Below are 115,343 nucleotides of genomic sequence, written 5' to 3'. Positions count from 1 at the left end.
GAAGCATAGGCCATCCGAGGTCGCTGCCACATACAAACTCCATCCCTCATGGCTCAGCAATGTCCAGTACACTTCCGGCTTCTTCTCCATTTTCATGAATAAATCCCTCCACGGACGATTGTTTATGATGAAATTGGCGATACTCTGTAGGTGTACGCCCTGTCAGTTTTTTAAAGAGTGTCATGAAATAAGACGTATTTGGCATGCCTACTGCAGCGGCGATCTTCGCTATCGGATGATCGGTATGAGCGAGCATTTCCTTGGCCGTCCCGATCCTCGTCTGCTGGACGTATTCGACCACCGTGACACCTTTGATCCGTTTGAAGGTGCGATGCAAATGGTACGGACTGCCGTGGCACTCCTCTGCCAAACTTTCGAGTGTCAGCCTCTCGCAAAAATGCGTGTCGATATATTGCGTGATCTGCTCGACCCACTCCCTGTCAGGCAAACGCTGACCCGTCGGCTTGCATCTTTTGCAGGGACGGAACTTTGCGGACAGGGCTTGCTGCGCATTTTCAAAGATACGCACATTCTCCTTGTTCGGCGGTTTCGACTTGCAGGATGGCCGGCAAAAAATGCGCGTCGTCTTTACGGCGTAAAAGAAGCTCCCATCGAAGGCAGCGTCGTTTCCAACGATGGCCTGCCATTTTTCATCTGTCAGCTGTTCGGGATTGGTTCCTGCTGTTTCCATTTGCCTTCACCTCCAACGTCAGTATACCCGCTAGGAAGGGGTTCTGTACGCATTCTCGAATAGATAAGCAAGATAGTGAAGCTGGATGTGCATGTCTGCCTGTGTCTTCCTGATGGACGAATCGCTCATCTTCGGCTATTTTAGGAAAGAGACAATTGCAGCTTTTCGCACTACCTGAAAAGAGAGGAATGATTGCTGGATGGTTAAGATCGGATCGCACGTATCGTTCTCGGGCAAAGGACTGCTGAATGCAGCGGAAGAGGCTGTCGCATACGGCTCGAGCACTTTTATGATTTATACAGGGGCTCCGCAAAACACGCGGCGCAAACCGATTGAAGATCAATTCATTGCGGAAGGCAAGGCCGTCATGGACAAGCATGGCATGGAAGAAATCGTCGTCCACGCGCCGTACATTATCAACCTGGGCTCGTACAAGGATGACACGTATGAGCTGGCCGTCAATTTCTTGCAGGAGGAAATCCGCCGCACGCACTATCTCGGGGTAAAAAATATCGTGCTTCACCCGGGAGCTTATACGGACAAGGATGCGGAATACGGGATTGCGCGCATCGCGGAGGGCTTAAATGAGGTTCTTCGCGGCGTCAAGGATACCGACGTCAACATCGCGCTGGAAACGATGGCAGGGAAAGGAACGGAAATGGGCCGCACTTTCGAGGAGCTTGCCTCGATCATCGAAAAGGTAGAAGACAACCGCCGTCTTACCGTATGTATGGACACCTGCCATATTCACGATGCCGGCTACGATGTCGTGCACGATTTTGATGGAGTTCTCGACCAGTTTGACCGCGTGATTGGCCTAGATCGACTCGCCGTTGTCCACTTGAACGACAGCAAAAACTTCCGCGGCGCAGGTAAAGACCGCCACGCTCCTGTAGGGGCTGGTCTCATCGGCTTTGACGCCATGAAGTACATCGCCGGGCACGAAAAGCTCCGTCACCTGCCGCTGATTCTGGAAACCCCTTGGATCTCCAAGGAAAAAGGCAATGAACGCCCGATGTACGAAGCGGAGATCGCCCTCTTGCAAGAAAAGGCGGAAAAACGTTTTGGCAGTGATTTCCTCGACCACGTCGAGCGCCTGGAATTCTTCTTCCACAAGCAGGAGGTCGACCGTCGCGACTTCGTCGTGAATACGTGGGAGCTCCTGAAAAACGACGCGAAAGCCAAAAAAGCAGACGGTCGCGAGCCTATGGAGCGCCTGTACGACATGGTTGTGGAGGCCAGACTGTTTGAGGATCTCTCCGAGGAAGACATCAACAAGCGCATGATCGCTTGGTTCGCTGGCAAAGCTGCTTTTTAATTAGAAAACTTGGCTCCGCCAAGCTTTGCGGTGGAGCCTTAGTTACACTTATACTGGCTAAGAATCTTATAAATTCTTACTGTAGCACCAAAAACGAGACTGCCTAAAGTGCAGCCTCGTTTTTTTATGGCTCATGACATTTTGGCTACCCGCTGCAGATCCGCTTCGACCATCATGTGGACGAGCTGCTCGAGCTTTGTTTTGGGCGCCCACCCCAGCTCCTGCTTCGCTTTTTCCGGATTGCCGAGCAAAATATCTACCTCTGCCGGTCTGTACAGCGCTGGATCAATGACGACGTAATCCTGATAATTCAAGCCCACGTAATCAAACGCGATCCTGCACATTTCCTCGACTGTGGAGGTCTTGCCCGTAGCGATGACAAAATCATCGGGCGTATCTTGCTGAAGCATGAGCCACATCGCTTCCACATAGTCTCCCGCAAAGCCCCAGTCCCGCTTCGCCGCAATGTTGCCGAGCCGCAATTCCTTTTGCTTGTGATGCACGATCCTGGCGACTGCATCCGTTACCTTCCGTGTCACAAACTCCAACCCCCGCAGCGGTGATTCGTGATTGAAAAGAATTCCGTTACAGGCATACATCTGAAAGCTCTCTCGATAGTTTTTGGTCATCCAGTAGCCAAACAGCTTGGATACGGCATAGGGACTGCGTGGGTAGAATGGGGTATTCTCCGACTGCTGCGGCTCTTGGATGAGTCCGTACAGCTCACTGGAGGATGCCTGATACATCTTTATGGATGGATCTACTTCCCGGATCGCCTCCAGCACATGCAGGACTCCCAGACCGGTCACTTGAGCTGTCAGTATCGGCTGCTCCCAGGAAGAGCCGACGAAGCTTTGCGCCGCCAAATGATAGACCTCCTGCGGCTTGCATGCCTTCAACCCACGAATGAGAGAGGACACATCCATGATGTCCCCGTCGATGTATTCCACTTGGTCCACAATGCCCAGGTAGTCCAGCCGCCATCTGTCCACCGTGCTGCGACGAGGAACCAATCCCGCTACATGGTAGCCTTTTTCCAGTAATAACTTGGCCAGATAAGCTCCATCCTGACCCGTGATCCCTGTAAGGAAAGCAGTTTTCATAGACTATCTCTCTCCTCAGTCACTTAAGTTCCCTGGTTCGTGTCAACATTCTTATAAGTATGTCAAGGTCACGAAGTTCGTTCGACTCAGCACTAGATTGGGTTCACTCGATACGCAAAGGTGTATCGCTGACACTCTACTGCACAGGATCCTCTCCGCTCTTTGTTGAGAAAACAAGGCGATCTCGCACAATTTCACATTCATATGATACAGGACAGCGAATGGAAGGGGGCCTTGAGGTGGACATACCTATTCTTTTTTTGCAGAGAAATCATCAAGAGCATGTGAAGTACAGCTTGCAGCAAGCAACCGTCAGCAATCCTTCTTCACGCGTCATCCTTCTGGGAACCGCGGATTGCGATACCTTATGCGAGGGAGGTGTAGAGCACTTCCTCATCAGCAATTACACAGAGAGCGCTTCTCCCTTTGAAGCTATTTACCAGCACAAATCCACGAATCCCTATATCTACACCCTTTTTAACTTTCAGCGTTGGTTCATTTTGAAGGATTTCATGAAACAGCACAAACTGTCACAGTGCTGTGTTTTAGACTCTGATGTGCTTTTATATACCTCCATCGACTCTCCCCGCTTTCATTCTTTTTCGATGGAATTTTCATGGACGTCCTTTTGTTCCCTCGACAGGCTGGATTCCTTTTGCAGCTATGTGATGAAGCAGTTCCAAGATCCCACGCTTTATTCCCGGACGGTGTACTACGCTGAAAGACTCGGGCATGGTCTCGTATCCGACATGGTGCTTTGCGATCTCTTTCATCTCGACCATCCGAATCTCCCCAAGTGCTTCGGCCTGTTTTCCGACTGCTTTTTTGATCACAATGTGAACTGCCCCCTGCCGAGCTACCTTTTTCAGGTAGAGCAATTGGACGGCAAAAAGAAAGTGTACCTTCAAAGCAACCAGCTCTATTGCAAAAAGGTCGGATCAGGTGATTTCATCCGCATCTGCTCTCTGCACTTCCAAGGACTTGCAAAGCCCTATATGAAGCACTTTGTGTCTCCCGGCTTCTCCGCTGTCTCTTCTCCTTCTTATTTTGATTACCAAACCTCTCGCTGGATCCCTTGCAGTCTATAAGTACCTCTGGAATCATATTTCCAAATGGGGGCCAATACGGCGAGGGTGACCTCCCTCTACGGGTCCATATGACGGGGGATGATAGGCTTGTTCTGGCGTTTGTTCCTCGAAACCGCTCGCAGCAAGTAAATCACGGCGGATAAAAAAGGCATTGACGCCGCGTGTATCCGTTCCGATCAGCGCATAGCCGAGCTGCATGCCAAGCCCAGCCAGGGAAGTCAGACTTGCTCCAAAATGTGTCGTCCCATCCCACGAAAAGTTGGGATCGTAGACAACCACCATTTTTTGCGGAGGAGGAAAGGCGGCATTATATTCAATCACGACGACACGTGGTTTCCACTCAGCCAAGGCTTGCCAGACCCAATAGTCGTTTCCGTCGATGTCGATGGAGAGGAAATCAAACGATGTTGGAATGTGATGCGCACGGAAAATGGAAGCAATATTCTCCCTCGATACCCGCTCGTGGTGAAGGGTGGCACGTAAGATGTGACCAACGTTCACTGTCAGCTGCTGGAAGTGCTGCGGATCTGCCTCGATCATCAAGCCGGACCATCCGTGCTGTACGAGGAGATTGCGGGTCAGGCACTCCAGCCCCACTGAGACTCCAAACTCGACAAAAATTTGGTTAGTCGTCCCGATTCGGGAAAACAGCTCTTCAATCATTCCGTCTTCCCCGTTCTGTGAATAGATTTGTTTTTCGTAGAAAGAAAGGGCATCCATCCCAGTTCACTCCCTGTGGTTGATTTTTTTCTCTACTCTTTCACGGATATTTTATGTCTCCATCCGAAAAAAGCTTGGTCTTTCCGGCCTCAGGGAGAAAAATAGGCCCCTCTATGATCCTGTTTAACGGAAATGTCCACTTAAAGGCTGCCGCCGTTGCTTTCTTCCCTTTTGGAACATATGCTAACAAGAAATTTTTGTCAGCATGTATTTCAGCATCGACAGAGGAGCGGATACGGTTGAGCATCCCTGTGATTTTTATTCATCGCGCAGTTGAAGGACACCTCGGGTTGTGCATGCAGCAAGCCAAGGCAAGCAATCCAAAGTCACGTGTCATTCTCATCGGAACCCGCGAAAATCGAAAACATACCCCAGACGGGACCGAGCATCACCTGATTGACGATTACTCCCAAAGCGCCAGGGGCTTCGCCAGCTACTACCGCCACCTTTCTCCCAATGACTTCGCCTACAATCTGTTTTGTTTTCAAAGATGGTTCCTATTGCGAGACTTCATGAAGGCAAATCAGCTCCAGAAGATTCTTTATCTCGATTCAGATGTGCTTTTGTACTGCGACATCAACAAGCCTGATTACGAGAGACTCGCCTTGGAATTTTCTTGGACAACTGTTTGCAATCGTTCTACACTGGATCACTATTGCGCGTATCTCACCGCTCATTTCAGGGAGCCCCAGATGCTGCACAAGCTGCTGGACTATTGCCGCGTGATTGGGAATGTTCCTCTTTCCGACATGGTCACTTGCATTCATTTTCGCAATTATTATTTGCGGATGGACAGTACCTATGGCGTAATCGGCGACTCGTTCTTCGACCATAATCTGAGTTGCCCGCTCGCTCCCCCTTGCGAACAAATTGAACTCTTGGATGGGAAGAAAAAGATTTATTGGAAGGACGGAGCCCTGCTTGGCAAGTTTTCCGAAAAAAATGGATTCCTTAAAGTAAACACACTGCATTTTCAAGGGGCCGCCAAGCATTACATCCCCGCTTTTCTCACAGGCAATTTGCCCAGTCGCGATGAGCTCCACTACTTTGATTACGCCACATGCCAATGGCTCCTGGCTAACTTGAAAGACTAGTCATGCAAAATCTATGGGAGGCAACTGCCGTGACGTCCTCTCGTACTGGCTCATATCCATACTATGTTAAGCTTTTTGTCATCCGCAGACGATCTTTGCTCCTGTAGGAGGTTTTCTCCCATGAAGGCTCTGATTACCGGAATAAGCGGATTTGCTGGAAGTCACCTGGCAGAGTATCTCCTATCGCGTGGAGATGTCGAAGTGATCGGAACCTTTCGTTCGCCTAGTCGTTTGGAGTCGCTCGGAGCACTACAGCAGAACGTGCAGCTCATCAAATGCGAGCTGACAGATGCTGAATCCGTGAATCGCCTCATTCGACAGACGCAGCCGGATCTGATTTTCCACCTCGCAGCCCAGAGCTTTGTCCCTACTTCTTTGCACGCACCTGCAGAGACTCTCGTGAACAACCTGGTAGGTCAATTGAATATACTCGAGGCTGTCCGTCACTTGGAGGTGGACTGCAAGATTCAGATTGCATGCTCCAGTGAGGAGTACGGAAAGGTTCATCCAAACGAGTCCCCGATCAAGGAAAACAATCCTTTTCGCCCTCTCAATCCGTACGCAGTCAGCAAAATAGCTCAAGACTACCTCGGCTATCAATACCACCAAAGCTACGGGCTGAACATCGTACGGACGCGTGCCTTCCATCACACAGGTCCGCGCCGGGAAGAATGCTATGTGACCTCCAATTTCGCCAAGCAAATCGCTTTGATTGAAGAAGGCTTGCGACCGCCCCACGTCTATGTCGGAAATCTTTCGGCCGTCCGCGATTTTACGGATGTACGCGATATTGTCCGGGCGTACTGGCTTTCCCTCGAATCGGGAGTGCCCGGCGAAGTCTACAACATCTCTTCTGGCACGAGCATCACGATCGAAGAAATGCTGCAAACCTTGCTGTCCAAAGCCAATGTCCATGTTGATATTCACATCGATGCCAAACGGCTACGTCCTTCTGATGTAGATGTCGTTCTCGGGGATTCTTCCCTGTTCCGCTCCGTTACGGGATGGGTTCCAGAAATCTCGTTCGAGCAGTCGATGGAGGATCTGCTGAATTACTGGCGTGGGATGATTCGTCAGCAAAAATCTGCGGGAGGTGATTGTTGAAGATGAATCAGTCTTTGCCGCTCGTCAGTATCATCACGCCCTCGTTCAACCAAGCCAGCTTTATCAAGCAGACCATCGACAGCATTTTGATGCAGGATTATCCCCACATCGAGCTTATCGTGGTCGATGGTGGCTCGAAGGACGGAACGGTCGCTATTTTGCAGCAATACAGTCATTTGGGTGAACGTTTTCGATATGTCTCCGAGCCTGATCGCGGTCAATCTCACGCCATCAACAAGGGTTTGAAAATGGCACGGGGCGAAATTATCGGCTGGCTCAATTCGGATGATACTTACTTTCCCGGGGCCGTCACAAAAGCCGTAGCAGCGCTCCTCGCTCATCCCGATTGGGGGGCCGTATACGGGAGGGGGATGCATATTGACGAGCACAATAAAATGAAATATCCCTATGTATGGGTGGAATTCGATCGAAAAAAGCTGTTTCATTTCAACCTCATCTGCCAGCCCACAGTCTTTCTCAGGAAGCAAGCCTTTGAAAGTGTAGGCGGTGTAGATGAGGAACACGATTGGTGCATGGATTACGATTTATGGAACCGGATCTCGCTGCATTATCCGATCGGGTGGGTGCCTGAATTTTTGGCCAACTCCCGTTTGTATGCTGCCTGCAAATCCATTGTCAATGAGCTGGAACCGGGCTTTTCTGAAATTTTGAAAACAAGTGTCAAGCATTTTGGAACGGTCTCAAACGAATGGCTCTACCACTACACTACTCATCACTACCATAAAGGTGCTCACTGGTTCTTAAGCAAGCTGAAGCACTACCATGCCTTTGGCAAAGGCCCGCAGCTGGTCACTTCCAATCGCTATGCAGACCGATGGGCTCCACAGCACTTGCGTCTGTCGATACAGATTCCTCCCACCCTGCCTATGCAGGTGCTGCTCATGAAGGGACGCAGCACCATGGTGGAGCTTCCCTTGCATTTTCACGTCATGGCAAATGGCGCCCTCGTGCACAGCTTCAAAGTGACACAGCCCCATTTCGATATCGCGATTCCCCTTCATTCCCGCGGTCCCACCTGTGATGTGAGCATTATTTGCAACCGCCAGGCAATGCTCTCCCAACCGGACGGAAGCTCTCGATCGGTCAGCTATCACGCCCTGGAGATCCTTCCTCTCTCCACAGAGGAATACGCCTTTTACCAGGAGTTCAAAAAAGGACCTGCCCACATTCAGAACTGGGTCAATAACCGCAAACCAACCCCCTTACACTACTGACATTCGGAAAGGAAGGTGGATACCATGCTGAATCTGGCGGAAAAGCGAGTCGTCGTCACGGGTGGAGCTGGTTTTTTAGGAAAGCATGTTGTGGAAAAGCTGCATCGTGCATCCTGTGAGCACATTTTTATTCCCAGGAGCCGTGACTACGATTTGCGGAAGGAACACGACATACAAAGCATGCTGCAAGACTTTCGCCCGGACATCCTTATCCATTTAGCCGCAGTGGTTGGTGGAATCGGAGCGAACCAAAAAAATCCCGGGAAGTACTTTTACGATAATCTGATCATGGGAACGCAGCTTATCGAGCAGTCGCGGCTGTTTGGCGTCGAAAAATTCGTGGCCATCGGTACGATCTGCTCCTATCCCAAATTCACACCTGTCCCCTTTCGCGAAACGCATCTGTGGGACGGTTATCCGGAAGAAACGAATGCTCCCTATGGATTGGCCAAAAAGATGATGCTCGTTCAGTCACAGGCCTACCGCGAGCAGTACGGCTTCAATTCCATTTATTTGCTTCCGGTCAATTTGTACGGACCCTGGGACAATTTTGACCTAGAGAACTCTCATGTCATCCCGGCGATCATCCGAAAATGCGTAGAAGCTTCGCAAAATCAGGAAAAATCGATCGTTCTTTGGGGAACAGGAGAAGTAACCCGTGAGTTTATCTACGTCGAAGATGCTGCAGAAGCGATCGTGGCTGCCACTCGCTCCTACAATCTGTCCGAACCGGTCAATATCGGATCTGGCAAGGAGATATCTATCCGGGAGCTGGCGGAGGTCATCAAATCTTTATCCGGCTATCAGGGCGACATCCTCTGGGATTCAAGCAAACCGGACGGTCAGCCTCGTAGGCTGCTGGACGTCAGCAAAGCAAAGGAACACTTTGGTTTTGAAGCCAAAACCTCCTTGCTTGCGGGCATTACGCGAACCATCGATTGGTATCGCAACCACATTCAGCAGGAAAAGGGGGGTTCAGATTGAGAATTGGCATCAACCTGCTGTCTGTCATCCCCGGCAAGATCGGCGGCATGGAGCAATACGTGCGAAATTTGCTCTCCTACTCCATGAATGCTGGAGATGGCAAGACTTGGTTTCTCTTTCTCACCAACCATAATTTCCATACCTTCGAATCGCAGAGCAACGTCCATAAAATCATGATTCCGGAGAACGCGAACGCACATCAGCTCTTCCACCACTGGATACGCACCCTGAAGCTTGATCTGTGGTTTTGTCCGTTGCTGGTGCTCAACCCGGCAGATGTCACGATCCCGAGCGTGATCAACATCCCGGATATCCAACACGAATACTACCCGCAATTTTTTGAGAATCATGCCTTGCGATGGAGACTGGAAAACTACAAATCCTCTGCCATGCGCAGCAGCGCTGTCCTGACCCTCTCCCAATTTTCCAGGCAAACCATCCTCCAAAAATACGGGCTTCCTGCACATAAAGTACATGCTATTCACTTGGATGCATCCAAAGAGTTTTCCTTGCCTTTTGATGAAGGCCTCAACCAGCACGTGATCCAAAAATATCAGCTGACCCCAGGCTACGGCTTTTTCCCCGCCAACACCTGGCACCACAAAAACCATTTGAATTTGCTGAAGGCGCTCGTCATTCTGCGGCAAAAGTACGATCTGCGTATCCCGATGGTTTTCACCGGCTTCGCTCAGGAGGCCAATCAGTCCGTCGTCAACTTCATTTCCCAAAACCAGCTGTGGGATCAGATCAAATGGCTGAATTACGTTCCACAGGGCGAGATGCCTTACTTGTACAAAAACGCGGGCTTCCTGTGCTTCCCTTCTCTTTTCGAAGGCTTCGGCATTCCGCTGGTTGAAGCCATGCGTTCGCAGATTCCCATCACAAGCTCCAATTGTGGCAGTATCCCTGAAGTAGCAGGTGACGCCTCACTCTTGTTCGATCCGGCCATGCCCGAAGACATTGCCATGAAGCTGGCGGCTATCTTGCTTCCTGAAATCAGAGACGATCTCATCGCCAAGGGAATCAAACAGGCAAAGAGATTTTCTTGGGAGAAATGCGCCCGGGAGACTCTCGCCGTCTTTCGTTCCGTCGTTCGAAAATAAACGTTGAAAGGAGGGGATTATGTCATGTCACGGATGAAAGAAATTGTGCAAGCATGGAGATCAGAAATGAAAATACCTTTCACACTGACTGATCAGGAAACTTGGGACTTTTGGATGCACGAGATGCCCACTGTTCATTTGAAGGTATCCACCATTCAGCTTTACGCCAAAGGCTACAACATTCACAGCTTTATTGAAACGGGGACATTCAAGGGAGACATGGTCCAGTCGATGAAGCACACTTTTGACAAGATTACATCGGTTGAGCTGGACCCGCAGCTGTATCAGGCTGCGAAAAGTCGCTTTGCGGTCGATACCCACATCACCATTCTCCATGGGGACAGCGCCCATGTATTGCCGAATATTTTGGAATCCGTAACGGAGCCATGCCTGTTTTGGCTAGATGGGCACTACATTCCGCTGTCTCTGGAGTCAGCACGCGGAGACGTCGATACCCCTATCCTGCAAGAGCTGCAGGTCATCCTGCAGCATCCTGTCGACAATCATGTCATCCTCATCGATGATGCGCGTTGCTTTATCGGTCCGAATCCCTTGCTGAATGATTATCCGACCATTGCGCAGCTGCAAGAATTTGTTCACCAGCTGCGGCCTGACCTGTCGTTTTTCGTTCAAAACGATATCATCCGCATTTGCAAACCTGTAGAAGGAGCGACAAGCTCGTTGAAAAAAGTAGAATTCCACCTGCCATTTGACGAAAAGTCTTTTTCCGTTTATGGAAGTGAATCAGATGAAAGCGTCCTTCACTTCATCGGGACGGAAAAGGGCTACTATGAGCACTATGTGATTTCTCCCCTGAAAAAAGTCATCCAGCCTGAATTCATTTGCCTGGACATCGGCGCCAACATCGGAACCATTTCACTCGCTCTCAGTTATTTGGCGAACCAAGGCAAAGTGTACGCCTTTGAGCCATCTCACATCAATTATCCCTATTTGGTGAAGAACATCGCGGAGAATCAGGTCAAAAACATCGAGCCCTTGCATCTTGGGGTGTTCGACCGGAATGGAACCATCCACTTTCACGAGGATTCCCGCGGAGGAGGCTGGTCCTTTATTCCCCCAGATGAAAAAGTGGCTGCGCAATCCAACCAGAAAGTCAATTGCGTGCGCCTGGATGACTGGATGGAGCAAAACCTGATTCCGCGTGTAGACCTGATCAAGCTTGATGTGGAGGGGTCGGAATATACCGTCCTGGAAAGCGGATTGAACACGATTCGAAAATGGAACCCCGATCTGATTATCGAGTTTAACCTGGATAGCATTCGGGAAAATTTCAACCGGCATCCACTCGTACTGTACGTCCTCTTGGAAAAACTGTTTTCTCACATCTACATTCTGAAGAGAGACGACACGGTCGTGAAAATCAACAACTACAATCAGCTGCTCGATGAAATGAAGCCGTTCCACGCCGACTTGTTTTGTACAAACAAAACCTTCCTCGTTTGATGTCGCTTGCACCTTTGACCCAGCATGGCTCCCTTACAGCCATGCTTTTTGGTGTTCGCCCATGCTCGCCGAAATTAGAAAACTTGGCTCCGCCAAGCTTTGTGGCGGAGCCTTAGTTGCACTTATACTGGCTAAGAATCTTATAAATTCTTACTGTACGAAAAAACCGGCAAAGAGTGTCCTCTTCTACCGGCTCGTATCCCGTTTGATCATGTTACGGATCCCGTCTGTGAGTGTTGTCTGCGGGGACCAGCCCAGCTGCTCCAGCGGAAGCGTATTTGCTTGTGACTGCATGATTTCGTGCGCGGCATAAGGGAGCGCACCGAAGCGCAGGATCGTTTTGGATGCAGTCAGACCGTGAACCAGCAAAACGAAATCGCGAACGGAAGTCGCCACACCGGTTCCGACCTCATACTCCAGAAACGGCTCCTCAGAATCTCCCGCACGTCTCAGGACCGTCAGAAATGCCGACACCACATCATCAATATAAATGAAATCACGCTTTTGCTCGCCAAGCGTCAACGCAAGCTCGCCTTCCTGCCGAAGACAACTGCGAATGACAAACGGAACAAATTTGTTTGCGCTGTCCATAGGCCCATACACATGCTCCAAACGCAGGCTGCGAAATCGGAGGGTTGGCGAGGAGCTCGCCAGCAAGCTTCCCCACTCGAGAAACTGCCTCTTGGTGAGATTGTAGCCAGACAGATGGGAGGAGAGCACAGCTGGCACCCTTGAGAAGGTATCCGTATTGAGAAAAAAGGGAACAGCACGCCGGATTGCCAGCTCGAGCAGCTGCAAGGGAAAGGTCACGTTTGATTGCACCAGCTCCGCCAAGCTCTCACCCTGACGGCCGTAGCTTGTTGCTGCATGGATGATAGCCTCTATCCTCCCGCACGCTTCGAGCTGCTCCTCCCAATCCGGGCGATCCACGTCAAAAGCATACAGCTGCGACAAAATACCGGAAATCCGCGAGCAATCTGAGCCGCTCCTCTTCAGGATTGCTACTTTGTGACCATCCCTGAGGAGCCCTCTGGCAAGATGACTCCCCAAGAAACCGGTCGCTCCTGTCATGAGCACGAACATCTCTTTATACCCAGTTCAGATCAATATTATGAATCTGCTGCTCTGCCATGAGCTTTCGAAATTTGGCTGCGAGCGGCTTGAGATGCTCAATCAGCCATTCGTGATTTTCCACGACGATTTTCTCGATCCGCTTGTGCTGACCTTTGGCTACCATCTTCTCCAGCAATTCAAATTCGGCACCTTCAATATCGATTTTGACCAGCTTGATATCGCGATTCAAGCTGTCGATAAATTGTGTCAGGTCAATGATTTCTGCAACAACGAACTGGCTTGTGTCGGTGACGGGATGCTGTGCCAGGATGGAAGATGCATAGGCAGACCCCACTGGATCCAGCTGATAATGCTGGTGCAAATACAGGCGCAGCTGGTAATTCTCATGCCACACGCCCTTGTTGATGCATATGACATTGGGATAGCCCTTGAATCGATTCCATAATGCCTGGTACACAAATGGATTGGGTTCAAAGGCAAAGACGAACGCGCCTTTATCCGCCAGCCTTTGCGTCACTTCCCCTACGTTTGCCCCACAGTCAATGGCGATATCTCCCGGACGGATGGAAGCAAACAATTCCTCGCTGTTTTCATTCAACACCGCTGCGCTACCCCCTCGTTGATCCCGTCTGCTTTACGGTTTGTAACTCCATTCAGCCTTGCCTGATCTCCACAGCTCTTCCAAGTAATTTTTGTCCCGCAGCGTGTCCATCGGATGCCAGAAGCCGGTATGCTTGTAGGCCATCAGCTGTGACGAGCGGGCAAGGGCTTCCAGCGGCTCTTTCTCCAAAACGGTGTCGTTGCCTGAAATGTAATCAAACACGCCGGGCTCCATCACAAAGAAGCCGGCATTGATCCAGCCTCCATCCCCTTTTGGCTTTTCGCGAAAGCCCGACACCGCACCCTCCTCAGTCAAATCAAGCGCCCCGAACCGTCCTGGAGGCTGCGTCGAGGTGATCGTCGCCAGCTTTTTATGCGCTCGATGGAACTCCACCAGCTTCGCGATATCTACGTTGGAGACTCCATCCCCGTAAGTGAGCATGAACGGCTCGTTCCCGATATACTTTTGGATTTGTTTGACCCTGCCTCCTGTTGCCGTATCCTTCCCCGTATCGATCAAGGTCACTTTCCACGGATCCGTCTTGTGCTGGTGATAGTGAACCTGGTTGTCCTTGCGAAAATCGAATGTCACATCGGAGTGATGCAGAAAGTAATGGGCAAAGTACTCTTTAATCATGTACCCTTTGTACCCGAGGCAAATAATGAAGTCATTGTAGCCGTACCGCGAGTAGTGGGACATGATGTGACAAATGATCGGCATCTCTCCGATCTCGATCAGGGGTTTGGGCCTGATGTGCGTTTCCTCTCCGATTCTCGTGCCATACCCTCCGGCAAGTATGACTACCTTCATTCAGCTTTCCCCCCCTTCCTTGAACTTTTTGGCTGCTCGGTTTCCCCTTGCATGAACGGTTCAATCTGGGAGAGACAAACCGCCCGCATCTCTTCTCCACGCAGGTATGCCTGATTCCATTCCACGATTTTGTCCAGCGCCTGTTCGAGTGACCACAGCGGCTTCCACCCCAGCAGGCTTTTCGCCAGCGAGCAATCGAGCTTCAAATAATGGGCTTCATGCCAAGTAGTGTCCGTGGCCCGCTCGTAGCCGGGATTTTCTCCCCAGCTTGCCAGCAGCTTTTCAACCATCCACTCGACCGGCTTGGCATCGCCATCCTCAGGGCCGAAGTTCCAGCTCTGCGCGAAGGAAACGCCTTCCTCCCACATGCTTTGGGCAAGCATCAGGTACCCTCTCAGCGGCTCCAGCACATGCTGCCAGGGACGGACTGCACCGGGATTGCGGATCTTGATTTTCCGCCCTTCTCCGATCGCCCGAATACAATCAGGGATTAGCCGATCCTGCGCCCAATCCCCTCCTCCGATGACATTTCCCGCCCTGGCTGTTGCGAGGGCCACCCCGTGACTTGCGTAGGTGGCGGCAGAAAAAAAAGAATGACGGTAGCTCATCGTCACCAATTCGCTGCACGCTTTGCTATTCGAATAGGGGTCATAGCCTCCGAGGCGGTCATTCTCCCGGTACCCCCAGCTCCACTCTTTGTTCTCATAGCATTTATCCGTCGTTACGTTAATCACGGCCCGAATGGGAATGCCGCTGTCGACTGCTTGTCGCACTGCCTCCAGAACATGTACGGTTCCCAGTACATTGACGGCATACGTCTCCACCGGAGAAAGGTAGGAAAATCGCACAAGTGGCTGAGCCGCCATGTGGATGACAATATCCGGCCTCGTCAGGAAGAGAGCTTCCTGCACCTGTTCCTTAGAGCGGACATCGCCGATGATGGAATGCACGAGCTTGTCGATACCGGCAGACTCAAACAGATTGGGCGTCGTTGGAGGGGCCAATGAAAATCCGGTTACATTCGCTCCCAGCTCGTGAAGCCACAAGCAGAGCCAGGAGCCTTTAAACCCCGTGTGCCCTGTGATCAACACCTTTTTGTTTCTCCAAAAGCCCTTGTCAATCATGAGCATCACGTTTCGCCTGGCAAGGTTTTACAATCTGATCCGTGATTTCCGCCCAGGACATCCCCAGCCGGACGATATCTTCCTCAACGAGCTGGCTTCCCATCTGCACTTCGATGAACTCCAAATCTTTCAGCGCCCGGATGGAGTGCTTGGCCCCCACGGGTATTTCCAAAACATCGCCAGGACCGACACGCCGAAGCTGATCATCGAGAATAAACTCGCCCTCTCCGGTGACGACCATCCATACCTCGCTGCGCTTGTTGTGGTATTGGTAGCTCAGATTTTTGCCTGCGTGGATGTGCAGCCGTTTCGTGAGCACCTCTCCCTTTTCTTCCGTTTTTTGGAAATGAAGAACATGATACCAGCCCCAACGCTTTTCTTCGTACATTGGCCTGTGATTCCAGTCCGTGGCGATATCTTTGACCAAATGACTTTTCTCTTTTGCTGCTACAAGAATCCCGTCCGGACTGGCTGCGACGACTGTGTTGTTAAGCCCGATCGCTACGACGGGTATGTCCAGCTCGCTCAATACATGGGTGTTGGAGCTGCTTTCAATCAGATGCACGCGCCCGACCGATTCCACCTTCATCTCTTCGGTCAGCGTGTTCCAGGTGCCCAGGTCCTTCCAATCTCCGTAATAGGGGACGACTACTACCTTTTCTGCTCTCTCTACGATCTCGTAATCAAAACTGATTTTCGGCAGCTGCCCGTATTGCTGCACGAGCGTGTGATAATCCGTTGGCCACTTTTTGCTGGCAAGCTCCCGGATCAGATAGCCTAGCCGGAAAGCAAATATCCCGCAATTCCACAATGCCCCCCTTGCGAGTAACGCTTTTGCCTGTTCTGTCGCCGGTTTTTCTTTGAAGGACTGTACCTCGTAATAGAGCGGACTGTCTTTGCTCTCTTCCTTGATGTTGCGAGGGACAATATAGCCGTATTTGGTAGAAGGGTAGGTCGGCGTCACTCCGATCAGAGCCAGGTCTGCTTCTGATAGACGTAGGACCGACTCCAGCTCCTTCATTTTTTCCATGAAGGGCAGCTCTACGTACGCATCCACCGGCATGATGGTAACGACCTCTTCCAGTCCGACACCTTCACACGTATGCAAATAGGATGCAGCCAAGGCAATGGCAGGGAACGTATCGCGCTTCTCCGGTTCGATGATGAGCGGGACGTCTTCCCCTAGCTGGCTGTGAATCAAATCGATATGTGAGCTTCCAGAGGAAATGTACACTGGCTGCTGCCAGTTCGTTTCTGCCAGCTGCCTCCAGACGCGCTGGACCATGGCTTCTTGTTCCCCCAAGGGATTGTGGAGCACTTTTAGAAACTGTTTGGATCTTACATCATTGGAGAGCGGCCACAGTCTTTTTCCTGAACCACCCGATAGCAATATCAGTTTCACTCAGGCCACCTCAGTCCATTAATCTCGTTGCTTGACTCATCATATGCGTATCGTGAAATGGATGCTCTACTGTCCCATGAAAATGGTCGATTCACTAGGGTAGAGAAGATAGCTGCCCACAGCAAAAAGCCCGGCGCAAACAGCACCAGGCTCCTTTCCTATGCGTGTACGGGCTGCCATTTCGCCCTCTGATAATCAAAATAAAAGGAACCTTCCTGCGCAAGGGCGGGAGAGTAGAAGAATTTCATATAATGCTTCATGATCGCGCCTTGAAAATGCAAGGAATAGAGCTTGTGATCACGCTCTGACTGACTGTCTTTGCAGTAGAGGGCGCCATTTTTCAAATAGACTTTCTTTTTCCCGTCCAGACTCTCCGTCAAATGCGACTGCTGTATGTTTCCATCAAAGAAGGCATCGGGAAACAATCCGTGCTTGAATCGATAGCCCGCAAATTGCCTCAGATACATCACACTCAGCACCATGTCTGTGATCAGGGGCATGCCGTCCCTGACGTGATCCTTGCTTTTATGGGCAAACGAGACCACTTGCCCAAACAGCCCCAAATCTTCAAAATGACTTGTGACAAAAGCGCAAAACCGATCGAGCCGCTGCGCATCAACGAAATTGGTCCAGACGAATTCCATGGAAAACGATTCGAATTGGGGCTGATTTACGTCCGTATACAGCATCACATCGGAATCAAGATAGCAGCATTTCTGGATATTGTGACTCTTCATGAAATCGCGCAGAATAAACCATCTTTGAAAACAAAACAAATTGTATTCATAGGGCATGTAATGAATATGCTTGTATACTTTCGCAAAATGCGCAGCGGTCCCCCTGTAGTCGTCCATCATCACATGAATGACCCCGTATTGTGCGAACTGCTGATTCAACGGCTTTCCTAGCAAAAAAATCGGTGAGTTGGGATTGCTCCATTTTGCCTGCGCCAGAGCATAGGCAAGATACTCGTCATCCCCCCGATGGATGAAAACGATGGGTAAAGACATTTGATTACTCCTCCTGCCTCTCTCCTATTTCCCTGCATTACTCTATGTCTTTTGCAAGCAAGAAGAACCGGACAGTTGCCAGCATGCAGAAGAGGATTTCTCGCACGGAGAATCTCCTATGCGGGAAAACATGCTTTTGCCCCGTCAGCTATGGCGGCATGTGGTCCTTTGCATCAAAGATCTTAGGGTCTTGTTTGCCTCACGGAGAGCTGGAAAATCGGGCGGCCACCCCGATGCAGAAAGGAGCCCTTGTACATAATCTGTAGGTAGCACGTTTTTGTTCGTGTTGACTTCACGCAAGGGAGTGTTCCAGTTGTCTCTACCTCAGCTGCCTTTAGTGAGCGTAATTACGCCCTCCTATAATCAAGGAAAGTTCATCCGCGAAACGATAGATAGCATATTGAAACAGGACTATCCAAACATCGAACACATCGTCGTAGACGGGGGCTCGACGGATCAGACCCTTTCCATCCTGCAGGAATATGCGCAAAAAGACCCACGCTTTCGGTTCATCTCGGAGCCGGACAACGGACAGTCTCATGCCATCAACAAAGGCCTGGCATTGGCAAAGGGACAAATCATCGGCTGGCTCAACTCCGATGATACGTATTTGCCAGGTGCGATCCGAAACGCAGTCCATGCACTCCAGCAGCAGCCCGCTTGGGGCATGCTTCATGGGAGAGGCCAGGTTGTCGATGAGTCCGGTACAGCTTACAGTGCCTATCCCTCTGAAAAAGCAGATGCCAAGTCCTTGTACCAGTCCTGCGTCATCTGTCAGCCAACTGCTTTCATTCGCACCCATGTTTTTCGTCAAATGGGCGGTGTCGACGAAAGACTTCAATTTTGCATGGACTATGACCTGTGGATGCGAATTGCCAAGGCTTATCCAATCGGTTTCATCCCCGAGTTTTTGGCAAGCGCGCGCATACACGGTGCCTGCAAATCAGCTACGCAATGGCATTCGGTCGGGGTTCCAGAAGTATTGAAATCTCTGGCCAAAAATTACTCATCGATCCCACCTGGCTGGGTGTCCTACGTCCCCCAATATCGGGGCATGGGCGTCGTCGATTTGTTGAGACAGCTCAAAACGCTCCGTTCCAACTCATCTCGGATTACGAGCATGAATCGGTACAGAGATCTTTGGGCCCCTCCGATCCTGCGCATCACGATGGAGTCTGACCCTGCGGCTCCAGCCCAGTTTTTGCTGCTAAAGGGCAAGATTCCGGGCGTTCCCATGCAGCTGCCAAAGCCTTTTACGCTGACTGCGTTGGTAAACGGAATGCTGGTAAAGAGCTTCACGGTCACGAAAGCCCTCTTTGCCCTGGAAATCCCGCTCGATCCGCGAAGTCTGACTCATCGGATCGATATTTCTTCCACCAGCACGAGCGTCCCTGCCATGCCTCAGATCGATAACATGCGCGTAGGCGGTTATTTGGCCGAAGACGTGCTCCCGCTCAGTCACGAAGAAGCCATCGTGTATCGCGCGTTTCGCAACTGATCGTTAGCTCATATACATCTTGGTTTCAATCACGGCTGCCGCTCCTGCGATCGCCAGCAGGAGAAGAAGCGGATAGGCAGCCGGTACATACAAGTACAGCCCCACCACGACCAGCGCCACCCAAATGCCTACGCACCAATAGCAGCTGAGCAGCCGTCCGATCCAGCTGCGAATTTTGCCTCCTTTAAAGTCGATCTGTCGCAGGAGCTGACCGGATGCATCTGTCTCATAGGTGACCGTAAAAAAGGGATTCCGAAGAAACGCCGTGATTTCGTCGAAGACTATCAAATGGGTGAGACGAAAACTAGCCAGCACCAGTATGGTCAGGTCAATCCATGAAAGGTCGAACACAGGCTTCTTTCCTCCCTTTCCAATATTTTTCACTTTTCATCTATCACAGCACTTTGTTAACATTGGTCAGGACAAACCAGAGAAAGGCGTGATGACATGAATCGCCACGTAACGAAGATTGCAGCAATCCTTTCCCTGTCCGTCTCCTTCACCATGATCGGACAAACTGCTGATGCAAAAACCACGTTTACTCCTCTCAAAAAGGGCATGAACAATTCGAGAGTCCTTGAAGTGGAAAAAATGCTGGATGCTTTGAAGTTTGACTATAAACTCAAAGTGGACAAGATTTACAACGTGGATACGGTTAACAATGTCAAGAAATTTCAGAAGAAGTACAAGCTGAAACAGACAGGCGTAGTAAACCTTGCAACGTACAACAAGTTGAAGCAAGTGTACAATGCTTCCAAAAAACCGGCGACAAAGCCGGAAACCAAACCGAACAATCCCACGAAGCCAAGTGATCAAGCAACAACGGCTACACTGAAGCTCGGCTCCACTGGTGAACGAGTCAAGGATTTGCAAAAAATGCTGGCTGCACTTGGCTACAAAGTCACGGCTACCGGTACTTACGACGACTCTACCCGCTTCGCTGTCATGCTGTTCCAATCTCGAAACAAGCAAACCTTGACTGGCGAAGCCGATTCGAAAACGTATAGCGAGATCTCCAAGCAGTTTAAAAATATCAAGCCAGGTACGACAACACCTACGACGCCGCCGTCTCAGAACAATGGCTCCTCGCAAAATCCAGGAACGGGTCAAAATCCAAGTGCCCAAGTGCCATTGCCATCTGAATTGACTGCAGACGAAAAAGAAATGGTGCAGCTCGTCAATCAAGAACGCGTGAGTAAAGGGCTGACTCCTTATCAGGTCGATATGCAGCTCACGAAAGTCGCACGCGTAAAAGCGCAGGAAATGGTAGACAAAGGTTATTTCAGCCACACGTCTCCTACGTACGGCTCGCCATTTCAAATGATGGAATCTTTCGGCATTAACTATATGGCCGCAGCTGAAAACATTGCGCAGAACCAAACGGTAAGCGGCGCTCATCAAATGTTCATGAATTCTTCGGGACATAAAGCCAACATCATGAGCAGCTCCTACGACTATGTCGGGATCGCCGTAGTCAATGGCGGACCGTACGGGAAAACGTTTGTTCAAATGTTCCTGAAAAAATAAGATACGAGGATGAACCCATCATTTCACGAGGAAATGGTGGGTTTTTCTTTTAGAACGAAATGGCGATTCGATTATTGGCAGAAAAATTTACTTCCTGATTGTTGCAAAGGACGACTCCTTCGACTGTGACACCCTTTCCGGAAGGCTGCTTCAAAAAGGAGATTTGGAAATTTTGAAAGGCTTCTGTCGCTTTCGGCTCGATCAGGACCGGCTGAATCGGTGCGATCCAGTATTCCCCGCGTTCCTGCGCTTGCGCAAACCAGTCATCGTTCAAATACCTCCATCCGCTTAAGCCCGAAGCTCCTTGAACGGCCATCGTTTCCACGAACTTCGGAGGCAGTATCTGACCACCCATCTTGATCGAGTCAGCGGGAGTCACACGCAGGCACACGATTGGATTGTAGAGATCTGCTGTCCCTGTATTTTTGACTTGCAGGGTCCCGATCAGCAAAAAGGGTCTGTCCTCGGAATCGGAGTGGATCAACGTGTAGTCAAAGTAGACTTCTGCCTCCAGCGTCTGCGCTGTCTGCATCGATGCGGGGATAGGATGATGAACGGCCGGCTCCGCTACAACCAGAGATGCCTCGCCCCTATTGGTTTCCTCTATCGGTGCTTGATTCACCGGGAAGTCTTGTTCTTCTACAGCGGATGATTCCTCCGCTTTAGCTTGGTTTTTTGCTTCGACTTGATCTTCCTCTTCGGTCAGGTTTGCTTCCCCATCTGAGCTCTGCGACTCTTCGGTGACCTCTTCCAGCACCGGCTCATCCTCGGGTTCGTGTATCGTCAGAACAAGCTCATCTTCTCCCAGTTCCTGGAGCTCCTGAAGCTCATCGAGTTCCTGCATCTCATCTCCATCGAGCTTGTCGTCGTCATCTAACTCCACGTGACATGCTCCTGATGCATCCCGCTCATCGCTGTCCTGCAGATCTTCCGCGTCTTCACCTGCATTCACCTGCTCGGATTCGTCTTTTCCTGGCAACGATTGACCGAACATCACGCTGTCAAAGAACACTTTTAACAGATTTGGCGGCAAATACGCAAAAGGTTGAATCTGCAAGTCTTCCTGAAAGTAATTCAAAATGCCGGATGCCAAGTAAAAGGCGAGCTTTTCCGCATAGGTCTTCCGCTTGTAGATTTCCGTAAACTGCGGAATCTGCAGCTGCAAATGGACGGCGGCATTCCCCGATTTAGCCGCTTTGTTCGCTCGAATCAGGCAAGGCATCCCTGTCTGCTTTAATTCCGACTGCAAGGATTTGACCAGCTCTCTGCGATCCTCTTGCTGAAAGAGGAGAATTCTCGGCTTTTCCAGCAAACGCATCTCTTTTACACTTACGCGAATGGCAACGTCAGCATTCGCAGCAGCTGCACTGTTTTTTGGTCCAAATACAACCTCCATCCGATATTCGGAAACGAACCGCTGGACCTTTTCCACAATTTCCTTTTCATAGGCGTTCTCCGTGGAAGCAGGTCCTGTATACAAGACGCATACCTTTCCCTTTAACCCTGAATCCAGATCGACTCTTTTGTTCTTAGGGTCCCACTTGAGCTGAAAACCATTCTGTTTACAAAACAATCGAAAGGCAGGCAGTGCCGTATATGGCATCGTTCCCCCACGCTGCCCGCCGTAATATACCTCGACGTCCATCCCTGTCACTCCTTCACAGCACTAACGGTATCCGCGATATTGTATGAATGCCCATCGCCATGAGTGAACATCTCCCTCTATGATTTTGGGCCACCGGGCGTTCCCCCTACAGCAAAGCGGCATACCATGGCTTATGAGAAAGGAGTGGTCATATGTCCATACACCAAAAGCCGCTGGTTTCCATTATCATTCCCGTGAAAAACGAGGGGGACAACGTGCGCTCCACCATCATGTCCCTTTTCAATAGCAGAACCAGCTTTCCTTATGAGGTCATCGTGGTCGATGATGCTTCCACCGATCACTGCTGTCATTTTCTTTCCCAGCAGCCGAAGTCACCGCAAATCACGCTGATTACCACCGAAGGAATCGGTGCAGCCGCAGCTCGTAATCTGGGAGCCGAGCGTGCGAAAGGAAACTACTTCATTTTTTGCGACGCCCATCTGACGTTTGAAAACTTTTGGATTGACCGATTGATGGAGATGGTACTTGCCAAAAAGGCAGATGGGGTGGCTCCAGGTATTGCTTCCATGACAGAGCCGCACAAAATCGGATATGGGCAAAATCTGGATCAGCGTCTGGGAATTACGTGGAATCCCAACCCTCAGAAACCGATTCCTGTTGCCATCTTGCCTGGGGGATGTTTTCTCGTATCGAAAGAAGTCTTTCAAAAAGTAGGCGGCTTTGATCGAGGTTTTCGTGTTTGGGGATTTGAGGATATCGAATTTTCCATCAAGATGTGGCTTTTCGGCTACACCTGCATGGTCCAGCCCTCTGTCAAAATTCTCCACCTGTTCCGACAGACCCATCCTTATTCTGTTGTGCATGAGCATGTCTACTACAACATGCTTCGGATGGCGTACAGCCACTTCAGTGAGCCGCGCGTCGAAGCGACGAAAAAGCTCATCATCTACGCAAAGGCGTCTGAAATCGACGACGATGTCCTGACTCATGGAGCTGCCGCACAGCGCATGCGTTACTTCGCCCAACGGAAATACGACGACAGCTGGTTCTTTAAACGATTCAACATTCCATTTTAATCAGTTGATTTACCTAAAAATAGGCATTCGTTGACAAGCAAATTTCCCATTGCCCACATAGTATGTAACTGCAAAGCAAATCCCCTAGGAAAGGAAGGATTCATACGGTGAATCATGTGAAGCCCATTAAGGGTCGCCAGCTCCCTACACCGACGCCTACAGCCACTCCACCGATCTCCAACAACTTGCAGCCAGAGTGCATTCGCGTCAACAAAGTGTATGACTGGGTCGTTCTTGCCAACAGCTACCGTAACAAGATTGCCCTTCCCGACGATTGTCGAGCTCTGGTAGACGCAGCTATTCGTGCCGGTCAAGATATCACCATCTCCTGCATCGAGCCTGTCGTACCAGGTCCTACTTGCAATGTCGTAAGCATTCGTCGCGAAAACATTGTAGTTGGTGGTACTTCTGTTCGCGTTGGGGTCGTTCGCTTCGTATTTGGTGCGACTGTTGTCGTGCGCGTTTTTGCCGACAGCACGCCTCTGTGCGAATTTACGACAACCGTTCAGTTCGATCAGGAAGTCGTCTTGTGCCTGCCTGAACCACTCGATGAAAGCAACATCGTTTGCCGCATCAGCGCAATCGAGTGCAACCCAATCGGAAATGTCCTCCTGGGTGGCATGGTGCAACTCGACGTCATTGTGTGCGTAGAAATCCAGGTGGAAGCGGAAGTGAAACTCGAAGTGCTGGCGAAATTCTGCTCTCCTCGTCCAAACAATATTCCTGTTCCATCGCCAACACCTTCCTTCCGTTGCCCACCAATCGTCTTCCCGCCACAATGCCCGCCAATCTTCCCTGTGGCGAACTGCGATTGCCAAGCGTCCGTCAACGCACTCGTACCCAACGTCACCGTATCCATCGGTCTTCCGCTTACAGCCGCAGTCGGTACGATCCAGCTCATCGCCGATATCTGCCCAGTCTGCGATCCTTCCAGCAGCTCGTTTACCTTTAACTTCTTTGACAATGTCTTGCCTGATGTACTGCCTGGCGACCAAAGCTTCAGCTTCTCGCCTACGTCCATCAGCTCGCCAACCTGCATTACCGTCCTGCCTGGTCTCGCGATTGTGTCAGGACTCTCCGTAACCGGTACAGGTGTACGCACCTTCACATCCAGCGGTGTACAAGAGACGCTGACCTACTCGCTGACCGTTGCCGAAACTGGGCTCGGTCTGCCAGACGCCATCATCCTGACACTGACCGATGTGAATGGTATCCTCGTGTTCTCTGCAACCGTCACGGTCGTTCCAGACGAACAATTGCTGGTTGCCGATTGCGTAACCTTCGGCGATATCGTCATCACTACCCCGTAAGTGATTCCTCTTCAGACAACTTTCCTTCCATAACCTCGACGGGAGAAGGCCATGGCTTCTCCCGTCTTTTCTTTGCTCGACTGCTCCCCGGGATACAGGCACCAATCCCTGCCCGTTACATATGTCTATAGTGGATACCTATATGAAAAAAGGAGGACAACACTATGCTCAAAAAAAGGACCTCCACCTCAGGCCAAAGTGTGTCGAGCACCACTACCAGCAAGGGAAAGAGCGGAAAAGAAAAGCTGCTGTTATTAAAAAAGCAAGCGTACTACTATGAAGCAAAAGCAACGCAATACAGTCTGGAAATATCCCAGCTCCAGGAGCAGCTGCAAGCCTTAGTAGAGAAGGAGCAAGCCTATCAGGATGTTGTGAATCAATACGAGCAGGCGCTGCAAGAGCTCCAAGAACAGGAGCAAGGCACCAGGCGCTCTCTGAGTCAAACACAAGCCAAGCTCGAGCAGCTTGAAGAGAAGTTCAAGCAGCATCAACACGCGCTTGAGCAGCGAGACAAGACCATCTCTGTCTATAAAGAACGCGAGAGCAAATGGAAACAAGTGGCAGAAGATCTCAAGGAAGAACTGTTAGAGGCAAAAAACGCCACCACCATCGATGAAGAGCTTCTCCTCGCACAGCAAGAGGCAACCGAGGTGCATTTGAAGCAGCTCACTTCGCAATGGGAGCAGCAGCTTGCGCAGATTGCAAATCGCGCCGCTGAAGCCGAACAGCAAAGCCAACAAAAAAATGAGATCATTGCGCGTTATCAGGAACAGGAGGCAGCCTTCCATCAGGCAATCGAAACCTTGCGTCAGCAGCTTCAAGAACATGAGCAGGATTCCTCAGACCAGCTGAATCAGAAGCTGGAAGCGGCTCAAAAACAGCTGGGAGCCGCTGCGAAAAGAGAGTCGGAGCTCATCCAGCTCGTCGCGGATCAGGAGCATGTCATCCTCTTGCTGCAAGAGCACGAGCGTGTATGGAATGGAAAGCTGGAGGCAGCGCAGAATCAAATATCCGCTGCTGGTCAACGCGAAGCCCAGCTGCTTCAAGAACGCGAGCAGCTTGAGGAAGCCATCGCCACGCAGGAAACGCAGGCAAATGAATGGAAGCTCGCTCTTGAGCAGAAAAACGAAGAGCTGCTGGCAGCCTTAAGTACCCACGCTGTAGACACCGATGAATTAGCTGAGAAGCTGCGAGACGCTTTGGTGCAAATCACGAAGCTCCAGCAGCGCGAAGCTGAGCTGCTCGAGGCACAAACACAGGCTGATGAGACGCTTGCTCACTGGGAAGTACAGATCGCTGACTGGCAGCTGATGCTTGATCAGCACAAGGAAGAACTGCAGGCCGCATCACAGCAGATCGAGCAGCTTCGACAGCGAGAAGCAAGCCTGCTCCAAGCTCAGGCCCAGACAAGCGAGACGATCGCTCACTGGGAAGCCAAAGAAGCAGGATGGCAAGAGGAACGCCAGGCACTTGATCAGCGCCTGGAGGAGCAAACTGCCCGCTTGACCGCTCAAGCCGAAGAAATCGAGCAAACGTCCCAAAAGCTGCATGCCTCCTTGCAACAAATCGAAGACCTCCAGCAGCGCGAAGCTCAGTTGCTCCAAGCACAGTCGCAGACAGACGCTCACTGGGAGGCCAGAGAAGCTGAGTGGCAGCTCGCGCTCGATCAGCAAAATGAAGACCAGCGGATACTGAGCCAGCGTTATGAAGAACTGCAGACTCAGCTGACCAGGCAAACCGAGCAAAACGAACTACAGGCAGAGCAGCTGCAGGCCTCCTTGGAACAAATCGAGGAGCTCCAGCAACGCGAAGCTCAGCTGCTCCAAGCACAGTCGCAGACAAACGCTCACTGGGAGGCCAAAGAAGCTGAGTGGCAGCTCTCGCTCGATGAGCAAAAAGAAGCGTACCAGACGCTGGGCCAGCGTTATGAGGAGCTGCAGACTCAGCTGACCAGGCAAACCGAGCAAAACGAACTACAGGCAGAGCAGCTGCAAGCAGCCTTGCAGCAGATCGGGGAGCAAAAGAAACGAGAAGCGCAGCTGCTCGAGGCCCAAGCGCAGGCAGCTGAGACCATTGCCCAGTGGGAAGTCAAGGCAGACGAATGGAAGCTCGCTCTCCACCAGCACGATCAGGAGCTGCAGGCTACCCTGACCAGCCATGCGGAATGGAAAGAGCAGCAAGCGCAGGAGCTGCGGGCCGCTATGCAACAAATCGAAAACCTCCAGCTGCGAGAAGCAAGGCTGCTTCAGGAAAAAGCAGATGCAGAAGAAGCTATCTCCCATTGGAAGGCGCAAGCGAAGGAAAGTCAGCTTAGCCTTGAGCAGCGCGAGCATGAGCTCAAGCTGGCAGCATCCGCTGAAGCAAACTGGAGGGAAAAGCTGACGGAAGCAAACAAATCGCTGGAAGCTGAGAAACAAAAAACGGCGGACTATAAGCAGAAGGTGAAAGACGCCAGTGACGCAGAAGAAAACTACCAACAGCTGCTCTCGAAAATGACGATCATCGAACTACAGTACAAACAAATGCAGAGTGAAAAGGATAAGCAATATGAGCAGCTCGCCACACAAGAGAAAGTGCTTAAGAAAACAGTCGATGGGCTAAAACAGATGGTAAAGGAACTCCAAGACAAGGAAGAAAGATACAAGCAAGCCATCAAAGACTTTACACAGAAGGAAGCCCGCGCAAACAAAATGCTCAGTCAGCTGCCTAGCACCTATACTTCACCCGGCAATTCCGTATCTGGGCAGTCCTCTCCACAATCCCAGCAGATCCAGCAGCAAAACCAGCAAATCTCCAACTCGATTCCTGCCAACTTTCCACTCCCTCCACACTTGAACCGGGGCAACACCTTTAATCCGTTCAAGTGAACTCTCTGCCAATGTGCAATAGCCGTTCCCACGGTGCCAGACACTGAATAGAACATAGTACAGTAAAGAAAGGGAGGGAAATACCATGACACCTGAACAACTACGCGCATACCATCAACAACGCCAGCAAATGGCTGCCCGTCAAGCTCAACTCCAGCAGCAGCAAGCGGCTAGAGGGCAAGTTCCAGCGCCTAGACCTATGACTCCATTGCCCAAAACAGGCCCTGTTCACAACGTCAAGCCGCACGTTCAATCGAAAACAACCGGGGGCTGCTGCGGCAGGCGTTGGCAAGCCTGAGTCCTCCACGCCACCTTTCCTGGTGTCCCATTCGGTCTGGAACGAAATGATCCGACACTGTATGGAGGAGCGTCCTTTCGAAGCCTGCGGTTTGCTTTCAGGACGAAACGGTTGTGCAGAAACCATCTGGAGAATGGAAAACATCGAAAAGAGTCCGGTTGCCTTTTCCATGGACTCTCGTCATATACAAAAAGCACTGCAGAAAATGGCGCTGAAGGGAGAAGCTCTGGTAGGGATTTATCATTCCCATCCTACGGCTCCTCCCTTGCCATCCCCTGAGGATATCGCGTATGCCTACTATCCGGAAGCAGCCTATCTGATCGTCTCACTCGCCTCCAAACAGCCAAATATCGGCTGTTACCGGATCGTCGGGTCACGAGCACTGCCTCTGCGCGTTGAACTTAGGTAGCTAGGTTTTGAAAAAGAAACAGCGGGTGCCATCGGCTCCGCTGTTCTTTGTTTTGGCTATCGGAAAATTTTCATGAATCGTTCGGCAAAAGACGCAAAAGCTCGATCTTTTCCCAGCTGACAAACTCATCCTCCCACAAGACGTGGCAACGATCTGCTTCGACACGGATGACTATCCCGCGAACCCCATCCTTCAGAAATACTACTTTGTCGCCCTCTTGTATCATCGTGCTTCCCCGCCTATTAACCGAGTCTGAAAATGATTCCGTGACCACCTTTTGGGTATTCCCACTTGATGTTTTCATAGGGACAACCGATCCGGCAGCTTCCGCATTCGTGGCACCCTTCGTATCCCACATGCATCCGCACCTCTTCCCATTTGTAGACTTCCGCTGGGCAAAAGATTGTACAAAGCTTATCCGGGCATTGGGTAGCACAGACATCTGCACTGAGCACGTGGAGATGGGACTGTGTATCGGCCTTAAATCGAACCAAGTACTGCTTCTCTTCGATCGACTGGCCTTTGGGTATGTTCGCCATCACTTCATCACCCTCCATGCATTCATCAGATCGCGAGCCATTTTCCATTTATCCTTGGCTGTCCCGAGTTCGCTCCAGATCTTCTTCTGCTTGGTCCATTTGGAAGTGCCGTCTATGGTAAACATTTGGCTCGCTGCCTTGTTCATCATCGGAATGTACTGTTCAAAATACTGCGGGAACTTTTCAAAGTGATGAGTCGCATCCTTGTACTTCTTCAGATCCTGCCCGACAAAGCTGTTCAAAAGATTCGTCCGATAGGAATCGAGCATGCGTTCTGAAAAATCGCCAGCTTCGCGCGCTTGCATGATGGTCTCTGCCGCCATCACTCCGGAAGCCATAGCCATATTGGAGCCTTCCCGGTGGATCGCATTGACCAGCTGAGCCGCGTCTCCCACGACGATGACCCCGTTTCCAACGACCTTTGGCATCGAGCGGTAGCCGCCCTCTGGGATCAAGTGTGCCAAGTATTCCTGCTGTTCACTTCCTTGTATATATGGTCGAATCATCGGGTGGTTTTTGACATAATCCAGCAGCTCATACGGCTTGATCTTGTTCTTGATCAGCCCGGAGAGCATCGTGCCTACCCCGATGTTCAAGCTGTCTTTGTTCGTATACAGCCAGGCCGTCCCGAGTATTCCCTTCGTCGAGTCCCCAAAAATCTCAATGGTACAGCCATGATCCCCTTCCAGATTGAAGCGGTCCTCGATAATTTTCCGATCCAGCTTGAGTACCTCCATGACGGCCAGCGCAACCTCATCCGGACGGAACTCTTTGTGGAAGCCCAGCGATTTGGCAAGCAGCGAATTGACACCATCTGCCAGGACGATGACATCCGCGTACACATCCCCATCGGGGCGGTCGGTTCGGATTCCGACGACCTTTCCGTTTTCTACGATGCATTCGAGTGCCACCGTCTCGTTAAGCAGCAGCGCTCCCTCCTGCACGGCCTTGTCGGCAAACCACTGATCAAATTTCGCCCGCAGCACAGTGAAGTTGTTGTACGGCTCCTGTGCCCATTCCATTCCTTTGTAGCTGAAATTAAGAGCGGATTCTTTGTCCAGCATCATGAAGCGCTGCTCCACGATCGGCCGCTCCACAGGCGCTTCCTTGTAGAACCCAGGGATGATGTCCTCCATGGTTTTCCGATACAGGACGCCGCCCATCACGTTTTTGGAGCCGGGATACTCCCCCCGCTCCATCAACAGGACATTCACGCCTTTTTTCGCCAGTGTATATGCACAAGCCGTTCCCGCCGGACCTGCTCCCACCACAATGACATCAAACTTTTCCGCCATATTGAACCTCCTTGTCCGGCTCCTTTTGAAACGCTTCCATTAATATCGGTACGATTTCAAAGGCATCACCCACGATACCGTAGTGGCACGATTGAAAAATAAGCGCATTGGGGTCTTTGTTGATGGCGATAATCAGACCGGAATTGCGCATCCCGACCAGATGTTGAATCGCCCCTGAAATGCCGATCGCGAAATATACTTTGGGGGTGACCGTCACACCCGTTTGCCCGACCTGGTGCTCGTGATCAATCCAGCCAGCCTCAACGGCATCCCGGCTCGCCCCGACCGTTGCCCCGATCTTTTCGGCAAAGCGGTGAATCAGTGCAAAGCCCTCCTTGCTTCCCAGGCCTTTCCCACCTGCGACAATCACGTCGGCTTCGTCCAGGCGGACCTTTTCTTTCGTTTCGCGCACGATCTTGAGTACTTTTGTGCGAATGTCTTCCTCACGCAGGGTAATCGTTTCTTCGATGACTTCTCCCGTTCGATCCGCGCTTGGCTCCAGCGCTTTCATGACCTTGGGCCGAACGGTTGCCATTTGCGGTCGGTGCTTTTTGCACAAGATCGTCGCCATGATATTGCCGCCAAATGCCGGGCGACTCGCTTCCAGCAGGCCCGTTTCTGCGTTCACATCGAGCATGGTCGTATCCGCTGTCAGTCCCGTCTCCAGATCTGTGGCTACCGCGCTCGCCAGATCTTTTCCCGTAGAGGTCGCCCCGTACAGAATGATTTCCGGCTTGTGTTTGTTCACGCACTCGATGACGGCACGCATGTAAGACTCCGTACGATAATCGTGAAAGATCGGGTCGTCGTATACATAAACCTGGTCTGCTCCATACGGAAAGACCGTTTTTGCCAGCTCCTTCACCTTCTCTCCGATCAAAAGACCTGCGAGCGGCACTCCCCTTTTGTCTGCCATTTGGCGTCCAGCACCCAAAAGCTCCAAGGAAACCGGCGCGATCCTGCCGTCACTTACCTCCAAGTACACCCAGATGCCGCAGTATTCCTCGATATTCATGCCTGCCCCTCCTTAACCCGGAACAACCGTTGTTTCTCCTGTAAAATCTCCATGAGCCGCGAAACCTGTTCCTGGGCTGTCCCTTCCAGCATCTCGCCGCCTTTTGGCTTTTCGGGCGGCCATACCTTGGCTACGATAGTTGGCGAGCCTTTCAGTCCCAGTAGGGTGCGATCGATATCCCCCAAGTCGTTCACAGCCCAAATGACAGGATCGTAACGCGCTGCCCGCAGCATGTTGGGCAAAGGTGAATACGGCACCTCATTGATCTCCTTTTCTACCGAGAACAGACAGGGCAGCGAGGATTGGATCACTTCGTAGCCATCCTCTAATTTGCGGTGAACAATACAGTAGCCTTCTGCTTTGTTTACTTCCACTACCTTTTTGACACTCGTCAACGGGGGAATGTCGAGCCTTCTCGCAATGCCTGGACCTACCTGCCCGGTATCGCCATCGATGGTCATTTTTCCACAAATCACCAAATCTACGGGCTGCGTTTCCGAAATCTTCTCAATCGCCTTGGTAATGGCGTAGCTCGTCGCCAGCGTATCTGCTCCGGCAAAAGCCCTGTCTGTCACCAGATACCCGGCATCCGCGCCGATCTCGATGCATTTTCGAATAGCCTTGACTGCTGGTGGCGGCCCCATCGTAACGACCGAAACGACACCGCCATAACGCTGCTTCAGCCTGACCGCCTCTTCAACCGCATGAGCGTCATAGGGGTTGAGGATCGCAGGTGCGCTCGCCCGATCCATCGTGTTCGTCTTGGGATTCATCTTGATGATTTTCGTATCCGGCACTTGCTTAATACAAGCGACGATGTGCAGCATGTTCTATCCCTCCTTGCTGCCCAGCCGCGTATACTTGTACCACTGGTTGTCTCCTTCGCGCGCGAAGCTACGGGCAGCTTGTCGTTCATTGTTATAACCTATTGCAGAATCGGGAGGCTTAGACCAGTTACACGGGCAATCGAAGGCACGAACAAAAGAATGAAAAAAGAGGACACGATACCCTCTTTCTGGGTATGCATCCTCTTTTGCATTTGGGATTATTTGTTGATCGAGAACTCCACTCGTGCACTCGTAAACTTCTGAGCCACGCTCAACAGCTTGATTTGCAATCCAATTTCAGGAAGGATCTTCCCAACCTCGGGAACTTCCGGCATCGAATAATCATTGCTGTCTTTAAATACGGTAACACCTTTTTCCGATTTGTACTTCATCGTACCGAGTTTGTAGTCCAGATCCACAGGTGACGTTTTCTCCGGACTGAATGCAGCATCGTTCAACTGGTAGCGGGAATCAGCAATCGCCTTTTCATTCCCTTCGTCATTGTTCCAGTAGTGAACCTTTTGATGGGAATCGACTACACCGAGCATACCGTACCCTGGATGGCTGCTGGTGTTATTGTCCTGCGTTTTGCCATAACGGCCATCGTAGTACCAGATAACCATACCTGGATCATACGTCAGGAATGTATCGCTGCGGCGGAAATATTTCAGACCAATATCTACCCCTTCATGGGAACGAAGCTCAATCAAGTAATAAGCGTCGTACATTTTCCCTTTGCCATCGAAAAGAACGAATCCATCGAGGTCAAATTTCTTGTCGCCTTCTGCATCGTCTTCAAAGATCACTTCGCCGTCTGCTTCCACTTCGAAGTTGTCCATATAGAAGCCCTGCAGGGAGTAGGCCATATCCGTTACATAATTAAATTCCACCTGAATCTTTTTGCCCACGAAGTCGTCGAGGCTGATTTCTTCTCCCTCCCAATCCTTCGTGACGTCATCATACTTCTCTACGTTTACACTCTCTCCCGTGTCGACGTCGATTACGTTCACATAAAGATAATCGTAGCCTTCCTCGATCGATCTCCACGAGTCAAAACGCATGGAAGCCGTACTCGCATCAGACAAATCAATGACTTCGGAAGTCATCTTGTGATCCATCTGATCGCCTTCTTCAGAGAAGTACGCATAGTCGCCATCTTTTGGCGTGGTTGGAGGCAATTTTTCAACCTGCGGCATGTTCACCTTGATGACTTTGCCTTGCTTGGACAGGCTGCTTCCATCAATGAGGGACACTGTTTTCTTTCGTTTTTTCAAATCCTGATAGTTGATTACTTGTGCCTCGATCCATCTGCCACCATACATTTGCTGGAGCATCAGCTTGGACCATGGATCAAATCCGGTTGGCTGCGTTTGAAAGACCTTACCGGTGTGGCTTCCAGAAGACATCAGCGACCATACGCCGACCGGCGAGTCATGCCCCAGCCGAGTCGTATCGTAGAGATCAGGCAGTCCCAGATTGTGTCCATATTCATGGGCAAATACCCCCGGAGCTCCATCCTCAGGCTGAATCATATAGTCATATGCTTTAAGGCTTGTACCAGGAATTCGAATCGGCTCTTCCAGTGTTGAGCGATGGGACCAGATGGCGTCCTCGTCTTCCCCTGTTTCTTCTCCGATTCCAGAGTGAACGACCATCAAATTGTCAAGCAAGCCATCTGGCTCCATGAGATCGCCATCTTCATCCAAATCGTAAGGGTCGCGTTGATCATATTCATCTTCATGTCCTGCGATAGCATCTCCCACAGATTTCAGGGTTTCCCGCACCAGTTCAGTCGGATGGCTGTCTGCTCCATACTTATCATTCGCGCCGTAATATTCTTTATCTTTTTCAGCCTGCTGCCATGGTGTGACAACGCCGTCTACTTTCCACGTCTTACCTGACTGCTCCTCGTAGAACTTCGCCATCGTTGTCATATCGATACCTTCTGGCGTGATATAACCATTGCGGTCAAACAGCATCTTCTCGTAATGCTCAGGGCTGAAATCTTTTGTCCAGAGGGAATCGCTCTTCTTTTTCACCTGATTGTGTTCCAGATCGGAATACTCTATCAGGGCAATTACGAGGTTATCCTTAAACTGCGCCCTGTATGAGCGAACCTGGCTGTCATCCTTCATCTTTGATACTTTGTTTGCAGCTTTCGAGACAGCTGCCATCTGAGATTTGCTCGCTTTTTTCCCGAAGGAGGTAGATTCATCGATGCCATGAGGAACCTTTTTTCCTCTCAAATACTTCTCGACCGCTTTGTCGATCTCGGCCTGATCAGCATCCTCATCGATCTCTCCCTGCTCTATCAATTCATGGACCAACCGTTCCATGTTGACCGTTGCCAAGTCCATTTCAAGCGGGGGCTTGTCCTTTGACTTGGCCATACCTACTGCCGGAAACGCTACAAAGCTGCTGAAAACCAAAGAAGAAGAAAATAAGATGGATAAAAACTTCTTGCCATTCTTCACTGCGTTCACCCTCTTCTATCTCTCGTGATTGGCCGGAAAACCGATTACCCCCCAGTTCCGACACAAGTCAATTATGACACGCAGACCGTTTTTTACCAATTTTAATTATTCGACAAATTTATGATGTTTGATCAAAAGAGTTTATTCCACAAAAAGGAAATCCACCGAAAGTCCTAGCATGTTCCCCTCGAAAAAAGTCGTAAAAGCTCGAAATATCCATCCGATCGAACTAGCATATTCATGATGATAGCATCATAAACGAAGCGGCACATGCACGGTGAATTTTGTCACACCCTCGTTTGATACAGCCTCAATCCTGCCGCCGTGCTTCCTCACCACTGCCTGAACAATACAAAGTCCCGCCCCACGTGCCCTTCCTCCGGCGGAGTGCTTCGTCGAATACCCAAAGTCAAACAGCTTGTCCATTTGCTCTCGGAGTATTTCGGGGCCTGAATTCTCGATCTCAAACCGATACTCCCGCTCTACATGCTTGCAGGCGACTCGAATCCACTTTTCTCCTTGGCCTGCTGCTGCTGCATCCAGCGCATTATCGATCAGGTTGGACATCAATTTGATCAGGTCAATTGAGGGGATCTCGTCAAATGGATCTGGGCATTCTGCAAATTGCATCACGATATTCCGCGATTTCGCCTGCTCCCATTTGGTGTGAAACAGAATCATGAGCGCCGGGTTGCTGATGCGAACCGAAATATCCAGCAGCTTGGTCTCCTGTAACAAGGACTTGACGTATTCACGCGCTTTGTCAAAGTAACCAAACTCAATCAGTCCGTACAACACCTGAATATGGTTGATGAAATCGTGACGGACAGAACGGATCGAGGAGATCACGGAGCGCAGCTCGTCTTGATACGTCCTCTCGGCATCCCCAACAGCTGCTTTCAGTTCCCGCTGATACCAACGCTGCAGCCCCAGAATGACGAAAACGAGCACAGCGACAAACAGTGCTTGGAAAAGGAAGAGGGGGACGCTTCTTCGGACAACATCGCTGCCAATTCCGTCAACAGACTGCACATCCATATCCACCCCTACAATTCCTAGGAGCTGGCCGTTTTCCCCCAAGAGAGGCGCCCCTGCCGATAAGTATTTGCCGTGTATCGGATCGGAAATAACATCGGAGTAGTAAGTTTGACCGCTCACGATCATCTGGATTTGCTCTGCATTAATATAACAGGGCTCTCCGATTTGCATGTTGTAATCCAAATCTGGAGGAAGGGAAGCAATCATGACACGCCCCCCCTGCTGATCCGCATCAATCTTTGAGATGTATAAAAATAGCGCTCCAAACTGCTCTCTTGCTTTTGCCAGCTCTTTCTCCAGCTGCTTATATGCCGGATTTTCTTTTACCGGGTTCTCGAGAAAGGCTTGGTAGGCCCGTGTATCCAGCTGGCTCGCGACAAAAGAAGCCGCCTTCATGCTCTGATTGGCAATCGAAAGGCGGACGGATTGAATCGTATTAAAGTAAGAAGCGGCGATACTCACGCATGTCATAACGAAGACAAGTACAACCGAGATGAGCATGATGAGGAGAATTCGATAGTTTTTTAAATAGGAAGTAACCATGTCTTTGAAACCATTGCCTTTCTTTTTGTAGTCGGCACGGTTTCCATTCTAGTCTATCGGAAATGGATATGTCCAGTTAGGCCTCGGAAATCAACACCTGCTCCAGTGCATCCAAAGCCAGCTTTGCATCTGCGCCTTCTGCGGTCAAGGTGACCGTATGCCCCTTTGCGACCGCCAGTGACATGACTCCGATGATGCTTTTCCCATTTACGTGCTTGTCTTCTTTTTTTACTCCGATTTCACTGGAAAAGGAAGCCGCCAGCTTCACAAACAATGTAGCAGGGCGAGCATGCAATCCTTGCGACAGCTGAACGGTCACCTGTCTTTCACTCACTCGAATCCACTCCTTACTTGATCCTTATTTGTCTACGGCTGCCAGCAGCTCTTCTACCTGCTCAAGCCGGGTCAGGCCAGTTGTTTTATCCACGATCGAGGTGTAAATATGAGGGATGACCTGCTGGACGCCTGCTTCCAAGCAGACCTCGACAATCGGACGGATCGAGGTGGCATCGATTCCCCCTGTTGGTTCAAAAACGGGTATGCCGAAACGGACAGCAGCTCTCGCCATCGCTTTGATTTCATCCAGCTTCTCCATTCCGTTTACCGGATAAAATTTGACCGAATGTACCCCGATTTCCGCCAGCATGGCCGCAGCTGCCTCGCAGGAGAGCACTTCCGCCACTTTTTCACTTTCGGGACCCGTAGTCACTTGCACTTTTCCTGCCTGGTTGCTTGGGGTGATCAATGCATTCACAAGCGTGTGACTGTTTCCGATTGCCTGCAAGGCGCCCAGCGTATAGCCTGCCGCGGGAAAGACCTGGTTGACATGATCTGGCTCCTTTTGGATTGCCACCTGCGCTACTTTTTTCCATTGGGCTGGATCGCCCGCTCCCAAGCCTACTGAAACGGGTATCCCCGCTTGCTGGTACTGCTGGACGGCTCGCACGGCCGCTTCGACCGTGGCAAACCCTTTGACCATCACTCCGATCAGCACGCGGCCTTGCGCCAAAGTATTGATCTGCTTTGCGTTTTCTACATCCTTTGCCAGTACATTCAGGCGTATGTTTGTTGTGCGCACGCGGACTACTCTCCTTCTTTTCGTTTTTCCAGCAGCTCTTTCATCCGGGCAGCAATGATTTTCTCCTGCCCTGCATGAAACGGCCGAGGATCAAAGGCGAACACGCCTGTATTGATAGCGTGGTTGCGCGTGAATATGGCGGGGTCTCCCTGCTCCAGCAAGCGAACCAGCTCCTGGGCTGTCATCCCCGTCACTTGTTCGTCAATGCGTACCTGCACGCGGTAGATGGCTCTGCCTGCTTCGTCCTGGGCGATGCTTGCGCTCACGCCAGCCAAGCCGTCCAGCTCCCCTGCCAGCCACTCTACCCGCGTGCGCTGCCATGATGCGTCCTGGTTCTCCGGGTCGTACTGCTGCAAAGCTGTCAAAAGGCCCACGATCGCCTCTTTCCCGACCTTCATCGCCCGGCCAATCCCTTTATACTGAGCGCGGCAGGCTGCGATCAAAGGAGCTCGACCTGCAATAAATCCAGAGGTCGGCCCGCCGATCGCCTTTCCTCCACTGTAAATGACCAGATCCGCTCCCTTGGCTAGATAACGCCGCAGATCCTCCTCCGCTGCAGCGTCGACAATGACAGGTATCCCCTGCTCGCGGCCTAGTTGGATCATCGTCTCGAGCGATTGCATCCCCTTTTGGATGGCATGATGGGACTTGACGTAGAGCAGTGCTGCCGTCTGTTCATCGATGGCCTCGCGCAGATGGGCTTCCTCAACATGATTGGCACTTCCAACTTCTACTGCTCTGCCACCGCCCAGTGCCATCATTTGCTGAACGGACGCACCGAAATGGACAGCGTGTCCTTTTTGGATCACGATCTTGTTTTTCAAGCCTTCCGAGCAAGGCAGCCGTTCGATCAAGCTCAAATGCGTGCCCGTGATCGCCGCTGCTACACTGATGGCGATACCTGCTGCTGCCCCCGAGGTTGGACAACCATCCTCCGCCCCGGTAACCGCTGCGATGTGCCGGCCTGCCACGAGCATCAGCTCACTCATTTCTACATAATCCATGGCGGCCTCGCCCATCGCTTGTGCGACGGAAGGTGTGACGGCACTTGCACCCAGCGCCGTCATCTTCCCGCTCGCATTGATCACCTGCTTTAACCCCAGCTTTTGATAAATGCTCATCCGGTGTCCATCCTTCCCGTTGATTGTACTCATTGTGTCGGTATGGGGAAAATCGCGCCGAGGATCATCGCACCGATAATCGCTCCACCCGCAATCGGTTTATTGTAATAGTAGAAAATCGCCGCTCCCGCCGTCGCACCCAGTCCCACGGGGATGGAAGCCATGATCGCCGAAATGACGATCAGGGGGCCCAGATAACGTCCCGCTGCATTTCCCGCTCCCATCATGACATCCGCACCAAATGTGGAATTCGCCGCATTGATCGTATATTTGCGAATCAAAATGATGATGGAACCGATGACGAAGCCAAGCAATGCCCCTGTCACCAGCGCCAAGGGGAACGAGGTCAGGGGAGCCGTAAAGCCTGCACCCAGCATAAGGGCAGGAACGCCAATTCCGATCCCCGTCTGCAGAGAGCCCCCGATATCAAGAATCCCGACCAACGGCCCCTCCAAAATTCGCGCGAACAAAAAGCTCGCTCCGAATGCAGCAGCTGCGCCGTATCCTCCTCCCTTGATCCCTGCTTCCAGCATCGCGACGATCGCGATATCATTGAAAGCTCCGATATGATACACGTAGTAGAGATGAGTACCGGCAAATATTCCAGAAGCCAAGCACGCGACAAAGAGAGGAAACGCCCATTCGGAATACCAAAATCCTTTTGCTGAAAGTTCACCCATTACTTTTTCACCGCCGATCCAAACGTTTCGTGAAGCTGTACCAGCCAGTCAGGAATTTCTACATGCATGCTCTTCAGGAGGGCGACATCAAAGGCACGGAAGAAACCGCTCAGGACAAACAGCAGGATCACGGCAACCAGCATCGTCTTCGTGATTTTGTTCCAGCCGCTGTCGTCCAAGCCTTTTCCGATCAAGATCCCCAAAACGATCCCCGGAACAGCGTTGCCCATGACCAGATGCGACATACCGCCCAGAACAGTGCCCCATATCCCTGTCCGCTTGCCCGCATCCATAGCCGCCATCCAGAACACGATCGGCATGATCGGATTGATCAGCCAGTTCGCGGCTGGCACCAGCACTTTTGTCGCCACCAGCTGCATCGATTCGGGAATCGCCGTCGCCGTGGAATTCAGGAGAGTCACCACAACTACCCCTACAGCCGCTCCTGCGATCGCCATCCGCTTTGGATTGTGCAAAGTCTCTTCGACATTCTTGTTTTTCCACAGCAGGATTGCCGCCGCCCAGTTCGGAATGACACGATGGTCCACATCCTGTGTCAAAGCACCGGCACCAACGACGGATGCCCAGGAGTTGAACAAAAAGCCCAGTCCGAACGAAAAGTGGGATATCGGATCGCCCGCACACGCATTCAGCTCTCCGAATGTCCGGAACGCCCCCATCCCCTGGACATTGGGCGCATGAAACATCCTCGCCGCCCCTGCCCCAACACCGAAGCCAACCAACGCTCCGATGACGATGGACTTCAAAACGATCATCAAAGTTACCATGAACCTTCCCCCTGTTTGTTTCTATCGCTGACGAACGAGCTGCCAGGCATCTGCAGTCTGCTCGGTCTGCTGATGAAACGAAATGTTTTCTACCTGCACGACGCCGAGCCTCACCTGCATATCGACGGTAATGTCATAGCGCGTCCGTTTCCGCGGGAAGAACAAGCCGAACAGCCGCTCCTGGCGAACGGTCTCCGTGGCCGAAATCACCTCTAGACCAATCGGTTCGATCCGCACGACCAAATCGTTTGTCTGTCTCGCCACCACGTGCTTGATCTGGGAAAATATCTTGTTGAAGGCCCCTTCTTTCGTATCGGCGCTCCCGGATAATCGCAACGTCTGCGTCGTTTCCGTATACATGCGCTACCTCCCTCCCAGCTTGACGAATTCTTCCACCATGCGCCTGCCCAGCTCCTCGGTGTCCATAAAGCCAAAGCCAATCACTTTCTTGCCGCTACGCAAAGCGGTGATACCCGCGTCGATCGAACGAAGTCCGTACTCGACAGGAAAGCCGTACTTGGTCTTGGCTGTGAGCGCTCCTGCCCCTCCGCTCCCGCAAAACGACAGCCCGAGGTCTGCTCCCTCCCGTACCATCACGTCCCCTACCTTCATATCTGCTCCTACACCTGGTATGATGATGGCCGTCCCGCCAGCGGCTTCAATTCCTCTGGCGATGTTTTGTCCTTTTCCTAGACGATCCCCGATCACGATCTTTACCTTGGACATGTGTAGACACCCTCTCTTTCCTACCCGTTTTCACTGCGATGGATCTGTTTGCATGACGCGAATGGCCTCAAAATGTACAGCAAGTAAAAAGGCTTCTGTTTCATCCACTTGCCAGGCTTCGCCCTCGGATACCAGTACCCGGCGTGAGAGCGCGACCATGTCCGGATGGATTTCTGCGAACAGCTCCGCTTCAATTACGGGCAGCCTTTCCTTGTTTTTCATGCGGCGTACAAAACCGAGAACATGAGCACCGATGGCCAGCCACCTGTCTTTGGGAATGTCGATGCCCACGCGCCGCGTTTCCCCTTCGATCCTGTGTAGAATCACCTTGCATTCAGAAATTTCAGATTTATTTTCCTGTTTTGATTCTGTCAACTCTTTGAGGATGTCATCCATCATTTGCATGTCAGTACCTTTCCTGAAGTAATCACTTGATGAGCTACCAGTCGTTCACTTGTCTCGATGGTTTCGTTTTCACAATCCGTTAATCGTGTCGGCTCTTTTCGCAGCTGCAGGATCGTAACGTCTGCACAGGCACCTGGCTTCAGTGTCCCGATCTCGTTTTCCATTCCGAGGATGCGTGCAGGTGCGCTTGTGCACGCGGCGACGATCGCTTCGAGCGGATAGCCATTTGCGAGAAACTTGGTAAGCGTATGCGTCAGGCTGTGCACGGGACCATCCAGATTTCGCCGATGCACATCTGTGCTGATCACATGAGGGGCGATTCCTTTTGCCTGCGCGAGACGTAAAGTGCGAAAGCTGAAGCTGGACTCCCCATGCCCGATGTCGAGCAAAACACCGCGATCCAGTGCATCCTGCGCCTCCGCAATCAGCTCACCGCCCTCGTCAAACATCCCCCCCGCTTTTCCGTGAAAAGCATGCGTGACCACATCCCCTCGATCCAGCAATGCCAGAACTTCCGCCAGCCTGGGTGGAGCGTTGCCGATATGAACCATCATGGGGACACCGGCCTCCCTCGCCGCCTCCTTGGCTACATGCAAGGGTCGAATGCCATTGTGCTTGACTACCGAGCTGCTCATGCGGGCCTTGATTCCCCGAAGGAGCGGCTGCTCGCGGATGAGCGCAGCAGCCTCGCGTGGAGTCAGGCGGGACATATCCCCGAGCTCTCCTCCCCCTTTGCACAAGCCGTCGCCGGATATATTCAGAAATGCGAGAATTCGCGTGACAGAAGGACGTACGGCTTCTTCGAGAAAAGCATCAAAGGCCCCTATCCCTGTACTCCCTGCGTCGACGACTGTCGTGACTCCCTGCTCCACTCCTACCCGATCAGCTTCCACGCCGAGGAAGGTTTGGGTCGGGAACACATGCGCATGAAGGTCGATCAGACCAGGCGTGACCAGGCAGCCTTCCGCGTTGATTGTCTCTTTTGCTTCGATTGGGCAGGGCTCCCCTGCCTTCCGATTTTCATACAAGCCCACAACTTTGCCTTCCCGTATGGCAAGATCATAAAGCCCGTTCAGGCTCTGGGAGGGATCGATGACTCGCCCGCCCTGTACCAGCAGATCCACTTTCACTCTCTGAAGTCTCCTTTCCTGAAAAATAACGCAGAATGGCTGTCACTTCGCTCGGAGGGACATGAAGCTCCGCCTCTGCCAAGAGCTCATTCAACTGCTCACGCCAACGCTTCCATTCACTCGACTCGGCATCCCCCACCGATTCCCATTCCTCCTGATACGGAGAGCCAAAGACAAGGCGATTGACCATGAGCAGCAGATGCAGGGTAAGCCCGCTTGCCGTCTGCTCGGTTAAATAGTCCCGAAAGGCTTCCACGACACGGTGGCTGATCTCGTAGCCCTTGCAGATGACATCCTGGGACAGTCTTTCCACCACGGGCAAATCTTTGGGGTTCAGATCAGAAACGAGACTGGGGATCCAGGCATCTTGTCTAACGGATGCCACCTTTGGCTTGTTGGCCATTTCCGGTAGCAGCCTCTCCAGACAGCGCTGGATTTGGCTGATGTCCTGACGTGTCGGCAATGGACTGACGACGACAACCGGCACCTCTGCCTTCACAGGGAGCACGCTGATGATGACATCCACTCGACGGCTCGCTAGGTACTTATCGACTTCTGTGCTGGAACAAAGACCTACGACTCGCAGGGAGCGCAGCTCGTTTTCCAAGTACGCTTTCAAAAATCGCGAGGAGCCGCGTCCTGTCCCGCAAACCACGAGCGCATCCGCTTTTTTCTGTTCGAGCCACCGATCGTAGCCTGCCTGAAAATGAAGCACGAGGTAGGCGATATCTGCATCGAGCAAATAGACCCCGCGATGCCAAAACACTTCTTCACACGAGCGTTTCACAGCATCAAACATGCGGGAGTACGTCCGTCGAATTTCATCGGAGAGCGGATTGGCAAAGAGCACACCCTGCCGATAACGGTTCAGACTGTCGTCCAGATGGGCGAACAGCAGTCTGCCCAGCTCCTGATCGTCGTACAAGGGAGCTTGCATCCGGCTGCTGACAGCATGAGTCAGCTCTTTCCCCGCCTGATATACGTCCAGTACCGCACGCCGGAAGGGCATCTCAAGCAAAGGCAAGCACGCGTAGGCAAGCTCTTGCTTCGGTATGTGGACAGCCAGGCGATGACACAAGGCCATGACTTCACTGGAAAATCGCTCGTAGCCCTGCCACTGCTGTGCTTCGTCTGCCTCGGCATCGTCCTCTAGCACCAGCTGGCCTCGCTGTACGCGATGGACCAAGATGCACAGGCGAATGAGCAGGCTGATCAGCGTTCGGTCTGGCAGGCTCTGCTCGGCCGCATTCATCCACGCTTTGATGCTTCCGATGATTTCTCCGAGCTCCTCTCGGCTGATCAACCATTTCTCCAATAAGGTTCCGGTCCAGGTATCCGGTCCGTGCTCCGGCAATACGCCTTGTACGATCCGGTACATATCTGCTCCATCCAGCAAATCATGGATTAGACTTTCAAGCGCAAACCTCTTTTGCCGCTCACTGCCGTCCACTCGTATCCCGTAGCGCTGCTTCGTTACCAGTTCCAGGCGCCACCCGTCAAACAGCTTCTCCGCTTCCTTGATATCAAGCGCGACGGTGTTTCTGCTGACCGCCATGTGATCGGCCAAATCATTCATCCGCAAATACCCTTCTGCCAGAAGCAGGATAAACGTCAACAGCTTGACGCGATCTTTTTGATGCAGGATGAGCGTTTTGCTCTCCTCTCCCTGCAGCATCTCGCGCAAACTCCCTCTTCGCTCTTGATCCTCGCTGATCCACAGCCCTTTATTCGGCTGGGAATGGAGAGTGACGTTTCGCTCTTTCAGCCATTGTCTGACGTTCTCCAGATCGTATTTGACGGTTCGTTCACTTACCTGAAAATCGCGAGCGATATCCTTGATTTTCAGCGGATAGGAGCTGTCGAGTATGACTTTCAGTAACGCGTGGGAGCGTGCTGTTAAAAAGACCATTCCGTTCTCCTTTCCGTCCAAATGCATCCTGTCCTTGCTTGAGACTCATTATAGAAAACGCTTTCGCAGCGGTAAAGAACGATTCCTTTCCCCATCAATCGTGCAATTTTTGTAATGATCAGTTTTATTCGACAGCATTTTCTCTCTTTTCCCGGTTTCGTAGATTGATCGCGCTGAAAATAGGGATTGCCAATGGTTTCTGAATATTTCTATAATGATAGAGATTGGTTACATAAATCCCTTTCAGACAAAGGAGTGGGTAGCGTGCGTGAAAAGCTTTTTGCCCGATTGCAGGAGATTTATCCGGAGCTCGTCCAATTCAGACGTGATCTGCACATGTACCCGGAGCTTTCTTTTCAAGAGGAAAACACAGCGAGAAAAGTAGCGGCCAAGCTAGAGTCATTTGGCATCGAAGTAAAAACCGGTGTAGGCGGCATGGGTGTTGTGGGGCTGCTGCGTGGCGGTAAGCCAGGAAAAACCGTTGCGCTGCGTGCCGATTTTGACGCCCTGCCCATCCAGGATGAAAAAGAAGTAGAATACAAGTCTCGCATTCCAGGCGTGATGCACGCTTGCGGCCATGACATTCATACGGCAGGGCTTTTGGGCGTCGCTCAGGTCCTCAGCGAATTCCGTGACGAGCTGCCAGGAAACGTCGTCTTCCTGCATCAGTTTGCCGAAGAGCTTCCTCCTGGCGGTGCGAAAGCCATGGTAGAAGCCGGGTGCCTCGAAGGTGTCGATGTCGTGTACGGTGCGCACGTCGCCTCTGATCTGCCACTTGGACAAGTAGGAATCGGAACCGGTTTTGTGACGGCAGCTGCGGATGGATTCGAGATCGTTCTCTATGGAAAAGGCGGTCACGGTGCCTATCCGCATACCTCCATCGACCCGATCGTCCTCGGTAGCCAGATCGTTATGAATCTGCAGCAGGTTGCCAGCCGTCAAGTGGATCCGCTCAAGCAAGTCGTGCTCTCCGTCTGCTCGTTCATCGGAGGCGGCGAGGCGTTCAACGTCATCCCTGACCAGGTTCGCCTGAAAGGTACCGTGCGTACCTACGACGAGCAAGTGCGCGATGCGGTCGAAGCCTCGCTCATCCGTATCGTCGAGGCAAACTGCCAGGCTGTCGGTGCGAAATGCGAGATCAAATACCAGCGCGGCTATCCAGCGACCTGGAATGATCCGGTCGAAACGGCCTTCGTTGAGGAAGAAGCGAAGCGACTGTTTGGCGAGGAAGGCTTCTACCGGATGCCTCCGGGAATGGGTGGAGAGGACTTCTCGTACTTTGCCAAAGAACGTCCGGCGACCTTCTTCATGACAGGCGGACGCAACCCTGACATTCAGGCGACGTACCCGCATCACCATCCAAAATTCGATGTGGATGAGCGTTCCATGCTGCAAACCGGTCAGCTGTTTATCGGTGCGCTGCTCTCCTATCAGGAACGTCATCAGGAAGCGGTTGTCACGAAATAGTGGTGCGAATGAAAAAAAGGGCAGTGGAGCTTCGGCTCCCTGCCCTCTTTATTTAACCTAATGGCCTTTAGAAAAAGTTCATGCTCAGGTAGCGTTCGCCGGTATCCGGTGCAATGCAAACGACCTTTTTGCCCGCTCCCAGACGTTTGGCAACCTCAATGGCAGCAAAGACCGATGCGCCCGAGGAAGGTCCGACGAGGATTCCCTCTTTGGCCCCCAGAGCCTTCATCGTCTGCAAAGCGTCCTCATCCGCGATTTGAATAATCTCGTCGTAAATGTCGGTGTTGAGGATTTTCGGCACGAAGCCTGGGCTGGTACCGACCAGCTTGTGCGGACCTGGTTTTCCTCCCGACAAGACAGGAGATCCTTTTGGTTCGACCACCGCGATGTACAGCTCCGGCAGCTTTTCGCGCAATGCTTCCCCTGTACCGGTAATCGTCCCTCCCGTACCTGCAGTCGCCACGAATGCATCCAGCTGTCCATCCATCTGCTCGTAGATTTCTTTCGCCGTTGTGACACGGTGGATGTCGGGATTCGCCCTGTTCTCAAACTGTTGGGGGATAAAGCTGCGCGGGATCTCCTTTTTCAGCTCCTCCGCTTTGGCGATCGCTCCCGGCATTCTCAGCTCGCTTGGAGTCAATACCACCTGAGCCCCGTAGGCCTTCAACAGGTTGATTCGCTCCTTGGACATGTTGTCCGGCATGACCAAAATCGCTTTGTAGCCTTTCGCCGCTGCGTTCATCGCAAGGCCTATTCCTGTATTGCCGCTGGTTGGCTCGATGATGGTATCACCCGGCTGAATCAACCCTGCCTGCTCTGCGGTCAAGATCAGGTTGTAGGCTGCCCGGTCCTTTACACTTCCGGAAGGATTCTGCATTTCCAGCTTGACATAAATCTCAGCTGCGCCTGCCGGTACGATCCGGTTCAAACGCACGAGGGGAGTATTTCCGATCAACTCGGTTATATTTTGATAGACGCTCATCATGAACCTCCTGAAAGACTCGATCTACATGAATCTCTAGTCTTCCTTAGGATAATACAAGTAAGTTGATATGAAAACCCCAATTGGTTTAACTCTCGCCAACAAACCGAAAGCCCGCGTGAGCCGGATTCCGGGATCAGCTCTGCGACCAGGTTCGGGAGCGAAAAGTCTGGAGCGGCTTGGTAAACGGATATCGCGTAATGCATGGCGGCTGCGACCAAGCCGAACCAGCTGCTGAAATAGGCCGCTTCCGCCGTATCGTTTTGTCCCTCGATCATGCTTTTGTTGCTTCTATTATTTCGGTTTCACCTTGCTCAGGAAGGCATTGGCTTCTCCATACAGCTTGTCCGCCTTTTGAGAAGCCGTATCCCGTTCTGCTTCGATCGAGGAAATTCGTTTCTTCGCCTGCCCAATCGCTTCCTCTGCGGCCTTCACTGCAGCATCCACCGCTTTCTGACGTACTTCCGGCTTGGGTGCCTTCGCTTTGATTTCCTCCCATGTTGCCTTAATATCCGTCAGATCGGTTTCCAGCACACCCGTGATATCGGCCATGCGCCTCTTCTTGTCTTGAATGCTGTCATTCATGGAGCTCATGCCGTCTACGAGAACCTTCATCGCACCTGCCGTTTCTTTCATGACTTCATATTCTGTCATCTGCAAAGCAGGCTGTCCCGCATACAGCTTGATTTCATCCAGCAGCCCTTGCAGCTCGCTTACATGGCTCTGGTACACGGCTGCTTCATCTGGAAACTGCAAATCGGTCAAATACTGCGCATTCTCCACCAAATCGGCAGCCAGTCTGTCGGTCTTCTCTACCTTTTTGGCGAACTCGACTCTCTCTTTCTCTTTTGCCTGTTTTTCGGCGACTTCCTTTTTCTTCACTTCAGCCTGCTCGTTGATCCGATTTGTCATCGTCTCCAGCTGCTTTTGGTACTGTACCGGCGTGCTCGCTAAAAGCTTTGCTGGTACTTGTCCCCCTTCTTGAAAAGGACTTTGGAAGACCAATTCACCGGCACTTACCGTCGCCTCCATAACCCCGCCGGACTGGGATTGAAGCGTCAGCTTTTCGCCGTCCATCGTTCCCGTGTAGTCGTAGGTTTCGCTTTTCAGAACCGGTATGCTGTCCTGCGTCTCAACAAAGTTGTCTACGACCTCTACCCTTGTTTGATCAGCATTCGGTATGACCTTTGCGAAGATCATGCGGTTCTCTTCCTCATGCACATAGCCTTCCGCAACGGAAACACCGCCAAGCAGCCGGCTCCCCGCAAATCCGGCTGCCGCCAGCACGATCAGTGCGATTACGATGAATACTCTATTCTTTTTCTTGCCCATACTGTGACTCCTTACCCTCCTCTTTCTCCCCCATCCGGACTGATTCGCTTGCCAAATGGTACCATATCACCATCATACATGATCGACAGGAAGAAACCCTATAAGTCGAAAGGCCAATAATCGCGTCGAGACTTGGCAGATAACAGACTAAACGGCACGATTGGAAATAAACTCCCAAAACATTTCCAAAAAGGAATGCAGGACCTCCGACTTCTCGCCCTTCCTGTACGCAATTCCCCCTTCTGTAGCCGCAGCCCGTTCGGCCAGCTCTCGAAACACCACACCACTCACCCGAGTCCGTATGAAAGGGGTCAGGGATATCCCCATGCCGGCAGATACGAGCGCAAAAACAGTCGGCATATCATGGGTCTCCACTGTAATTTTGGGAGAAAAGCCAGCATCATGGCAAATCCTGGTCACAGAATCATAAAAGCCTTGCCCGATCGAGCGCGGTGTAATCACGAAGGATTCTTCCGCAAGCTCCGCGATGGCGATAGGCCCACCTCTTTCTGCCAACGGATGATTTTCGGGTAAGACAACTCCCAATGGGGGATTCTCGAACTTCGTTACCAGTATTTCTTCATTGGTGACCGGCGGAGTGAGAATCCCGACATCGATTCGTTTTTCTTGAAGTGCTGCGACTTGCGCAGTAGTCCCCATCAGCTGGAGGTTCAGACTGACATCTGGGTACCTCCTGCGATAGTCGGATAAGAGAGGCAAAAGATTTTCAGCCGTGCCTGTAAATCCAATAATGAGCTTTCCGTGCTCCGCCCTGGCTGCCATCCGTGCCGTATCGCATGCATCCTCTACCAGATCGATCATCTCATACGCTTTTTCCAAAAACGCTTTACCCGCATTCGTCAATTCCACCCGACGCTTGTTGCGGTAGAACAAAGGAACACCCACCTCGTCCTCCAGCTGCTGAATCTGCCTGCTGAGCGGCGGTTGAGCGATATGCAGTCGCTCTGCTGCACGACTGAAATTCAGCTCCTCGGCTAGTGCCAGAAAATAACGGATATGTCTGAGTTCCACAGGAAGCTCCCCACCCTCTTATACTTTTAAGGTATCATTATAGTTTTTTTCAAATATTTCCGCAATTGCAGATACCTTTTTATACTAGGAATATCCCTCATACGACAAGCCGAATTTCAAATTCAGTTATAGCTAGTCTGCATGAAGGATGCGATATCGAAACGAGGGGGTATGTTTTTGCCGATTCGATCATTCCAGCAAAATGGCTTCACGATTCCTCTCCTTTTCCTGGGCTGGTTCATTTCTTCCATGGATCGTATGTTCATCAACATCGCGATCGTTCCCATTGGGGAAGAACTGCACATGGACGCCGCATCTCTGGGCATTGTCTTGAGTATTTTTTACTTGGGCTATACGCTCATGCAAATTCCCGGAGGTTGGCTGGCGGACCGGTACGGCTCCAAAATCGCCATCGTTACCACCATTCTCGTTTTTTCTCTATTTGCTGGATTGTCAGGGCTGGCTTGGTCCGTTACCTCGCTCTTGGTCATCCGCTTTATTTTTGGACTGGGAGAAGGAGCTTTTCCGGGGGCAGCTACCAAGCTAATGAGCGAAAATGTTGCTCCTGAAAAACGGACGCGTACGCAGTCCGTCTTGCTCGTGGCTATCACGCTGGGAGGATTTGTAGCGAGCCTGGGCGGCGCCTATTTCATTACCCAGATCGGGTGGCGAAACACGTATCTCTCTTTGGGGATCCTCGGCGTTATCCTCGCGTTGATGTACTTCTTTTTTCTGCGATCCAAACCAGCTGCAGCTTCCGACAGCACGACCTCTGAACAGCAAACCGTAACTCTGCGGGCTCTGCTGAAATCAACGGCCATGTGGAAAATCATGCTCGCCCTTTTCGGTCTGTATACAGCGATGTGGGGACTAAGCAGTTGGGTTCCCTCCTACCTCATGAATGTCCGGAAGATCAACTTGCTGGACGCAGGGATCTACGCCTCCTTTCCTACGCTAGCGGGAATGATCGGGTATTTGGTCGGAGGATGGCTGGTCGACAAGATTTTCGCGAACCGGGAAAAATACGTAATCATTTTCGGTAATTTTCTAGCAGCCCTATCGATCTACGCGATGTTCACCGTTGAATCACTCGCGCTCACGATTCTCGCCCAGGTTGTCGCTGGTTTTAGTTTTCAGGTTGCTTACATGGGGATTCTGGCGATGCCACTCAAACAGCTGCCTTCTCAAATCATGGGCAGCGCGTTCGGCATGCTGAATACAGGGGCGAATCTAGCCTCTTTCCTAACGCCAGCTATCATGGGAGCCCTGATCCAAGCCTTTCATGGGTCTTACGAGATCGCCTTTGCTTATTTAATTGTGGGGAATGTCGTGTCACTCGTCATGGGCCTGTTCCTTGGCAAGACCAAGAAACTTTTTGCAGCGACACCCCATTCCTGATCACTGTACGATAAAACGTTAATATAGGAGGACACTCATGTCACATCCAAAACGCCTGAAAATGATGCAACAACTGATGGATAAGCACCAACTAAAAGCCATCGTACTTTCTTCTCCTACTAGCCAGCATTATGTGAGTGGCTATAAAGCCATCACGTATTCCCGTCCGCTCTTTTATGTTCACTCCCAAAAGGAAAGCGCTTTTATCGTACCTGGGCTAGAGGAAGAACACGCTCGTCACGTTGCCCGGGTGGATCGTGTCATCGTGTATTACGAGCATCCCGAGCAGGCACACCAAGGAACGAACCCTGTCACCTCCCTCCTGTCATACTTGCAGGCAAGCGTGCCTGTTGGAAAATTGGGCGTCGAGTTCAACGCCGTTTCCATAAAGGTAGCAAAAGCCTTGATAGAGGCAGGCTGGGAGCTGGTCGATGTTTCGGATGATCTCCTGGGTGCACGCGTCGTAAAAGATGCCGAAGAATTAGATCTCTTACGTTCCGCAGGAAAAATGGTCAGCCTGGCTGTTCGCGCATCTCTAGAAGCAGTAGCCCCTGGCGTCACTGAGCTTGAGATTGATCAGCAGGGACATCGGGCCGCTCTCGAAGAGGTCTCTCGTCTTTACCCGAATACCATTGCAGCCGTAAATGCAATGACCCCATCTGGAGTAGTGCGTACTGTCATGCCTCACGTATACTCCAATACGCGCAGGCTGGAGAAAGGAGACATCCTGATACACACTCACCACGTTGTGCTAAACGGCTATATCGCGGAGTGTGAACGGACCTGCTTTTCCCGGGAAGCCAGCGACAGGCAAAAAGAAGCTTTTTCCGTCATGCTAGCCGCTCAACAGGCAGCCTTTGACACGATCAAGGCAGGTGTCCCTATGTGTGACGTTGACCTCGCTGCTCGCGCTGTCATTCAAAAAGCAGGCTTTGGCGATTATGCGATTCACCGAACTGGACACAGCATGGGATTGGATATTCATGAGCCTCCCTTTTTCCGATTTGATGAGAAGGCCCTCTTGCAGGAGGGGATGGTCTTTACCGTTGAGCCTGGATTTTATGTTCCCGGATTGGGGGGATTTCGCCACTCCGACACCGTAATCATTACGAAGGATGGCTATGAGCTTGTTACCAATGTGGCAAGCGACTTGGAAAGCATGATTTTGTAGGGCTGCTTTTTCTCCTGCCTACGGACATATAAAAACCTCCCGGCTGCTCATTGGATGCCATCGGGAGGTTTTCCTGCGAATGTCTAGAGCTCTACGTTCATGACCCAAAAAACAGTCTCTTTGCTGAGAAAGGAGCCTACTTCCTGAAAGCCCATCTTTTCGTACAACCGAATCGCTCGCTTGTTAAAAGCAGCTACGCTCAATCTCAGCTGACGCGGTGCATAGTGCTTTATAGCAAACTCCATTCCTCGTTTCTATTTTCTCGATTTTTGCTTGCCAGAAAGGATTTCTCTCATTTTAACAGAAACTTCCATGTGAAAGAACCCTTTGATGAAAATCCCTCGCGAAAAGGAGCTGCAGCCATGTCTGCTTTTTTCAAACGCATTGATACCGTTTTTGTCCCCACCCGAGATGTCGATCGTGCACTGGATTGGTACGTCACGGTGCTGGGGGGTGCACCCGGCTGGCGCAGCGAAAAAGGAGAGTACCAAAGTGTGACCTTCTCCGATACCTCCATCACCTTGTTCCTGACCAGCGATGAGAACGAATTTACTCCCAGACATTGCGCCTTCAACTTTTACGCACCCAGTGCAGAAGCAGCCTATCAGCACTTGGTTTCCCATCAGGTAAAGGTCGAAGAGATCGCCGAGTGGGGAGCGAAGTACTTTGTTTTCTATGATCTCGATGGAAACCGCCTAGAAGTGTGCGAATACTAAAGCAAAAACCACCCTGCGCTTTTTTCAGGATGGTTTCTCTTTTGCTTATCCGACTTGCTGTGCTTGTGAAAACTGACTATTGTACAAATCTGCGTAAAAGCCGCCCTTTTCCAGGAGCTGTTCATGATTCCCTTGCTCGATCACTGTTCCTTGATTCATGACCAGGATCAAGTCTGCACCGCGGATCGTCGAGAGCCGGTGAGCGATGACGAAGCTCGTTCTGCCCTCCATGAGACCCTCCATTGCCTTTTGGATCAACAGCTCTGTTCGCGTGTCCACGCTGCTGGTCGCCTCATCGAGAATCAGGATGGTGGGGTCTGCCAAAAATGCCCTGGCGATCGTCAAAAGCTGTTTTTGCCCCTGAGAAATGTTCGAGGCTTCCTCATTCAAAATCGTCTCGTATCCGTCAGGCAGCGTGCGCACGAAATGATCGACATGCGCTGCCCGCGCGGCTTGCGCGATTTCCGCTTCACTCGATCCCGCTCGTCCATAGGCGATATTTTCCCGAATGGTCCCATTAAACAGCCATGTATCCTGCAGCACCATACCGAACTGGCTTCGCAGCTCTCCCCGCGGCATGCTGCGGATGTCCTGCCCATCGATCGTGATCGTTCCGCCCTGGATCTCATAGAAGCGCATGAGCAGATTTACCAGCGTCGTTTTACCCGCTCCCGTCGGTCCTACAATCGCTACAGTCATGCCGGGCTTCACGTCGATGTTCATGTCCTGAATGAGCGTTTCGCCTTCCTTGTACCCAAATGAAACATGCTCAAACCGTACATGCCCTTCCAATCCTGTTGCCCCTGCACGCGAAACCGCATCCTCGGATTCCTCCGCTTCATCGAGGATCTCAAAGACCCGTTCAGCTGATACGAGCGTGGATTGAATAATATTGGCGATGTTGGCTGTTTGCGTGATTGGCTGGGAAAACTGCTGGGCGTACTGGATAAATGCCTGGACATCTCCAATCGCAATGCTGCCGCGTGTGACGAGAACGCCGCCGACTACACAGACGAGAACGTAGCCGATGTTTCCTACAAACATCATGAGCGGCATCATGATCCCCGAAATGAACTGGGCCTTCCAGCCCGACTCATACAGCTTTTCATTAATGGCATCGAATTTCTCCATCGCTCGCTTTTCACGTCCGAAGGCTTTCACGATCTTGTGCCCTGTGTACATTTCCTCGACGTGGCCATTCAAAGCCCCGAGCGCTTGCTGCTGCCCTTTAAAATGTGGCATCGAGCGCGACGCCACCTGCTTGATCACGACAAAGCTGAGCGGAATGGTCACCAGTACAATCAAGGTCATCAGCGGACTGATCGTCAGCATCATAATAATGACACCGATTAGCGTGATCACAGAGGTGATCATCTGCGTCAAGCTTTGCTGCAGCGTGCTGCTGATCGTATCCACATCGTTAACGACGCGGCTCATCACTTCCCCATGCGTGCGGCCGTCGAAGTATTTTAAAGGCAGCCGGGCCAGCTTTTCATTGACTTCCTTTCGCAGGGTGTAGACGACTTTCTGGGCGATGCCAGCCATTAAAAACTGCTGGACATAGGCAAACAGCGCCGAAAATAAGTAGAGTCCGATCAATACCAAAACGATCTGCCAGACTGCGGCAAAATCAAAGGTTGCCCCCGGCACACCTTTTACTTTTCCCATGAAGCCCTCGAAAATCGTCGTGGTTGCGTGTCCCAGCAATTTCGGGCTCACGATACTGAAAACCGTACTGAGCGCTGCTGTCAAAAATACGACGATCAGCTTCCAGCGGTACGGCTTCAAGTAACGAAGCAAGCGCCCAAGCGTTCCCTTGAAGTTTTTTGCCTTTTGCCCTGGCATCGTCATCATCCCGGGTCCACCAAATCCCCCTGGCCGAGGACCTGGCCCTGGGCCTGGAGGTGTGCGCCGTTGTTCTTCACTCATGCGATTTCCTCCTCTGTCAGCTGGGATGTAACGATCTCCTGATAGACACTACAGGTCGAAAGAAGCTCTTTGTGTGTTCCGATCCCTGCGACTTCGCCTTCCTCCAGAACGATGATCTGGTCAGCATCCATTACCGTATTCACACGTTGAGCGACAATGAGGACAGCTGCTTCCCCCATCTCTTCCTTCAGAGCAGCGCGCAGGTTGGCATCCGTCTTGTAATCCAGGGCGGAAAAGCTGTCATCGAAAATATATACCTCTGGCTTGCGGACGAGGGCACGTGCGATAGAGAGCCTCTGCTTTTGCCCCCCGGACAAATTCGCTCCGCCCTGCGCCAGCATCGTTTGAATCCCGTCTTTCATGCCAGCGATAAAGTCAGAAGCCTGTGCCACCTGCGCAGCATGGTTGACTTCTTCGTCGGTTGCGTCCTCTTTTCCGTAGCGAATGTTGTCCGCGATCGTCCCGGTAAACAGGAGTGCCTTTTGCGGAACGAAGCCGATTTTGGAGCGGAGGGTACTCTGCGGCATGTCCCGCACGTCGGTCTCTCCCATTCGAACACTGCCACTTTCTACATCGTAAAAACGGGGAATCAGGCTGACGAGGGTCGTTTTTCCGGCCCCGGTCCCACCGATAATCGCCGTAACCTGCCCTGCTTTGGCGGTAAAGGATATCCTGGACAACGCAGGCTTCTCTGCACCCGGGTAGCGGAACGTCACTTGATCGAATGTAATGTGCCCTCGTGAATCCTTTTCAGCTTCTTTTGTCTGCTCCTTGTCCAGAATAACGGGAGCTGTCGCGAGCACTTCATGGATGCGCAAAGCAGAAGCAGAAGCCCTCGGCAGCATGCTAAACATCATGGAGGCCATCATCAGCGAGAAAAGAATTTGCATGGCATACTGCAAAAAGGCCATCAAATCACCAACTTGCATATGTCCCGTACTGATGCGCAGTCCCCCGAACCAGATGATGGCAATCGAAGTCACATTCATCATCAGCATCATGACAGGCATCATTCCCGCCATGATCTGATTGGCTTTGATCGCGGTTGCCGTGACGTCCTCATTGGCGTCATTAAATCGATTCTGCTCATGCTCTGTCCGGTTGAAAGCCCGTACCACCCGGATACCCGTCAAGTATTCGCGCAGGACGAGATTCAGTCGGTCTATTTTCGTTTGCATCGCTTTGAAATACGGAATCCCTTTCGATCCAATCCAAAAAATCGCCAAAGCGAGGATCGGGATCGCGACGATGATCACCAGAGACAGATGCGCATCCTTGGACAAAGCCATAATAATCCCACCGATGCACATCATCGGCGCCATCACCATCATCCGCAGCATCATGTTCAGTACTTGCTGAACTTGTGTAATGTCATTGGTCGTCCTTGTTATCAAGGAAGCCGTACTGAGTGTGTCAAATTCCTGCAGCGTGAATTTTTCAATGTGGCTAAATACACTACTGCGCAGCCTCTTGCCGAATCCAGACGCAGCGCGGGATGACAAATAGCTGGCGGCAACAGACAGTGCAGCTCCAACTGCCGATACGAGCAGCATCAAGGCGCCAATCTTCCAGATATAGGCTGTATTTTCGTGGACAATACCTTCATTGACGATATCGGACATCAACGTTGGCAGGTACAGGTTCGCTATGGATTGCAGCAGCACAAATACCATGGTCATCACGACCATATACCGGTAAGGCCGCAGGAAATTCATTAACTTTAGCAAAGGTCTCACCCTCCGGTATGAAAATTTCTAGGGCAGCGGCTTCGAGCTGATCGCTGCCACACAAGTGCTTGTCGCGTCCGAAATCTCCGTCGACAGAAGCTCTCTCATCTCGTCCAGACTTTTCCCTTCTTGCAGCAATGCCTCCCTTTTTTTGTACAAGAAAAGCATGCCGCTCATCATCGTTCCCCAGAATTGCTCGACTAAGAGGTCCGGTGACATGCGCCGGACAAAGCCTTCTTCCATTCCTTTTTCAAGCGTTTGCGCCACGGTGCGCATATTATTGTCCCGCCACATGCCCGTCTGCAGCTCCTCTGGTGCAAACAACTCCTGCAGATCAAAGCGCATTCGAAAAAAGAACATCACGTGCTCAGAGTTTTTAAACAGAGAAAGGTACATGCTGTTCGCAAATGCCCGACACAGCTCGATCGCTGTCCCCTCCTGGGCAAAATGGTTTTGCGTATGTGTGTTGGACATCTGAAACATATGCGCGAACAAATCGCGAAACAACGATCGTTTGTCCTTATAGTAGTAGTACACGAGCCCCCGAGCGACACCGGCGCGCTCCGCAACATCCCCGATATCAGCCGCTGCATATCCTTTTTCCACGTAGACGCTCAATGCGCCCTTCATGATCGCTTCTTTTCTGCGAAGACGTATCTCTTCGTTTTGCTCTTTTGTACGGGGCACGCGCACTTCCCCTCCCGTGCTTTTTGATTGACTTTCTTGTCAGTCAAAATATAAACCTCATCGCAGGATGTGTCAATAGGTGATACGAAGGGAAGCGACAAACAGGTACATGTCATATTTCTTCCAGACTTAGTAAAGAGTAACCCATGTAGGTAGTAGCTTGCTGAAGGTCAAGATAGGAACAATGAACACCCCTTTATTCCCGTCACTTCCCTCTCGAGCGGTCTCGGTCAAAATGTCACACCGGACTTGTACTGCCTGTGCGTCGCCGTGCCGGATTATGGGCGGTATGTAGAAACGTAGACTTCCGTTTTCATTCTAGTATTTATTCCATGTCACTGCGTTGATGCTCGAACCGCACTTCTTCAAAAGAAACCTATCGTGTAAAACCAGCCAAATATCGAGCTGGAAAAGGTAGTCACTATTTAAAAAGACTATTTATGAAGACAAGCGTGATGGCAGTCCAACCCCCTGTCTGCTATTCAGCATAATGTAAAAGTAGTAAAAAAAAGGGGGAACAGAACAACTATGCGCAAGACTCAACTACGTCTTCCAAGGCTTACGCTATATAGTGACGAAAACTTCCGTGGAAGGATCAGGATCTTTCGTGGCAATAGGGCAATCCGCAATACAGAAAGAATCTTTGACGAGCCCGAAAGTTTACGATTCCGTTCAAACGGCAGAGGTGCCACTTTCGTTTTATTCGCAAGAAACAATTTTAAAGGCGCCTTTCGGATCATTCGGATAAGCAGAAGTATTGCTGATGTGGAAAGAGCCCTCGGCTTCGAGGTCCACTCCATCATCATGTCAAGCAGCCGACTAACGCTGCAACAAGTATTAAATATTCGCAGGACTGGAAACCTCCCGAATAGGTTTAGAGTTTTTTAGGGAGGGATCTTTCCTAGTCGACCTTGGAATACAAGGGGCATGCATGCGCCCCCTTTTTTTGTCCCAATTAGTTAAACAAGATTGAAAAGAAGCAAAAAAGAACGGGAGCAGTACAGGTATCACGTGAATAGACTGAAGTGTCGGGGGCGGTGTTGGCCTTGGGTTCCGACGCCAGACTCCTTTTCGCGAGCTGGAGAAATCTGGCGGCCATCGTCGTCCTAGAATTGCAACGTGTTCGCGACGCCTGCCGAACATGCAAGAAAATGGTAACAAGCACGAACCTAAGGCTCGAGACATGGTTCTTGAAAATGAGACAGCAGAGATGTAGGTGTTCGGAACCCATTGCCCATTTTTTGAATAGGATGTATGGCAAAAGCCTAAAATCCTTGAAATTCCGGCACCATCACCCACCCCCCATCATAGGATAAGGTGACTCTGTAATCCCTCAACCTTGTTCCTGTAGAGCCCACAAGGAGGGGTGGCACGATTGAAGGGTAGCGACCAAACCAAGCCGTTGTTAACGAATCGCGAAAGAGAAGTGTTTGAACTCTTGGTCCAAGATAAGACAACCAAAGAGATTGCCGGACAACTCTTCATCAGTGAAAAGACTGTACGCAATCACATTAGCAATGTTATGCAAAAATTAGGTGTAAAAGGTCGATCTCAGGCAGTAGTCGAACTCGTTCGACTTGGTGAACTAGAGATTTGAGCCCAGTCCACCCAGCCTCCCTTTTCTTCCCTAGGTCGGAAGGGAGGGTTTTTTTATTTTGCGTTGGTCTCCCCTTTATGGTCATTCTTACACAACGCTCCTCCACCAAAAAAGCTCCGGATCCGCGAAAGATCCCGAGCTTTTTGTCCTTACCTTTTTAGATAAACGGTGTCCGATGATACGTCTGTTCGAACTTTTCCCGAAGTCCTTTTGCCAGCAAGGTAAAAGAACCAATCGCCCAGACGAACGCCACCAGCGGCGTGAGAAAAATCCACGTGTAGTTGCTGTATACAAATCCGCGATACGAACCGAGCAGCCCTGCCCATTCATGGGTGATGGAGTGGTACAGCACTGGATCCATCGTCATTTTCGTACCGCCTACGAAGAGATCAAACATGCCCAACAGCCCCATCAAGGTCATGATCGCCACCATCTCCGTGACGAGAATGATGATGAGCTGCTCTTTTAAATGCGGAACGATATGGCGAAAAATGATTTGCTCTCTGCCCGCCCCCAGCGATGTCGCAGCCAAGACGTACTGCGTCTCCTTGATTTGCTCTGTTTTTTGCCGGATAGAGGAGGCTACACTCGGCGCTCCCAAAACAGCCACGACGCCAATAAAAAGGGCTACCAGCGTTGACGTCGGCATCAGTGGGTTGATGCTGACACCTTTGAGCAGGAAATATACGGGGATGAAGATCGGCATGTAGCTCCAAGCATTTTCAATCGCCAGCCACCAGCGCTGCGGCTTGTCCTGGACACCGATGTACAATCCGATCCCCATACCGATCACCAAGCGGACTAAAGCTATCGCCAGTGTAACAAATACCGTATAAGGAGCCCCGTGCAGGAGCAGCGTCAGCATGTCGTAGCCCCACTTGTCCGTCCCGAAAACATGTTCATCTGACGGGGGCAGCGGTGGCGAAATGATGACCGTCTTGCCGCCTACCACTTCATTGCGCAGCTTTTCCTGAAAGTCCAGTTCATAGGGAGCCACATATGGCCCGATCACTCCGACAATGAGCAGGAGCAGCACCAGGAAAGCCCCCATCCATAGCGACCAATTCATTTGTTTCTGCATAGAAAAACCTCACTCATGACAATAAGAGTACCGCCTACTTGTAAACGACCGCGCGTTCGAACAGGTACAAGATCACGCGGATCAGGAGATAGACGAGAATGGACAAAAAAATGATGCCTAATAGCCCCATGACAGCTGCGTTAAATTGATACGCTCCGCTTTTGCTGAAAATGAACCGCGTCAGCCCTACTACATTGAGCAGGTATTCGACGATAAACAGGTTGGCTACCGTAATCGCGATTGTTTTTTTCAAGTCAGCCAAGAGAAAGGGCTTAATATTCTTGTATACGTGGTGAATGAGGACATGCCAGACTCCCATCCCTTTTGCCAGGGCCGTCTTGATGTAGTCCTCTCCGCCGATCTGGGTATATTTCAAGCTGATGACTTTCATGAGAAAAATCGTAGGGCCAATCGCAAGCAGAGTCATCGGGAACCAGCTGTTGGCAGAATCGCTCGTAGGAGATAACGTAATAATCCGTATGTTGGTCATCTTGTAAAATCCAATCGCTGCTAGAATCGACACAAAAATCAGAATAAAGTCCGGAATCGTCGCGAGCAGATTCAATCCTTTTTGAAGATGCCGCACGATGCGAAAACGCTGCAAAAACAAACCAAACACGAGACTTGCGACTACGGCGATCAAAACACTGGAAAAGAGCAGTTCAAACGTACTGATGGCGAACGGCACGATGTCCTCGGCTATCCTTCTCTCATTTTCTCCCAAATAATAGGTTCCCAGAGAGCCCCCAGCGATTTGCTGGATCAGATACACCGTGTGCACCACGACATTTTCAGGTGCAAACACAATCTCTTCTTTTACCGTATACAACATGAACGGCCCGCCACAGACGGCAATGACCAGGAAGAACATTCCCAGCAGTTGTTTCACATATGACAAGCATTCATACCCCCTTGCTAATCCAACAATACACTATCTAAAAAAATTCATCCAGACAATCAAAAATATTTTATGTTTTTTTATATTTCAGATAATAGATTGGAATAATAGTCAAGAAAAATCCCCTTTCTCCCCAAAGCGAAGCCCCAAATAGAAGACTTCTCGAGAGGAAAAGGGGAGGTGGCCTATCCGCGAAATCAGCGAATTACGTAAAAAGCTGTCTGTCTTTTTGCCAGGTAGTGCAGCTTGTTATGGATGTAGGAAACGGGCTCTTCCATATAGAGCGAGATTTCCTGATCCCATTCCGGAATGTACTGCCGGATATTGAACTCCATTGCGTAGCACGTGTTGTTTTGCAGCGCCAAGTCCCCACGTACCGGTATCTCTTCCTGTCTGTCGTACATCCCGATCAAGGGACCAGCCGCATGACAATGATTGCCGATCGGGTGAGAGTAAATCATCGGCTGTATGCCTTCCGCTTTTGCTTGCTGCATGCTCGCAGTGAAGATCTCGTTGCCTGTGCGGCCTTCTACGAAATTTTCTGCCAGGATGTCCTCAAACCGAATGGCTGTACGCATCGCAGCCTGCAAGCCCTCTGGCACTTCCCTCTCACCCGCACGCAGTACGTAAGCCAGCTGCTGTGTGTCTGTCGCAAGTCCCAGATAATGAATGCCAAAATCGATATGCACGATATCCCCTGGTACGATGATGACCCCTTCCAAGCGATCACCGTCTTTTCTCACGACGTCCACCGTTGGGTAAAAGGATGTAAGAATCCCCAAATCGCTGACCCGCTGCCGGATCCAGTCCACTACATCGTTCGTTGTCGTAATTCCAGGGTGTATCACTTTATTCGAGAGAGCTTCTTGTGCGAGGCGTCTTGCTGTTTCTGCGATCGTCGGATAAGCGATCAGCTCTTCCTCACTCCGGATCTGTAGCCAGTCGAGTGCAACGCTCTGTGCGCTGACTACGTTGGCCGCAAGCTCACTGCCTACTGCGCCGATCAGCTTCTCGTAGAATGTATGAGTAAGTCCATCGCAAAAGCTGTAATGACTGGATGTATTCACACCAATCTGTCTCGGGCTTCTCTCCCGAATGATTCGCCCAAGACACTCCCACTGATCCTCGCGCCCAGGCTTCCATACCCGCTCGTAAAAAGGATCGTAGGCAGGATTGGCATGAAGGACATACCGGCTCACCGTTTTGTCCTGGTTTAAAAAGAAAGCAAAAATCGTCAGTCGACGCGAGCTGTCAACAGCCGCAGGGAACAAGGTTTCCATGATGGGATCCTCGTGGTATTCCCTCCCGACGATGACCCATACGTCCAACTGATGCTTGTCCATGATTGCAGGCAGGAGCGTCTCCAGTCTGTGCTTGAGCCACCGATCCTTTGTCCGTCCACGCTCTTTTAAGGAAAGGATCGTACCGCCAAAACCGAAATCTTCCACTTCTACATCCCCCTCACACAAATGCCGTTCTCCATTTTCTAGCATTTATGAGTTTCACGATAAAGCATGAGAAAGAGGGTCGTCAATCATTCGAAAAAGTCATTTCTTTTCTGCATTAGAAAACTTGGCTCCGCCAAGCTTTGCGGTGGGGCCTTAGTTTCACTTATACTGGATCAGAATCTTATCAATTCTTACTGTATAAAAAATAGACGGTCTCAGCCTTCTCTTAGTCTATTACCACCATCTGAATTTCCATCCGTCCCATATCATGAAGATCCAAAGGTGCGGATAATGCTGTCCCCGATATTCCTTGCATATCATCCTGAAACAAGAAAAGCGGCGGGGTAATATCAACGGTTACTCCTCGATTGGAGAGGATTGTACTTGCATTCCCTGAAATCATATTGCCCAATTCGGATATGGCACTTTTGCTCATCTCATCCATTTCCTGAATAGGGAAGCCACCCATCATGGCAGACACAATGCGCAAAGCCAATTCTTCCTGCAGTCCGAAAAAGACTGTTCCTTGCAGCTGACCCGTCATTCCAATCCGTATCCAGGTATGATTCTCCGGATAAATCCACTCCTTTTCAGCCATTTCCCCACGAGATATGCCTACATTGCAAACTTGCTGAATCACGGACGTTGCAGATTCTAGGAATGGATCCAAAAAGTCATGGTCTTTCATTTAAGCAATCTTCCTTTCCCGGGCAATTGTCTTTCTATAAGCCTTATCATAATGTCGATTTTTGGCAGAAGCAAGCCATTCAACAAAACTTTATAGGAATTTGGTCCCTCCAGCATGGAATGCTCGGAAAAAGCTCCTCTACTTTGGCCTCATGCAAACTAGTAAAAATGTAGGAGCATGTTCGCAAATCCAGTACCTCTACCCCAACTTCGTGACTGCTCAACTGCCACATCGGCAGGCGAAGCCGCTTAAACATAAATACGGTATCCCCAAACGCCAGGCACTCCTGAATGCAACGTTCTGGAGGATAGCTGTCATCGTCTTCCAGCAAATGGATCGGCTCAAGCCCAAATTGCTGAATCAAATGCAGGCGATCCAACATTTGTTCCTCTTTTTTGGCATTCACCGTTCTTCTAGGGGAAAGCAACGGATACTCCCTACACACATATTCCCATTTTATGCCGTGGTAAAACATACTTTTTCCTCCAAAAATGAAAACACCCGGATATAGCATGAACATACGCTACCCCGGGTGCCTCCTTACCGCTTTTTGCCTTGCACCAACACTTCCGCTCGGGCTTCGCGACCCAGAGCATCTTTTGCTTGAAGCGAAAGCTTGTGTTTGCCGTCGAGAACCTGATCCACGATAATCCGGAATTCGCCCCGATCGTTGATATCTGCCTGCAGCTTTCGATCGCCGTAAGTGCCTGTCAAGGAAACACTGCCCGTCCCTGTCGCTTTCCCATGAATGGCAACGGTATCACCCGACTTTGCTTCTACCTGCTTTTGGGCGATGGATACGGTAGGAGCTGCGCTTGCTCTCGCCTGATACGTAAAACGCTGCTCTCCTTGATTCAAGACAACTGACCCTGCGTTGGCATCTACGTATCCATAAACGACCAAAGCGCTCTGGTTGCCTGCTCCATCCTTCCCTTCTATGAGTATCCGGTTTTCTCCTTGCTTGAGTGCCAGTGTCTGCGTCACATTCTTTTGGACTGGCTTTTCCAGTTGATCTTCCTCAAAGCTTGAGATGATTTGCCCATTCAGACTGACCTGACCTTTGTAGGTTTGATCCCGGTACATGAAGCGGATCGGTATCATGACCTGCTTGGCATTGGCATCGAAAACGACATCCTCTGTCCCGTCATTCTGGAATTGCAGCAATGGGGCTGTCGTGTCCACGATCACTCTTTGCGTAAACTGACGTGTGTTGCCGTACATATCCTGTACGCTGTAGGCCACGTAATTGAGCCCTTCCGGCAAGTGCAGGATGGTCTCAAATGCGCCATCTGCCTCCACCTTCACGGGCGCTTTGTTGATCGAAAGACGAACACGATCGAGCATATCTTCATTGGTTACTTTTCCGCGAATCGCTACATCTGTCTGCTTGGATATTTTCACGTAGGCAAACAAATCATCCGGGAACTCTACAAATGGCGGTACGGTATCGCTTTTTCCATTGATATCCACGACACTCACATTGCCGGCAAAATCGTAGGCAACCACGCTCATTCGCTTATCCGGCTGATTGACGATCGTACTGCTGACGCTGCTCGAATACGGGCCACCTGCCTTTTTCCCGTTCACATAGAGCAGATAGCCCTGAACGTCTTTGTCTCGACTACTCCACTGCACGCGATTCCCTGAGAGCGATGCCGAGATGACTGGCGGCTTGGTGTCCACTCGCACGGGCAGCGTGAGCGTTTGCCAATTGGCATTGCGCGCGTCAATTTTGGCTTTGATGACGAACTGATAGGCTCCATCAGGGACCTTTTCGTAAATTCCTTTTTCCGGCGAAAAGGCTTTGCCATCCCAGCTCCATTCTTCCCGCTCTGTATAGTAGTAGGGTGTTCCCAGCTTGGACTGATCAAATTTGCTGATCCGCTCGACACGGGTCAGCGGACGAATCAGCTTGCCGTTTGCATCTGTGACATCTACAACCACCTGGCGTGCATTTCGCAAAAACGTGATCGAGGGAGCTGCCACATCGTAATGGCCATCCCCGTTTGGAGAAAAGGCGACCTTCGTCGGATCGATTTGTACACTGCCTTCTTCTCCTACCCCTGTCACGCCCAGATAATCCCGATACTTCCACTTGTCATTCTGCTTGTCATGGAACCACGTCGTCTTGATTCCTGTCCGTTTTTCCTGACTGCCTGCTTCCCACATCGGTGCATCCATGATCCGCGGCTCATCCCATTTTCCGTAAAACCCGTAATAAGGAACGCGCAGCTTCGGCAGATCCGTGTCGTCAGGCTGAAAGGAAATATAGCCTTCTGCGAATTGATTTCGCGCAGCGCCCTTCGGAATTTGCAGCGTCACCTTTACTTCTGCCTTGCTGCCGGGAGCGACTGTTACCTGCTGCTTGGAAAAGCTCAGCTGTGCGCCGTCCATGGCAGTTTCCGTCAGCAGATTTACGCCATTTCGGCGCATGTCCGTCAGCACCCCAAACTCATCCTGAAGCTGATAAGTAATCGGCTTTTTCCCAAACTTGTTTTCCACAAACAAGGAGAACGTAGTCGTCTCTCCCACCTCTCCCAAGGAGACCCCTGCTTTTCCTTTCCGGTCTACAACGATGACCGGTGTTTGGATCGCCTTGGCGATTTGCATCAGGCCCGCTCCTTGGACACGCGGACTGTACGGCAGTTTTTTCTGCTGCTTCTCTGCAAAGACAGAAACGGCTTGCTGTGGGTCAATAATAGGCTCCGCCGTGTTCATCGCCGCTGCCTTCAACGTCTCAACCAGCTGGCGTCCGGAAAGCGCACGTCCTTGCTTCTGGTAGGCTTCTTTCAACAGGGCCATGCCCCCCGCGACATGCGGCGTTGCCATGGACGTTCCGCTTTTTACCGCGTACTCCGATTCTCGTACCGTCGATAAAATTCCTCCACCGGGAGCGGAAATCTCTGGCTTGAATTGCAGGTCAGGAGTTGGCCCCCAGGATGTAAACGCCGATACCGTCCCCCCATCCGGATAAGGCATGGGGTTTTGCGCGTACTGACCGTCAAAGCTGATCGTTACCTTTTTGCCCTTTTTCAGTGCCTGAGCTAGCTGTTCGCCCATCTGCTTTAAAATGGACACGGCAGGAACCTGCTTCAAATGCTCCGCACTGATGAGCAGAGGTCCTGGTTCGTTATTGTAAATGACTGCTCCGACTGCACCAGCTTCACTCGCGAGACGAAGCTTCTCATCAAAGGAGATATCTCCGCGCTCCAGAAGCACGACTTTTCCTTTGACAGAGACGTTGTAGTCCTCTTTTTTGCCTTTTCCCATATAAACCAGCGGATACGGCTTCAACAGGGCAGAAACCGGTGTGATTACCGCACCGTTTCCCACGTGTCCATGCAAGTACACAACGCGCGCAAGTCCCGGCACGCCCTGTACCTGGAAGCTGTACCCTGCCAGCGTCGTCGCATTGACAGAGGCTACCGATAAAGCGTCTGGCGCAAGTCCTGGCGAGCCGATCATCGCTATGTCGGGGTTTGTCTCCCGTACCTTGTCACTCCCGAAATAGGCGTCATTTCCCGCTGCTGCGACGACGATGACACCGTTGTCTACCGCCCGCTTGACCGCGTACTGCTCCGTATTCGCTTCATCCACGTAGCCTGCCGAGGAACCTAGGCTCAGATTGATGACATCTGCTTTTTTCGTGATCGAATCGTTGATCGCAAACAAAATCGACTCGCTTAGCCCCGGTACTTCCCCTTGATAATTGGAAAAGACCTTTTGGCTCAAGATCTGTGCCTCAGGTGCGACCCCCTTCAGCTTTCCGTTGGCTGCAATAATTCCCGACACATGAACGCCGTGCTGCGATTCACTTACATCCTCAGTCGTCTGATTCCGGTCTGCCCAGTTGAAGCCTCGCAGGACCTTTTGTGTCGAGCCGGATTTTTGCTGGGCCAGACGTTTATCCCGTGGGGCCGGCATGTCGGGATGTGCGGGATTGACCCCCGTATCAATCACAGAGACGAGCATTCCTTCCCCCTTCACCCCTGCCGTCTCCCACGCTTTCGGGGCTTCAATCATGTCCAAGGTTGAATTCGAAGCAGACGATACCTGCTCGCCTAAAAACGAATGACTCATTCGCGTCCATTCATCTGCCGATGCCCACTTCTCCTGTTGGATCGCTGCTGACAACGTTCCTGTATATGGCTGCCAGTCGGTTTTGCTTAAATCGTGTATGACCTGATCGTACAAAGCCGTTGACGCATCTGCAGAATCTGCCTGTACGGACCGGATGTTCCATGCGGTAGGAGGAAGCAAAAGCAACGCCAACCCTAAGCTGATCATCTGTTTTTTCATCGTTTGCCCCCTTTTGGAAAAGCTTCCATTGTCATTAAGTTTTCACTGGGAACCGCTCAGGTATTCCCTCAAGTGAAAATGTGTAGTTGACAAACCTAAGGGACAAGCATATATTTAATTACGTTAACTTTTCTACACGTGAAATATTCGCGATAGGAAATGTAGGATAACTTAGGAGCTGAGGCTATGCAACAAGATCTCACAGTGGCCATGGAGCGCCTTCAAGAGGCTGTCCGATCCACCATGCGTGTGCTGGGTCCACAACTGTCCGAGCCCATCTTCGGTCTGACGGGCCCCCAATTTTACATTTTGCATCAGCTTGATCAAAAAGGGAAATGCACGGTCGGTGAGCTGGCAGAATCCATGGCAGTCAAGCCCAGTGCCATCACCGCTATGATTGATCGTTTGGATAAGCATGAATTCGTCGTTCGTGATCGAGATGAAAACGATCGGCGTGTCGTTCATATTCGACTTACGGCATCTGGCATCGAGACACTGAATCAAGTCAAAGCGCACAGGCTGGAAATCCTGCAGCACTACCTGTCTCATCTAAGCCCTGAAGAGCTGGAAAGCCTCATTCATGTCTTTGAAAAGATGGCAAAGGTTGCGCCTCCAGTCAAAAGTGAATAAGTAATTTGTTTGCTTCTGTCCATTCCCTCCGTCCACACAACAAGAAGCGTTTCAACAAGTCTAGGAGTGATCGAAATTGGAAGAACAAATGAAAAATCGAGGCTTATTAATAGCAGGTTTACTCGTAGCGATGCTCTTCGCTGCATTGGACGGAACCATCGTCGGTACGGCGATGCCGCGAATCGTGGGTGAGCTCGGCGGATTGGGAGTCATGACGTGGTTGACCACTGCGTACATGCTGAGCTCTACAACCGTCGTCCCCATTGCAGGGAAACTGGCCGACCTGCTTGGGCGAAAATCCGTCTACGTGACAGGCTTGATTATTTTCATGGTCGGCTCGATGCTGTGCGGCATGGCCGAAACGATGAACCAGCTGATCTTCTTCCGCGCCCTGCAAGGGATTGGCGGCGGGATCATGATGCCGATGGCCATGATCATCATCGGGGATATTTTCACAGGTCAACAGCGTGCGAAATGGCAGGGCGTGTTTGGTGCCATCTACGGCCTATCCTCCATCGTTGGCCCACAAATCGGTGGATGGATTGTCGACTCCCTGAACTGGCGTTGGGTGTTTTACATCAACCTGCCCGTTGGGATTATCGCCACCATTTTGATTTCCATTGCTTTGAAAAGCTTTAAAGCCTCAGGTCCTGTGAAAATAGACATTTGGGGCATGTTTACCATGATCGCCGGTGTCGTCAGCCTGCTGTTGGGGCTTACTTTCGGAGGAAAAGATTATCCGTGGGGCTCCTGGCAAATCCTCTCGTTGTTCGGCTTGGCAATCGTGTTTTTGACCAGCTTCCTGGTGATCGAATCCAGAGTCAGCGAGCCTATTTTGCCGCTGCGACTCTTTCAAAGCAAGACGTTCTCTTTGCTGTCCGGCATCGGCTTCCTGATGTCCGTCGGTATGTTCGGCGCAATCATGTTTGTCCCTTTGTTTATGCAGGGTGTGATCGGGATTAGCGCCTCCGAATCAGGTACCGTTATGATTCCGATGATGCTGTCGATGATGCTGACCAGTATTTTTGGCGGGCGTCTGGTCCACAAGCTCGGTTTGCGTACCCAGATGCTGATCGGTATGCTGACGATGAGCGCCGGCTTCTGGCTCCTTTCCGGCATGAGTCTGGATACAACGAAGCTGAGTGCGATGTGCTACATGGTAGTGCTCGGTCTTGGCATGGGTCTCGTCATGCCGCTGACCACGATCGCTTTGCAGGAATCGTTCCCCAAATCAGAGCTGGGTGTCGTTACATCCTCCAGCCAGTTCTTCCGCCAGATCGGTGGGACTTTTGGGATGACGATTCTCGGAGCCGTGATGAATGTTCAGTCCAGTGGTCTTTTGCAGACCAAGCTCGTTCCGTTTCTGGAAAAGCTGCCTGCCCAGTCTCACGAAATGGTGCAGCAGATGGAGGGCATGATCGCTACCAATCCACAGGGACTCTACTCGATGATGTACAGCCCTGAGACACTGGCGCAGATCCCCGCCGCTATTGGCGATACACTGCTGCCGATTCTGAAGTCTTCCATGGTAGACTCCTTGCACTACGTCTTCCTGTACGGGATGCTCTTTGTCCTGATCGGTGCGGTCTTGACCTTCTTCCTGGGAAAGATCACGATCAGCAAGCCTGTCAAAGACGAAGAGGATAAAGATGTGGCAGCCTAAACCAAAACAAAAGCCAGTAGCCCCCAAAAGGCTGCTGGCTTTTATTCATCCCTGTAACTCCCCCATTTTTGTCCCCATTTTTCCATTTCTTTTAAAGCAGCCTGAAAGTCGCTCCCCTTTTCCGTTAACGAGTACTGGACGGTGACTGGAACGGTCGGGAACACTTCTCTGTGTACAAGACCGTTTTGCTCCAGGTGCCGCAGCGTATCTGTGAGGGATTGCGTCTTGACGATCGAAAGCCTTCGCTTCAGCTCATTAAACCGCTGTGGTCCTTTCAATAGCTCATCCAGGACGAGAAACGCCCATTTCGCTCCTAGAATCCGCAGTACGGCACATATCGGGGAATTTTCGGAGTCGCTTGCGTTTTGGTTGTCTTTTCTCGCATCCTGCTGCCCCATGATCGCTCCTCCTTAACTAACAAAAAGTTAGTTAGTCAATGTAGTTGGATAATATCCAAAATCTTTGCCTTCTTACATTATGTAATGACGTATTTTATACTGTCAATCAATGACAATCCCTGGTACCCTTCTTCAGCAAAACGAAGCGGTGTCCAGCAGAAAGAAGGCGAATGATATCATGAAACGCTCTATCCTATATGTACTCACTCTCGGCATTTTTTTAACGGCCACTTCCGAACTGATTGTCGGGGGGATCCTTCCCATTATGGCCGAAGACCTGCAAATATCCGTTGCTCTTGCTGGTCAGCTCATTACTGCGTTTTCCCTAGCCTATGCGATCGGCACTCCTATTGCGGTGGCTCTGACCTCTCACCTCGAGCGAAAAAAGGTCTTGCTCGGCGCTTTGCTCGTATTTATTCTTGGCTGTTTACTTGCCCTTTGGAGCACTTCTTTCCTGACGCTCCTAGGTTCTCGTGTCGTAGTGGGCACGAGCGCTGGCTTATTTCTCGTCGTCTCGTTCGGCGCTGTCTCCCGCCTGGTGTCACCAGACAAAATCGGAAGCAGCATCAGTACCCTGATTCTCGGGTTTAGTGCAGCCCTCGTCCTTGGTACCCCTATTGGTATCGCCATTTCCAATTCGATGGGCTGGCGTGTCATCTTTCTTTTTCTGGCAGTTCTCGGCGCAGTTCTTTTGCTAGTGCTGATCCGCTTGCTTCCGACCATGGAAGGAAGCCCCCCTGTTCCTTTCCGTTCCCAGCTTCAGCTCCTCCTGCATCCCGTGTTGCTCCTGACCTTTTCCTTCACCCTCTTTCGGGAATCAGGAATTTCGATGATGAACACCTATGTCAGCCCGTATCTCGTCCAAATCCTCCATTACAGCATCTCGGAAACGGGTCTTCTCATGCTCGTCTTAGGCCTGATCGGGGTACTTGGCGCAAGACTGGGTGGTCATGCCGCAGATAAATGGGGGACACGACGAATCATTCTGTTCTCCATCGTCGTTCTCGCCGCTTCATTTGGGCTGTTACCACTTATGGTTACCAGTCCGATCATGGGAGCAGCCTTCCTGGGAGTTGCATTCGGTACCTTGTTCTTCGTGTCTCCCTCTATTCAGACCTATTTGATTCAGCTGTCCCCCGCATCCGCCGATCTGCTGCTCAGTGTTCACTCCTCCTTTATTCAGCTCGGACTGGCGAGTGGTGCTGCGATCGGTGGCCTCTTGATTCATACGACTGCTACAGTCGCCTACAATCCTTGGGGAGCTGGCCTGTTTCTCACTATCGGGCTCGGGTTCATTCTGGTCGCCTTTTCCAAGCAAAAGCAGGCTCAGATCGTTTCTGGCTAATCTCTTCTGCTCCCCCTCCCAAACAAAAAGCGTGCAACCCGCTATCCGGATTGCACGCTTTTTTGGTCACGCGATTACGAGAAGAAGAATTTCTTCACAGCGTGTTTGGTTGTTTCTTTGTTCATGTGAGCGATCGAAGTTGTGAGCGGAATGCCTTTCGGGCAAGCCTGTACGCAGTTTTGCGAGTTACCGCAATCACCGATACCGCCATCTTCCATCAAAGCTTCCAGACGCTCATGTCTGTTCATTTTACCAGTTGGATGCTCGTTGAACAGGCGAACTTGGGAAATCGCGAAAGGACCGATGAATTCGGATTTCGCATTTACGTTCGGGCAAGCTTCCAGACATACACCGCAAGTCATGCATTTGGACAGCTCATACGCCCATTGACGATCAACCTCAGGCATACGTGGACCAGGACCGAGGTCATGTGTACCATCGATTGGGATCCATGCTTTTACGCGTTTCAGTGCGTCGAACATACGGCTGCGGTCAACGGACAGGTCACGTTGTACCGGGAATGTGCTCATAGGTTCGAGACGGATCGGCTGTTCGAGTTTATCGATCAACGCAGAGCAAGCTTGGCGTGGTCTTCCGTTGATGACCATCGAGCACGCACCACATACTTCTTCCAGGCAGTTCGATTCCCAGTTTACCGGAGCCGTTTTTTGGCCTTGTGCTGTCAAAGGATTACGCTGAATTTCCATCAGCGCCCCGATGACGTTCATGTTCGGACGGTAAGGAATTTTGAACTCTTCCTTGTACGGAGTGCTGTCAGGGCTATCTTGACGAGTAATAATCAGATGTACTAATTTTTCTGCCATGATCAGTTACCTCCTATCTATTAATGCTTTGTCGTATAGTCACGCTTACGTGGCGCGATCAGGGAAACGTCGATTTCTTCGTAGTAGATTTCTGGCGCAGTTGTTTCTGCATTGAACTTCGCCATAGTAGTCTTCATGAAGTTCTCGTCATCACGCTCAGGGAAATCTGGTTTGTAGTGAGCGCCACGGCTCTCGTCACGCTTGAGCGCACCGATCGTGATCGCACGGGACAGAACCAGCATGTTCCACAGGTGACGGGTAAACGCTGCACCCGAGTTGCTGAATTTGTTTGTATCGTTGATGTTGATATTTTTGTAGCGTTCCATCAGCTCTTGGATTTTGTCGTCTGTTCTTTGCAGACGATCGTTGTAACGTACAACGGTTACGTTGTCCGTCATCCACTCACCCAGTTCTTTATGGATCAAGTAAGCATTTTCGGTACCATCCATTTTCAGGATGCTATCGTATTTCGCTTGCTCTTTGTTGGTGAAGCCATCGAAGAGTGTAGAGGACAGATCATCTGCGGACTGCTTCAGACCTTCGATGTACTCGATTGCTTTTGGACCTGCTACCATACCGCCGAAGATCGCGGACAGGAGGGAGTTTGCACCCAGACGGTTCGCACCGTGTTGGGAATAATCGCACTCACCTGCTGCGAACAAGCCAGGGATGTTGGTCATTTGGTTGTAATCTACCCACATACCGCCCATGGAATAGTGAACAGCAGGGAAGATTTTCATTGGAACTTTGCGCGGGTCATCCCCTACGAATTTCTCGTAGATCTCGATGATTCCGCCCAATTTAACATCGAGCTCTTTTGGATCTTTGTGAGACAGGTCGAGGTACACCGTGTTTTCGCCGTTTACACCCAGCTTCATGTCTACGCACACGCTGAAGATTTCACGTGTTGCGATGTCACGAGGTACCAGGTTACCGTACGCTGGATATTTTTCCTCCAGGAAGTACCAAGGTTTACCGTCTTTATATGTCCATACGCGTCCACCTTCACCACGAGCAGACTCGGACATCAGGCGGAGCTTGTCATCGCCTGGGATCGCTGTCGGGTGAATCTGGATCATTTCGCCGTTCGCGTAGATTACGCCTTGTTGGTAAGCTGCAGATGCTGCTGTACCTGTGTTGATGATCGAGTTGGTCGATTTACCGAAGATGATACCAGGTCCGCCAGTCGCCAGGATAACGGCATCCGCGCGGAAGGATTGAATTTCGCCGGAACGCATGTTTTGCGCCGTGATCCCTTTACAGGTACCGGTATCGTCCAAAACAGCTCCGAGGAAATCCCAATATTCATACTTGGTAACCAGACCTTCTGCTTCGTAGCGACGTACTTGCTCGTCCAAAGCATACAAGAGCTGTTGACCAGTGGTTGCACCAGCAAATGCTGTACGGTGGTGCTGCGTTCCCCCGAAACGACGGAAGTCCAAGAGACCCTCAGGTGTACGGTTGAACATAACACCCATGCGGTCCAGCATGTAGATGATTCCAGGTGCTGCGTCACACATTGCTTTAACTGGCGGTTGGTTCGCCAGGAAGTCGCCGCCGTAAACGGTGTCGTCGAAGTGAATCCAGGTGGAGTCGCCTTCCCCTTTGGTGTTTACCGCGCCGTTAATTCCGCCTTGGGCACAAACAGAGTGAGACCGTTTCACCGGAACCAGGGAGAAAAGCTGGACGGGAACGCCTTTTTCTGCTGCTTTGATGGTAGCCATCAAGCCGGCCAAACCACCACCGACAATGATTAGTTTACCTTTTGCCATAATGAAGTCCCCCTATCCCTATACAATGAAAGCTGACATCGCACGCAAGCCGATGTAAGTCACAACTACGAATACGATCAATGTGAAGTAAGTAGCGATACGTTGGGAACGTGGTCCAACTGTAATACCCCAGTGAACCAGGAACGACCAGATACCGTTAGAGAAGTGGAAAACAGTGCTGATGATACCGATGGTGTAGAACACGATCATTGCAGGGCTGCTGAAAATGTTCGCCATCATATCGAAGTCTACGGTTGCTCCCATTGCTTTAGCAATGCGGGTTTCCCATACGTGCCAAACAATGAAAATGAGCGTAATGATACCTGTTACCCGTTGCCACAGGAACATTTGGTTCCGGAAGTAGCCGAAGTTCCCTACATTTTGCTTTGCCTGGAAAGCAATGTAGATACCGTAAATCGCGTGAAACAGGATCGGGATGTAGATGAAAACGAATTCAACTACAAGAAGAATTGGAACGGATTCAATCGCGCCGACCGTAGTGTTGAAGGCTTCCGCTCCGCGGGTTGCTTGATAGTTTGCTGTCAAGTGGAACAGCAGGAACAGCCCGATAGGAAATAATCCGAGAAGTGAGTGTAGCTTGTGACTGAGAAAGCTATTGCCTTTCGCCATACTATGGTCCCCCTTTCAATGTATGTAACGCTCTTTTAATAGACCTTTCCCCCATATCCTAACCCATTGGATCATCCATTAGACATGACATAGTTCTCTCCACCACAATGTCTATATGCGTCGAAATGTGTCAGAACACGAAAAAAAGTTGGGCAAAACTTTGACCAAAACAATTGTACTCCTGTACTCGGGGAGCGTCAAGACAGTTAATAGACTAAATCCATTGATAGATCATACTTTTCTATCGGCGTTATTTTCCTATTATTCTGTCATAACAAAAGCAGGTTCCTCATAATCTAGTACAGACAGGAGGGAAGCAGAATGAAAGAGACGGATCAACTGTCCGCTTTACTGCCGCAAAAGTCTATCGCATATGCCGAACGCATGAACATGCCCTATCTCGGCTATCACGTCTTGCGAGAAGCACTCACCCACACCTTGCTCGGTGAAAGCGAAAGCCCTATCCTTTATTGGCTCGGCAAAGACATCGGAGGGAAGATTCCCATCCAATCGGCAAACGGGATCATTATGCCCTTTATACGGCTAGGCTTGGGACAGCTCGACTTGTTGGAAGAGTCGGAATCACGCATCCTCTTCAAGCTCTCTCACGCTATCTTCCCCTATATGTCCGAGCAGCGAAAAAGCCGCGCTCTTTCGCTAGAATGCGGTATCGTCGCAGGGGCGGTCGAACAGTGGAGAGGGAAGGAAACGACTGCTCAGCTCTTGCTGGAAGGCGAGAGTGAAATACGCATTGAGGCATCCCATTAAAATCCTCGATGGCATCAAACATGGGAAACCCCTCTTCCCAGACAGGGAAGAGGGGAGTATAGCCGCATCGCCGAATTCAAAAGCCTACAGTCCGTGTACGACAGCGGTTTCGGCTACGTCCAGTCCGTAAGCCGAATGCAGGCTGCGAACAGCGAGTTCTGTCAAATGAGCTGGAATCACGCATGAAACCTTGATATCAGAAGTGGATACCATTTTAATAGAAATTTCTTGTTCAGCCAAAACGCGGAACATTTCAGCTGCAACACCTGGATTGTTGATCATGCCGGAGCCGACGATCGATACTTTCGTCAAGCCTTCTTCATGATCCACCTTTTCAAAGCCGAGCGTTTCCTGATGGGCTGCCAGGGTATCCAGCGCCTTCTTCAAATCATCGGATGCGCACGTAAACGAGATGTTCGTTACGGCTGCATCGTAGGAGCTTTGAATAATAATGTCTACATTGACTTGATGATCTGCCAGTGTATTGAAAAGGCGAGAGAGGGTTCCTACTTTCGCAGGCATCCCGACAACCGTAATTTTCGCAACATCTTCATCGTGAGCGACTCCACTTACCACTCTTCCTGTTTCCATGTTGGCAACCTCCTCTACGTACGTACCATCTTCAGCGGTAAAGCTGGAGCGGACCACCAGCCGTACCTTGTATTTTTTTGCGGCTTCTACTGAACGCGGATGCAGCACACCAGCTCCGAGATTCGCCAGCTCCAGCATCTCGTCATAGGAAATGCTGTCGAGCTTGCTAGCTGCCGGAACGACGCGTGGATCAGCCGTGTACACACCGGACACGTCTGTAAAAATCTCGCATTTCTCAGCATTCAAGCTGGCTGCTAAAGCCACTGCTGACGTATCCGAACCACCGCGGCCGAGCGTAGTGATCTCGCCCTCTTCACTGAGGCCCTGGAAGCCTGCCACGATAACGACGCGGCCACGCCCCAGCTCCGACTGAATGCGGGCGGCATCAATTTGCTGGATTCGCGCTCTCCCGTGAATCGATTCCGTGGTGATACCGGCCTGCCAGCCAGTCAGCGAAATGGCATCGTAGCCTTTCGTATGCAAAGCCATCGACAAAAGCGCGATGGATACCTGCTCCCCCGTGGTCAACAGCATATCCATTTCCCGCTCCGACGGGTAAGCCGTAATTTGCTTGGCCATATCCACCAAGACATCTGTGGATTTTCCCATGGCAGAGACTACCACAACGACATCGTGTCCCTCTTCTTTATAGCTGATAATCCGGTCCGCTACTCGCAAAATACGCTCAATGGTACCAACGGAGGTGCCTCCGTATTTCTGCACGATCAACCCCATGCTGGCTTCTCTCCCTTTTCCTATTCTCTCGTTTCCTATATGGTTTCGTATGGTTTCTATTTTTTCTACATGCGTATTATTACATTTACGCCATTTCCTGACATTTTCCTGTTCTGATCAGGCAGACTATTCATGAAGTTATGACATTCGCAATTAGTAAAAAAGACACCGACGAGGATAGCACCTGCCGCTGTCTATTGTTTCGACATCCCGGTTCCTCCCTTCCAATACACGCGGACAGCAAAGCATGACAAAACCATTCATCATGACTCACACTGACACACCGTGAGATAGCTCTCCATCTGGCAACTGGTGATTGCGCAGATGACAGTCCTGCATTTGTTCAATGCAGACCCAGCATGGAGAGAGGCGGGTCCATCTCCACACTTCGGCGAATTCCCCTTTCCCATACCCTTCTCAGATTCCCGATCTCAGGGAGGTACTCTTGGTTTTCGCGCCTCTACCTCACTCCATAATGGAAGTGAGGCTTACTATTCTGTTTGAATCGCATTATATCATGCGAATGCGTGAGGTTCAATTCCTTTTTGTCAGCCTATTACGATTCCAGCTTGCGCAAATGTGAAATGATCTCTTTTGCGAGCTTGTCGCCAATCCCCAGCTGCCTGAAGTCTTCTACCGTAGCTTCCCGCATTTTTTTCAAGGAGCCAAAGTGAGTGAACAGCAGCTTGCGGCGCTTTTCCCCGATTCCCGGGATTTCGTCGAGCTGCGAGGACAGCATCGTTTTCGAACGCGACTGACGATGAAACGTAATGGCAAACCGGTGCACCTCGTCTTGTACGCGCTGCAGCAAGTAAAACTCATAGCTGTCGCGCTTGAGCTCTACCGGTTCAGGTGGATCACCGAACATCAGCTGTGCGGTTTTGTGCTTTTCATCCTTGGCGAGACCACAAACGGGGATGTAAAGGCCCAGCTCATTTTCCAGCACGTCCATAGCCGCGCTTATTTGGCCCTTTCCGCCGTCGATCACAATCAGGTCAGGCATACGGCCATCTTCCTTCAAAAGGCGCGAATAACGGCGTCTGATGACCTCACGCATGGAGCCGTAATCATCCGGACCCTCCACCGTTTTGATTTTAAACTTGCGGTATTCCTTTTTATCGGGTCGTCCTTCCGTAAAGACAACCATCGCAGACACGGGCTCCGTCCCCTGAATATTCGAGTTGTCAAACGCCTCAATCCGGTTTGGTGTGCCAATCCCGAGAATATGACCCAGGTTGTGAACAGCCTGAATCGTACGAGCATCGTCCTTGGACATCAGCGCAAATTTCTCCTGCAGGGCAATCCGCGCATTTTCCGACGCCATTTGCACGAGCTCGCGCTTTTTGCTGCGCTTCGGTGCGTGGACTTTGACACCTAGCCATTCTGCCAGCAGATCCGGGTCACTGCTCTCCGGAAGCAAAATCTCTTTTGGCAAGGCATTTTGCTTGTCGTAGTAAAATTGGCTGACGTACGACATGAAGTCCTCTGCCTCGTCACCATAATAAGGAAAGGAAGTCGTATCCCGCTCGATCATCTTGCCCTGACGCATGTAAAAGACCTGTACGCACATCCAGCCTTTTTCTACTGCATAGCCGATGATATCCCGATCCACTGTATCCATCATGGTGACCTTTTGTTTTTCCATCACCGCATCGATGCTGATGATCTGATCGCGGAATTCCTTTGCTCGCTCGAACTCCATGTTTTCGGCAGCCTCGTGCATTTTTCCGGTCAGCTGCTGCTTCATTTCCTCATGCCCGCCATCGAGAAACTTGCTGATTTCCTCTACAAGCCGTTGGTTTTCTTCTTCTGCGACGTCCTGAATACAGGGCGCGAGACATTGCCCCATATGATAGTACAGGCACACCTGCTTTGGAATCGTCCGGCATTTGCGCAGTGGATAGAGCCGATCCAGCAGCTTTTTCACTTCGGAAGCTGCCCCGGCATTCGGGTATGGGCCAAAATAACGCGCTTTGTCCTTGATGACCTTACGTGTGATTTCCAGCCGCGGTTGCTTTTCATTCGTAATTTTAATGTATGGATAAGTCTTGTCGTCCCGCAGCATGACGTTATAACGCGGGTTATGCTGTTTGATCAGGTTGCACTCCAGGACCAAAGCCTCAATAGCCGAGGAGACGACGATATATTCAAAATCGACGATCTCGCTGACCAGAAGCTGCGTCTTCCCGTCGTGGCTACCGGTGAAATACGAACGGACGCGATTCTTCAGGACCTTTGCCTTCCCGACGTAAATAATCTCACCGCTCTTGTTTTTCATCAGGTAGCAGCCTGGCTTTTCCGGAAGTACAGCCAGTTTATCTTTCAAGGAGCTGTTCAAGGCTGCTCCCTCCTTTTATCTTTCAATAGGAAGACACCCGGCCTCAGCGACCAGATGCAGTTGGCTTTTCCAACACGTACAATTCGTCCTCCAGCGACGCAAACCGCTCCTGCAAAAGCTTTCTTGCGTCCTGCACACCCAGGTTATAGAGAATGGGACCTAGCTGCTTCCAAAAAAAGTCGATCATCTCTTCCGTCTCCAGATTCCCCAGCTCTTCTCCACGCTGCTCGTGGAAAAAGCGCTGAACCTGATGGACGAGGTATTCTTTTTGTTCACGGGACATTTTTTCCGCCATAAGCCGTTTGCGCACCCTTCCTCTATGAATCACGAATAGGAATATACGTTCTTTCTCCATGTTACCATGGATTGTAGATGAAAAAAACTGCCGCCCTTTTGGTAAGAGCGACAGTTTTCTGGCTGTCTGATGATCTTAGTGCTTGCGGCCACCCAGATACGCTTCTTTGACACGCTCGTCGTTCAAGAGGGATTCAGCCGTTCCGTCGAGTACGATCTGACCTGCTTCCAGTACGTACCCGTAATCCGCGATTTTCAATGCCTGCTTGACGTTTTGCTCCACGATGAGAACCGTCGTGCCTTCTGCATTGATCTGCTTGATTACTTTAAAAATATCCGATACGACAATGGGAGCGAGGCCCATAGAAGGCTCGTCCAGCAAAAGCAGCTTCGGACGGGACATCAATGCACGGGCGATCGCCAGCATCTGCTGCTGCCCCCCTGACATCGTACCGCCTAGCTGAGACAAACGTTCCCGCAAAATCGGGAACCAATTCATCATCTTTTCCATATCGTCTTTGATGCCTTGTGCATCGTTGCGCTGGAAAGCACCCATCTCCAGGTTTTCCAGCACCGTCATTTTCCCAAGAATTTGACGACCTTCCGGGACAAGCGCCAAACCTGCTTTCACGATCTGGTGCGGCCTGGAGCCGTCAATCTTCTGCCCACAAAATACAATGCCTCCGCTTTGCGGCTTCAGCTGTCCTGCAATGGTTCGCATCGTCGTTGTTTTGCCGGCACCGTTTGCCCCGATCAGGGAAACGATTTTTCCCTCCGGCACTTCCAGCGAAATTCCCCGAATCGCTTTGATCTGCCCGTAGGAAGTCGTCAGGTTTTGAATACTCAGCATGCTTATTCCTCCTCCTTGCCGAGGTAGGCTTCAATGACGTCCGGATTGGTCTGCACTTCTTCAGGGGTACCGTCGGCGATCTTCACACCGAAGTTGATGCAAACGACTTTATCGCACAAAGTCATGACCAGACCCATATCATGCTCAACCAAAAGCACGGTAATGCCGCTGTCGCGAATTTTGCGCACGAGCTCCGTCAAGGACTTCGTTTCACTCTCGATCATCCCTGCGGCTGGTTCGTCCAGTAAAAGCAGCTTTGGCTCAGTGGCAAGCGCGCGGGCAATTTCCAAGCGGCGCTGCTGTCCGTAAGCCAGCGTATCGGAACGAACGTCTCGCACGTCAGACAGCCCAACAAATTCGAGCAAAGCCTCTGCTTTTTTCTCGACTTCGCGCTCCTCCCTTCGTTGGCTTGGAGTGCGGAGCAGCGCTGCCCAGAAGCCAGCCTTCATCCGGGAATGGCAGCCGATCTTGACATTATCAAGCGCACTCAAATGACCAAACAGGCGAATATTCTGAAACGTCCGGGCGACACCCATTTCCGTAATTTTGTTTGGGGCAACCCCGTTTAGCTCCTGCCCTGCAAACGAGAAGGTCCCCGTCGTCGGTGCAAAAATACCCGTTGCCATGTTAAAAATCGTCGTTTTCCCCGCACCGTTCGGGCCGATCAAGCCGACGATCTCGCCTTCCTTGACACCAAAGGAAACGTCACGCAGGGCTGTGATCCCACCGAAGCTTTTTCCTACGTTCTTCAGTTCTAGCAGCACGTCACATTCCCTCCTTCGCTTCATTTCCCGACTTGCCTTTGCGGCGGCGGAAAAGCTTTTGGAATGTATCGGCACCGATCAAGCCGTGTGGTCTAAATGCCATTACCCCTACCATGATCAAGCCGTACATCAGCATTTTGTACTCCGCCAAGCCACGCAGCACCTCCGGCAGAGCCGTCAGCACAAGCGCACCAAACAGAGGACCCCAAACGACTTCGCTTCCTCCGATAACGGCATAGGACAAAATCTCTACGACTTTGTGATAGTTAAAATCGTCAGGTGTAATCGTCGTCGTGATGTGCGCATACAGCCCGCCGCAAATCCCTGCCAGCACAGAGCCGATGATAAAGGCGAGCATTTTGTAGTACGCAACCTGCAGTCCCATCGCACGAGCAGCTGTTTCGTCCGCTTTGATCGCTTCAAAGGCACGACCCAGACGCGAACGGTTCAGACGCAAAGTCAGGAACAGCACAACAGCGAACAGGAGCACCATGAACACGAACGTCGTCAAAGACTTCATTTGAATCACGGAAATGCCCAGCGATTGTGCTTTCAGCCCCATCGCTTTTTCGAAATCATATAAATAGTTCCCGATGGACTGCAGACCAGTAAGTCCCAGTGCACCGTTCGTAATTTTCATGTTCAGCAAAATAACGCGAATCACTTCACCAAAACCAAGCGTCGCGATCGCCAGGTACAAGCCGTGCAGCTTCAAAGTCGGGGCTCCGATCAGCAAAGCGACAATCCCCGCAGCCAGTCCCCCAATGAGGATCGCAATAAACAGCGGCATGTCCGCTTGCTTGGACAAAATACTCGCCGTAAAAGCACCGATGCTCATAAATCCTGCATGTCCCAACGAAAGCTGGCCCGTCGAGAGCGTGATATAAATGCTAATCGCAAGAATGCTGTTTAGCAAAATAAATGTGAATACCTGTAAATTGTACGGATTCAATATATCCATCTCGTGTGCACCTCCTTTACGCTTTTCGTCCGAATAGTCCTTCCGGTTTCAACAGCAAAATGATGATAATCAGCCCGAATGCCACTGCATCCCGATACGAGGAATCCCCGTACGCAACCGTGAACACCTCGATCACCCCGAGTAGTACGCCGCATACCATGGCACCCGGAATGCTTCCGACACCACCCAGAATCAATACGGCCAGTCCTTTAAATCCAAGAGTCATCCCCATGGTTGGAATCAAAGCAGAATATGCCATCCCGATCAAAATACCCGCTACGCCCCCAAGAGCAGAAGCCAGCATGACGGTAACGATGATGACCATGTTCGTATTGATCCCCAGGATATTGGCGGTATCGGTATTTTCCGCTGTGGCCCGAATCGCTTTTCCCATTTTGGTCTTTTGAATCCAGAAGTGCAGGACAAACATCAGAATCAGTGCAATACCGAGAATGATAAGATCCACACTGCGTATTTGGATGACGCCTAAATCAAACGTCTTGTCACCGAATGATTGCGGAAACGCACGGGAGTCTGCACCAAAGATTTTGTGCATCGCCTCTTCCACGAGAATCGCAAAACCAATGGTACTGATCAAGGACGCCAAGTGAGGAACGTTCTTTTTGCGCAAGGGACGCAAAGCTGTATATTCCAAAATCAGTCCCAGGATCGCAGATATAACGATCGACGCAACCAGCGCTACTCCAAGCGGCATCTGCATACTCGTCATCAAGACGAGTCCGACCAGCGAGCCAAAAATAAAGATCTGTCCATGCGCCATGTTAATGATGCCCAAGACACCGAAAATGAGCGTATAGCCCAAAGCAATCAATGAATAGGTACTACCAACTGTCAAGCCATTGACTAATTGCTGCCAAAACAACTGCCTCACCTCACTGTAAAGTGGTTCTATCACCTTCGAGACGCACGCCTAATGTCCTGGTCAGACCGCTGAAGCGCGGAAAGTTATTCTGGCTGGATCAGCAAGTAAAAGATCGGCGTTTATACTTACTGATCCAGTTAGAAAACTTGGCCCCGCCATGTTAGACGGAGCCCTTTCTTGCTGGTAGGACATGCGCTTTGCAGATGACGAACGTAGTTTACTTCCTCGTTTGTTGAAAGAAGAGCCCGGGAGTCCCCGGGCAGCATCCCTTATTCAAAAGGAACGAATTTACCATCTTTTGCGACTACTACAACGGCATCCCCGATTGGGTTACGTTTTTCGTCAAAGGACAATTTGCCGGATACACCGGTAAAGTCTTTCAGCTGAGCCAGTTGGTTACGTAATTCTTCACGGTCAGCTTTGCCAGCACCCAAGAGGGATTGGGACATGATGTACAGAGAATCGTAAGCTTGAGCAGCGAATTGGTCAGGCTTTTTGTTGTATTTTGCTTCGAATGCTTTTACGAAGGCTTGTACTTTTTCATCTTGTTTTTCTGGGCTGAAAGGCGTTGCTACGATCAGGCCGTCAGCTGCAGGACCTGCGATTTCAAATACTTTCGGGTTGTTGAAGCCGTTACCACCCAGGATGGTTGCCGTGATACCCAGTTCACGAGCTTTTTTCACTACCATGGAGCCTTCTTTGTACAGGGCGGATACCAAAAGCGCATCCGGGTTGGTTTGCTTCAGCTTGGTCAGCTGAGCGGAGAAGTCAACATCGCCGTTGGAGAAAGTCGCTTCGCCAGTGATCTCCAGACCCATTTTTTCAGCTGTAGCTTTCATCACTTTGTAGCCGTTTACGGAGAAGTCATCGTTTGATGCGTAGATCAATGCTACTTTCTTGATGCCTTTTTTCTCCACAGCAGCTTTCATTGCCGTTGGAATCGCGATGGACTCAGGCAAGGAGTTGCGGAATACGTATTCACCGATATCGTTAATACCTTCAGATGTGTTGGAGATACCAAAGATCGGAACTTCCGCTTCGTTCGCTACTGGACCTGCCGCGAACATTTCACCGGAAAGAGTAGGCCCGATGATCGCTACCACATTATCCTGATTTATCAGTTTATTTACAGCGTTAATGGCCCCTTCTTTTTCTCCGCCAGAATCTTCAAACTTTAATTCCATCTTGAGTTTGCCTTTGTTCGCTTCGTTCAACTCGCCCAAAGCCAACTCCAGACCTGCTTTTTGTGCTTCGCCGTACGCTGCACCCGAACCGGACAAGAACCCAACCACACCGATTTGTGCTGTAACTTCTCCACCGGCACCTTCTGCTGCCGGCGTTTGTGCTGGTGCCGAGCTGCCTCCGTTTGCTGGTGCTGCACTATTTCCGCTAGAACATCCTACCATCAATACGGCACCCAATGAAATCGTCGCCAGTGACTTGAGTAAACTAAACCCTTTCATCATGAAAAGCCTCCCTTAATTTTTATAAATCTTTCTAAAAAAATTGAATATAAGAATTTTAATCAATGTATTACGAAAACGCAATCAATTTTCTCTCTTTAAACTTTGTTTTTTGACAAACGATCGCTCAGAATTTTTATGCTCTTGTTAAAAATCCAATCCTTTCGACGATATCGATTCAGGCCAGAAAGCTAGTGGCCTCACGGGTTTTCCCCCTCCGAATCGACTGCTGCACTTCCGTTTAATCACACGAAAAAACGGCACCCTCAAAGGATGCCGTTCCCTACCTATTAGCAGGTATTTTCTTACAGATGTTTGCCAACAGTTGCCATCAAAGCTTCTTTTGGTTGGAAGCCGATAACTTTGTCAACAGGTTGACCGTCTTTGAAAACGATCAGGGTTGGGATGGACATTACGCCAAAGCGTCCAGCGGAGCCTGGGTTGTCATCCACGTTTACTTTTACGATTTTGAGCTGGGAGCCCACTTCGCTGTCGATTTGCTCCAAAACAGGAGCGATCATTTTGCAAGGGCCGCACCATGGTGCCCAGAAGTCAACCAGGACAGTACCGCCTTGCTCTACTTCCTGGGAAAAGTTTTGGTCCGTTCCATTTACAATTGCCATGAGTAATTACCCCCTAGAATTCAATTACGGAAAAAGGTTCCACACGCACAGTATATCATCCAATCCTGAAAATGACTACGGCGCCGAGCACTTTGCACGCACTTCACGCTTTAGTCTATCCACTCTTATGCTGCTCTCATTCAGCGTGTGAAACACAGGAGCATGGACAAGGAAAAAAGCGTCCGCTATGTACGGACGCTTTCGTTCAATTAGTCAGGCTGGACTACACCAATACCTTTTTGAATTCGGCTGTCAAAAGTGGAACGACTTCGAACAGATCACCAACGATTCCGTAGTCTGCCACTTGGAAAATAGGCGCTTCCGGGTCTTTGTTGATCGCGACGATGACTTTGGAGCTGGACATCCCAGCCAAGTGTTGAATGGCTCCGGAGATGCCGCACGCGATGTACAAGTCAGGAGTTACGACTTTCCCTGTTTGACCGATTTGCATGGAGTAATCGCAGTAGTCAGCATCGCACGCACCACGGGATGCGCCGACCGCTGCGCCCAGTACATCCGCCAGCTCATTCAGCGTGTTGAAGCCTTCTGCACTCTTCACGCCACGACCACCGGAGATGATAACTTTTGCCTCGGAAAGATCCACTTTGCCACTGGTTTTACGTACGACTTCCTTCACGATGGAACGCAGATCCTTGATTTCCAGCTCCACAGGAACCACGGTTGCCGTTTTGGAAGCATCTGCTGCGCCAATGGCGATATTGTTTGGTCGTATAGTAACGAAAGTTTTTCCATCAACAAATTTACGTTGTTGAAAAGCTTTTCCTGCGTAGATCGGACGAACGAATCCTTCTCCTGCTTCCAGGCTTGTTACGTCGGAAACCAAACCGTATCCGAGACGGGCAGCTACGCGCGGTGCCACATCGCGTCCGATGGCTGTGTGACCGAGGACAATCGCATCCGGATTCGCCAGCTCAATCAGTTGAACCAGTGCCTGTGTGTAAGCATCTGGTGTATATTGTGCAAGTGCGCCGTGGTCAGCTGTATAAACGGTGCTTGCACCATGCTGTCCGAGAGTCGCTGCGAGCTCTGCTGCATTTGAGCCAAAAACAGCTGCTGTCACTTCACCGCCGTCTGCCAATGCAGAAGCGGCAGCCAAAGCTTCCAGAGACACGTTGCGAAGTTGTCCGTCACGAACTTCTGCCAATACCAGTACTTTTTTCATGGATATCCTCTCCTTCTCGCTTAGATCACTTTCGCTTCGTTGCGCAACAATTGCACCAGTTCTGACGCCTGAGCCCCCAGTTCACCGGAGAGAATTCGTCCTGCCTGCTTTTTCGGTGGCAGCGTTTGATCCACGATCTCTGTTTTTGCTTTGACAGCAGCTACATCCAGCCCCAGATCATCTGCAGACAGGCGATCCAAAGGTTTTTTCTTCGCTTTCATGATCCCTGGAAGGGAAGGATAGCGCGGTTCGTTCAGGCCTTGCTGTGCCGTGATCAGTACTGGCAGGCTCGTTTCTACTACTTCGAGGTCGCCTTCCACGTCGCGTTCTACACGCACGGCAGTGCCGTTCACTTCCAATTTCACGACAGTAGACACATGGTTGATTCCCAGCTCTTCCGCCAGACGAGGCCCGCCTTGTCCCGCGCCAGAGTCTACCGCCATCTGTCCGCCGATGATGATGTCATAGCCGACCTTTTGTGCGACAGCTGCCAGCACTTTTGCTGTCGTGAACTCGTCACCGAAGAGCTCCTCGTCGTCTACGAGAACGGCTTTATCTGCACCCATCGCCAAAGCAGTACGCAGTGAGCTCTCCGCGCGATCTGGGCCGATGCTGATGACAGTTACTTCGCCGCCGTGCTCTTCTTTCAGCTTGATTGCCTCTTCTACTGCGTACTCGTCGTACGGGTTGATGATAAACTCTACACCATCTTCGGAAATTTTTCCGTTTTGGATAACGATTTTTTCTTCGGTATCAAAGGTTTGCTTCATCACAACCAAGATATTCATTTCGTTGCCCTCCCTCGAAATGGTATTGCTGAAATGACCTTTTTAGCGGTCAGCGAAATTCGGTTTGCGTTTTTCTAAAAAGGCACCTACGCCTTCTTTTACATCTTCGGAGGTGAATGCTTCGCCAAACAGGGCTGCTTCTTTTGCCAAACCTTCTGACAAAGGAAGATCCACTGCGCCTTGGACGGCAGCAAGCGCCAGCTTTAAGGTAACTGCGCTCTTCGTCGCGATCGTTGCAGCCAGCTTTTTGGCTTCCTCCAGCAGCTGCTCTGCCGGATATACCGCTTCCACAAGACCGATGCGATGAGCTTCCTCGCCACCAATCATCTCGGAAGTGAGGATCAGCTGTGTCGCTTTCCCGCGACCGACCAGACGAGGCAGGCGCTGCGTACCTCCGTATCCAGGAATCAATCCCAGATTCAACTCAGGCAATCCAAGCTTGGCTTCTGGTGCAGCCAGTCGAATATGGCAGGCCATCGCCAGCTCGAGACCTCCGCCTAGGCATGCTCCATTAATAGCAGCAATGATCGGCTTCGGGAATTTCTCCATACGGTCAAACAGCGCTTGGCCATTTTTCGCCATTGCTTCGGCATCGGCCGGCAGCAGCTCGGTAAATTCCTTGATATCTGCTCCTGCAACGAAAAAACGTCCTTCCCCGGTCACGACGATTGCTTTGATCTCGGTATCTTTCTCCCATTGATCCAGCAGTTCACCAAGCTGTGCCAGCACAGGCTTGCCTAATGCATTGGCAGGCGGGTTGGTGATCGTAGCTACAGCTACACGATCGACGATCTGCACATTCCAACGCGAATCCATTTCTCTCCCCCCAAGCTCTATCTTAAGAAAGTTTCTATTGAGGTTCTTTCGCTTCTGAGCGATCGCTCAGTCTCACACTCTTATTGTATCAAAGGTGTCACTTCAAAAAAAGCTTTTTCTTTCATCATTTTCCTTTCAAACCGTACAGGAAGAGGTTATGAACGGAATCCGTATAAGAGACCAGGTCGTACTTGCACTGTTTCATCACCCAAGACGTCGTGACTTCATCCAGCGTACCAAAAATCATTTTCCGCGCTACCCGCACATCCAGGTCTGGATTCAAAATGCCCTTGTCGATCCCTTCACGAAGCACTTCGTCAATCAGGTCGAAGTACTGCTTCATGACATTCCCGATCCCTTCGCTGATGACAGGATTGGACTGGCGCAGCTCGATTTGCGTCACTTTCGCAAACTCGTGATCCAAAGACAGCTGGCTAAAGTGAGCGTGAACGAGTACATATAATTTTTGCTCGATGGATGATGCCTCTGCGATGTGTCTCCGGTTTGTTTCCACAAAATGACCCATCTTTTCGTTGAACAGAGAAATCAAAATATCATCCTTGTTTTCAAAATAGAGGTAGATCGTGCCGTCCGCTACCTTCGCCTCTTTTGCAATCTTGGATACCTGGGCATTATGATAACCCTGACGAGCGATGACACGAACAGCTGCATCAATAATGGCCTGATACTTTTCCCCCGTTTTCTTTGCCATACATACCTCCATCTTTACTCGCAATGACAACAAAATGAATGATTATTCATTCATAAACAGTTTATACCAGCCGATGATTCGTGTCAATCATCGCTGGCGGCAATTCCAGAATTGTGTCTACACTTTCCTGGTCCGCAATGTAAGAGCAGGTCCATCTCCTTTTGTTTCTGGAAAACAGACCTGCTTCGCTTTGCTCCTAGCTGGTTTTACTTTCACTGCTCTCTGCTTCTTTTCGCTTTTTATCCTCGTCCTGCAGCTGACGCCGGAGTACCTTGCCTACCATCGTCTTTGGCAGGTCAGCACGGAATTCGTATTGCCGCGGGATTTTATAAGCTGCCAGCCGCTCGCGACAATGCTTTTCGATCTCATCCTCGCTCGCTTGCTGGCCTTTCTTGAATACGATGAACGCTTTGACCGTTTCTCCGCGATACGGGTCGGGAACTCCGATGACAGCTGCCTCCTGAATCATGGGATGCTCGAACAGAACCTCTTCGACTTCCCGCGGATAGATATTGAAGCCGCCCGCGATGATCATGTCCTTTTTGCGATCCACGATGTAGAAATAGCCCTCTTCGTCCATATACCCCATATCGCCTGTCAAAAGCCAGCCATCCTGCAGAATCGCCGCTGTCTCTTCCGGGCGGTTCCAATAGCCTTTCATCACCTGAGGTCCTTTGACTGCCAGCTCTCCGATTTCCCCTTGTGGCAAAGCTTCTCCCGTAGCGGTATCGACAATCCTGCAGTCGGTATCCGGCCAAGGCAGTCCAATACTTCCGGAAATTCGTTTGCCCCAGATCGGATTCGAGTGAGTCACGGGCGAGGCTTCGGTCAGTCCGTACCCTTCGACAAGCTTGCCGTGCGTCAGTTCCTCAAATTTGCTCTGCACCTCGAGCGGCAATGGAGCGGATCCGCTCACACAAGCCTCGATGGAGGACAGATCGTGATTTCTCAAATCAGGATGATTGATGAGGGCGATGTACATCGTCGGAGCACCTGGAAACAGGGTAGGCTTTCGCTTGTCGATCATCTCAAAAATTTGTTTGACCTCGTATTTGGGCACGAGAATGATCTCGGCTGCGATCGAGATCCCTTTGTTCATCACCGTCGTCATCCCGTACACATGGAAGAGAGGCAGGGCTCCAAGGATTCGTTCCTTGCCCTTTTTTAGCTTGTAGAGCACAGCCTGGCATTGAATGGCATTGGCAATGAGATTGCCATGTGTCAGCATCACGCCTTTGGCTACCCCTGTCGTACCACCGGTATACTGCAAAAGGGCGATGTCTGCCTCTGGGTCAATTTCTGTTTTCACCGGTGTGGCAGCGCTTTCTTTTATAATAGAAAGAAAAGGCTCAACTTCGCTGCCATATGCAATTTGCGGATTGTGGCCTTCTTTCTTTTGGACCAACGGGTACAGCATTTTCTTGAAGAATGGAAGGAAATCTCCAACGCTCGTTACGATTACTCGTTTCAGTGGAGTGGATGCCTTTACAGCGGAAACGCGCTTGTATAACAAGTCAAGGGTGATGATGGTCTCTGCGCCTGAATCGTTCAGCTGGTGGATGAGCTCCCTTTCTGTATAGAGGGGATTGGTCATCACGACAATGGCGCCCGCAAACAAGGCACCGTAATAGCTGACGACCGCCTGTGGAGTGTTTGGCAGCATGATGGCAACGCGATCGCCCTTTTTCACTCCACGGCGAATGAGCCCGTGGGCGAATTGGTACGACATCTGCAACAGCTCACGATAGGTAATACGCTTTCCCATAAAATAAATCGCATAACTATCTGGATACTCTGCGGCTGACTGCTCCAAAAAAAACGTCAGTGGAACACGGGGGTATTCCAATGAGGGTGCAGTTTCTGGCGGGTAATTCGCAATCCAAGGCTTGGCATTTGACATGGGCGTTCCCTCCATCCAAAAATGGCCTTGCCTCTCCCGTAAGATCCGCTTTCATAATCTCTTCCTTCTTCTTATTTTATTCGAAAAATAGCTAATTTTACAACTAATTAGCAAATTCGCCCTTCCACGATTTTCTTGCCTTCCCCCCGAAACGAAAACAGCAAAAAAGGCTGCCAATCACGCAGCCCTCCTGTCGCTTGAAGGAAGAGAATTATGGGGTCATTGCCTGGACGATTTGCTGACGCACGCGCTCCCGTTCCGAGCTTGGCACCAAGTGATACCAGCCCAAAATGCCATTGTGCCAAATACGTTCGTCTTGACCAATTAGGGTGTCCGTATGAATCGCATTCGGTGTCGGATCCCCGTAGGAGATGAGCAGCGAAGCGATCTCTCCTTCTGTCAAATCCGTTTTGACGTGATTGCCCACAATCTCCATCAAAGAAAATGCCTTCGCATACGCCTGCACGGTCGATCCCTTGGAAGCAAGCGCACGGACAATTTCCTGCTGGCGATTGATGCGCTGGTAATCACTGTCCTCTTTGCCAAGATCGCTTTTGCGGTAACGCGCGTAGTCGAGCGCCTGCTCCCCAGATAGGGTTTGCAAGCCAGGCTTGATGTCGATATAAGTGTCATCGCTAGGGTCACTGTATTTCATCCGCTTTTTCACATCGACCGAAACGCCTCCGAGCTCGTCGACGATTTGGCGAAATCCATCAAAATCTACAGACATGTATCGATCGATCTTTACTTGTAAAAATTTCTCCAACGATTCCTTGACCATTTTGGGACCGCCAAAAGCCATCGCGTGGTTGACTTTATCGTATCCCTTTCCGCTAAGCTCCATATAGCTGTCCCTTGGTATGGAAAGGAGATAAGCGCCCTGCTTGGCAGGATGAATCGCGGCCAGCATGATGGTATCGGAGCGAGCACTCTCGCCATCCCTGCTGTCTACTCCGAGCAGCAGCATCAAAAAAGGCTTCATCGGCTCTGTACCTGCCAGAAAGTCCCGAGGCGGCAAAGAAGCAGAGGCCTGCGTGCTATTTCCGTTTTTTTCTTCGATAGGGGCATACCATTTTTGTGTCATCTGTTTGTATTGATAGGCCGTGTACGCTACCGCGACGAGTGCCCCTATCAGCAGGCACGATATCGTGTGAAACGCGATTTTTTTCCCATGCTTCCTCATAAAAGAAAAGAGCATCATAGCAAAGAGCCTCCCCCTATTCTAGCAAAACCCCCGTCTTGACGAACTCAGACAGGGACTTGCTTTCATTCTTAACAGGGGAGGCTCTCTTTAAACATTTTGGAGTATTCGTTTTTCTTGATGGGTGCTGCTTTTAGTCGCGTTCCACAACCATGGCCATTCCCATTCCGCCGCCGACGCACAGAGCTGCGAGGCCGCGTTTTAGCTGACGGCGTTTCATTTCATGGAGCAGTGTAATGACAATACGGCAGCCCGTAGATCCTACTGGATGTCCGAGCGAGATACCGCTTCCATTTACATTCGTGATTTCGCGCGGGAGCTCCAGCAGTTTTTCTACCGCCAGATACTGGGCAGCAAAAGCTTCATTGACCTCAATCAGCTCGATGTCAGACAGGGAGAGCCCTGCTTTCGCCAGCGCCTTTTTGACAGCGGGTACAGGGCCATAGCCCATCAGGTCTGGCTCCACGCCTGCCCACGCCCACGATACGATTCGTCCGAGCGGCTCAATCCCGAGCTCTTTTGCTTTTCCTTCCTTCATGAGGATCGCAGCAGATGCCCCATCATTCAGCCCCGATGCATTGCCTGCTGTCACTGTTCCCTCTGCGCGGAAGCCTGGCTTCAGCTTGGCAAGCCCCTCCAGCGATACGTCTCTGCGAGGAAATTCATCTGTGGTCACGAGTGTCTCCTGCCCTTTCTTTTTGACAGGTACAGGGATGATTTCTTCTGCAAACAGACCGTTGTCGATGGCTCGAATCGCATTTTGCTGACTGCGCAGTGCAATCACATCCTGCTCTTCCCGAGTAATGCCGTAGCGATCCACCAATCGCTCTGCCGTTTCGCCCATCAAAATCTGGTGGTGTGGATCGGTCAAGAGATCCCACATGGCATCCGTCATTTCGCCGTGCATCAAGCGTTTTCCCCAGCGAGCGTTTTTCAGCACATAAGGGGCATTGCTCATGCTCTCTACGCCGCCCGCGATCACGATCTCACTGTCACCGAGCAAAATTTCAGACGCGCCGCTTGCCAGAGCTTGCATGCCGGAAGCGCATTGACGCTGCACCGTAAAGCCCGTCACCTCTTTCCCAAGTCCGGCATCAATCGCGACGACACGGGCGATGTTTGCTTCATCACTGCGTTGAATGCAGTTGCCGAGGATCACCTCATCAATCTGGCTTGCCTGAACTCCCGATTTGTCCAATACTCCCCGAATAACGGTTTCCGCCAGCTTGCGAGCGCTTACATCTTTCAGTACACCACCAAAAGAGCCGATTGGCGTACGCCCAGCAGCGGCAATGACTACTTGCTCCTTCATTGTTTCTCCCTCCATTGCGGCAAAGCTTCCACCAGAGCAGCCTTTGGCGGAAGCTTTCGTATTTTTCTCTATTATCGCACAGATGAGTTACAAGTTCACTTCGTCGTGATTTTTCGCAGCAGTAAAGTGACCCACTCGTCACTGTGGCGCTCTTTTTCCAGTCGATACCCAGCCTCCTCGTAGGCGGATAACACATGGCTGCGATTCCAATCGACGATTCCGGAGAGAATGACCAAGCCGTCCGGCGCTATATGCTTGTCTACCACGGGCAGCATCGCAATATCCTCGTCTCCTCCGATATTGAGCAAAATAAGGTCTGAGCGCTCTGGAAGCTTCTCCGCTACTTCCGGCAAGAGCGCATCCCCAATCACGACTCGTACAGCCGAATCGGGCAAATGATTGTTCGTTGCATTGACCAGTACCTGGTATTCGCTTTGCGGATTGATATCGACTGCGTAAACGGGTTGACGAGCTCCGTTTAGAACACAGTACAGGGAGAGAATCCCTGAGCCTGCCCCGATATCCAGCACGTTTTTTTCTGTCAAGGAAAGCTCCTGAAGGAATAGCAGACTGTCCTGCGTCGTTCCATGATAGCCAGTCCCAAAAGCAGCACCCGGATCGATCCAGAGCACATGCTCTACCCCTTCCAAAGCCTGGGGGTCCGTCCACGTCGGGGCTACCCACCAGCTGCCTATCTTCACCTCGCGAAACTCCTCTTTCCAGGAATCGTTCTCTTCAGGAACCTGCTCTACTTCTTTTAGCGTGACATGGCCATTCCATCGCTGTATGTAAGCTTGCAATCTCTCTACATGCGCCTCTTCCTTATCCTGCATGGGCTCGAACAAATAGCCGACTGCCGGTCCGTCCGTGTTTTCCGCATAGTCATAGCCATTTTCCGTCGTCAGCACTTCAATCTGTGGCTCGATCCACCCGAGTGTATAGGGACTCCCCAAAACCTCTGCCACGAACATATCTTCTGTTTCCCTCTCTACTAGCAAGGTGTATTTCAGCCACATATTTTCCATGATTGTTTTCTCCTTTCCTTGGTGCCATCCCTGCGTAGGCTCCATCTTGCTAATGGCGAGGTTCCTACTCTACATGGTATGATAGTAGAATGGACTATTTTTCCGTTGGGAGGCTTACCATGTTTGACGAATTCTTTTATCGACGCCGCAAGAACAAAGGACTTCTCGTCACGATGATTGCCCTGATCGTTCTTGGGATCGGCATGTTCGTTATGGGATTCCTCTATATGTTTTCGTAATGTAGCCTATTCATTATACCCTATCAGGTTACAGACGATGTAGAGGAAGCAAGTTTTTACTAGGGTTGCTTTACTTCCCCTTGTTTACTCGATTATACTTGAGAATGTATTTTTCCTGTACGTTTGATATAGAAAGAAGGTTCACTCCATGTCGCGAATTCTCATCTCCGGGTATTACGGATTTAATAATGCCGGAGACGATGTGGTCCTGTACGGCATCATCAGCTCCCTCAAGAGGGAACAACCAAATATTTCCCTGGCGGTTTTGTCCAATCAGCCAGATCGCACAGCGGAACTGTTTGGGATTGAAGCGTATGACCGCTGGAGCTTCGGTACCATCGTCCGCGAGCTGATGCGAAGCGACATGCTGGTGATGGGCGGCGGTACGCTGATGCAAGACGTAACCAGCCCGCGCAGTGTCCTCTACTATTTGGGCATTGTCACGATCGCCAAGCTGCTGGGCAAACCTGTCGTCTTTTACGCGCAAGGTTTTGGTCCGATCCTAAAGCCACTCAGTCGTTCCATGATCAAACGGGTGGTCAACCGGGTAGACGTCATTACCGTGCGTGACTACGAGTCCGGCGAAGACTTCAAATCCTGTGGGGTAGTAAAAGCGCCCATTCATATAACAGCTGACCCAGCTCTGACGATCTCTCCGGAGGATATATCGGACGAGCGCGGCCTTGAGCTTTTGCAAGGCAAGTTTGCAGATCCTGCCAAGCCTCTGGTCGCCATCTCTGTACGGAACTGGAAGCAGGAGCAGGCTTTCAAAAAGGTCATTGCCAGGGCCGCTGACTGGTTTCTTTTGCGCGGGTGGAACGTCCTGTTTTTACCGATGCATGTTCCCAGCGACCTTGCGCCTTCCCGTGAAATCATGGATCAGATGCAACAGCCTGGTGCCAGGCTTCTTGATGAGCCAGTGACCTTCCATGACATCATGTCCGTCTTAAAGCAATGCGATTACGTGGTAGGCATGCGTCTGCATTCGCTGATTCTCGCTTGCATGCTGCGGACCCCTTTTATCGGAATCTCCTACGATCCGAAAATTGATCGGTTTGTCGAGCGCGCCGGTATGCCGAATGCAGGGCATATCACGAAGCTTGAGGAAAATAGCTTGCTTGCCCTCTTGGCAGAGCGTCTGGACCGCATGGATCAGGAAATTGGCGTAGTGACAGAGCACTCCCGTCTGCTCGAAATCGAAGCAGCCAAAAGCAGCGAATTGGTGCTGCAAGCTTTGCGGAAAAAACACTGATTCGTAGAAGAGGCTTTGCCCAGCTTTTGGCGCAGGCGAAGCCTCACCTGCGCTTATACTACCTTCCTAGAGAAATTTCCATTTCTACAGGAATAGGATAAGGAGGACTAGCAAATGTCCGTTTCCTCTCAACTATTAATCGGCATGAATCGATTATTCCCTCTCCCCGTTCACCCGTTTAATCTGGCCAACAACGGAGAGATGAGCTATACCGAATGGCAGTTTCAAAAAGGGGACCAGACAATCCAGTTCTTCCTCCCCTTCCACTCCCAGGAGCAAATGTTCCGGGACAAAACGGTACTCGACATCGGCTGCGGCGGTGGTGGGAAAACCTGCTACTACGCCACATATGGTCCGAAAAAAATGATCGGCATCGATATCGTCCCTCACTATGCGGAGGAAGGAAATGCATTTGCCAAAGAAAAAGGGCTCGCAGACGTCGTTTCCTTCATGACGGGCGATGCTGCGCGAATGATCTTCGAGGACAACACCTTTGACACCATCATCATGAATGACGCGATGGAGCATGTGGGAGAGCCGGAGAAAACGTTGGAGGAATGCTTCCGGGTGCTGAAGCCAGGCGGTCATCTCTACATCAACTTCCCGCCTTACTACCATCCGTACGGAGCCCATCTTTCGGATGCGATCGGAATTCCATGGGTACACGCCCTCTTTTCCGAACAAGCCTTGATTGATGCCTACAAAGAGCTCGTTCGCGATTTGCCAGATGGTTCTGACCGTATCTCTTTTCGCTTTGACAAACGCCCGGACGGCAGCGATACCATCTCCTATATCAACCGCATGACGATCAAGCGTTTTCGCCGGATCCAGCAAGGAGTCACGCAGCCTGCTGTCTACCAGAAGGAAATCTCTCTGCGCAGCCAGCTACAAGGACTCGCACAGCTGCCTGGTTTCCGGGAATTTTTCGTCAAAATGGTCGTATGTGTCTATCAAAAGAGGTAAATCCATAAGGAAGCCCGGGTGATTGAAACTCACTCGGGCTTGATTTTACTTCGTTACATGCGTCCCCTTATACAAAACGGGTATGGCCGCTGTGATAAGGATGATCCCCATAAAAGCGGGGGCGGCATGACCAAGCGATACATAGATTTGTCCTCCCAGAATAGGTCCAGCTATTCTGGCTAAAGCCTGAATAGATTGGCTCCCTCCCTGAATCCTCCCTTGCTCATTTGAATCGACAGACTTGGATAGCATCCCATTGAATGAAGGCCCAAAGATCGAATCTCCAAAACCAAATAGAAACATTCCAGCAATCATAAGAGGATAAAAGGAGAACAAAGCTGATGCTGCAATCAGAATGTAGCCTATCATCTCCGAAACCATTCCCAGAATGGCTATCTGTGCGTCACTGCGTTTTTTCAAAAGCTTTGGCATGATGAAACCTTGTGAAATGATGTCTTGAACGCCCAATATGGAAAACATAAGTCCAATGAGTGCAGGCGTCCAATGGAAAGTATCTATTGTCAACTGGGAAAAAACTGCCTGTAACGATCCATTGGGTACCCAAAGTAAGAATGCGGAGATCAGCAGCCTTTTTACGTTTCTAACGGAAAGTACATGGACAAGCTGTGTGAACGGATTCAGTCTGACAAAGGTAATCTTTTTCAGTCTGTTTTTCTTGTCAAGGCTCTCCGACAAAAAGAAGAATCCATAAACCACATTTATCAGGGTGATGATTGCACCAAAATACATAGGGGCAGCGTAACCAAGCTTGGCAATCCCCCCGCCTAGAACTGGACCAACGGCAGAGCCTACACCTGCTACCGCACTCACCCATCCAAAGTATTTGGTGCGCAGTTCTCTAGGGGTGATGTCTGCAAAGTATGCGAAGAGAGTGCTGATGCTCCCGCCTGCAATTCCTTCTATGATGCGACCAGCAAATAGTACCCATAGCGCCCCTCCTAAGCCAAAAACGAAGTACCCGATTGCGGAGCCCAATAGACATAGTAAGAGCAAGGGACGACGACCAAATCTGTCGCTCAAAGCTCCAAGTCCAGGGGCCGCAAAAAACACGCAGACTGCGTAAACAGAGGTCAGCAGTGTAACAACGATCGCTTGATCTCCCGGATTGTTTATATAAGGCTGCACTAAGAATGGGACGACGGGTGCTATGATACTGAAGCCTAGCCCGCAAAGAAATACAGACATCAGTCCGAATAGTAACGCCTTTTTATCTATGGCAGGTTCTGTATTCTGTTCATGGTGTGATCGAAATGTTGACACTTACATGCTCCTTTCAAGGCTGCACTTTTCCTTCCTAGGAAACAAAAACATCGTACTCCATTTTTCCTTCCTTGGCAACAAAATAACGCAAGTAAAAAAGGCAGCCCGCTCTCCGTAGAGTGGACTGCCTGTGGTTTCCTTTTCCTTCATCCTTTATTCTGACCGAATACCTATACCCCGTTTCTTTATTTCCGCATCCAAATGCCTGCTATATCTTTCTATAAAGCTCAGCATACTGTCAAATTGTTCCTCGGTTACCTGCTCAAATACGGCTTTATCCCGCTCTTGAAACTCTTTGTGCAGGTCCTCATGGATTTGATAGATGACTTTCCCTTGCTCCGTTAGCCTAAAATAGATTTCTTTTTTATTCTCCGGCTTTTGGTAACTTTCAATCAAGCCTTTTTTTATGAGCTTCTGCGTTAATTTACTGATGGCACCGCTAGTCATATAAAGGGACTCCGCAAGCTTTGTCACGTTGGAATCTACATTTCTTTCAATGTATTCAATGCAATGGACTTCAGAAGGCTTATACCCCTTCAGACTGTCTTCCATCTTACTTTTATTCAGCCAAACCATTTTGTTGAATAAGTCCCTGAACTCCATGATGACCAGCTCTGCTTTGTTCATGGCTTGTCCTCCCACACGTTGGTACATGAGCAATATGTAAATTGCGTTCAAACGCTCATTCATTACGGTATACCTTATTATAAGCAACCTATCCTCATAAACCAATCCTGCTTCCACCCCGGACATTTGCATGCATGCTGCATCATGTTTAGAAAACTTGGCTCTGCCAAGCCTTTTGCACCCAAAGGATACAGGTTCACCTTAGTTGCCCTTATCCTGGATAAGAGTCTGATAAATTCTTCCTGTATAAAAAAAGGGTGTCCCTCCATCACTCATTGACAGAAGGACGCCCTTTTTCTTTTTAGCCTTTATTGAATCTTGGACTGCGTCTGTTTTTTGCGAATGGCATTCATCAAGGTTCGCAGTTTATTGCCTCCAGGCAGCCACTCCAGCTCTTTCTCCTCAATCAGCGGGATGAGCAGCAGCAGACCCAGGTAGATGATCAGACCGACACCGACCCCTGAAACGGTCTCCAGCGCTCCCAGCAAACGCACCTTTTCTTTGCCAGCAAGCAGCAGTTCAACAGCCTCTGTCGCTCCCCATGCCAGAAGCAGCATGAGATTGGCGACGAGAAGCGGATAGAGCGTATCAAATCGCCAGTTGATCGGCACCGTTACCAGACGGTTGATCGTCCGCATGTTGAGGATGCAGACAAATGCTGTCGCGCACAGCCAGGACAGAGAAAGACCGTCCATGCCCAACAGCGACGTAAAGACGAGAGTCGCAGCTACCTTCACCAACACACCGTAGAGCAAATGGCGTGCAGGGATCTTTTCTTTTCCAATCCCTTGCAAAATACCGTTGGTCGCGAGAAGGAGGGACAATGGAATCGCACTGATCCCCAAAATGGCCATCGCTCTCGTACCCTCCATATCACCGTAGAGAGCCAGATTCGCACCTTCTGCTACAGCGGTCAAGCCTAGTCCGGCTGGCAGTCCAATCAGCCACGCAAAGCGCAAAGACAGCTTGGTCAAGGTCGTGACACGTTCAGAATCCTTTTGCCGTACTGCTTCTGCAATGGCTGGAACGATGGAAAGTGCGATCGAGGAGCCGAACAAGCTCGCCATCTGCAGCAGCGGACCCCCACGGCTGTAGATGCCAAACCACGTATCTGCCGTGAGCCCATCCACATTCCAAATATAACGGAAAATATTAATCGCAAGAAAAGAGTCGGTCAGCGAAAAGATCGGGATCACCAGGGCAGAGATACAGATCGGCCAGGCAATGCGCCACATGGATGCGAAGAAGGCCCGATCGTACCACCAATCCACGCGCTTCCACTGTGCACCCGTGAACACCGAATCTTTGCGGTTGTGCATCCACATCAGCAATGCCAAAAAACCGAGACTCAAAAACGTACTGATCATCGTACCGAAATTGACACCGGTAATCACTGTGTCGGTATCCTCACCAAGCGAAACGAGATAGAGCGAAGCGACCAGAATAAAGACGACGCGCAAGGTCTGCTCGACGATCTGGGACAAGCCGACGTACAGCATCTTTTGATAGCCGTAAAAAAATCCGCGAATGACCGCAATCAGCGGGACGAACAGCAGGGATAAGGATATCGCACGGATCGGCTCGATCAAATGCGGATTCCCCATCAGCTTTGCAATCAGAGGAGATGTCACATACAAAATCGCAAACAGGGCGACACCGATAGCGCCCATCATGACCATGCTCCGCGCCAGAATCTGTCCGACGGAGCCTTGCTTGCCTTCTGCCAATGCTTCCGCTATGACTCTGGACAAAGCTACAGGAACTCCTGCAGTAGCCAGAATCAGAAAGGTCAGGTAGAGCGGATACACCTCTTGATAGAGTCCGAGACCGTTGTCCCCCACAATCTCCTGAAGAGGAATGCGGTAGAACATCCCGATCACTTTGGACAAAATCCCCGCGACGGCGAGAATTAACGCGCCTGCGAGAAAATGACTTTTTTTCAACATGGGAAACTCCTTTATAGGGGGGATCCCCCGAATCGACATGAACCCACTCTCTATCCTACTATCATTTACCCTTTCCAGCAAACAGGTATAACGATGGAATTTGGCAGGAATACTGTTGAAACGTAGATTGATCGACTTCTTAGAATCGTCTGCCATGAATAGGAGGGGTAATCATGCCTGTTACCGGATTTTTGATCCGAAACGTTCAGTGGCCACTAATGGAACGACTGAAGGAAAATCGGACACGCCACTACTTGCGAGATTTGCAGCATGCGCAGGGCTTTTCTCAGGAACAGCTGCTAGATCGACAAAGAGAAAAGCTGGGACGCCTGCTTCAGCATGCTGTGCACAAAGTCCCGGCTTACGCGTCGTTCGCGTCGGAGTGGGACACGAGCCGCATTCCTCCTGAGCGTTTTTTACAGCGCATCCCCATCCTCAGCAAAACTCATTTCCGCCTGCATGCGGACGATTACGTAACGAAAGGCGTCAGTTCCACCCAGCTCATCGGAAACCGGACAGGCGGTTCAACTGGAGAGCCCACTCGCTTTTACCTAGACCGCATCGCCGTCGAGCATTACGAAGCGGCTCGCTGGCTCGGCCTATCCTGGCACGGCATCCAGATCGGGGATCCATCCGTGATGATTTGGGGATCTCCCTTGGAACTGAACCAGCAGCAAGCCAAACGGTATCGCTGGAAGGAACGCTGGATGAAAAACCGGCTGCTTCTCTCCGCCTACGAACTGGACGAACGCAGGCTGCAGACGCATTTGACGCTCATTCAACGATTTCGGCCTGCTTATTTATACGGGTATGCCTCTGCTCTTCATATCCTTGCCGAGATGATGCTGAACCGAGGATGGACGATTGGAATCCCGTTAAAAGGCGTGGTTTCTACGGCAGAGAGCCTGCATGATCATCAGCGAAAGGTAATCGCAGAAGCGTTTCAGGCTCCCGTCATCAATGAATACGGAGCCCGTGATGGAGGGATCATCGCCTATCAGTGTCCGGCCGGCAGGATGCACGCCTTCAGTGAGAATTGCTACCTGGAGGTCGTAGATCCCATCACCCATCTCCCCCTTTATCCAGGGGAATCCGGCGTCTTGCTCGTCACGGATCTGCACAATACGGTCATGCCTCGCCTGCGCTATCAGCTGGGCGATGTCGTCGCGCTTTCCCCAGAATTATGCCCTTGTGGCATCAGCTATCCACTCCTGGACACGATTGACGGAAGAGAAGACGATATGTTTATTTCGCAAAATGGGCAGTATGTCCATGGTCATTATTTCAACCACATCGTACGCAATTTGGAAAGCTTTCGCACGTTTCAGCTCATCCAGCATGAGCCGCAAAGTCTGAGCCTGAAGCTGGTAAAAGAACCCGGCCGCTTTCACACCGTTGACGAGGATCGCCTGCTGGCGGGCATTCGGATGGCACTTGGTGAAGTCAGTGTACAGGTAGCGTACGTCGACCAGATTCCACCGACCGGCTCAGGAAAATTTCGTTATGCCATTCGTGAATGCCCGCTCAAGAGCGTCCAGGCGCTGGAGTAGAACGTCTGCGTACCTTTTGCAGCAGCTCTGAAACCAAAGGCTCGCGCAGGATCGCGAGCACAGCCAAATACAGCAGTGCTGCAGCCACAATCCCGAGCGGCAGATAGATCCACAGAGGCAAAAGGGACAGCCACGGGTCTGCCAGCACAATCGCTGCTCCCATGACCAGACACGCCAGCAGCGTCTTGGCGAGTGTTTTCAGGAAGCCGCCTTGCACGGGGACACCTACCGCCTTCCACAGCCAAATAAACAGCAACACAGCCTGACTGAGGGCGGATAGGGCATTGGCCAGGGCAATTCCACCGTGCCCCATCCACGGAATCAAAAGCCAGTTGGCAGCTGCATATACGACAATCCCGATCGCTCCGATCACCACGGGGGTTCGCGTGTTTTCCAACGCATAAAACGCTCGTGTAAGCAAATCGCGTGCTGCCAGAAAATAAAGCCCGAGGCCATAGAACGGCAGCGCCCACGCTGTCAAAGCGACGGAATGTTCATCAAACGCGCCCCGTTGAAAGGCCAGGCGGACGATTGGCTCCGCGTACAAAGCCAGACCGACCGTCACCGGGATGAGCAGGATAAGCAGGTAGGCCAGCCCTTTTTGCAGAATTTGCTTCATCTCTTTCATCTCGCCGCGCTTCACGTGACTGGCGAGCAACGGAAAAAGAGGCAAAGTGAACGCTCCTACGAATATCGCCATAGGCATTTGCACGATCTGGTTGGCGTTCGCCAGCGCAGAAATTACTCCCGTTCCAACGCCCTCTGCGAAACCTCGCTCCAGGAAGGTCGTCGCTTGTGCCACCACAGCTCCGATCAAAATCGGGATGACACGCTCGCCCATTCCTTTTAGTGCCTCGTCATTTTTCCAGGCAAATGACAGGCGATGGTCGTAGCCGAAACGGCGCATGGTCGGGATCATGGTCACCATCGCCGCCAAGTAGCCCAAGGTAGTGGCAATCGCCAGGCCGTTCGGTCCGTAGAGCGGCACGAGAACGTACATGCTAACAATGACTACAGCCCCATTTGCCACTGTCCCGAGCGTCGGTGTAAAGAAATGCTGATGCGAATTGCAAATGCTCGACCAAAGCCCGGTCAAGCCGATAAAGATCGCGGATGGCCACATCCACCGCAGCATGTCAGCCGTCATTTCCAGCTTTGCACCCGACAAACCGAACATGGCAGCCAGTTCCCGCGAGAATCCTACTCCCAGTCCCGCCAACACGACGAATATGACCAGAATGACCGTCAGCATTTTGTGGTACAGCTCAGTTGTGCGCTGCTGCTTTTCCATCAGCCCGCGCATGGTCGGGATCAGAATGGCATTGACAGCTCCAGGCACGACCAGGAACAGCGTGAGTGGAATCGTCGCCGCAATGTTAAAGGCATCCGACTCCATTCCCGTGCCGTACAAGCTGGATAGATAGATGCTGCGGAAAAAGCCAAGCAGCCTTCCTACCAGCGTCAATACGACGATCATTGAAGCGATTCGTAACAAACTCATGTACCTTATCTCCTATCTCTAGTAAACGACGAATGCTGTTAATACCTTGATATCATATCTTATTTCTATGGTTCCTACCAACCTCTTTCCTGCCTGGGTTGCGGCGGGATAGATGGATTCATTATAATAGACAGGTTAATCCTAAGCGTGTAGGAGGACTACAATCAAAATGAGAGAAACCGTGTTGAAGTGGGGAAGCCAATCAACTACGTGGTTGTATTTGCTTTTGGCCTATCCTGTCATTGATTATGTGTTGCGGAAAATTCTACCGATTCCTGTCGTTTCGTCTTTTTGGGATGAAGGTCTGCTCCTGATCCTTTTGGGCTTTACGTTCGTTGCCTATTTCCAGGGCAAACGGACGATGCCCAAGATCAAGCACCTGTTGATCGCCTTTCTGGTCCTCGGCATCGCTTTGATGGTAACCGACATGGCCAACTGGGATGCGAGCGTGGAAGGTTTCCGTTCGGTCTATCAGTACATCATTGCCTTCCTGATGGGATTTTACCTGCTGCAGTCGCTGGAGCAGCTGGACAAACTGATGAAGGGACTTGCCCTCGTCGGATTTTTGGCAGGTCTCGTCGGTGTCATGCAGGTCGTCGTGGGTGTACAGACTCCTGAATCCTGGGTACAGGAAGGAGAAGCGATCACGACTCGCGCTTTTTCCTTTGTGACAAGCCCCAACGTTCTGGGAAGCTACATGGCTCTGATTGCTCCTGTGGCTGCCGGACTTTTCCTGAAGGCACCATCCCGGAAAGAAAAGCTGGTGTGGGCAGTCGTTACGTTGACAACACTGCTTGCGCTGCTGCTTACCGGATCTCGCGGCGCTTGGTTTGCTTTAGCGTTTTCGCTGTTCATTTGCTGCTACATATGGAACAAGCGTATTGCAGGCTACCTCGTTCTCGCTGGAATCATCGGGGTCGTGGCTCTATTCTTTGTTCCTGAGTCAGTCCCACTCGTAGGTACGATCAAAAACCGGATTTTCACTCTGTTTACGGCTGACTATATGTCTTCCAGTCTGGAAGGAGGACGCCTCGGTCGCTGGGGGGAAGCTTATGACAAAATGCGTGTCGAGCCACTGTTTGGCGTGGGCCTCGGTCATCACGGCGGAGCGGTTGCTTCGCGTCATTTCGGCACCATTTACTCGGACAGCTACTTCTTCAAGAGCCTTGCTGAATTTGGCTTGATCGGGATTATCATGCTGATCGGTCTCGTCGCGCAAATGCTTCGTTACAGTATGAAAGTCATTCGCAGCCTGACAGAGTCGCCGTATTTCTTCGCCCTGTTGGGACTATTCGGTGGACTCTTTGCAGTCGCCCTGCACAATTTGGTGGAAAACATTTTTGAGGTGCCGTTCATGGCCCTTTACTTCTGGCTGTTTGGCGGCTTCTTCTGCGCTTTATTCGTCGACCAAACCCAAACAAAAAGGTGGTGAATCCCATGCGACGCAATCCTATTCTAACGACGGTCGGCTGGGCATTGTACGCCATTGCTCTGCTGCTCATTTACCACTTGCTCATCAAACCTGCATTTCTCGACCTGACGTGGATCGCTCTCTTGGTGTTTCTGCCACTTCTGGCCTTCTGCTTTTACGTGGTCCATCCAAAGGAACGCAGGCAAGTTCTTGCCTTTACGATCGCTGCCTTGCTGCTTGACCGTGCACTGACACGGGTCGATGTGAAAACAACGGCAGCTCTATTGATAGGCGGAGCCATTGCAATCATCGTCATCGCGCTCCTCGCCAAATGGTATGGACGTCTGAACTGGAAAGCGGTTGGGTCCCTCGTGATCGTTGCCCTGCTCGCCAATGTGACCTTCAATCGGGACACGCTGGCAGCCCTGAGCCATTTCACGGTGAAATACGAATCCGATCGCCTCTACAACGGTCAATGGGTGGACTACTTCCCGATGGCTTTGTACGACGTGGATCACGACGGCAAGCAAGAGATTATTACTTACGGAAATGCGGAAGAGCTCCCTCTTCCGGAAGAGGCGGCGAAAAAGCCGGAGACGGAAGAAGAGAAAAAGGCACTGGCAGATAAGCTTCTACACCTGCAGCCTGAACCGGTCTCGTTGTACGTCTTGACCTGGAAGGATGGCAAAATGGTTCGCATGCCAAATGACCAGATCCCTGCTGAGACCATGACGGTTCTGAAGCAGCAGCTGCCTACAGACTACCCTGGCTTTCCGTACTATACGATGAAAGACGGTCAGCTGGTGCCAAACGTACAGCGCCAGCCTTACGCGGAAGCTATGCTGCAGGTAGGGACTGCTCCTTATCGCGCTTTCATGCTGGATATGGACAACATCGCCAATCAGCTGGAGGAAAACGACGGAAGCATGGACCTGCGCAGGCAGATGGGCAGCAAATACAAAGATTTGCACATCAAGGGCGGCATGCTGACAGGAACGTATGACGGCAAACCGTTTGGCGGAACGACCAAAGCGACAAAGCTCATGACAACCATGATGCTCCCGGATGGCAGCGAAGGCTTGATCACGATGGGCGAGCACCTGAGCGTCCTGAAGGTGGAGGCAGATGGTACGCTTACAGAAGCCTACACGCTGACACGCAAAGAAGCGGAGCTGGCTACGGGGGAATTTATCCCAGCAGATATCGACCATGACAAAGTCGACGAGCTTTTGATCGCAGGAAAGCCGTCCTACATCCTGAAGCCGAAAGCAGATGGCACGTGGGAAATTTTGTGGGCAAGCGCGGAAAACGACAAGAGCTTCCGCTTCTCCAACTTCGCCTCTGTCGGAGCCGGTCAGCCGGAAATTATCGCAAAGGCCAAAAGCTGGGTAAGTACGACAGACAGCCGCTATTTGAGCGGATACAACTATACCCCAGATGGGCTGGAAGAAAACTGGCGGATTTACCTGCCGCTGATCAACGTCCAAGTCGGAGACGTCGATGGCGACAAGCAAAACGAAATCGTCGCCACCATTTACAACACACATCGCGTGCTCGTATTCAAACCACACAACGTCCCAGTGCTCACACTCACGATTATTCTGTTTATCGGGCTATTGGGTTACGGCGTAGTAAGGAGGGTTCGCCATGCGTAAGCTTACGAAGGCATCGGCATTGCTCGCTGGCATCTGCGCGGCTGCCCTGCTCGGCGGGTGCACCTATGAGTCTGGTCCAAAATCGTTCGCTTCCACCAATTTTGGGACTACACCGGAACAGACGACAACGGCGCAGACGGAATCCGGAGCAGACTGGCTGAAAACCGCTTTGGAAAAAGCGAAAACAGACCCGGAAGCTCAATCCTACTGGTATAAAGGACATGTAAAAAACATGATCCTCTCCCGTTCCACGACCAGCATGTTCAACGGTGCCGTCGTCAACGGCAAAGGCTACAACGTGGATGCCCGCATCGCGGCACAGCCATACCAGTACTACCGCATCGACGACAAGCGCTACATCCGCGCCAACGATTACTGGCTGACGGCAAACGAAGATCCACTTGCGTTTGACGTATTGGCTGGCTTTGACGACTGGCTGCCTTTTATGGACAAAGCCGTTCAGCTGCCAGATGATAAAGTGTACGGAACCGTATGCGTTCCTTTCCAGCTCAAAATGACAGGTGCTGAATGGCTGAAAACCAGCAAAAGCGTTCTACTGGATCCGCTGAAGCAGAAGCTGGGCAATCGACCTGATCTGGACTACATTTTAAGCGAATCCACGATCAAAACAACGTTCTGGATCGGCAAGGATGACCGTCTGATTCACCAGTACGAGACATGGATCATCCTCCCGCTGCCAGAAGCCGGGACAATGGATCAGCAGGTGCTATTCCAGCTGTACAAATACAATGATCCGGGTATTCATATCAAGGATCCGTCGGAAGTCGAGAAGTACCTGCTGTACTAATCAAGTCTGCAGCACGAGATACAAAAAGAGCTGACGCGGCAACGCGATCAGCTCTTTTTTTGCTTACGATTGGATTTCTTCTGTGCGCTGTGACCTCCAGAGCGTCAAGCTATACCCGCAGGCAACAAGCGAAAGGATACCCATGACCATGTACAAGGCCGCTCCTCCCCATTGCTGAAACACCCATCCCCCAGCGATCGATCCGATAATGCCGGAGATTCCGAAGAACAGGACAGCCAGTATCGTTTGTCCGGTCGCTTTCCACTCCTCAGGAATGATCCGGTACAAGTACTGAATGGTCGCCGTATAAAAGATGACAAAGGTTACGCCTTGGGTCAGCTGCAAATACACGACCCACTCGGCGGACGGCGCCATGGCACACAATGCGTAACGGATCGTGTACAAAGCGGTTGCCCATGTAATCAGCTTGATCTCGCTCCATTTTTGCAGGATACGGGCACTGAGGGCGAAAAAGAGCACCTCGCTGATGGCCGCAAAAAACCACGCCTGTCCCACATCGCCCGTGCTCCCGCCGAGACTTTGGACGAAAACACCGAGAAAGCTGTCATTGGTGCGATGCGGTGTCGCCGCGATCAGCACCAGCAAAAAGAATTGCAGGGTCTTGGGATAGAAGAAAAATTGCTTGAGCTCCTGTCTGGACAGCTTCTTGCTGCTGGAGGGGGCATCGGAGACGACGAGCGCAAACACAAATGCGAGCAGTCCATAGCCCAAAAAGAGCCAGCTAAGACGATCCATCCCCAGCTGATCCACGGTCCACCCGATGATCAAGGACGCTGTGGCATATCCAATCGCTCCGAACGTCCGAATCGATCCGAAGCTGATCTGATGCTGCTGCGCCACTCGGTAATTGAGGCTTTCCGTCAACGGGTCTGTAGGCAGCAGGAAGAAGTACATCGCGCCTACTAACAGAAACAAAAAGGAAAAATGATTCGTGGTAAACAACATCATTCCTACCAGAATGGATGCTCCCAGTGTGAGGAGGATAATGCGCTTGATTGTCTTGTACTTGTCACTCACCATCCCCCAGAAAGGCTGGGAGAGAATGCCAATGAACGAGCCAAAGCCAACCATCATCCCGATTTCCCCCGGGGTTACGCCGCGGAACGTCAAGTACACGGGTACAAACGAGATGAAGATGGATAGCAGAGAAAAATAAAAAAAGTTATAAGCGCGCAAGCTTTGAATGCCCAGCTTCACTGTATTCAGTCTCCATTTCCGACGAAAATCCCCGTAACCTGTGGCTACGGGGTATGCGATTTCCTATTTCTACTCCACCAGATCCGTCATGAGCTCAGCCAGCTGTCTCGCCTGCTCGCGGCGTTCGTACGGCTTGACTCTGCTTGCGAAATCGGCTCCGCGCTCCGCCTGGCTCCGAATCCCCTGCGCCTTCCAATCCTTGTACAGCTGCAGGTAAGCCTCTTTGATCGCATCCTTTTCCTCAGGGTCTGCAACCTGGCCCAATTGGAATTTCTCAATGATTTCTGTCGCTTCCCCTGCCTTGTTCAGCGCGAGAATCGGATTTCCGATCCCCATGTACTCATAGAGCTTACCTGGGATGTACGCACCTGCGTCAGCAGAAACATCACCAATCAGCAGCAGGGCATCTGCTCCTTTCATCAATCCGAGAGCATCCTTGTGCGGCAGGTTGCCCAATACACGGACAATGCTTCCCAAGTTTAACTTCTCTACGCAGTCGCCATTTTCGGAATAGCCCGGATAGTCAAACACACCGGCAAAGCTGAGCAGCAGGTCATTTTGATCGACTTCTCCTGCATCGATCAGCTCGCGAATGGCTTGCAACAGCAGCCGTGGATTGCGTTTTTGATACAGAATTCCGGCGTATACGGCGTGGAATTTGCCTGGTGCTTCATGGCTCGGCGCAAGTCCTTCGAAGTCAGCCTGGTCAAATCCGTTGTAAATGAGCTCAAGCCGCTTGATGCGCTCCTGATGCTTGTCTTGAAAATTTTTTGCAAACGTCGCTGTCACCGTCGTAATCGCATCCGCTTCCAGCATGACATCTGCTTCCATCCGCTCTTCCATCTGCTCGCGCCAAGCGATCCCCGATGTGTGCATGTTTTGCGTCCACGGATCTCGGAAATCGGCTACCCATTTGCAGTCAAACTGTCGCGCCAGGTTGCGGGCGACCAAGTGGTTCGTAACAGGTCCCGATGTGGAGAAAATCACGTCGATCTTCTCACGCTTCATGATTTCGCGCCCAAGCTTCACAGCGTTCGGCAGCCACAATATTTGATCGTCCGGAATCAGCAAGTACGGCTTGGCTTTCTTCAGAACGTTGATCACCTGTTTTTTCAGCAAGGCCTTGGCAGAAGGCTTCGACACTGACGCTCCTTCTGAATCAGGCTTCGCTGGTACTGCCGCTGCTCCCCGATTTGGCAGCAGCTTCCACTCCTTTGCCCGATGAATGGTCACTTCAGCTGGAAGCTGTGCTAAAAGAGATGGGTCCAGCGTGGCATGATAGGCAGGCTCCACTGTCAGCACATGAACTCTCCAGCCAAACTCCCCTAAATATTTGGCCATTTTCAGAGGTCTTGGCACACCACCGCCTCCGATGGGAGGAAAGATGTAGCAGATGATCAACACGTTGCGCTTATTCATTTCTGTAACCGTCCTTGTCCTTTTCATTTTCCTGAATACACGATACCATAAGTCCTGGCTTATTGCGAATCTATCAGGCATCTGCTATAGTGAAAATGGCTTTTTATTACGATTCGGGTGAATTTAGATGAGCAAATTACGAGTCCTCCACGTGATTGGCGGGGGGGAATTTGGCGGAGCGGAACAGCATATCCTCAATCTGGTCTCCACGTTTTCCGTCGAAGAAGTGGAGGTAGCAGTCGTTTGCTTTTATGACTCCCTCTTTGCCAGCAAACTGAGACAAGCGGGGATCACTGTCTTTACGCTGAATCAGTTCGGGCGCTTTGACTTACGACTGCTCCGGGCTTTGCGGAATACGTTCCACGCCTTTCAACCAGCAATCATACATACACATGGTGTCAAAGCGAACTTCTTTTCCAGACTGGCGGCCCGCGGACTGAGAATCCCGATGCTGACGACCGTCCACAGCTCGCTGCGCTACGATTATTCCAGCCCTCTCGCCTATGCGATCGTCAATCTGATGGAGCGGAGTACTCGGCAGTGGAACCAGCACTACATCGCGATCAGCGAAGCTTTGGCGAGCATCTTGCGCGAGCAGGGCGTTGCCTCTCGTGATATCAGCGTCATTTACAATGGAATGGATTTGTCTCCCTATCGCCAAAATCAGTTGCGCGAAGAGGATCGTACTCGTTTGCGTACGGAGTGGGAGCTTCCCCAGGATGCTTTTGTCTTTGCCACAGTTGCACGCTTCGTGCCGGTGAAAGGGCTGTCTGTCCTCGTCGATGCCTTTTCCAAGTTTGAGGCGAATACCGCCAGCAGTCCCTACCTCGTGCTCGTAGGAGACGGTCCTGAACGGGAGAGCCTGGAAGCGCAGGTACGTAAGCTCGGCCTGGAAGCACGCGTCCGCTTTGCCGGCTTTCGCCAAGACATTCCCGCATGCCTGCACGCTTGTGATGCCTTCGTACACTCCTCATTTTACGAAGGTCTCGGCTACACGATCATTGAAGCGATGGCTTCGGAGGTTCCTGTCATTGCCAGCAATGTCGGCGGTGTAAAAGAATTTGTCTTCCATGAGGACACCGGACTGGTCGTCGAGCCTGGAGATCCAGCTGCCTTGTCAGGGGCCATGGAAAAGCTGATGAACTCGGCTGCGCTGTCAGATGCGATGGTCCAGCGGGCTTTGTCGCGGGTCGAACGCTCCTTTACGATCGAAAAAATGACGGAGCAGATCGTAAGTCTCTACCGAAAAATGCTCCGCTAAAAAGCGCGACGTGTCGTCTTTCAAACGCCGTCGTGCTTTTTCTTTGCGTAAGGTTTTTCGTAGTTGCCTCCTGTCGAACAATCTGGTTTCATAGAACTGAGGCAATTTTTTGAAACATACCCGAGAGGATGAACAACGGATGAAACTATTTCTATCAGTTGACATGGAAGGGATCTCAGGCATCGTCGATAACAGCTATATCAATCCTGATGCGGGTGTCAACTATCAACGCGGACGCAAGTTTATGACAGACGACGCCAATGCGGTGATCGAAGCCGCTTTTGATGCGGGCGCGACAGAGATCGTCGTTGCTGACAGCCACAACACGATGAACAATATTTTGTGGGAGTCCTTGCATCCAAAAGTAAAGCTTCTGGCTGGCTCCCCTCGCAATTACTCCATGATGCAGGAACTGGATGAAAGCTACGACGCCGCCCTGTTTGTTGGCTACCACACGCGTCAGGGCGTTCCTGGTGTACTGAGCCACACGATGTCCGGTGTCATCCGCAACCTGTATATCAACGGGCGTGTCGTGGGCGAATTCGGCTTTAATGCCGTTTACGCTGGGATGTTGAAAGTACCGGTCGTCATGGTGTCAGGCGATGATTTAATCGCAGAAGAAGCCAAGGCCCTGATCCCTGGCATCTCAACAGCCGTCGTCAAGAAAGCCGTATCTCGTACCGCGGCACTCTGTCTGTCCCGCGAGGCTGCAACGGCTGAGCTCAAAACAAAAACGATGCTGGCACTCTCCCAGATCGGCAGCATCGCTCCTCTCGAATTTGGCGAGCCTGTAGAGATGGGCGTGGAGTTTTCCCATGCCGGACAAGCAGAAATGGCTGCGATCACGCCAGGTACCCGCTATGAGACCGAAACCAACACTCTGTATTACACCGTGAAGGACGCACACGACCTGTACAAAACGATGCGTTCCATGCTCAATCTCGCAGGGGAAGCCGAGTTTTTCTAAAGGCTTTCTCACAATAAGACAGTGGCAGTCATGGACGCAAAATCCTAGACTGCCACTGTCTTGTTTGTTTCTATCCGCCTAGTGAAGTTCCCATCCAAGAATCAGCTCTCTTAGCTCTTGGAGCATCACTCGCTGATACTCGTTTCCATCTCGGTAAAGCTTCCCGATTTCCCTATAGGTCTGATTCAGGTCTTCTTGGTATTTCGGATCTTGCTTATCGGGATGAGTGGCTTTAAAGTGATCCATCACTGCTTGAATATAAGCAGGACGAGCCCCCCATCTGCCCAGTACCTCTCCACTTCTCTTTACAAATACTGCGATCGGCTGAGCCCGGCCACCATCCGTAAGAAATTGGTCCATCGTCTCCAAGTGATCTTCCATGATCAAGACTTCTATCGTCATTCGTGCCTGCTCCATTACCCGAAATAACACCGGCACGTTCCAGATGACATCTGGGCACCAATCCGTACACAGGATGAGACAATGAAGATCCTCGTGCTCGGGAATAGAGCCAAAGAATGCTTTGTCCTCTGCACGCGCCCACGTGAAATGCTCGTAATTCCCGATCATCTTTTCTTTCGTGTTCGGGATCCCGCTGAGCTCCATCGTCCTGATCTCCATGCTCTCCATGAAGGCATGTGGTGAGATTCCCTGGCCTATTTTATGTTTCAGGTTCAACGTCTTGTTCATTTCGGCACATCCTTTGCTAGATCGATTGTTACGAAAAGCTTACAAAAAAACTGACCCTTTAAACAGGGTCAGTTTCTCTCGGAATGTCATGGTCAGTTTTTTGGCTGCGCATCCTCTAAAAATAGAAAAACAGACTCAAGTAAATGAGTCTGTTGGTTGTTTGGTTAGACTTTCTGGACGTTTGTTGCTTGCGGTCCACGTTGGCCGTTCTCAACATCAAACGTAACTTCCTGTCCTTCATCCAGTGTCTTGTAGCCATCCCCTTGAATAGCCGAGAAGTGAACGAATACATCCTCTCCGCCTTCGCGCTCGATGAAGCCAAACCCTTTTTCGCTGTTAAACCATTTTACTTTACCGCGTTCCATTTTTGCCTCCTAGCATGTAACCCTTACATGAAGTTAAAATTTTGTCTTACCTTGACTAGCTTTCCCTTCTAGGTGAAATCTATTCAGCATGGCTCAACCTCTAGAGGAACACATTATACAAGTACAGGAGGTGATCGATTTATGGCTGGGCAAAAGGAAAGGCAGGCTGACCTTGAAAAGCAAGCTGAACTGCAGCAAGCGGCCCTAGACGAAAAGGAAATCGAGATTCGCCATCAGTATCAGATGTTTCCGACCCCCGACGAAAAGTTCGCATCCGAGGTCATTACTGAGCTGAAGGATTGACTGACATGCATGCAAGCAAAAACCTCCACGTGACCTGTGTCTGTGGAGGTTTTTCGCTGGGAGTATTTTCCCTTTTAGATGCGCACCACGGTAGCCTTGCTCACCAGGTCACGCGGGATACGGTTTTTCGTATCAAACAGGATCGGCGAATCCGCCATTTGTTCGGCTACCGCGGCCCAATCCGCTTCTGCAAACTCTTTTTGTACGGCTGTAAGGAACAGTGCGTCTGCATCCTTGACTGCCGCCTCAAAGCTTTCTGCCTTGTGCTCGTATCGTGTCGGCACGGCTGGGTCATAGGAACGAACCTCTACTCCTTTTGTCTGGAGCAGCCTGATCAGATCATTGACAGGGCTGACACGGTCGTCGTTGGAGAAGTCCTTCATAGCCAGTCCCAGAACGGCTACACGGCTTCCTGCCAGCGTTTTGCCCTTTTCCTTCAGCACGCGTTCCAGCATGTTGATCAGCACTTCCGGAACAGCATCGTTGGTCATGCGAGCTTGCTGCAGGATCGGAAGGCTCACTTCCAGTTCTCTCGCCTTTGGCTGCAGGTAGTACAGAGCATTCGGCAAGCAGAATCCTCCCACTCCTGGCCCTGGCGTCAACAGGTTTACGCGAGTATGCGTATTTGCTACTTTAATTAATTCGAACGTATCGATTCCGAACGCCTCAGCAAAACGGGCAAATTCCTGAACCATGGCAATATTGACATCGCGCTGGATGTTTTCAATCACCTTTGCCGTTTCCACGACGCGAATATCCGAAATCGTCACGTCAGTTTCACTAATAAACGAGAGAAGCTCTTTCCCTTTTTCCGCACTTGCCTCGTTGATTCCGCCCAAAACGAGGGGCATGTGGATGAACTCTTCGAAAGCTCGTCCCTCCGCAATGCGCTCCGAGCAATAGGTCAGATAGAAATCCGTGCCGGCAACCAGGCCGCTGACTTCTTCCAGAATGGGCTTAACCACTTCTTCCGTCGTCCCTGGCACGACCGTACTGCGGATCATGACCGTATCACCTTTTTTCAGTACACTGCCCAGCGTTTCTGCACAGCTTTTCAACGGTCCCAGGTCCGGGTCTCCGTTATGAACAGGCAGCCCTGCTGTTACAATATAATGATTCACGTTTGCCGCTGCTTCCGCATACGAGGTCGTGGCATAGAACCGCCCCGCGTCAATCTGCTCACGAAGGATTTCAGGTAAGGTCTTTCCCTGATAAGACTCCAGATGATGGGAACGCCCCGCATTAATCTCTTCGACAACACGCGGTACAACGTCAATACCGATCACGCTTGCTCCTTTCATGGCATAGGTAAGTGCCAGTGGCAAGCCGACAAACCCCAATCCCACAACAGCTACGCGTACAGGCTGAGTCATGTTTCTATCTCCTCTTTCACGTTCTCTAGATATCGTCCACGCAAGTTGTTACGCAGACATCTGCAAATTGGTTACGACAGATAGTAAATCCCCGCCGCTAAAAATACGACACATAATCCCAGAAGGACCTTGTATAACGTTTCCAAGGCTAGTTCCTCCTCATAGGTTTCCATCTAGTCCTAGGCAGCAGCCCCAAAAGAAACCGGGCGCTTTGCTGCCAAAACCTAATTATACTCTCGATTTCCTCGTCGTTCAATCACGGTTTCACGGCAGAAACACACGCATATCTCCCGTTACAAACACCTGACAAGCCAGACGATAGCCTTTGGCAATCGCCTCAATCCCCAAGCGATACTGCTCCGTCTCGGAGGGTGGCTTTGCAGAATCGCCAGTCATTTCCACCCGCAAGCGACAGGTCGTGCACTTTCCGGTCGTACAGAAGAACTCCACGGGCAAATTCGCGCGGACGAGCCCCATGAGCAGATTGTCTCCATCCGCCAAATATACAGTTGACTCGACTTCCCCCTGCACAACCGTCACAACGTTTTGTTTCAAGTCAGGCTGTTCCACATCTCTCACCCTCCCTAGAAATCAACGCAATGCCTATTCCTAACGCGTCAAGCTTGCACCAATGATGTACGAGAAGCCGATGGATAAAACCATGGCGATAAATCCGATCGCCCGGTTGTCTTTGGCGATTTCATCATCAATATTGTAGCTGGGTGTCATAAACTCAAAAATAAAGTAGCCGACCAACAGGAGGAAGTACCCGAATGTCGCCCCAATCAATGCCTGCCCCATCGAGGCATGCTCCTGAATGGAATAGCGAAAAATATTGGCGATGCCGAATATTTTCCCTCCTGTTGCCATGGCCACGGCCATATTCCCTTGTTTTAGCTCATGCCAGACACGGTAGCGCGTCACCAGCTCAAAAATGGATAGGAACAGGATCATCATCAGCCCTGTTACGGTAAAGTAAGCAGCCGTAGCAAAGTATTGATTGTGCAGCATGCTCCCCATGGTGTCCCCTCCCGTTTATTTCAATTCGGCAATGGTAGCACCCACTCCGCCCTCTCCTTGACCGCCCAGGCGGAAGGATTTGACGTTGCGATGGTGGCGCAAGTACTCGTGGACACCTTTACGTAGTACACCGGTGCCATGTCCGTGAATGATCGAGACGGAGTGCAGCCCCGCCAGCAAGGCGTCGTCGAGGAATTGATCGATTTCGCGAATGCCATCCTCTACATTGTAGCCGCGCAAATCCAGATCCATCTTGATGTTGTCACTTCTGCGCTTGACCGAAGTATAAGGGGTTGCCTGCGGTTTTTGCTGCACGGAATTTTGCACGTGCATGTCTTCGCGCTTTACCTTCATTTTCATGATGCCGATTTGCACGAGGAACTCGTCGTTATTGACTTTTTCCAGCACGGTCCCTTTTTGCCCAAAGCTCGTCACCATGACTTCGTCGCCCACTTTAATCTGTGTCGCGCGTACCGCCTTGGCTGGTTT

Annotated in this window: 108 protein-coding genes and 1 riboswitch (2 of these 109 only partly in view); of the genes, 32 read left to right on the top strand and 76 right to left on the bottom strand. The window is 51.0% G+C overall.

Features of this window, described 5'->3' with window-relative positions:
* Positions 1-96 carry the start of a methylated-DNA--[protein]-cysteine S-methyltransferase gene (locus EDM59_RS17390; RefSeq protein ID WP_122924744.1) on the bottom strand. It extends 432 nt beyond the left edge of the window, so the window shows 96 of its 528 coding nt (coding positions 1-96); its start codon is at positions 94-96; its stop codon lies beyond the left edge, outside the window.
* Complete coding sequence (locus EDM59_RS17385) at positions 47-691, bottom strand: bifunctional transcriptional activator/DNA repair enzyme AdaA (RefSeq protein WP_122924743.1); 645 nt, start codon at positions 689-691, stop codon at positions 47-49. The genes EDM59_RS17390 and EDM59_RS17385 overlap by 50 nt, the downstream gene beginning before the upstream one ends.
* Before the next feature lie 199 nt (positions 692-890).
* On the opposite strand from EDM59_RS17385, the gene EDM59_RS17380 reads away from it, so the two are divergent.
* Positions 891-2,009 carry a deoxyribonuclease IV gene (locus tag EDM59_RS17380; RefSeq protein WP_122924742.1) on the top strand — a complete coding sequence of 373 codons (1,119 nt, stop codon included), beginning with the start codon at positions 891-893 and terminating at the stop codon, positions 2,007-2,009.
* Positions 2,010-2,140: 131 nt separating this feature from the next.
* Here EDM59_RS17380 and gmd read toward each other — a convergent pair whose 3' ends face one another.
* The 3 genes from gmd to EDM59_RS17365 form a co-directional block, all read right to left on the bottom strand.
* A complete protein-coding gene (gmd, locus tag EDM59_RS17375; protein ID WP_122924741.1) occupies positions 2,141-3,112 on the bottom strand; it encodes a GDP-mannose 4,6-dehydratase in 972 nt (323 codons plus the stop codon).
* 614 nt (positions 3,113-3,726) lie between these two features.
* Entirely contained in the window at positions 3,727-3,945 is a 219-nt protein-coding gene (locus EDM59_RS30845) for a hypothetical protein (RefSeq protein ID WP_148040846.1), read from the bottom strand.
* Positions 3,946-4,212: 267 nt separating this feature from the next.
* The gene (locus tag EDM59_RS17365; RefSeq protein ID WP_122924739.1) at positions 4,213-4,920 is read right to left on the bottom strand and encodes an FkbM family methyltransferase; all 708 of its coding nucleotides are present in this window, start codon (positions 4,918-4,920) and stop codon (positions 4,213-4,215) included.
* A gap of 239 nt (positions 4,921-5,159) precedes the next feature.
* On the opposite strand from EDM59_RS17365, the gene EDM59_RS17360 reads away from it, so the two are divergent.
* The 6 genes from EDM59_RS17360 (at position 5,160) to EDM59_RS17335 (ending at position 11,904) form a co-directional block, all read left to right on the top strand.
* A complete protein-coding gene (locus EDM59_RS17360) occupies positions 5,160-6,014 on the top strand; it encodes a hypothetical protein (protein ID WP_122924883.1) in 855 nt (284 codons plus the stop codon).
* Positions 6,015-6,134: 120 nt separating this feature from the next.
* Complete coding sequence (locus EDM59_RS17355) at positions 6,135-7,118, top strand: GDP-mannose 4,6-dehydratase (RefSeq protein ID WP_122924738.1); 984 nt, start codon at positions 6,135-6,137, stop codon at positions 7,116-7,118.
* A 2-nt stretch (positions 7,119-7,120) separates the two neighbouring features.
* Positions 7,121-8,353 (top strand): glycosyltransferase family 2 protein, encoded by a 1,233-nt coding sequence (locus EDM59_RS17350; protein ID WP_122924737.1) that lies wholly within the window; start codon positions 7,121-7,123, stop codon positions 8,351-8,353.
* A 24-nt stretch (positions 8,354-8,377) separates the two neighbouring features.
* Positions 8,378-9,337, top strand: a complete 960-nt coding sequence (locus EDM59_RS17345) for a GDP-L-fucose synthase family protein (protein ID WP_246011090.1) — start codon at positions 8,378-8,380, stop codon at positions 9,335-9,337.
* Positions 9,334-10,440, top strand: coding sequence for a glycosyltransferase family 4 protein (locus EDM59_RS17340; RefSeq protein ID WP_122924736.1), 1,107 nt, complete (start codon positions 9,334-9,336; stop codon positions 10,438-10,440). Before EDM59_RS17345 ends, EDM59_RS17340 begins: the two co-directional genes overlap by 4 nt.
* A 24-nt stretch (positions 10,441-10,464) precedes the next feature.
* Positions 10,465-11,904: an FkbM family methyltransferase gene (locus tag EDM59_RS17335; protein WP_122924735.1), complete on the top strand. Its 1,440-nt coding sequence runs from the start codon at positions 10,465-10,467 to the stop codon at positions 11,902-11,904.
* Positions 11,905-12,090: 186 nt separating this feature from the next.
* Here the strand turns inward: EDM59_RS17335 and EDM59_RS17330 are convergent, their stop codons facing one another.
* The 6 genes from EDM59_RS17330 to EDM59_RS17305 all read right to left on the bottom strand — a co-directional run bounded on the left by EDM59_RS17330 (position 12,091) and on the right by EDM59_RS17305 (position 17,925).
* Positions 12,091-12,975 (bottom strand): NAD-dependent epimerase/dehydratase family protein, encoded by an 885-nt coding sequence (locus EDM59_RS17330; RefSeq protein WP_246011089.1) that lies wholly within the window; start codon positions 12,973-12,975, stop codon positions 12,091-12,093.
* Positions 12,976-12,991: 16 nt separating this feature from the next.
* A complete protein-coding gene (locus EDM59_RS17325; protein ID WP_122924733.1) occupies positions 12,992-13,579 on the bottom strand; it encodes an FkbM family methyltransferase in 588 nt (195 codons plus the stop codon).
* A gap of 33 nt (positions 13,580-13,612) precedes the next feature.
* Entirely contained in the window at positions 13,613-14,389 is a 777-nt protein-coding gene (rfbF, locus tag EDM59_RS17320) for a glucose-1-phosphate cytidylyltransferase (RefSeq protein WP_122924732.1), read from the bottom strand.
* Positions 14,386-15,513 (bottom strand): CDP-glucose 4,6-dehydratase, encoded by a 1,128-nt coding sequence (gene rfbG / locus EDM59_RS17315; RefSeq protein ID WP_122924881.1) that lies wholly within the window; start codon positions 15,511-15,513, stop codon positions 14,386-14,388. Before rfbG ends, rfbF begins: the two co-directional genes overlap by 4 nt.
* A complete protein-coding gene (locus tag EDM59_RS17310) occupies positions 15,506-16,915 on the bottom strand; it encodes a sugar phosphate nucleotidyltransferase (RefSeq protein ID WP_122924731.1) in 1,410 nt (469 codons plus the stop codon). The genes rfbG and EDM59_RS17310 overlap by 8 nt, the downstream gene beginning before the upstream one ends.
* A gap of 158 nt (positions 16,916-17,073) precedes the next feature.
* The gene (locus EDM59_RS17305; RefSeq protein ID WP_122924730.1) at positions 17,074-17,925 is read right to left on the bottom strand and encodes a hypothetical protein; all 852 of its coding nucleotides are present in this window, start codon (positions 17,923-17,925) and stop codon (positions 17,074-17,076) included.
* A 304-nt stretch (positions 17,926-18,229) separates the two neighbouring features.
* On the opposite strand from EDM59_RS17305, the gene EDM59_RS17300 reads away from it, so the two are divergent.
* A complete protein-coding gene (locus EDM59_RS17300; protein ID WP_246011112.1) occupies positions 18,230-19,423 on the top strand; it encodes a glycosyltransferase family 2 protein in 1,194 nt (397 codons plus the stop codon).
* Between the two features lie 3 nt (positions 19,424-19,426).
* Here EDM59_RS17300 and EDM59_RS17295 read toward each other — a convergent pair whose 3' ends face one another.
* Entirely contained in the window at positions 19,427-19,774 is a 348-nt protein-coding gene (locus EDM59_RS17295; RefSeq protein WP_122924728.1) for a DUF1360 domain-containing protein, read from the bottom strand.
* Between the two features lie 96 nt (positions 19,775-19,870).
* Here EDM59_RS17295 and EDM59_RS17290 point away from each other — a divergent pair, with 96 nt between their 5' ends.
* The gene (locus tag EDM59_RS17290; protein WP_122924727.1) at positions 19,871-20,950 is read left to right on the top strand and encodes a peptidoglycan-binding protein; all 1,080 of its coding nucleotides are present in this window, start codon (positions 19,871-19,873) and stop codon (positions 20,948-20,950) included.
* A 49-nt stretch (positions 20,951-20,999) separates the two neighbouring features.
* Here the strand turns inward: EDM59_RS17290 and EDM59_RS17285 are convergent, their stop codons facing one another.
* Positions 21,000-22,595 (bottom strand): hypothetical protein, encoded by a 1,596-nt coding sequence (locus EDM59_RS17285; RefSeq protein WP_122924726.1) that lies wholly within the window; start codon positions 22,593-22,595, stop codon positions 21,000-21,002.
* Positions 22,596-22,747: 152 nt separating this feature from the next.
* Here EDM59_RS17285 and EDM59_RS17280 point away from each other — a divergent pair, with 152 nt between their 5' ends.
* From EDM59_RS17280 to EDM59_RS17260, 5 genes are all read left to right on the top strand, one after another.
* A complete protein-coding gene (locus tag EDM59_RS17280) occupies positions 22,748-23,632 on the top strand; it encodes a glycosyltransferase family 2 protein (protein ID WP_122924725.1) in 885 nt (294 codons plus the stop codon).
* 107 nt (positions 23,633-23,739) lie between these two features.
* Positions 23,740-24,942, top strand: a complete 1,203-nt coding sequence (locus EDM59_RS17275; protein WP_122924724.1) for a BMQ_0737 family morphogenetic spore coat protein — start codon at positions 23,740-23,742, stop codon at positions 24,940-24,942.
* 164 nt (positions 24,943-25,106) lie between these two features.
* A complete protein-coding gene (locus tag EDM59_RS17270) occupies positions 25,107-27,809 on the top strand; it encodes a hypothetical protein (RefSeq protein WP_122924723.1) in 2,703 nt (900 codons plus the stop codon).
* A gap of 85 nt (positions 27,810-27,894) precedes the next feature.
* Complete coding sequence (locus EDM59_RS17265) at positions 27,895-28,107, top strand: hypothetical protein (protein ID WP_122924722.1); 213 nt, start codon at positions 27,895-27,897, stop codon at positions 28,105-28,107.
* Positions 28,108-28,129: 22 nt separating this feature from the next.
* Entirely contained in the window at positions 28,130-28,516 is a 387-nt protein-coding gene (locus tag EDM59_RS17260; RefSeq protein WP_281274572.1) for a M67 family metallopeptidase, read from the top strand.
* 70 nt (positions 28,517-28,586) lie between these two features.
* Here EDM59_RS17260 and EDM59_RS31090 read toward each other — a convergent pair whose 3' ends face one another.
* From EDM59_RS31090 to EDM59_RS17180, 17 genes are all read right to left on the bottom strand, one after another.
* Positions 28,587-28,742 (bottom strand): hypothetical protein, encoded by a 156-nt coding sequence (locus EDM59_RS31090; protein ID WP_183192938.1) that lies wholly within the window; start codon positions 28,740-28,742, stop codon positions 28,587-28,589.
* A 16-nt stretch (positions 28,743-28,758) separates the two neighbouring features.
* A complete protein-coding gene (locus tag EDM59_RS17255; RefSeq protein ID WP_092274099.1) occupies positions 28,759-29,055 on the bottom strand; it encodes a ferredoxin family protein in 297 nt (98 codons plus the stop codon).
* Entirely contained in the window at positions 29,055-30,350 is a 1,296-nt protein-coding gene (locus tag EDM59_RS17250; RefSeq protein ID WP_092274102.1) for an FAD-dependent oxidoreductase, read from the bottom strand. The genes EDM59_RS17255 and EDM59_RS17250 overlap by 1 nt, the downstream gene beginning before the upstream one ends.
* Positions 30,334-31,365 (bottom strand): electron transfer flavoprotein subunit alpha/FixB family protein, encoded by a 1,032-nt coding sequence (locus tag EDM59_RS17245; RefSeq protein WP_122924720.1) that lies wholly within the window; start codon positions 31,363-31,365, stop codon positions 30,334-30,336. Before EDM59_RS17245 ends, EDM59_RS17250 begins: the two co-directional genes overlap by 17 nt.
* On the bottom strand, positions 31,362-32,192 hold the full coding sequence (locus EDM59_RS17240; protein WP_092274108.1) for an electron transfer flavoprotein subunit beta/FixA family protein: 831 nt from the start codon (positions 32,190-32,192) through the stop codon (positions 31,362-31,364). Before EDM59_RS17240 ends, EDM59_RS17245 begins: the two co-directional genes overlap by 4 nt.
* Before the next feature lie 218 nt (positions 32,193-32,410).
* Positions 32,411-34,666 (bottom strand): immune inhibitor A domain-containing protein, encoded by a 2,256-nt coding sequence (locus tag EDM59_RS17235; protein WP_122924719.1) that lies wholly within the window; start codon positions 34,664-34,666, stop codon positions 32,411-32,413.
* A 252-nt stretch (positions 34,667-34,918) separates the two neighbouring features.
* On the bottom strand, positions 34,919-36,247 hold the full coding sequence (locus EDM59_RS17230; protein WP_122924718.1) for a sensor histidine kinase: 1,329 nt from the start codon (positions 36,245-36,247) through the stop codon (positions 34,919-34,921).
* Between the two features lie 76 nt (positions 36,248-36,323).
* Positions 36,324-36,581 (bottom strand): HPr family phosphocarrier protein, encoded by a 258-nt coding sequence (locus EDM59_RS17225; RefSeq protein ID WP_122924717.1) that lies wholly within the window; start codon positions 36,579-36,581, stop codon positions 36,324-36,326.
* Positions 36,582-36,605: 24 nt separating this feature from the next.
* On the bottom strand, positions 36,606-37,325 hold the full coding sequence (locus tag EDM59_RS17220) for a KDGP aldolase (RefSeq protein ID WP_122924716.1): 720 nt from the start codon (positions 37,323-37,325) through the stop codon (positions 36,606-36,608).
* Between the two features lie 5 nt (positions 37,326-37,330).
* Positions 37,331-38,446 carry a DgaE family pyridoxal phosphate-dependent ammonia lyase gene (locus tag EDM59_RS17215; protein ID WP_122924715.1) on the bottom strand — a complete coding sequence of 372 codons (1,116 nt, stop codon included), beginning with the start codon at positions 38,444-38,446 and terminating at the stop codon, positions 37,331-37,333.
* 29 nt (positions 38,447-38,475) lie between these two features.
* Complete coding sequence (locus EDM59_RS17210) at positions 38,476-39,126, bottom strand: DUF4310 family protein (protein ID WP_092274121.1); 651 nt, start codon at positions 39,124-39,126, stop codon at positions 38,476-38,478.
* Positions 39,126-39,914: a DUF4311 domain-containing protein gene (locus tag EDM59_RS17205; protein WP_122924714.1), complete on the bottom strand. Its 789-nt coding sequence runs from the start codon at positions 39,912-39,914 to the stop codon at positions 39,126-39,128. The genes EDM59_RS17210 and EDM59_RS17205 overlap by 1 nt, the downstream gene beginning before the upstream one ends.
* A gap of 21 nt (positions 39,915-39,935) precedes the next feature.
* Positions 39,936-40,274, bottom strand: coding sequence for a DUF4312 family protein (locus EDM59_RS17200; RefSeq protein ID WP_122924713.1), 339 nt, complete (start codon positions 40,272-40,274; stop codon positions 39,936-39,938).
* A gap of 3 nt (positions 40,275-40,277) precedes the next feature.
* Positions 40,278-40,640 carry an SFCGS family glycine-rich protein gene (locus EDM59_RS17195; protein ID WP_092274130.1) on the bottom strand — a complete coding sequence of 121 codons (363 nt, stop codon included), beginning with the start codon at positions 40,638-40,640 and terminating at the stop codon, positions 40,278-40,280.
* Between the two features lie 30 nt (positions 40,641-40,670).
* Positions 40,671-41,045, bottom strand: coding sequence for a hypothetical protein (locus tag EDM59_RS17190; protein WP_122924712.1), 375 nt, complete (start codon positions 41,043-41,045; stop codon positions 40,671-40,673).
* Entirely contained in the window at positions 41,036-42,175 is a 1,140-nt protein-coding gene (locus EDM59_RS17185; RefSeq protein ID WP_122924711.1) for an amidohydrolase/deacetylase family metallohydrolase, read from the bottom strand. Before EDM59_RS17185 ends, EDM59_RS17190 begins: the two co-directional genes overlap by 10 nt.
* Positions 42,105-44,084, bottom strand: a complete 1,980-nt coding sequence (locus tag EDM59_RS17180) for a BglG family transcription antiterminator (RefSeq protein WP_122924710.1) — start codon at positions 44,082-44,084, stop codon at positions 42,105-42,107. Before EDM59_RS17180 ends, EDM59_RS17185 begins: the two co-directional genes overlap by 71 nt.
* Positions 44,085-44,348: 264 nt before the next feature.
* Between EDM59_RS17180 and EDM59_RS17175 the strand changes: the two genes are divergently transcribed.
* Positions 44,349-45,551 carry an amidohydrolase gene (locus EDM59_RS17175; RefSeq protein WP_092274142.1) on the top strand — a complete coding sequence of 401 codons (1,203 nt, stop codon included), beginning with the start codon at positions 44,349-44,351 and terminating at the stop codon, positions 45,549-45,551.
* A gap of 67 nt (positions 45,552-45,618) precedes the next feature.
* Here EDM59_RS17175 and cysK read toward each other — a convergent pair whose 3' ends face one another.
* From cysK to EDM59_RS17160, 3 genes are all read right to left on the bottom strand, one after another.
* Positions 45,619-46,533, bottom strand: coding sequence for a cysteine synthase A (gene cysK / locus EDM59_RS17170; protein ID WP_122924709.1), 915 nt, complete (start codon positions 46,531-46,533; stop codon positions 45,619-45,621).
* Between the two features lie 294 nt (positions 46,534-46,827).
* Positions 46,828-47,865: a hypothetical protein gene (locus EDM59_RS17165; RefSeq protein ID WP_122924708.1), complete on the bottom strand. Its 1,038-nt coding sequence runs from the start codon at positions 47,863-47,865 to the stop codon at positions 46,828-46,830.
* Between the two features lie 147 nt (positions 47,866-48,012).
* Positions 48,013-48,897: a LysR substrate-binding domain-containing protein gene (locus EDM59_RS17160; protein WP_246011084.1), complete on the bottom strand. Its 885-nt coding sequence runs from the start codon at positions 48,895-48,897 to the stop codon at positions 48,013-48,015.
* Between the two features lie 177 nt (positions 48,898-49,074).
* Between EDM59_RS17160 and EDM59_RS17155 the strand changes: the two genes are divergently transcribed.
* Positions 49,075-50,295 carry an MFS transporter gene (locus EDM59_RS17155; RefSeq protein ID WP_183192937.1) on the top strand — a complete coding sequence of 407 codons (1,221 nt, stop codon included), beginning with the start codon at positions 49,075-49,077 and terminating at the stop codon, positions 50,293-50,295.
* 37 nt (positions 50,296-50,332) lie between these two features.
* On the top strand, positions 50,333-51,466 hold the full coding sequence (locus EDM59_RS17150) for a M24 family metallopeptidase (RefSeq protein ID WP_122924706.1): 1,134 nt from the start codon (positions 50,333-50,335) through the stop codon (positions 51,464-51,466).
* An 83-nt stretch (positions 51,467-51,549) separates the two neighbouring features.
* On the opposite strand, the gene EDM59_RS31085 is transcribed toward EDM59_RS17150, so the two are convergent.
* Entirely contained in the window at positions 51,550-51,711 is a 162-nt protein-coding gene (locus tag EDM59_RS31085) for a GNAT family N-acetyltransferase (protein ID WP_183192936.1), read from the bottom strand.
* A 117-nt stretch (positions 51,712-51,828) separates the two neighbouring features.
* Between EDM59_RS31085 and EDM59_RS17145 the strand changes: the two genes are divergently transcribed.
* On the top strand, positions 51,829-52,182 hold the full coding sequence (locus EDM59_RS17145; RefSeq protein WP_122924705.1) for a VOC family protein: 354 nt from the start codon (positions 51,829-51,831) through the stop codon (positions 52,180-52,182).
* Between the two features lie 45 nt (positions 52,183-52,227).
* On the opposite strand, the gene EDM59_RS17140 is transcribed toward EDM59_RS17145, so the two are convergent.
* Genes EDM59_RS17140 through EDM59_RS17130 form a run of 3 tightly spaced genes read right to left on the bottom strand, consistent with a single transcriptional unit; the run spans position 52,228 to position 56,525 of the window.
* Positions 52,228-54,111 (bottom strand): ABC transporter ATP-binding protein, encoded by a 1,884-nt coding sequence (locus EDM59_RS17140; protein WP_122924704.1) that lies wholly within the window; start codon positions 54,109-54,111, stop codon positions 52,228-52,230.
* A complete protein-coding gene (locus tag EDM59_RS17135) occupies positions 54,108-55,838 on the bottom strand; it encodes an ABC transporter ATP-binding protein (protein ID WP_122924703.1) in 1,731 nt (576 codons plus the stop codon). Before EDM59_RS17135 ends, EDM59_RS17140 begins: the two co-directional genes overlap by 4 nt.
* A gap of 27 nt (positions 55,839-55,865) precedes the next feature.
* On the bottom strand, positions 55,866-56,525 hold the full coding sequence (locus EDM59_RS17130; protein WP_122924702.1) for a TetR/AcrR family transcriptional regulator: 660 nt from the start codon (positions 56,523-56,525) through the stop codon (positions 55,866-55,868).
* A gap of 1,375 nt (positions 56,526-57,900) precedes the next feature.
* Here EDM59_RS17130 and EDM59_RS17120 point away from each other — a divergent pair.
* Positions 57,901-58,122: a helix-turn-helix domain-containing protein gene (locus tag EDM59_RS17120; protein WP_003387736.1), complete on the top strand. Its 222-nt coding sequence runs from the start codon at positions 57,901-57,903 to the stop codon at positions 58,120-58,122.
* A 157-nt stretch (positions 58,123-58,279) separates the two neighbouring features.
* Here EDM59_RS17120 and EDM59_RS17115 read toward each other — a convergent pair whose 3' ends face one another.
* From EDM59_RS17115 to EDM59_RS17090, 6 genes are all read right to left on the bottom strand, one after another.
* The gene (locus tag EDM59_RS17115) at positions 58,280-59,203 is read right to left on the bottom strand and encodes an ABC transporter permease (RefSeq protein ID WP_122924700.1); all 924 of its coding nucleotides are present in this window, start codon (positions 59,201-59,203) and stop codon (positions 58,280-58,282) included.
* Between the two features lie 34 nt (positions 59,204-59,237).
* Entirely contained in the window at positions 59,238-60,101 is an 864-nt protein-coding gene (locus tag EDM59_RS17110; RefSeq protein ID WP_342769212.1) for an ABC transporter permease subunit, read from the bottom strand.
* A 197-nt stretch (positions 60,102-60,298) separates the two neighbouring features.
* Entirely contained in the window at positions 60,299-61,549 is a 1,251-nt protein-coding gene (locus EDM59_RS17105) for a M24 family metallopeptidase (protein WP_183192935.1), read from the bottom strand.
* Positions 61,550-61,775: 226 nt separating this feature from the next.
* The gene (locus EDM59_RS17100) at positions 61,776-62,237 is read right to left on the bottom strand and encodes a chemotaxis protein CheX (protein WP_122924698.1); all 462 of its coding nucleotides are present in this window, start codon (positions 62,235-62,237) and stop codon (positions 61,776-61,778) included.
* 79 nt (positions 62,238-62,316) lie between these two features.
* Positions 62,317-62,619: a hypothetical protein gene (locus tag EDM59_RS17095; RefSeq protein WP_342769211.1), complete on the bottom strand. Its 303-nt coding sequence runs from the start codon at positions 62,617-62,619 to the stop codon at positions 62,317-62,319.
* A 158-nt stretch (positions 62,620-62,777) separates the two neighbouring features.
* On the bottom strand, positions 62,778-66,536 hold the full coding sequence (locus EDM59_RS17090) for a S8 family serine peptidase (protein WP_122924697.1): 3,759 nt from the start codon (positions 66,534-66,536) through the stop codon (positions 62,778-62,780).
* A gap of 186 nt (positions 66,537-66,722) precedes the next feature.
* Between EDM59_RS17090 and EDM59_RS17085 the strand changes: the two genes are divergently transcribed.
* Together EDM59_RS17085 and EDM59_RS17080 are read left to right on the top strand one after the other, a co-directional pair.
* A complete protein-coding gene (locus tag EDM59_RS17085) occupies positions 66,723-67,166 on the top strand; it encodes a MarR family winged helix-turn-helix transcriptional regulator (protein ID WP_122924696.1) in 444 nt (147 codons plus the stop codon).
* A 76-nt stretch (positions 67,167-67,242) separates the two neighbouring features.
* Complete coding sequence (locus tag EDM59_RS17080; RefSeq protein ID WP_122924695.1) at positions 67,243-68,829, top strand: MDR family MFS transporter; 1,587 nt, start codon at positions 67,243-67,245, stop codon at positions 68,827-68,829.
* Positions 68,830-68,870: 41 nt separating this feature from the next.
* Here the strand turns inward: EDM59_RS17080 and EDM59_RS17075 are convergent, their stop codons facing one another.
* Entirely contained in the window at positions 68,871-69,227 is a 357-nt protein-coding gene (locus EDM59_RS17075) for a winged helix-turn-helix transcriptional regulator (RefSeq protein WP_122924694.1), read from the bottom strand.
* Between the two features lie 178 nt (positions 69,228-69,405).
* Here EDM59_RS17075 and EDM59_RS17070 point away from each other — a divergent pair, with 178 nt between their 5' ends.
* Positions 69,406-70,572, top strand: a complete 1,167-nt coding sequence (locus EDM59_RS17070) for an MFS transporter (RefSeq protein ID WP_183192934.1) — start codon at positions 69,406-69,408, stop codon at positions 70,570-70,572.
* Positions 70,573-70,646: 74 nt separating this feature from the next.
* Here EDM59_RS17070 and sdhB read toward each other — a convergent pair whose 3' ends face one another.
* From sdhB to EDM59_RS17055, 3 genes are read right to left on the bottom strand one after another with little or no spacing between them, the layout of a single operon-like run.
* On the bottom strand, positions 70,647-71,396 hold the full coding sequence (gene sdhB, locus EDM59_RS17065; RefSeq protein WP_092274192.1) for a succinate dehydrogenase iron-sulfur subunit: 750 nt from the start codon (positions 71,394-71,396) through the stop codon (positions 70,647-70,649).
* A 20-nt stretch (positions 71,397-71,416) separates the two neighbouring features.
* Entirely contained in the window at positions 71,417-73,168 is a 1,752-nt protein-coding gene (gene sdhA / locus EDM59_RS17060; protein ID WP_092274195.1) for a succinate dehydrogenase flavoprotein subunit, read from the bottom strand.
* Between the two features lie 18 nt (positions 73,169-73,186).
* Positions 73,187-73,798 carry a succinate dehydrogenase cytochrome b558 subunit gene (locus EDM59_RS17055; protein WP_092274197.1) on the bottom strand — a complete coding sequence of 204 codons (612 nt, stop codon included), beginning with the start codon at positions 73,796-73,798 and terminating at the stop codon, positions 73,187-73,189.
* A 321-nt stretch (positions 73,799-74,119) separates the two neighbouring features.
* On the opposite strand from EDM59_RS17055, the gene EDM59_RS17050 reads away from it, so the two are divergent.
* Positions 74,120-74,566, top strand: a complete 447-nt coding sequence (locus EDM59_RS17050; RefSeq protein WP_122924692.1) for a DUF2507 domain-containing protein — start codon at positions 74,120-74,122, stop codon at positions 74,564-74,566.
* 84 nt (positions 74,567-74,650) lie between these two features.
* Here the strand turns inward: EDM59_RS17050 and EDM59_RS17045 are convergent, their stop codons facing one another.
* The 17 genes from EDM59_RS17045 to EDM59_RS16965 form a co-directional block, all read right to left on the bottom strand.
* Positions 74,651-75,892, bottom strand: coding sequence for an aspartate kinase (locus tag EDM59_RS17045; RefSeq protein ID WP_122924691.1), 1,242 nt, complete (start codon positions 75,890-75,892; stop codon positions 74,651-74,653).
* Positions 75,893-76,175: 283 nt separating this feature from the next.
* A riboswitch (Lysine riboswitch) is annotated at positions 76,176-76,363 on the bottom strand.
* Between the two features lie 85 nt (positions 76,364-76,448).
* A complete protein-coding gene (gene uvrC, locus EDM59_RS17040) occupies positions 76,449-78,230 on the bottom strand; it encodes an excinuclease ABC subunit UvrC (RefSeq protein ID WP_122924690.1) in 1,782 nt (593 codons plus the stop codon).
* Positions 78,231-78,273: 43 nt separating this feature from the next.
* A complete protein-coding gene (locus tag EDM59_RS17035; protein ID WP_425455988.1) occupies positions 78,274-78,540 on the bottom strand; it encodes a DUF2164 domain-containing protein in 267 nt (88 codons plus the stop codon).
* 120 nt (positions 78,541-78,660) lie between these two features.
* Entirely contained in the window at positions 78,661-79,374 is a 714-nt protein-coding gene (locus tag EDM59_RS17030) for an ABC transporter ATP-binding protein (protein ID WP_122924688.1), read from the bottom strand.
* 2 nt (positions 79,375-79,376) lie between these two features.
* Positions 79,377-80,138 (bottom strand): ABC transporter ATP-binding protein, encoded by a 762-nt coding sequence (locus tag EDM59_RS17025; protein WP_122924687.1) that lies wholly within the window; start codon positions 80,136-80,138, stop codon positions 79,377-79,379.
* A 1-nt stretch (position 80,139) separates the two neighbouring features.
* Positions 80,140-81,099 carry a branched-chain amino acid ABC transporter permease gene (locus tag EDM59_RS17020; RefSeq protein WP_122924686.1) on the bottom strand — a complete coding sequence of 320 codons (960 nt, stop codon included), beginning with the start codon at positions 81,097-81,099 and terminating at the stop codon, positions 80,140-80,142.
* A gap of 16 nt (positions 81,100-81,115) precedes the next feature.
* Entirely contained in the window at positions 81,116-81,982 is an 867-nt protein-coding gene (locus EDM59_RS17015; RefSeq protein WP_122924685.1) for a branched-chain amino acid ABC transporter permease, read from the bottom strand.
* Positions 81,983-82,251: 269 nt separating this feature from the next.
* The gene (locus tag EDM59_RS17010; RefSeq protein ID WP_122924877.1) at positions 82,252-83,445 is read right to left on the bottom strand and encodes an ABC transporter substrate-binding protein; all 1,194 of its coding nucleotides are present in this window, start codon (positions 83,443-83,445) and stop codon (positions 82,252-82,254) included.
* Positions 83,446-83,750: 305 nt separating this feature from the next.
* Complete coding sequence (gene trxA / locus EDM59_RS17005; protein WP_055742968.1) at positions 83,751-84,068, bottom strand: thioredoxin; 318 nt, start codon at positions 84,066-84,068, stop codon at positions 83,751-83,753.
* Positions 84,069-84,291: 223 nt separating this feature from the next.
* A complete protein-coding gene (locus EDM59_RS17000) occupies positions 84,292-85,251 on the bottom strand; it encodes an electron transfer flavoprotein subunit alpha/FixB family protein (RefSeq protein ID WP_122924684.1) in 960 nt (319 codons plus the stop codon).
* A gap of 20 nt (positions 85,252-85,271) precedes the next feature.
* Positions 85,272-86,039: an electron transfer flavoprotein subunit beta/FixA family protein gene (locus EDM59_RS16995; protein WP_122924683.1), complete on the bottom strand. Its 768-nt coding sequence runs from the start codon at positions 86,037-86,039 to the stop codon at positions 85,272-85,274.
* A 42-nt stretch (positions 86,040-86,081) separates the two neighbouring features.
* Entirely contained in the window at positions 86,082-86,855 is a 774-nt protein-coding gene (locus EDM59_RS16990; protein ID WP_122924682.1) for an enoyl-CoA hydratase, read from the bottom strand.
* A 124-nt stretch (positions 86,856-86,979) separates the two neighbouring features.
* The gene (locus EDM59_RS16985; protein ID WP_122924681.1) at positions 86,980-87,567 is read right to left on the bottom strand and encodes a fatty acid metabolism transcriptional regulator FadR; all 588 of its coding nucleotides are present in this window, start codon (positions 87,565-87,567) and stop codon (positions 86,980-86,982) included.
* Positions 87,568-87,763: 196 nt separating this feature from the next.
* On the bottom strand, positions 87,764-89,467 hold the full coding sequence (locus EDM59_RS16980; RefSeq protein ID WP_122924680.1) for an AMP-binding protein: 1,704 nt from the start codon (positions 89,465-89,467) through the stop codon (positions 87,764-87,766).
* A 211-nt stretch (positions 89,468-89,678) separates the two neighbouring features.
* Positions 89,679-90,668, bottom strand: a complete 990-nt coding sequence (locus tag EDM59_RS16975; RefSeq protein WP_122924679.1) for an LCP family protein — start codon at positions 90,666-90,668, stop codon at positions 89,679-89,681.
* Between the two features lie 133 nt (positions 90,669-90,801).
* On the bottom strand, positions 90,802-91,980 hold the full coding sequence (locus tag EDM59_RS16970; protein ID WP_122924678.1) for a thiolase family protein: 1,179 nt from the start codon (positions 91,978-91,980) through the stop codon (positions 90,802-90,804).
* 95 nt (positions 91,981-92,075) lie between these two features.
* On the bottom strand, positions 92,076-93,005 hold the full coding sequence (locus EDM59_RS16965; protein WP_122924677.1) for a 50S ribosomal protein L11 methyltransferase: 930 nt from the start codon (positions 93,003-93,005) through the stop codon (positions 92,076-92,078).
* Between the two features lie 387 nt (positions 93,006-93,392).
* Here EDM59_RS16965 and csaB point away from each other — a divergent pair, with 387 nt between their 5' ends.
* Both csaB and EDM59_RS16955 read left to right on the top strand, forming a co-directional pair.
* The gene (gene csaB / locus EDM59_RS16960) at positions 93,393-94,496 is read left to right on the top strand and encodes a polysaccharide pyruvyl transferase CsaB (RefSeq protein ID WP_122924676.1); all 1,104 of its coding nucleotides are present in this window, start codon (positions 93,393-93,395) and stop codon (positions 94,494-94,496) included.
* Between the two features lie 114 nt (positions 94,497-94,610).
* The gene (locus tag EDM59_RS16955) at positions 94,611-95,459 is read left to right on the top strand and encodes a class I SAM-dependent methyltransferase (RefSeq protein ID WP_122924675.1); all 849 of its coding nucleotides are present in this window, start codon (positions 94,611-94,613) and stop codon (positions 95,457-95,459) included.
* 45 nt (positions 95,460-95,504) lie between these two features.
* Here EDM59_RS16955 and EDM59_RS16950 read toward each other — a convergent pair whose 3' ends face one another.
* The 3 genes from EDM59_RS16950 to EDM59_RS16940 all read right to left on the bottom strand — a co-directional run bounded on the left by EDM59_RS16950 (position 95,505) and on the right by EDM59_RS16940 (position 99,313).
* Positions 95,505-96,740, bottom strand: coding sequence for an MFS transporter (locus EDM59_RS16950; RefSeq protein WP_122924674.1), 1,236 nt, complete (start codon positions 96,738-96,740; stop codon positions 95,505-95,507).
* Between the two features lie 153 nt (positions 96,741-96,893).
* Positions 96,894-97,367, bottom strand: coding sequence for a MarR family transcriptional regulator (locus tag EDM59_RS16945; RefSeq protein WP_122924876.1), 474 nt, complete (start codon positions 97,365-97,367; stop codon positions 96,894-96,896).
* A gap of 308 nt (positions 97,368-97,675) precedes the next feature.
* On the bottom strand, positions 97,676-99,313 hold the full coding sequence (locus EDM59_RS16940; protein WP_122924673.1) for a putative polysaccharide biosynthesis protein: 1,638 nt from the start codon (positions 99,311-99,313) through the stop codon (positions 97,676-97,678).
* Positions 99,314-99,486: 173 nt separating this feature from the next.
* Between EDM59_RS16940 and EDM59_RS16935 the strand changes: the two genes are divergently transcribed.
* On the top strand, positions 99,487-100,863 hold the full coding sequence (locus EDM59_RS16935) for a phenylacetate--CoA ligase family protein (RefSeq protein ID WP_122924672.1): 1,377 nt from the start codon (positions 99,487-99,489) through the stop codon (positions 100,861-100,863).
* On the opposite strand, the gene murJ is transcribed toward EDM59_RS16935, so the two are convergent.
* Entirely contained in the window at positions 100,838-102,364 is a 1,527-nt protein-coding gene (gene murJ / locus EDM59_RS16930; protein ID WP_122924671.1) for a murein biosynthesis integral membrane protein MurJ, read from the bottom strand. The genes EDM59_RS16935 and murJ overlap by 26 nt on opposite strands.
* A 169-nt stretch (positions 102,365-102,533) precedes the next feature.
* Between murJ and EDM59_RS16925 the strand changes: the two genes are divergently transcribed.
* The 3 genes from EDM59_RS16925 to EDM59_RS16915 are packed head-to-tail and all read left to right on the top strand — an operon-like array spanning position 102,534 to position 106,238.
* Positions 102,534-103,796 carry an O-antigen ligase family protein gene (locus tag EDM59_RS16925; RefSeq protein ID WP_122924670.1) on the top strand — a complete coding sequence of 421 codons (1,263 nt, stop codon included), beginning with the start codon at positions 102,534-102,536 and terminating at the stop codon, positions 103,794-103,796.
* 5 nt (positions 103,797-103,801) lie between these two features.
* On the top strand, positions 103,802-105,430 hold the full coding sequence (locus tag EDM59_RS16920) for a hypothetical protein (RefSeq protein ID WP_122924669.1): 1,629 nt from the start codon (positions 103,802-103,804) through the stop codon (positions 105,428-105,430).
* Positions 105,423-106,238, top strand: a complete 816-nt coding sequence (locus EDM59_RS16915) for a hypothetical protein (protein ID WP_122924668.1) — start codon at positions 105,423-105,425, stop codon at positions 106,236-106,238. The genes EDM59_RS16920 and EDM59_RS16915 overlap by 8 nt, the downstream gene beginning before the upstream one ends.
* Before the next feature lie 63 nt (positions 106,239-106,301).
* Here the strand turns inward: EDM59_RS16915 and EDM59_RS16910 are convergent, their stop codons facing one another.
* Together EDM59_RS16910 and EDM59_RS16905 are read right to left on the bottom strand one after the other, a co-directional pair.
* A complete protein-coding gene (locus EDM59_RS16910; protein ID WP_122924667.1) occupies positions 106,302-107,456 on the bottom strand; it encodes an MFS transporter in 1,155 nt (384 codons plus the stop codon).
* 69 nt (positions 107,457-107,525) lie between these two features.
* The gene (locus EDM59_RS16905; RefSeq protein WP_122924666.1) at positions 107,526-108,875 is read right to left on the bottom strand and encodes a glycosyltransferase family 4 protein; all 1,350 of its coding nucleotides are present in this window, start codon (positions 108,873-108,875) and stop codon (positions 107,526-107,528) included.
* Positions 108,876-109,002: 127 nt separating this feature from the next.
* Here EDM59_RS16905 and EDM59_RS16900 point away from each other — a divergent pair, with 127 nt between their 5' ends.
* Entirely contained in the window at positions 109,003-110,136 is a 1,134-nt protein-coding gene (locus EDM59_RS16900) for a glycosyltransferase (RefSeq protein WP_122924665.1), read from the top strand.
* A 139-nt stretch (positions 110,137-110,275) separates the two neighbouring features.
* Positions 110,276-111,103 (top strand): M55 family metallopeptidase, encoded by an 828-nt coding sequence (locus EDM59_RS16895; RefSeq protein WP_122924664.1) that lies wholly within the window; start codon positions 110,276-110,278, stop codon positions 111,101-111,103.
* Positions 111,104-111,181: 78 nt separating this feature from the next.
* Here the strand turns inward: EDM59_RS16895 and EDM59_RS16890 are convergent, their stop codons facing one another.
* Together EDM59_RS16890 and EDM59_RS16885 are read right to left on the bottom strand one after the other, a co-directional pair.
* Positions 111,182-111,793, bottom strand: a complete 612-nt coding sequence (locus EDM59_RS16890) for a thioredoxin family protein (RefSeq protein WP_122924663.1) — start codon at positions 111,791-111,793, stop codon at positions 111,182-111,184.
* Positions 111,794-111,957: 164 nt separating this feature from the next.
* A complete protein-coding gene (locus tag EDM59_RS16885; RefSeq protein WP_092274297.1) occupies positions 111,958-112,158 on the bottom strand; it encodes a cold-shock protein in 201 nt (66 codons plus the stop codon).
* 141 nt (positions 112,159-112,299) lie between these two features.
* On the opposite strand from EDM59_RS16885, the gene EDM59_RS31080 reads away from it, so the two are divergent.
* Positions 112,300-112,461 (top strand): hypothetical protein, encoded by a 162-nt coding sequence (locus tag EDM59_RS31080; protein ID WP_170184433.1) that lies wholly within the window; start codon positions 112,300-112,302, stop codon positions 112,459-112,461.
* Between the two features lie 74 nt (positions 112,462-112,535).
* Here the strand turns inward: EDM59_RS31080 and EDM59_RS16880 are convergent, their stop codons facing one another.
* The 4 genes from EDM59_RS16880 to EDM59_RS16865 form a co-directional block, all read right to left on the bottom strand.
* Positions 112,536-113,834: a nucleotide sugar dehydrogenase gene (locus tag EDM59_RS16880; protein ID WP_122924662.1), complete on the bottom strand. Its 1,299-nt coding sequence runs from the start codon at positions 113,832-113,834 to the stop codon at positions 112,536-112,538.
* Positions 113,835-114,098: 264 nt separating this feature from the next.
* Positions 114,099-114,404 (bottom strand): 2Fe-2S iron-sulfur cluster-binding protein, encoded by a 306-nt coding sequence (locus tag EDM59_RS16875; RefSeq protein WP_246011081.1) that lies wholly within the window; start codon positions 114,402-114,404, stop codon positions 114,099-114,101.
* A 39-nt stretch (positions 114,405-114,443) separates the two neighbouring features.
* Entirely contained in the window at positions 114,444-114,854 is a 411-nt protein-coding gene (locus EDM59_RS16870; protein WP_122924661.1) for a DUF350 domain-containing protein, read from the bottom strand.
* A 15-nt stretch (positions 114,855-114,869) separates the two neighbouring features.
* A protein-coding gene (locus EDM59_RS16865) for an endonuclease MutS2 (RefSeq protein ID WP_092274308.1) crosses the window boundary here: on the bottom strand, positions 114,870-115,343 show its 3' portion. The gene runs 1,884 nt beyond the window's last position; the window shows 474 of its 2,358 coding nt (coding positions 1,885-2,358); its start codon lies beyond the right edge, outside the window; the stop codon is at positions 114,870-114,872.

The organism is Brevibacillus nitrificans, from assembly GCF_003710965.1.
Classification (GTDB): Bacteria; Bacillota; Bacilli; order Brevibacillales; family Brevibacillaceae; genus Brevibacillus; species Brevibacillus centrosporus.
Note: the sequence above shows the minus strand (reverse complement) of the source record. Positions and strands in the feature narration are given on the sequence as shown.

Coding starts and splice junctions, on each gene's coding strand:
- EDM59_RS17385 (WP_122924743.1), bottom strand. CDS start 691: ATGGAAACAGCAGGAACCAATCCCGAACAGCTGACAGATGAAAAATGG.
- EDM59_RS17380 (WP_122924742.1), top strand. CDS start 891: ATGGTTAAGATCGGATCGCACGTATCGTTCTCGGGCAAAGGACTGCTG.
- gmd (WP_122924741.1), bottom strand. CDS start 3,112: ATGAAAACTGCTTTCCTTACAGGGATCACGGGTCAGGATGGAGCTTAT.
- EDM59_RS17365 (WP_122924739.1), bottom strand. CDS start 4,920: ATGGATGCCCTTTCTTTCTACGAAAAACAAATCTATTCACAGAACGGG.
- EDM59_RS17355 (WP_122924738.1), top strand. CDS start 6,135: ATGAAGGCTCTGATTACCGGAATAAGCGGATTTGCTGGAAGTCACCTG.
- EDM59_RS17350 (WP_122924737.1), top strand. CDS start 7,121: ATGAATCAGTCTTTGCCGCTCGTCAGTATCATCACGCCCTCGTTCAAC.
- EDM59_RS17345 (WP_246011090.1), top strand. CDS start 8,378: ATGCTGAATCTGGCGGAAAAGCGAGTCGTCGTCACGGGTGGAGCTGGT.
- EDM59_RS17335 (WP_122924735.1), top strand. CDS start 10,465: ATGTCACGGATGAAAGAAATTGTGCAAGCATGGAGATCAGAAATGAAA.
- EDM59_RS17330 (WP_246011089.1), bottom strand. CDS start 12,975: ATGACAGGAGCGACCGGTTTCTTGGGGAGTCATCTTGCCAGAGGGCTC.
- rfbF (WP_122924732.1), bottom strand. CDS start 14,389: ATGAAGGTAGTCATACTTGCCGGAGGGTATGGCACGAGAATCGGAGAG.
- rfbG (WP_122924881.1), bottom strand. CDS start 15,513: ATGATTGACAAGGGCTTTTGGAGAAACAAAAAGGTGTTGATCACAGGG.
- EDM59_RS17305 (WP_122924730.1), bottom strand. CDS start 17,925: ATGTCTTTACCCATCGTTTTCATCCATCGGGGGGATGACGAGTATCTT.
- EDM59_RS17290 (WP_122924727.1), top strand. CDS start 19,871: ATGAATCGCCACGTAACGAAGATTGCAGCAATCCTTTCCCTGTCCGTC.
- EDM59_RS17285 (WP_122924726.1), bottom strand. CDS start 22,595: ATGGACGTCGAGGTATATTACGGCGGGCAGCGTGGGGGAACGATGCCA.
- EDM59_RS17280 (WP_122924725.1), top strand. CDS start 22,748: ATGTCCATACACCAAAAGCCGCTGGTTTCCATTATCATTCCCGTGAAA.
- EDM59_RS17270 (WP_122924723.1), top strand. CDS start 25,107: ATGCTCAAAAAAAGGACCTCCACCTCAGGCCAAAGTGTGTCGAGCACC.
- EDM59_RS17265 (WP_122924722.1), top strand. CDS start 27,895: ATGACACCTGAACAACTACGCGCATACCATCAACAACGCCAGCAAATG.
- EDM59_RS31090 (WP_183192938.1), bottom strand. CDS start 28,742: ATGATACAAGAGGGCGACAAAGTAGTATTTCTGAAGGATGGGGTTCGC.
- EDM59_RS17255 (WP_092274099.1), bottom strand. CDS start 29,055: ATGGCGAACATACCCAAAGGCCAGTCGATCGAAGAGAAGCAGTACTTG.
- EDM59_RS17250 (WP_092274102.1), bottom strand. CDS start 30,350: ATGGCGGAAAAGTTTGATGTCATTGTGGTGGGAGCAGGTCCGGCGGGA.
- EDM59_RS17245 (WP_122924720.1), bottom strand. CDS start 31,365: ATGAATATCGAGGAATACTGCGGCATCTGGGTGTACTTGGAGGTAAGT.
- EDM59_RS17240 (WP_092274108.1), bottom strand. CDS start 32,192: ATGCTGCACATCGTCGCTTGTATTAAGCAAGTGCCGGATACGAAAATC.
- EDM59_RS17230 (WP_122924718.1), bottom strand. CDS start 36,247: ATGGTTACTTCCTATTTAAAAAACTATCGAATTCTCCTCATCATGCTC.
- EDM59_RS17215 (WP_122924715.1), bottom strand. CDS start 38,446: ATGAGCATTTATCAAAAGCTGGGGTTAAAGCAGGTGATCAATGCGAGC.
- EDM59_RS17210 (WP_092274121.1), bottom strand. CDS start 39,126: ATGGGTGAACTTTCAGCAAAAGGATTTTGGTATTCCGAATGGGCGTTT.
- EDM59_RS17205 (WP_122924714.1), bottom strand. CDS start 39,914: ATGGTAACTTTGATGATCGTTTTGAAGTCCATCGTCATCGGAGCGTTG.
- EDM59_RS17200 (WP_122924713.1), bottom strand. CDS start 40,274: ATGTATACGGAAACGACGCAGACGTTGCGATTATCCGGGAGCGCCGAT.
- EDM59_RS17195 (WP_092274130.1), bottom strand. CDS start 40,640: ATGTCCAAGGTAAAGATCGTGATCGGGGATCGTCTAGGAAAAGGACAA.
- EDM59_RS17190 (WP_122924712.1), bottom strand. CDS start 41,045: ATGCAAATGATGGATGACATCCTCAAAGAGTTGACAGAATCAAAACAG.
- EDM59_RS17180 (WP_122924710.1), bottom strand. CDS start 44,084: ATGGTCTTTTTAACAGCACGCTCCCACGCGTTACTGAAAGTCATACTC.
- cysK (WP_122924709.1), bottom strand. CDS start 46,533: ATGAGCGTCTATCAAAATATAACCGAGTTGATCGGAAATACTCCCCTC.
- EDM59_RS17165 (WP_122924708.1), bottom strand. CDS start 47,865: ATGGGCAAGAAAAAGAATAGAGTATTCATCGTAATCGCACTGATCGTG.
- EDM59_RS17150 (WP_122924706.1), top strand. CDS start 50,333: ATGTCACATCCAAAACGCCTGAAAATGATGCAACAACTGATGGATAAG.
- EDM59_RS31085 (WP_183192936.1), bottom strand. CDS start 51,711: ATGGAGTTTGCTATAAAGCACTATGCACCGCGTCAGCTGAGATTGAGC.
- EDM59_RS17145 (WP_122924705.1), top strand. CDS start 51,829: ATGTCTGCTTTTTTCAAACGCATTGATACCGTTTTTGTCCCCACCCGA.
- EDM59_RS17140 (WP_122924704.1), bottom strand. CDS start 54,111: ATGAGTGAAGAACAACGGCGCACACCTCCAGGCCCAGGGCCAGGTCCT.
- EDM59_RS17115 (WP_122924700.1), bottom strand. CDS start 59,203: ATGCAGAAACAAATGAATTGGTCGCTATGGATGGGGGCTTTCCTGGTG.
- EDM59_RS17100 (WP_122924698.1), bottom strand. CDS start 62,237: ATGAAAGACCATGACTTTTTGGATCCATTCCTAGAATCTGCAACGTCC.
- EDM59_RS17095 (WP_342769211.1), bottom strand. CDS start 62,619: ATGTTGGATCGCCTGCATTTGATTCAGCAATTTGGGCTTGAGCCGATC.
- EDM59_RS17090 (WP_122924697.1), bottom strand. CDS start 66,536: ATGAAAAAACAGATGATCAGCTTAGGGTTGGCGTTGCTTTTGCTTCCT.
- EDM59_RS17085 (WP_122924696.1), top strand. CDS start 66,723: ATGCAACAAGATCTCACAGTGGCCATGGAGCGCCTTCAAGAGGCTGTC.
- EDM59_RS17075 (WP_122924694.1), bottom strand. CDS start 69,227: ATGGGGCAGCAGGATGCGAGAAAAGACAACCAAAACGCAAGCGACTCC.
- EDM59_RS17070 (WP_183192934.1), top strand. CDS start 69,406: ATGAAACGCTCTATCCTATATGTACTCACTCTCGGCATTTTTTTAACG.
- sdhB (WP_092274192.1), bottom strand. CDS start 71,396: ATGGCAGAAAAATTAGTACATCTGATTATTACTCGTCAAGATAGCCCT.
- sdhA (WP_092274195.1), bottom strand. CDS start 73,168: ATGGCAAAAGGTAAACTAATCATTGTCGGTGGTGGTTTGGCCGGCTTG.
- EDM59_RS17055 (WP_092274197.1), bottom strand. CDS start 73,798: ATGGCGAAAGGCAATAGCTTTCTCAGTCACAAGCTACACTCACTTCTC.
- EDM59_RS17050 (WP_122924692.1), top strand. CDS start 74,120: ATGAAAGAGACGGATCAACTGTCCGCTTTACTGCCGCAAAAGTCTATC.
- EDM59_RS17045 (WP_122924691.1), bottom strand. CDS start 75,892: ATGGGGTTGATCGTGCAGAAATACGGAGGCACCTCCGTTGGTACCATT.
- EDM59_RS17030 (WP_122924688.1), bottom strand. CDS start 79,374: ATGCTGAGTATTCAAAACCTGACGACTTCCTACGGGCAGATCAAAGCG.
- EDM59_RS17020 (WP_122924686.1), bottom strand. CDS start 81,099: ATGGATATATTGAATCCGTACAATTTACAGGTATTCACATTTATTTTG.
- EDM59_RS17010 (WP_122924877.1), bottom strand. CDS start 83,445: ATGAAAGGGTTTAGTTTACTCAAGTCACTGGCGACGATTTCATTGGGT.
- trxA (WP_055742968.1), bottom strand. CDS start 84,068: ATGGCAATTGTAAATGGAACGGACCAAAACTTTTCCCAGGAAGTAGAG.
- EDM59_RS17000 (WP_122924684.1), bottom strand. CDS start 85,251: ATGAAAAAAGTACTGGTATTGGCAGAAGTTCGTGACGGACAACTTCGC.
- EDM59_RS16995 (WP_122924683.1), bottom strand. CDS start 86,039: ATGAATATCTTGGTTGTGATGAAGCAAACCTTTGATACCGAAGAAAAA.
- EDM59_RS16990 (WP_122924682.1), bottom strand. CDS start 86,855: ATGGATTCGCGTTGGAATGTGCAGATCGTCGATCGTGTAGCTGTAGCT.
- EDM59_RS16985 (WP_122924681.1), bottom strand. CDS start 87,567: ATGGCAAAGAAAACGGGGGAAAAGTATCAGGCCATTATTGATGCAGCT.
- EDM59_RS16980 (WP_122924680.1), bottom strand. CDS start 89,467: ATGTCAAATGCCAAGCCTTGGATTGCGAATTACCCGCCAGAAACTGCA.
- EDM59_RS16975 (WP_122924679.1), bottom strand. CDS start 90,668: ATGATGCTCTTTTCTTTTATGAGGAAGCATGGGAAAAAAATCGCGTTT.
- EDM59_RS16970 (WP_122924678.1), bottom strand. CDS start 91,980: ATGAAGGAGCAAGTAGTCATTGCCGCTGCTGGGCGTACGCCAATCGGC.
- EDM59_RS16965 (WP_122924677.1), bottom strand. CDS start 93,005: ATGGAAAATATGTGGCTGAAATACACCTTGCTAGTAGAGAGGGAAACA.
- csaB (WP_122924676.1), top strand. CDS start 93,393: ATGTCGCGAATTCTCATCTCCGGGTATTACGGATTTAATAATGCCGGA.
- EDM59_RS16955 (WP_122924675.1), top strand. CDS start 94,611: ATGTCCGTTTCCTCTCAACTATTAATCGGCATGAATCGATTATTCCCT.
- EDM59_RS16945 (WP_122924876.1), bottom strand. CDS start 97,367: ATGAACAAAGCAGAGCTGGTCATCATGGAGTTCAGGGACTTATTCAAC.
- EDM59_RS16940 (WP_122924673.1), bottom strand. CDS start 99,313: ATGTTGAAAAAAAGTCATTTTCTCGCAGGCGCGTTAATTCTCGCCGTC.
- EDM59_RS16935 (WP_122924672.1), top strand. CDS start 99,487: ATGCCTGTTACCGGATTTTTGATCCGAAACGTTCAGTGGCCACTAATG.
- murJ (WP_122924671.1), bottom strand. CDS start 102,364: ATGAGTTTGTTACGAATCGCTTCAATGATCGTCGTATTGACGCTGGTA.
- EDM59_RS16925 (WP_122924670.1), top strand. CDS start 102,534: ATGAGAGAAACCGTGTTGAAGTGGGGAAGCCAATCAACTACGTGGTTG.
- EDM59_RS16920 (WP_122924669.1), top strand. CDS start 103,802: ATGCGACGCAATCCTATTCTAACGACGGTCGGCTGGGCATTGTACGCC.
- EDM59_RS16915 (WP_122924668.1), top strand. CDS start 105,423: ATGCGTAAGCTTACGAAGGCATCGGCATTGCTCGCTGGCATCTGCGCG.
- EDM59_RS16905 (WP_122924666.1), bottom strand. CDS start 108,875: ATGAATAAGCGCAACGTGTTGATCATCTGCTACATCTTTCCTCCCATC.
- EDM59_RS16900 (WP_122924665.1), top strand. CDS start 109,003: ATGAGCAAATTACGAGTCCTCCACGTGATTGGCGGGGGGGAATTTGGC.
- EDM59_RS16895 (WP_122924664.1), top strand. CDS start 110,276: ATGAAACTATTTCTATCAGTTGACATGGAAGGGATCTCAGGCATCGTC.
- EDM59_RS16890 (WP_122924663.1), bottom strand. CDS start 111,793: ATGAACAAGACGTTGAACCTGAAACATAAAATAGGCCAGGGAATCTCA.
- EDM59_RS16885 (WP_092274297.1), bottom strand. CDS start 112,158: ATGGAACGCGGTAAAGTAAAATGGTTTAACAGCGAAAAAGGGTTTGGC.
- EDM59_RS31080 (WP_170184433.1), top strand. CDS start 112,300: ATGGCTGGGCAAAAGGAAAGGCAGGCTGACCTTGAAAAGCAAGCTGAA.
- EDM59_RS16880 (WP_122924662.1), bottom strand. CDS start 113,834: ATGACTCAGCCTGTACGCGTAGCTGTTGTGGGATTGGGGTTTGTCGGC.
- EDM59_RS16870 (WP_122924661.1), bottom strand. CDS start 114,854: ATGGGGAGCATGCTGCACAATCAATACTTTGCTACGGCTGCTTACTTT.